This window comes from Streptomyces sp. CT34 (assembly GCF_000805335.1).
In the GTDB taxonomy this organism is placed as follows: Bacteria; Actinomycetota; Actinomycetes; order Streptomycetales; family Streptomycetaceae; genus Streptomyces.
In genome coordinates, this window is record NZ_KN708638.1 from 4,169,201 (window position 1) to 4,283,801 (window position 114,601).

The window sequence follows — 114,601 nt, forward strand, 5'->3', positions numbered from 1 at the left end:
GCCCCGTGCCCCCTGCCCCGCTCTCCCGTCCGCGCCCCGGTCCCCGTCCGCCCCTCAGACGCCGCTCTCCGCCGCGATGCGTCCGCTCCGCACCGCCGCGACCAGTACCGCATGGTCCGCTTCCGTCCGGTCCGCGTACGCGACCGCGAAGCGCGCTATCGCCTCTTCCAACTCCTCCCCCTTGCCGCAGTACCCGGCCAGCACCCGCGGATCGGCGCTGTGGGCATGGGCGCGGGCCAGCAGCGCGCCGGTCATCCGGGCGTAGTCGTCCAGTTGCGCCGCCGAGAGCCGGGCCGGATCCACGCTCCCCTTACGGTTCCTGAACTGCCGTACCTGGAACGGCCGTCCCGGTCCCCGGCCGTCCGGCAAGCCCGTATCCCCGGAACCCGGCCCAACACCGTCGCCGCTCCCATCCGAGGCTGTGCCCGGACCGTCCCCTCCCCCTCCCCCTTCGCCGTCCGGCATCGTCGCCCACCCCAGCAGCACGTCGCTCACCACCTGCATCCGTCGCTGCCCTAGCACCACCCGGCGTCCCTCGTGTGCGACCGGCGGGACCGGGAAGCCCGCCTTCGCCACGAACGGTGCCAGCACCGAAGGGCGTGCCTCCTTCACCTGGAGCACCAGTGGCTCGCCTCGGTGGTCGAGCAGCAGCACGACGTACGACCGCAGTCCGACACTTCCCGTGCCGACCACCCGGAAGGCCACGTCGTGCACCGCGTACCTGGCGAGCAGCGGGTGGCGATCCTCCGGAAGCGTCTCCAGATAGCCGGCGAGCGCGGTGGCGACCGTCGCCGCCTCGGCGTCCGGCACCCGCCGCAGTACCGGCGGCGCGTCCACGAAGCGACGGCCGCCGTCCGGCCCTTGCTCCGTCGACTTCGCCGCGAACCGCGCGCTGGTGTTCTTGCGCGCCTTGGCGGCGACCCGCTCCAAGGTCCCGAGGAGATCCCGGGCGTCCGTGTGCGACACCAGTTCCTCGTCGACGATCGCGTTCCACGCGTCCGTCACCGGGAGCTTCGCGAGCAGCCGTATCGTGCGGCGGTACGCGCCGGCCGCGTCCCGTGCCGCGGTGTGGCAGTCGTCCTCGCCGGCGCCCGCCTCCCGGCCGGCCAGCACTATCGAGGTCGCGAGGCGCTTCGCGTCCCATTCCCACGGCCCGTACACGGTCTCGTCGAAGTCGTTGAGGTCGATGACGAGGCCGCCGAGGGCGTCGCCGTAGAGGCCGAAGTTGGCGGCGTGCGCATCGCCGCACAGCTGGGCCCCTATGCCGGTGACGGGGCTTGCCGCCAGGTCGTGCGCCATGAGTCCGGCCGAGCCGCGGAGGAAGGCGAAGGGACTGGCGGCCATCCGTCCGACGCGGATGGGTGTCAGTTCGGGCAGCCGCCCCGCGTTGGACTTCTCGACCTCCGCCACGGCGTCGGGTCGGTCGGGCGCGATGCGCAGTGCGGCCTGTTCGGCGCGCGGCAGCCGTTCCCGTAGCGCCCGGCCCCTGGCCTTGGCCGATGGTGTTTCCTCGTCCGCCCTGGCGAACCCCGGTACGTATGGCACACGCGACACTGCGGGCCACCTCCCCCTTCACGACGCTGCCTGCACACGGCGTCCCGGCACGCCCGGCACACCGGCGCCCCCACATCCGTCCGGCTCACCGGCTTTTCCGGTGCGCCGATCACGACGTTACCGAGACTCACGCGAGGGCTGCAGGGCCTGTGGATAACTCTCCGCAGGACCGGAAACGACAGAACAACCGGAACAGCCGGAACGACCGGAATAACCCGAACGACCCGAATGACCGGTTGGAGATACGGAGTTGAGGGACGGAGTCGACGGCGGAGCGGAAGGTGGAGTTGTGGGGTCAGGGTGAGAGGTTAGGTTGAAAGGTCGGACGGAGAGTCGGGCTGAGACCTCGCGTTGAGAGCCCGGTTGATGCACCTGATGGAGAGCCGACCCTGCCCACGCCCCCACTCTCCCGGCCACACCCGCGGCTCACACGCCCCGGGCCTACACCCCCACCGCCTCCTCCATCTCCTCTTCGGCGTCCGCCCGTTCCGGCAGTCGCGCCGCCGGCCGCCGCGGTGCCCGCTCCGGCGCCGTTGCGGCGATCGCGGCTGCCGCCACTGCCGTCGCGCTGGCCACGGCGTCCGCTTGGGCCGCGCGCCGCCGCTGTTCGGTGAGTGCGGCGACGCCGACCATGAGCAGGCCGGCGAGCAGCCAGCCGACCAGTGTCCAGACGTGGCCGGCGAGGCCGTAGCCGTCGAAGTAGATGTGGCTGCGGGTGCCTTCCACGAAGCCGGCGCCGTTCCAGAAGGAGTGGAGGGCGGCGAAGAATCCGTTCTGCATCTCGGGCCGGAAGATCCCGCCGGACGAGGTGAAGTTGAGCATCACGAACAGCGCCATGACTCCGAGCGTCGTCCAGCGCTTGAGGAAGGTGTGCAGGCCGGTGCCGATCAGCAGGATGCCCGCGGAGTACAGCCAGGCCATGCCCCACAGCCCCCACTTTCCGTGGTCGACGAGGTGGAAGACGGGGCCGGCGAACAGCGTCCCGATGATGCCGACCACGAAGGACGTGCCGATGGCCAGCATTGCCCGTAGCCGCATCGGGAGGGCGGCTCCGGCGCCGCCGATGACCGCGACGGAGGCGTACGAGCCGATGCTGATGGCGACGAGCAGGAAGAAGATGCCCTGTCCTGTGGGGTCGTCCTTGGCCGTCGGCGCCACGTCGGTGACCTTCAGGGGGGCACCCTGCCGGGTGGCGAGCGGGGTGAAGATCTTCTGCACGACGGAGGCGCTGGTGTCGGAGCCGGCGGTCGCGACGAGAAGTTCGGGGGCGGGCCTGGCGGCGGCGCCCGGGGAGGCCGCGGTTCCGCCGGCGGCGCCGGGGCCGGTGCCGCCCATCACGTACGCGCCGAAGATGTCCTGGTGCTTCAACTGCTCGACGGCGGCGGCGCGGTCGGGCACGGTGCGGGCCTCCAGGTCGCCGTGTGCCGTGTCGTTGATGGTCTGGGCGAGCACCTGGGCGTGGGTGCCGGATCCGACGACCGCGACGGGCAGGTGGTGCGGCGAGGGGTTGGCGAAGGCGCCCAGGTAGGCCAGGCCCATCCCGATGCACATCAGGAGCGGGGTGATCAGGTGGGTCAGTATGTGCCGCAGCTCGCCCGGTTGGGCGCCGCGCCGTTCGCTTCGGTGGTCGTTTCGGTGGTCGGTGCGCCGGACCGCGCTCATGGGCAAGCCCTCTCCGCTGTTCGTCTGGTCGTCGGGGGAGTTGTCGCCGGCCGGCGGCTCCGGGGGTCGGGGCGTGTGCGGTCAGTAGGCGGTACACGCAACCCACACAGTTGGCTATTACAACTCTCAATCCACGTTGTACTATACAACTACTTCGGCGAAAGGCAACCCCGTGACCCACCGCGACGACTCCGTCGAGACCATCCAGCAGGAGATGACCGCCTTCGCCCGGCGCGCCCGCGCGACCGCCGCGCGGATGCACCCCGAGCTGTCCCTGGTCTCCTACACACTGCTGGCGCACCTCGACGACCAGCACGGATGCCGTGCCACCGACCTCGCGGCGCACTACCTCCTGGACAAGTCGACGGTCAGCCGGCAGATCGCCGCCCTGGAGAAGCTCGGGTTCGTCGAGCGACGCGTGGACCCGGACGACCACCGTGTCCAGGTACTGCACCCCACAGCGAAAGGCGCCCAGGTACTGGCCAATGTCACCGCCAGTCGCCGCCAGGCGTTCCACGAGCGGCTCGCCGACTGGGACGAGGCCGATCTCGACCGCTTCGCGTCCTATCTGGTGCGCTACAACGCCGCCCAGGAGCGGCTCGGCTGAACCGGCGCGCCCCGGGGAGCCGAGGCGCTACTTGCGGAACCGCTCCGGGCACTGCCCGCCGTCGGCCAGATAGGTCTCCGCCCAGCGCCCCAGTTCCTGGAGGGCGGGCTCCATCGCGCGGCCGGCCTCGGTGAGCCGGTAGGAGACCCGCAGCGGGGGCCCGGCGTCGACCTCGCGGACGACCAGGCCGGTCGCCGCCAGCTCCATCAGGCGGTCGGACAGCATCCGCTCGCTGATGCCGGGGATGGCCCGGCGCAGGTCCGCGAAGTGCACGGGTCCGGGCATGAGCGTCGCCACGATGAGGCCCGTCCAGCGCTTCCCGAAGAGTTCGAAGACGCGCGTCATGCCGCCGTCGACCTTCCTGCACGTCGCCTCGCCGTGGTCCGCCATAAGCCCAGGGTACCGCCCTCCGGTTGGCTGCTAAAAAAAAGTAAGCCCCTGTGTTATGAATAGTGACGTACGGATTTCAACTAGCGACCGGGCACCGACCGGCCGCCTACCGAAGGACGGGTCCCCATGGCCACGCTTCTGCTCATCGACTCCTCCGTCTTCCCCGAGGGCGGCTCCGCCTCCCGCTCGGTGACCTCGGCCTTCCGCAAGACCTGGGAGGAGCAGCACCCCGACGGCACCGTCATCCACCGCGACCTGGGCGCCGACCCGGTGCCGCACCTCGACGGCGTCGGCGCCTCCGCCGGCTTCGCCGACCCCGCCACGCACACTCCCGAGCAGCAGGCCGCCTTCGCGCTGCGCACCCGGCTCGCCGAGGAGCTGGAGCGGGCCGACGCGATCGTCATAGGCGCGCCCATGTACAACTTCACGATCCCGTCCACCCTCAAGGCATGGCTCGACCAGGCGATCATCATGGGACGTACGGCCGGTGAGAACTCGTCCCTCAAGGGCAAGCCGGTCACCGTCGTCGCCAGCCGCGGCGGCTCGTACGCGCCGGGCACCCCGCGCGAGCCCTTCGAGTACGTCCAGAACTACCTGGAGGCGGTGCTGAACGGCGCGTTCGGCCTGGAGGTCGACTTCATCGTGCCCGAGCTGACCATGGCGCCCGCCAACCCGGCGATGGCCGAGCTCGTCCCGCTGTACGAGACCTCCCGCGACAGGGCCCACGAGGAGGCGGCGGCCAGGGCCAAGGCCCTCGTCGAGCGCCTCGCCGCCTGAGACGGCCGGACACCGCGCACCCGTCCGGACACCGCGCGCCCGCCCCGGGGGCCGCGGCCACGAGCCCGACCGGCCCGTGCCCCAACACCCCCGGGTCCGCGCCCGGTTCAGCCCTCCCGGCCCGGCGCCCTCCCCAGGGCCACCGTCGCCGGCGCCCCGGCCGCGAGCGCGCCGCCCGGCACCGGCGCCCCGACGGTCCCCCGGCCGTCCGCGGCCCACCCGCCGACCAGCGCGCCCAGCGCGATGGCCCCGTTGAACACCGCCACGAACAGCGCGGCGGCGGCCTCCCCGGCGCCCGGCGCCGCCGCCATCAGCCAGGTCTGCCGCGCGTTCGGCGCTTCGGTGACCGCGGCCACCGAAGCGCCGCCGGAATCCGTGAACAGCCGGGCAGGGGCGCGAATGTGACGTAAGACTCAAGTCGCCCCGTCACGACCTGTGGGGCGGGCCATGGGCATGACGAAAGACCCCCGGTCTCCGGATTTCTCCGGAGACCGGGGGTCTTATCTGTGCGCGAGGGGGGAGTTGAACCCCCACGCCCTTTCGGGCACTGGAACCTGAATCCAGCGCGTCTGCCTATTCCGCCACCCGCGCATGGGTGCTGTCGGTTTATTCTCTCACGCGATCCGGGTTGTTCCGTCCGGGTCTTGTGCGAGCGCCTTCCGACATGCAGAACACTAGCACGCAGTCGGGGGTGCCTTCACACGCCTTTCCCCCGGTCCCCGGCCCGCGGGGCCCGGGCGGCACTCCGCGGCGTTCCCGTACGTTCGCCGGGAGGACCCCCGGCGCTGGCCGGACTCGGCCCCCGCCCCCTCGGAGGGGTCGGCGGTTGCGGGACACTGTTAACGGGGCACATCTACGATCGCAGTGCACACGAGACGAGGAGGCCGGCAGGGAGGGCGACGGGCACCGGGCAACCCTGTGGTGGGCGACACTCGTCCTCCAGGCGGGAAAGGGGAACCAGCCGATTTCCCGGCGCGTGGATACGATCAGTAAGCAGTATCAGGACGACCCTGAGGAAGACTGAGGAAGGAGGTGCCCCGTGGGAGTACTGAAGCGCTTCGAGCAGCGACTCGAAGGTCTCGTCAACGGCACCTTCGCCAAGGTGTTCAAGTCCGAGGTGCAGCCCGTTGAGATCGCCGGCGCACTGCAGCGCGAGTGCGACAACAACGCCACCATCTGGAACCGCGACCGCACGGTCGTCCCCAACGACTTCATCGTCGAGCTGAGCACCCCGGACCACGAGCGGCTGAGCCCCTACAGCGGGCAGCTCGGCGACGAGCTCTCCGGCATGGTCCGCGACTACGCCAAGCAGCAGCGGTACACCTTCATGGGCCCGATCAAGGTCCATCTGGAGAAGGCCGACGACCTCGACACCGGCCTCTACCGCGTCCGTAGCCGCACGCTCGCCTCCAGCACGTCCCAGGACCACCCGGGCCAGGCCGCGGCAGCCGCCCGCACCGCGGCGCCCCGCGGCGGTCATGTGGGTCCGCCCCCCATGCCCACGTCCCCGCCCCCCGGCGGCGCGGCGCCCGCATCCCGTACGGCGGCGCCCGGTGCCGGGCCGCAGCCCTACGCGCAGACCCGGCGCTGGATCGAGATCAACGGCACCCGCCACCAGATCTCGCGCCCGACCCTGGTGCTGGGCCGCAGCACCGACGCCGACGTGCGGATCGACGACCCGGGCGTCTCCCGGCGGCACTGCGAGATCCGGGTCGGAACGCCCCCCACGATCCAGGATCTGGGTTCCACCAACGGCATCGTGGTGGACGGGCAGCACACCACCCGCGCTAATCTCCGCGACGGCTCGCGGATCGTCGTGGGCAGTACCACCATCGTTTACCGGCAAGCCGAAGGGTGAAGCGGGGCCAATGTCAGAGCTGACCCTGACGGTCATGCGGTTGGGTTTCCTCGCCGTACTGTGGCTGTTCGTCATCGTGGCCGTCCAGGTCATCCGCAGCGACCTGTTCGGTACGCGCGTCACCCAGCGCGGTGCCGCCCGCCGTGGGGGGGAACCGCGTACCCGGCGCCAGTCCGCGCCGCCGCAGCAGCAGCGACGCCAGGAAGGCGGTCGCGGCGGCAACCGCCAGCGGCGCGGTGCCCCCACCAAACTGGTGGTCTCCGAGGGCACGTTGGCGGGTACGACCGTCGCCCTCCAGGGGCAGACGATCTCCCTGGGGCGGGCGCACGACTCCACGATCGTGCTGGACGACGACTACGCGTCCAGCAGGCATGCCAGGATCTACCCGGACCGTGACGGCCAGTGGATCGTCGAGGATCTGGGTTCCACCAACGGCACGTATCTTGACCGGACCCGACTGACGACCGCGACACCGATTCCGCTGGGAGCCCCGATCCGCATCGGCAAGACCGTCATCGAGCTGCGGAAGTAGTACGACAATGAGCGAGCGGAGCGAGCGAGCCGTGACGGTCCACTCGGCGGACCCGGGCGTGCTCCCGACCGGAGGGTGGGCAGTGTGGCTCGAGGAGACCGGCTGTACCCCGAGCCGACGGGTGAGGTGCGCATGAGTCTGTCGCTGCGCTTCGCCGCCGGATCGCACAAGGGCATGATCCGCGAGGGGAACGAAGACTCCGGTTATGCCGGGCCCCGTCTGCTCGCCATCGCCGACGGCATGGGCGGCCAGGCCGCCGGTGAGGTCGCCTCGTCCGAGGTGATCTCCACCCTCGTCCAGCTCGACGACGACGTCCCGGGCTCGGACATCCTCACCTCCCTGGGCAGCGCCGTGCAGCGCGCCAACGAGCAGCTGCGGGTGATGGTCGAGGAGGACCCCCAGCTGGAGGGCATGGGGACGACGCTGACCGCCCTGCTGTGGACGGGTCAGCGGCTCGGTCTCGTCCACGTCGGCGACTCGCGCGCGTATCTGCTGCGCGACGGGGTGCTGACGCAGATCACCCAGGACCACACCTGGGTGCAGCGGCTGGTCGACGAGGGCCGCATCACCGAGGAGGAGGCCACCACCCACCCGCAGCGGTCGCTGCTGATGCGGGCGCTGGGCAGCGGCGACCACGTCGAGCCGGATCTGTCGATCCGCGAGGTGCGGGCCGGGGACCGGTATCTGATCTGCTCGGACGGGCTGTCCGGGGTGGTCAGCCACCAGACCCTCGAAGAGACCCTGGCGAGCTATCACGGGCCGCACGAGACCGTCCAGGAGCTGATCCAGCTCGCCCTGCGCGGTGGCGGTCCGGACAACATCACCTGCATCGTCGCCGACGTCCTGGACGTGGACGGCAACGAGGCGATGGCCGGCCAGCTCAACGACACCCCGGTGATCGTGGGCGCCGTCGCCGAGAACCAGCACCAGCTCAACGACCCCAGCACGCTCCAGACGCCGGCCGCCCGCGCCGCCGAGCTGGGCCGCCGGGACGCTCCGCCGGCCCCCGGGGGTGCCTTCGGGCCGCCCGGAAGCGGTGACCCGGAGGTCGGCGGGATGCCGCAGGGTTCGTTCGGCGCGTACGCCGACGAGGACTTCCTCAAGCCGCGGCGACGCGGGCGGTGGCTCAAGGCGTCGCTGTTCACCGCGCTCGCGCTGGCCGTGATCGGCGGCGGGCTGTACGCGGGCTACCAGTGGACGCAGACCCAGTACTTCGTCGGCGCCAAGGACGACCACGTCGCGCTCTACCGGGGCATCAGCCAGGACCTGGCCTGGATCAAGCTGAACTCCGTCGACGAGGACCACCCCGAGATCGAACTCAAGTACCTGCCGGTCTACCAGCGGAACCAGGTCAAGGAGACGATCGCGGTCGACAACCGCAGCCAGGCCGGCGAGAAGGTCACCGAGCTCGGCAAGCAGGCCAGCGCCTGCCAGTCCAAGGAGCAGCGGGAGGCCGCCGAGCGCGCGGCGGCGGCTGCCAAGGGCAAGGAAGCGCAGCCCGGCAAGCCCGGCGGCAAGCCCGCGGCCGGCGACAAGACGGGCAAGACCGGCACCGGCAGCGGCCTGGCCGGGACGCTCTCGGCGCCCGCCACCACCACCCCTACCCCCCCGCCCAGCCAGACGCCCTCCGAGGAGCAGCAGAAGCTGGAAAAGAATTGCAGCACCCAGTGAGGGCGTAGGGGGCCGTAGATTCCATGAGCAGCGTCACCACCACGACCACCATCGGCACCTTCGCGGCGCCGAGCCGGCGCAACACCGAGTTGGCGCTGCTGGTCTTCGCGGTGCTGATCCCGGTGTTCGCTTATGTCAACGTGGGCCTGGCGAAGGACGGTTCGGTGCCGGCCGGTGCGCTGGGTTACGCGGTGGGTCTGGGGCTGCTGGCGGGTGTGACGCATCTCATCGTGCGCAAGTGGGCGCCGTACGCGGACCCGTTGATGCTGCCCGTGGCGACGCTGCTCAACGGTATGGGTCTGGTCTTCATCTGGCGTCTTGACCAGGAGCCTTCGCTCGGCAAGGCGATGGCGCCGAACCAGCTGCTGTGGTCGACGCTCGGGGTCGCGCTCTTCATCGGCATGCTGATCCTCCTCAAGGACCACCGCGTCCTGCAGCGCTACACCTACATCTCGATGGTGACAGCGCTGGTGCTGCTGATCGCGCCGGTGTTCTTCCCCGGTGTGAACGGCGCGAAGATCTGGATCACGATTCCGGGGCTCGGGTCGTTGCAGCCCGGCGAGTTCGCGAAGATCGTCATCGCGATCTTCTTCGCCGGGTACCTGATGGTGAAGCGGGACGCGCTGGCGCTGGCCAGCCGCCGCTTCCTGGGGCTGTACCTGCCGCGCGGCCGGGACCTCGGCCCGATCCTGGTGATCTGGGCACTGAGCCTGATGATCCTGGTCCTCGAGACGGACCTCGGTACGTCCCTGCTGTTCTTCGGCCTGTTCGTGGTGATGCTGTACGTCGCCACCGAGCGCACCAGCTGGATCGTGTTCGGTCTGCTGCTCAGCGCGGGCGGCGCGGTCGCGGTGGCCACCTTCGAGTCGCACGTACAGACCCGGGTCCACAACTGGCTGAACCCGCTGGAGCTGGTCAACGGCGGTGTGACCGAGACCGCACAGGCGATGTACTCGTTCGGGTCCGGCGGCCTCCTGGGCTCCGGTCTGGGGCAGGGCTACTCCCGGCTGATCCAGGGGATCGCGCCGAAGAGCGACTACATCCTCGCCACGGTGGGCGAGGAGGTCGGCCTGGCCGGGCTGATGGGCCTCCTGCTGCTGTACGGTCTGCTGATCGAGCGCGGTATCCGTACGGCGCTGGCCGCCCGCGACCCGTTCGGCAAGTTGCTGGCCGTCGGTCTGACCGGCGCCTTCGCCCTTCAGGTCTTCGTGGTGGCCGGTGGTGTGACGGGCCTGATCCCGCTGACGGGCATGACCATGCCGTTCCTGGCCCAGGGCGGCTCGTCCGTCATCGCGAACTGGGCGCTGGTGGGGATCCTGATCCGCATCAGCGACACCGCGCGCCGTCCCGCTCCCACTCCCGCCCCGTCGACCGACGCCGAGATGACCCAGGTGGTCCGCCCGTGAACAAGCCCCTGCGCCGGGTCGCGATCTTCTGCGGCCTGCTCGTCCTCGCCCTGCTGATCCGCGTGAACTGGGTGCAGTTCGTGCAGAGCGACCAGCTCAAGAACGACCCGCACAACCGCCGGGTCGCCATCGAGCGCTACAGCACGCCGCGCGGCAACATCATCGTCGACGGCAAGGCCATCACCGGCTCGACGACCACCGACGTCGGCGACTTCAAGTACAAGCGCACGTACAAAGACGGCAAGATGTGGGCGCCGGTCACCGGCTACGCCTCGCAGGCGTTCGACTCCAACCAGTTGGAGAAGCTCAACGACGCCATCCTCACCGGCACCGACGACCGGCTCTTCTTCAGCCGCACCGTGGACATGTTCACCGGCGGCAAGCAGAAGGGCGGCAACGTGGTGACGACCCTGGACGCCAAGGCCCAGAAGGCCGCCTTCGACGGTCTCGGCAACAGCAAGGGCGCGGTCGTCGCGCTCAACCCGGAGAGCGGCGCGATCCTGGCACTGGCCAGCACCCCGTCGTACGACCCGTCCACGTTCGCGGGGATGAGCAACAAGGACGCCGCGGCGTACAACGCGCTCCAGAAGAAGAACGACCCGGACGAGCCGATGCTCAACCGGGCGCTGCGCCAGACCTACCCGCCCGGCTCCACCTTCAAGATCGTCACCGCCTCGGCGGCCCTGGAGAACGGCCTCTACACCGACGTCGACGCCAAGACCGACTCGCCGGTGCCGTACACGCTCCCCGACACCACCGGCATCCAGCTGAAGAACGAGGGCGACATCCCCTGCGAGAACGCCAGCATGCGGGTGGCGCTCCAGTGGTCCTGCAACACCGTCTTCGGCAAGATCAGCGCGGATCTCGGCAACAAGAAGATGAAGGCCGAGGCGGAGAAGTTCGGCTTCAACAGCGACACGATCGACACTCCGGTCCGCGCCGCCGAGAGCATCTTCCCCAAGGACAACCGGCCGCAGAACGCGATGGCCGGCATCGGCCAGGCGTCCAACCGCGCCACCCCGCTCCAGATGGCCATGGTCGCCTCCGCGGTCGCCAACGGCGGCAAGCTGATGAAGCCGTACATGGTCGAGCAGCTGGTCGCGCCGAACCTCAACGTCGTCCAGCAGCACACGCCGCAGGAGATGAGCCGGCCGCTCAAGCCGGAGAACGCCCAGAAGATCCAGAGCATGATGGAGACCGTGGTCAAGGAGGGCACGGGAACCAAGGCGCAGATCCCCGGCGTCACCGTCGGCGGGAAGACGGGCACCGCGCAGCACGGCGAGAACAACAAGGACAACCCGTACGCCTGGTTCATCTCCTACGCGAAGACCGCCAAGGGAACCCCGGTCGCGGTCGCCGTCGTCATTGAGGGATCGGACACGCTCCGGGACGACATCGCCGGTGGCCAGCTCGCCGCTCCGATCGCGAAGAACGTGATGCAGGCAGTTATCGAAGGCGAGAAGTGACGCGGGTCATGCCCATACCGGTCACGTATCAGGTTGCGGCTCCGGCCCGGCCCGGTACGGCGTGCCGGGTACGGTATGCCCGGACAGCACACCGCCGGACCACACACCGGTGCGGTCGGGACTGACGGAGAGGGCTGGAGAAGCTTATGGAAGAGCCGCGTCGCCTCGGCGGCCGGTACGAGCTGGGCTCGGTGCTCGGCCGTGGTGGCATGGCCGAGGTCTATCTCGCGCATGACACCCGCCTCGGCCGCACCGTAGCGGTGAAGACACTGCGGGTGGACCTCGCCCGTGACCCGTCCTTCCAGGCCCGGTTCCGCCGTGAGGCCCAGTCGGCCGCCTCGCTGAACCACCCGTCGATCGTCGCGGTCTACGACACCGGCGAGGACTATGTCGACGGGGTCTCGATCCCGTACATCGTCATGGAGTACGTCGACGGGTCGACGCTGCGTGAGCTGCTGCACTCCGGGCGGAAGCTGCTGCCCGAGCGGTCGCTGGAGATGACGATCGGTGTCCTCCAGGCGCTGGAGTACTCGCACCGGGCCGGCATCGTGCACCGCGACATCAAGCCGGCCAACGTCATGCTGACCCGCACCGGCCAGGTCAAGGTCATGGACTTCGGTATCGCCCGTGCCATGGGCGACGCCGGGATGACCATGACGCAGACCGCGGCGGTGATCGGCACCGCGCAGTACCTCTCGCCGGAGCAGGCCAAGGGCGAGCAGGTCGACGCCCGCTCTGACCTGTACTCCACCGGCTGCCTGCTCTACGAGCTGCTGACCGTGCGCCCGCCGTTCGTCGGTGACTCGCCGGTCGCGGTGGCGTACCAGCACGTCCGGGAGGAGCCGCAGAAGCCCAGCAACTTCGACCCCGAGATCTCGCCCGAGATGGACGCCATCGTCCTCAAGGCGCTGGTCAAGGACCCGGACTACCGCTACCAGTCGGCCGACGAGATGCGCGCCGACATCGAGGCGGCGCTGGACGGCCAGCCGGTCGCGGCGACCGCGGCACTGGGCGCGGTCGGCTACGACCAGGACCAGCCGACGACGATGCTGCGCCCGCAGGACCCGGGCAGCGGCCCGAAGACGTCGATGATGCCGCCGATAAGCGACGACGACGGGGGCTACGGCTACGACGAGCGCGGCGACCGGCGCCGGGGCGGCGGGAAGAAGAAGAGCAACGTCTCGACGATCCTGCTGGTCCTGGCGGCCATCCTCGTCCTGGTCGGTGCGATCTTCATCGGCAAGGCGATGTTCAACAACGGCAACAAGGGCTCCAAGGTCCCGGTGCCGAACCTCGTCGGCAAGACACTGAAGGAGGCCCAGGCATTCGGTGAGAACGGCTCCTTCAAGGTCGTCCAGGGCGGCAGCAAGGCCTGCGACAACGCCAAGAAGGGCCAGGTCACCGAGCAGGACCCGGCGGCCGACTCGAACATCGACAAGAACGGCACGGTCACCGTCACGATGTGCTCGGGCGCGGTGAAGGTCGCCATCCCGGATGTGACGGGCTACACCTTCGACAAGGCCGAGAAGATGCTGGCCGCCAAGGGCTTCACCAACGTCAAGCAGGAGCAGAAGGTCTCCGACGCCAAGCCGGGCACCGTCACGGAACAGAGCCCCGACCCCCAGACCGAGGCGGCCAAGGACACCCAGATCACGCTGACCATCGCGCAGCCGAGCCCGAAGGTGACCGTCCCGGACGTCACGAACCAGGACTACAACACGGCGTCGAAGCAGCTGACCGACCTGGGCTTCCAGGTCAGCCGGACCGACAAGGAAGTCTCCGACCCCTCGCAGGTCAACAAGGTCATCTCGGAGAGCCCGAGCGGCAACAGCCAGGCGGCGCCGAACTCCACGGTCACGCTGACGGTCGGCAAGGCGGCGGCGCAGACGCCGGTGCCGAACGTGATGCGCCAGAAGGTGAAGGACGCGAAGAAGGCGCTTCAGCAGGCCGGCTTCAACAACATCCAGTTCGCCGGCGGCAGTTCGCAGGACGACAAGGCCATCGTCATGATGCAGGACCCGGCGGGCGGGACCCCCGGGGACCCCGCGTCGACCACCGTGACGCTGACCACCGTCGGCGGCGGCCAGGGCGACAACGGCAACGGCGGAGGGCTCTTCGGCGGGGCCTTCGGAGGCAAGAACAACTAGCGGCCCGCCCCGCGTCGTACGACGGAGCCCCGGCAGCCCGTGGAGGGCGTCCGGGGCTCCGTCGTGTGCGGGCGGTGCCTGGTGTGCGGGCTAGCGGAGTTCCTTGGGGGGCGTGCGGTCCGCGTCGACCTTCTCGGTGCGCTCCAGTTCGCCCCAGACGATGTAGCGGTAGTCGGAGGTGTAGACGGGGGTGCAGGTCGTGAGGGTGATGTAGCGGCCCGCGGCGTGCTTGCCGGACTCCGCAGGGACCTTGTCGAGGACGTTCACGTTGTACTTCGAGGTCTGCGGCAGCGTCGCGAAGACCTTGTAGACGTACCAGGTGTCCTTGGTCTCGAAGACGATCGGATCGCCGTCCTTGAGCTTGTCGATGTTGTGGAACTTGGCGCCATGGCCGTCGCGGTGCGCGGCGAGGGCGAAGTTGCCCTTGGTGTCCTGCGGCAGTGCCGACTTGACCGGCTTGGTGTAGTAGCCGGCGACGCCTTCGTTGAGGACGTCGGTGTCGGTGCCCTTCTTGACCAGCACCTCGCCGTTGTTCATCGCCGGTACGTGCAGGAAGCCGATGCCGTCCTTGGTGTCCAGCTCCCCCGGTCCCTTGGGGCCGGCGGGCGGCGCCGCCGCCCAGTGCCTGCGGACCTGGTCGCTCTGCTTGTGCGACTCGCGGTCGGCGAGAACGTTGGTCCACCACAGCGAGTAGGCGACGAACAGCCCCAGGATCACGCCGGCCGTGATCAGCAGCTCACCGATGACGCTGACGACGGAGGCGAAGACCGTCCACCTCCGGCGCGGGCTCGGTGACCGCGCGGACCGGTCGCTGTCCTCGTCGATTCCGCTCGCAGTCACCGCGTCGCACCCTTCGTTTGTTCCGCTCAGCCGGCGAGCGCTTCCGGTTTGCCCTTGCTCCGCGGTCGCTCGTCGACCATCTTGCCCCAGACGATCAACCGAAAGGTACTGGTGAATTCCGGGGTGCAGGTGGTCAGGGTGATATAGCGACCCGGACCGGTGAATCCCGAACCCGGCGGTACGGGACTGATCACACTGGTGTTGCTGGGCGACGTCTGCGGGAGGACGCTCTCCATCTCGTACGTGTAGTACGCGCTCTGCGTCTCCACGACGATTTTGTCGCCCTTGGTGAGCCGGTTGATGTACCGGAACGGCTCACCGTGGGTGTTGCGATGGGCCGCGACCGCGAAGTTACCCTTCGGGTCCCACGGCATCGCCGTCTTGGTCCCGCTGCTGGCGTCGTAGTGGCCGACCATGCCGTGGTCCAGCACCGTGGTCTTGTCGATGCCCTCGGCGATCGGGGCCTTCACATCGAGCTTCGGGATGTACATGATTCCGAAGCGTTCACCGACCGCGAGATTCTTCTTCTCGCCGCCGCCCTTGTCCCACTGCTGCTGGAGGGTGTTGGCGGCGCCGCCCGCCTCCTCACCGGCCCGCACGTTCGTCCACCACAGCTGGTACGTGACGAACAGCAGCATCAGCACGCCGAGGGTGATGAACACCTCGCCCAGTGCGCGGCTGGCGATCAGGCTGGGGCTTTCCTTGGCGGCGCGCTGGGCACGGCGGGCCTCGACCCGGGTCATGGGGGCCTTGGGCGACGCGGTGGCGGCAGTGGTGGCCGCGGCTGCTCCGGCTCCGTGGCGGCCGTGGCGGCCACCCCGCCGGGCGGCCTGCTGAGCTGCCTTGCGGCGGGCCGCGCGGCCTCCCGGCGCCGGGGCGGACCCGGTTTCACGTGAAACGACGGTAGCGGTGCCGGTTTCACGTGAAACGGCGTCCCGGTCGCCTTCCGCCTGGCGCAGGGCCATGGTCTCCTCGTCCGGCTGCGGTCCGGGAACGCCGGGTTCGGCGGGTTTCGGGACCAGCGGCGGGATCGTGGGGAGCGGCGCCGTCAGGGCCTCGGCGACCGTGAACGGCGGAGGTATCGGCTCGGTCCGCGCGGCGTAACTGCCGCCGCCCAGGCCGCCGTTGACCTGCCCGTAGTCGTCGCGCTCGGGGCCGTAGGACTTCGGACGACGCGGGGCGGGCGGGGTGGGCCGGGGAGGTGGGGTGACATCGGACGTGGGTTTCCGGTGCCGAGCGGCCGGCCGCGGCAGGGGCTGGGGCGGCGGCCGGTTCTGAGCCGGCGGCCGGTTCTGGGAGGGCGGCTCGTGGTGCGGCCGGAACCAGGGGGAGCCCGGCCCCTGCTCGTCGGTCCGGGCCGCCCGCCCCTCCCGTTCGTACGGGACCGGCGGCGGCGCCGGGCGGCCCGGCAGGGGGTCGTTCAGCGGGTCGCTGAGCTGCCGTACCGCCGCCTCGAACGCGTCGGAGTGCCCGTCGGGGTCTCCCGGCCCGTACGGATCCTGCGCCGTGTCCCGCCGCTCCGGCTCGTACGGGTCGTAGGATCTGCCGTCACGCTCGGGGCGCAGGGCGGTCACGCGCCGGCCTTGCCGACCACCGGCGCCAGCCCCGCCGAACGCCCCACCGCTCCCTCGTCGCCGCACTCCACCAGCCAGTTGGCGAGCATCTTGTGTCCCCACTCCGTCAGCACCGACTCGGGATGGAACTGCACGCCCTCCACCGGGAGTTCGCGGTGCCGCAGGCCCATGATGATCCGGCCGCCGGGGGCGTCCTCGGCCTCCGTCCAGGCGGTGACCGCCAGCGCGTCGGGGACGGTGTCCGGCTCGACGGCCAGGGAGTGGTAGCGGGTGGCGGTGAACGGCGACGGCAGTCCGGCGAAGACGCCGGCGCCCTCGTGCAGGACGGGCGAGGTCTTGCCGTGCAGCAGCTCGGGCGCCCGGTCCACCACACCGCCGTAGGCGACGGCCATCGACTGCAGGCCCAGGCACACGCCGAACACCGGGACGCCGGTGTCCGCGCAGTGCCGGACCATGTCGACGCAGACCCCGGCCTGTTCGGGCGTGCCCGGCCCGGGGGAGAGCAGGACGCCGTCGAAGCCGTCCTGGGCGTGGCGCGGGGCGACCTCGTCGTTGCGCAGCACCTCGCATTCGGCGCCGAGCTGGTAGAGGTACTGGACGAGGTTGAAGACGAAGCTGTCGTAGTTGTCGACGACGAGAATGCGTGCGGTCATCGGGTGGCTGCCATCCCTTGGTCGACAGTGACGTCATTGAAGGGGAGCAGCGGCTCCGCCCACGGAAAGACCCACTGGAAGAGCACGAAGACGACCGCCAGCACGAGCACCAGGGAAATCAGCGCCTTCACCCACGTGTTGCCCGGCAGATGCCGCCAGATCCAGCCGTACATGCTGTCGCTGTCCCCTTGCCGATGCCGTTGACGATGTCGATTGCGACACCAGAGTAAGGGGAGAGGCTGTCGGCGGGTGGGTCAGCGGGGCAAAGCCGACGGCCTTCCCTGCTCGACGGGTTGGGTGGAATCCAGGTGGGCCCAGGCGATCAGCCGGTGGCTGTGGCCCCACTCCGGCTCGCAGGTTGTCAGGGTCAGATAGCGTCCGGGCCCCCGGTAGCCGGACTTCTGCGGTACGGGGTCGATGACGCCGATGTCGTCGGGCAGCGTCGTGTAGGGCCGGTTGTCGATGCGGTAGGTGAACCAGGTCGTGCCGTCGGTGAGGACGACGGCGTCTCCGGGGCGGAGTTCGGGGAAGTCCTTGAAGGGGTCGCCGTAGGTGCGACGGTGGCCGGCGACGGCGAAGTTGCCGGTCTCGCCGAGCCGGGCGGTGCGGTCGTAGTGGCCGAGGCCGCGCTGGAGGACGTCGGTGCCGGTGCCCTGGAGGACGGGCTTGGCCCAGTCCGACCCGAGCCGCGGGATGTACATGACGGCGAAGGACCTGCCGGGGTCGTAGGGGCGGGGCCGGGCGGTGGGCGGGGCCGTGGGCCTGCCGGCGGGGGCGGTGACCGGGCCCGCCGACCACTGGTCCTGGAGTCTGCCGATCTCGCCGTCCATCGCGCTGTCGGCGCGTACGCCGGTCCAGAAGAGGAGGTAGACGACGAAGAGGACGATCAGCGTGCCGACGGTGACACAGACTTCGCTGACCGTCCGTACGATCCACCGCACCGTCATCCGGACCGCCCCTCCCCGCCGCCCCGCGGGTGCGGGCTACGGCTTCACAGGCTGTGCGTAGTGGAGATCCACTGTGCCGGAGTAGCCGGGAAGAGTCACCGCCTCGTGCTGGTCGACTTTCCAGCCGAGGCCGTAGGCGTTGACGTACTGGAGGTAGTTCTGGATGGCGGGGGACGCGGTCAGCGCCCGGTTGAGCGCATCGCGGTCGCCGACGGCGGTGATCTTGTACGGCGGGGAGTAGACGCGGCCCTGGAGGATCAGGGTGTTGCCGACGCAGCGGACCGCGCTGGTGGAGATCAGCCGCTGGTCCATGACCTTGATGCCCTTGGCGCCGCCGTGCCACAGGGCGTTCACCACGGCCTGGAGGTCCTGTTGGTGGATGACCAGGTCGTTGGGCTGCGGCTCGGGGATGCCCGGGATCTTGGCGGTGGCGTTCGGCGGGGCGTCCATGAGCGTGACCGTCAGGCCCGGACCGGTCAGCGGATCCAGGCCGGCGCTCTTCTCCAGCCCCTTGAGCCTGGTCTGCTCGGTCGTGGAGGCACTGCTGGTCTCGCGCCGGGCCAGCGCGTCGACCTGCGCGCGCAGGGCGGCGTTGCGGCCGTCCTGGGCCCCGTTCTTGTGGCTGCGTTCCTGGATGAGGTCGGAGAGCCGCAGCATCGAGTCGTCGGAGCGGAGATTGGTGCCGTGGGCGGTGTCGAAGCTGAGCCAGAACAGCAGCCCGGCGAGTGCGAAGACGACGAGGGTGAGGAGCCGGACGGGTCGCAGCCGCGGGCGGGGCGGACGCCCGGGGGAGTCAGCGGAATTGCTCAACGTACCCTTACTCCTTACGACGCCGCGGAAGCACTACGCTAACGGACGCCCGGGAAGGAAATCCGTTCCCACCGTGTCCGTACCCTGGCTCCCGTTCCGTACCGCCCCCGCACGGATGGGGCACCGCCGCTCGCCGTGGAGAGCGGGGGAGCAGCACATCGACAGGAGAGTTCCTCGTGCCGAAGTCACGGATCCGCAAGAAGGACGACTTCACGCCGCCGCCGGCGAAGACCACCGCCCTGAAGATGAACTCAGGCCGCGGCTGGGTCGCACCGCTGATGCTGGCGATGTTCCTGATCGGCCTGGCGTGGATCGTGCTGTTCTATGTGTCCGAGGGCGATCTGCCGATCAAGGCGATGGGCAACTGGAACATCGTCTGCGGTTTCGGCTTCATCGCGGTGGGCTTCGGCATCTCCACGCAGTGGAAGTAGCGCAAGCCCTGCCCAAGGCCATCCACACAGTTATCCACAGCCGGGGAAAACTTCAGAAGATCTGTGGATAACCTTCGGGAGGTTGACGCCGGTGTGACCGGCGGTAGCCGCTCGCGGACCGCGTCTCCCCCTGTCCTTCCTGGGGAAACGCAGATCGGCGGGTCGGGAAGGATCTTCCGCACAGCATGCACAAGATCCGCCACGCACTGTGGACAACGCGGTGCGGTGGTGTGGGTACGGCCCTCAGCCCACCAGCTGAAGGGTCCGTACCCACACCACCGCGACGATCGCGAGCAGCGCCAGCACACAGGTCCCGGCCTGCACCAGCGTCCGGCGGTCGCGCGGCGCGTGCACCATCCCGAACGCCACCGCGGCGCCCACGACCAGCCCGCCGACATGTGCCTGCCAGGCGATGTTCGGCCACAGGAACGTGAAGGCCAGGTTGAGGCCGAGCAGGATCAGCACCGGCTTCATGTCGTAGCGCAGCCGGCGCATCAGCACCGCCGTCGCGCCCAGCAGCCCGAAGATCGCGCCGGACGCGCCCAGCGAGGGCTGGTTCTGCGCGGCGAGGAGATACGTCACGGCGCTGCCGCCGAGCCCGGCGAGCAGATAGAGCGCGCTGAAGCGGAGCCTGCCGAGGGCCGCCTCCAGGGGCGGACCCAGCCACCACAGCGAGAGCATGTTGAAGGCGATGTGCGGGATCTGCTGGTGCAGGAAGATCGCGGTCAGCAGGCGGTACCACTCGCCGTGGGCGACGCCGACGAGTTGGTAGTGGCTCGGGTCGACGGCGAGTCCGAGCATGTCCAGCCGGTCGACCAGGCCGCTGCCGGCCGCCAGGACCGCGACGAACACGGCGGCGTTGATGCCCAGGAGGATCTTGGTGATCAGCCGCGGGTCGGCGGTGACCGCGCTGCCCGCTATCGTGCGCGGCGCACTGGCACCCGGCGCCTGGCCGGTGCCGCCGCCGTTGCGTACGCAGTCCGGGCACTGGAAGCCGACCGAGGCGCTGACCATGCACTCCGGGCAGATCGGCCGGTCACAGCGGGTGCAGCGGATGCCGGTCATCCGGTCCGGATGGCGGTAGCAGCCGGACAGGCCCGCGCGGCCCTGCGCGTCCTGCGGCTCCTGTGGGCTGCCTGGCACCTGGTCCATCGTCCCTCGTCCTCTTTCTCGCCTGAGCGCGTGAACACACCCGCCCCGCCCGGTGTACGACCGGGCGGGGCGTAATGGTTCCCCCGGACCTCGCCGGGGCACAAGACGCGCCTCAGCGGGTCTCGATGACCACCGACTCGATGACGACGTCGTTCACCGGACGGTCGGTGCGCGGGTTGGTCTGGGTGTTGGCGATCGCGTCCACGACCTTCTTGCTGGCGTCGTTGGTGACCTCGCCGAAGATGGTGTGCTTGCCGGTCAGCCACGCGGTCGGCGCGACGGTGATGAAGAACTGCGAGCCGTTGGTGCCCGGACCGGCGTTGGCCATGGCCAGCAGGTACGGCTTGTTGAACGCCAGGTCGGGGTGGAACTCGTCGGCGAACTCGTAACCGGGGCCGCCGGTGCCGTTGCCCAGCGGGTCACCGCCCTGGAGCATGAAGCCGCTGATGACCCGGTGGAAGACGGTGCCGTCGTAGAGCCGGTCGGTGGACTTCTTGCCGGTCGCCGGGTGGGTCCACTCCCGCTCGCCGTTGGCGAGCTCGACGAAGTTCTTGACCGTCTTGGGGGCATGGTTCGGCAGGAGCCGAATCTCGATGTCGCCCTGGTTCGTCTTCAGGGTGGCGTAGAGCTGCTCAGCCACGATCTACCTTCCATAGTCTTCACTGACGGTCCCTGATCCTCGCACGAAGCGCCCGCCGCGCGCCCGGCCGCCACCTCATGACGGTGTTCGTACGCATTTCTCGCGCATGATGCGACGCAGCGTGGCATTGTCGTCACAAGGCTCCGGAAGGTCCCCAATGACCCGGATGCCCGCTCACACATGCCGGAGGACGCCCGAGCGGGCATGCTCGTCAATCGGGTGGACAGGCGACACAGCAGAGGCGGGGGAGCAGCCCCCGCACCCCGGACACACCACCGAGGAGGAGGATCCCCGTGACCCGCAAGGACAGCGTGCGCGCCGCGACCGGCACCGCCAAGGACAGCGTGCGGCACGCAGCGGAGGTGGTGGCTCCATATGCCGGTACGGCCAGGGACGCCGCTGTCCACTACGCCCACGAGACCCGCACGCGAGTGGCCCCCAAGGTGGCCGAGGCGGCACACCAGGCCCGTTCCCAGTACGACGCCCATCTGTACCCGCGTATCGAGCACGCCCGCGGCGCGCTGCCGCCCAAGGTGGACGCGGTGGCGACCCGGGCCGCCTGCCGCACCCGCAAGGCCGCCCGCCAGGCCGCCGACTACGCCGCCCCGCGGCTGGAGAACGCCGTGGACAGCGCCCGCGCGGCGGCCGAGCCGGTGCGCGAGGAGGCGCTCGCCCGCGGCACCGCGGCGCTCGCCGCACTCCGCGGCCAGGTGACCGCCGCGGAGATCGAGAAGCTCCATAAGAAGCAGCACCGCCGGGCCGCCTGCGGCAAGGCGGCCAAGCGGCTGGCGCTGCTGGGGATCGTGGTGGCCGGCGCGGTCGCCGCCTGGAAGTGGTGGGACAAGCAGGCCAACCCGGACTGGCTGGTCGAGCCGCCGGCCCCCACCGAGGTCGGCGAGCGCGGCCATCTGAGCGCCGTCGACGGCAGCGAGGGCGCCCCGCTCGACCCCGATGTCCAGGCCAAGCAGGCCGAGGCCGACGACGGCGAACGGGGCGGCGACACCACCGCCTGATCCGCACCACCACGGGCCGCGCTCCTCATGGGGGCGCGGCCCGTGGCGTACGGCAGCTCAGGACGTCTCGGCCCGGCGCCCGGCCGCCGGCAGCGGGTCGGCGCGCCGGGCTGGTCCCGCCTCGCTCGCGCTGCTGATCGCCCTCGACCCGGACCCTGCCCGGCGCACCCGCGCCATCGGGGCCCGGACCGCACCGAGCGGCCTCGGCGCCGCCGCCGGGCCCGTACCGGGCGGCGGGATGATCGAACTCGGCGGCCGGCGGCCGGTGTTCCTCGTCACCCCGCCGCTCGCGCTCGCCGTCCTGCCGCTCGCCCGCCGGCACCCGGTGCCGGCCGCCCGGTCCGCCGGCACCGCCCCGGACCGCGGCACAGGCCGCACAAAAAAGCCCCCTCCGACCGCGTACCCGCAGGTCGGAGGGGGCTGTTCGGTGGAGCCTAGGGGAGTCGAACCCCTGACATCTGCCATGCAAAGACAGCGCTCTACCAACTGAGCTAAGGCCCCTTCGCGCAACAGGGTACCCGGTGTCGGAGTCCTTTCCCGACCGGGTATCGCCGCGCACCGTAGCTCTCCGTAGGATGCTTCGCGAGATTCGCGGCAGCGAAGCGCGATCGGGGAGACAGGGGAGACGGCATGGACGCAGCACAGCAGGAAGCCACCGCGCGGGCCCGGGAGCTCCAGCGCAGTTGGTACGGGGAACCTCTGGGCGCGCTGTTCCGCCGGCTGATCGACGACCTCGGGCTCAACCAGGCCCGGCTGGCCTCGGTGCTCGGACTGTCCGCGCCGATGCTGTCCCAGCTGATGAGCGGGCAGCGCGCCAAGATAGGCAACCCGGCCGTGGTACAGCGGGTCCAGGCGCTCCAGGAACTGGCCGGGCAGGTCGCGGACGGCAGCGTCAGCGCCGCCGAGGCCACCGACCGGATGGAGGAGATCAAGAAGACGGCGGGCGGCTCGGTGCTGAACAACACCGCGCAGACCACGTCCTCGACGGGAGCCACCACCGTGCGCCGGGTGGTGCGGGAGATCCAGTCGCTGCTGCGGTCGGTCTCCGACGCCGGGGACATCATCGAGGCGGCGACCACGCTCGCCCCCACGCACCCCGAACTGGCAGAGTTCCTCAGGGTCTACGGTGCCGGCCGCACCGCGGACGCGGTCGCCCATTACGAGGCGCACCAGAGTTAGCCGGGGAGCGTTGGCCAGCCGGGAGTCGGTCGCAGGGGATTCGTGGTCCAGGAGCGGACGGGGCGCAATGGGTGAGATCTTCGCCGGTCGGTACGAGCTCGTGGATCCGATCGGACGGGGCGGAGTGGGCGCGGTCTGGCGCGCCTGGGACCACCGGCGGCGCCGCTACGTGGCGGCGAAAGTGCTCCAGCAGAGTGATGCGCACACGCTGTTGCGCTTCGTCCGCGAACAGGCGCTGCGGATCGATCACCCGCATGTGCTGGCCCCGGCGAGCTGGGCCGCGGACGACGACAAGGTGCTGTTCACCATGGATCTGGTGCACGGCGGCTCGTTGGCCCATCTGTCCGGCGACTACGGCCCGTTGCCGCCGCGGATGGTCTGCATGCTGATGGACCAGCTGCTGGCCGGACTGACCGCCGTACACGCCGAGGGCGTGGTGCACCGGGACATCAAACCGGCGAACCTCCTGCTGGAGGCCACCGGCACCGGCCGCCCCCACCTGCGGCTGTCCGACTTCGGCATCGCGATGCGCAAGGGTGAGCCGCGGCTCACCGAGACCAACTACGTGGTGGGCACGCCCGGTTACTTCGCGCCGGAGCAAATGCTGGGCGCCGAACCGGACTTCCCCGCCGACCTGTTCGCCGCCGGACTGGTCGCGCTCTCCCTGCTCACCGGCGTCAAGCCGGACGCGGAGGCGCTGATCCGGCACTTCGCGGACCACGGCGGAATACCGAACGCCCCCGAAGGGGTACCGGAACCGCTGTGGCAGGTGCTGGCCTCACTGGTCCACCCGGACCCGGACGCCCGCTTCAAGACCGCGACGGGGGCCCGGAAGGCGCTGCTGGCGGCGGCCGAGCTGCTGCCCGAGGCGACGATCGAGGACGAGGTCGTCGAGGTCTTCGACCACATCGGGCCGCTGCCCGCCGGATTCGGCCCGGACGGGCCGCTGCGCACCGCCGGCGGCGCGGGCACGACCGGCGGCACGGCAGCGGCTGCCGCCGGGGACGCCGGGCCCCCCGGAGACTCCGGGACCGCAGAGCCGGCCACGCCCGGGCCCGGCTCCCTGTCGGACACCGGGAGTTTCCAGCTCGCACCGCCGGAGCCGCAGATCCCGCCGCCGCCGAGCACCCCGCCGAACCCGGCGCCGATGCCGCCGGGACCGCCGCCGGCCCGGAACATCCCGGCCCCGCCGAGCACCCCGCCGCGGACCCCCGCCCCGATCCCCCGCTACGAGCCGACCACCGCCGGCCCCCCGGAGGCCGCAGCGACCCGTCCGTACACCAACGGCCAGCCCCCGCTCACCGGCCGGCCGCCGGGCGCCGCCCAGGCCCCGGCGACGCCTCCCCCGGGCTCCCCCGCGGCGCCGCAGCCCGCCGTCGCGGACCGCAGACCCGGGCCGCCCCCGAAGGTCGCGGTTCCGGTGCTCATCGTGGCCCTGCTGTGCATCGCGGTCGGCGTCTGGGCCCTGCTCGGCGCCTGACGCGGGGCCTGCGGGCTCAGCGGGCCGGGGCGGCGCCGCCCGTGGCCGCCGTGCCGTCGGGCGCCCTCGCACAGCCCGGTACGCCGCCGGCCGCGGCCACGCCCACCGTGCCCGGTGCGAGCACCGGTACGGCCGGCGCCACCGGGACCACCAAGCCCCGGGCCGCCGCCCGGCGGTTCACCACGAGCCGCTCTTCCGCGGATCCCCCGCCGCACCGGTCGGCCGCGGCTTGCGGCGGGCCCAGACGTACGACGTCCCGAGGCCCACCAGCAGCAGGACGCCCACCACGCCGACGGAGACCCCGGCCACCCGGATCGCGGGCCATCTGCCGGTGCCCGCCGCGGACCCCGAACCACCGCCCGTGACACCGCTGTTGAGCGGCGTCGCGGCGGCCTCCGGCCCGGCCTTCTCCTTGCCCAGGACGGCCACCCGCAGCACCACACCGATCTGCGGACTCTCGCTGATCTGGGCGGCCCTGGCGCCCAGCGTGACCGCGATGTAGAAGTCGCCCTTGGCGTGGACGGGGATGACGTCGGGATGGGTCTCGTAGCGGTTGGCCCAGGAGACCGGCACGGTCCCCATCTTCAGCGACGCCACCCGCCCGTTGTAGGGCACCTGCGGGATGAACTGGCCGGTGCCGTTGCCGACCGGCGCCCGGTACGGCGTGTAGACCTGGGTGCTGCCGAAGGACGTCCGGGTGACAGAGCCTTTGGCCTTGGGCTCGTTGGCGAACTCCACGTCGTAGCGCAGCTGCTGGCCCCAGCCGACCGGCACCTTGTACCAGAGCGTCTGGGCCGGAAGGATCCGGTCCCGCCAGACGCCCTGGTGCAGCAGGCTGGCGTCGTTGAAGCCGGTGCCGCCGGAGACCCCCTTGGGAGCGGTGGTGGGCAGCGTGGCGTCCTTGCCGCCGGCGCCGTAGTCCGGCTGGGACGGGGCGGGAGTGACGCCCTTGGGCAGCGGAGGTTCCACGTGAAACGTCAGCTCCAGCGGCCAGCGGGCGGCGCTCGCCGCCTTGGCCGCCGTGCGCTGGACGACCAGCCAGTACCGGCCCGCCTTGTCGCAGCTGTTGGTGCCGTGCTGCGACGGGATCCGGCTGACGGCCGAGGTCAGCGGTGCGGCTCCGTCCCGCTGCCCGGACATCGCGGTCGTGGATGCGCAGGAACTGTCCGTGCCGTACACGACCTTGGTGTGCAGCGCGTCCGGGGCGTCGGCCGCCGCGCCGGCCTGGGGGACCGCCGTCGCCGAGAAGTCCGCCGCCGACGCCGCGTCCAGGTCGGTGGCGTAGTACCGCTCTTCGTTGGGGCCGATGCTGTCCTGATACTGCCCCGGCGCGATGACCGGCGCACTCTGCCGGTCGGCCGTGCCCCGGACCGGTTTACCACTCAACTGGTAGCCGGGTGGGGAGAGTTGACCGGACCGCTGCACCTGGCGGGAGAGCGCCCCGGCATCCGGGGCGTCGTGCGTCATGCCGGTGTCCTCGGCGGCCGGCGCCGCGGGCGGTGCCGCCGCGGCCGGGAGGACCGCCGAGGTGAGGGCCAGCAACAGCCCCCCGAGCGCCGCCACCGCCCCGCGGGATGGTCGTCGTGCCATGTCGTCGTCCCCCTCGCGTCCCGCCGATCACATCACAGCCACCGCCATCCCGGACATCGACTTTGCCATTGCAATGCAATGATGTGCGATAGCAAACCGACCGGCCTGTCCGCTCCCGGACGTACGAAACCCCGGCCGCTCATCGGCAACCGGGGTCTCCGCAAACTGTGCTGTGCGTGTGGTCTCACACACCCGAACCTGCGGGCACGGAGTCGGTCGCCTCCGTCCACAGATCCTGCTCGGCGCGATCCGCCTGGATCTGGCGGTACACGAGGAGCCCGCCGATGGCGGCCAGTGCGACCAGGAGAAGCTTCTTCACCGCGCGACCTCGTCTTTCGTTGACGTAGGGGACCCTATGTCGGCCGATGATACACACCGGCCGATACCGATCGGTTATCTAGCCCGCACTCGGCAACACCCCGTTCCCGGGCGCCGAAGGGCCTCAACTTCCGCCCCTGTACAACGAATCGCCCGTGCCCCCGGTTCCCGTCTCCCCGGCAAAAAGCATCGGCCCGGCGGGAGTTTTCTCCGGCCGGGCCGATGCTGCGGTGCGGCTACCAGGACTTGAACCTGGGGCCTCTTCCTTATCAGGGAAGCGCTCTAACCGTCTGAGCTATAGCCGCTCGTTCGCTGCACCGAAAGATTAGCGCACTTCAGAGGCGTTCCCAAAATCGGTTCCCGGGGCCCCGGGAACGCCCGCGCGCGAGGGCTCACTCGTCCTCCGCGAGGGTCAGCTCCACACCGCCGACGAAGCCGGCCGACAGGTTGTAGATGAACGAGCCGAGCGTGGCCAGCGCGGTCGCCAGGACCACGTCGATCACCGCGATGACGGAGGTGAACAGCAGCACCCGCGGCAGCGAGAGGAACGACTGGAGGTCGAAGCCGCCGCCGTCCGCCGATCCGGTCGCCTCGCTGATCGTCCTGCCGACGGTGGAGAAGACGCCCATCGCGTTCATCACCATCCACAGCACCGTCACCGCCACGACCGTGCAGATGCCCAGCGCGATGGACAGCAGAAAGCTCACCTTCATCACCGACCACGGGTCGGTACGCGCCACCCGGAGCCGGGCCTTGCGCGTCCTCGGGGCCGTGCCGGCACCCGTACGCGGCTTCCGCACCGCCTGCCCGGCGCCGTCCTGCCCGCCGGCCGTGCGGTACGCCTGGGGCGGCTGGTAGGGCTCCTGTGGGCCGCCCTGCGGCTTCACCTGGCCGCCGGTCCGGGCCTGCGGCTGGGGTTGTGGTTGGGGCTGTCGGGTATCGGCCATGGTTCCCCCCTCGTGGGCACCGTCGTCCCGGGTGCCTTCGGACATGGAAGAGCCACGGGCGCCGTCTTCCGTCACGGTTGCGGGTCCCGACGGGGAGTCCTCGCCGACTCCCGGTCCGCCCGCCGCAGCGCCCGTGGCTCCACTCACGACCTACTCCTCGGTTACTCCGCCGCGGGCTGCTCGCCCCCGGCCGCCAAGGGCGCGGCCTCCTCGGCCGCACCGGTCTCGTCGGCCCCCTCGGGCCCGTCGACCTCTTCGGCTTCCCGGCCGGCCTCGGCGTTCCGTGCGATGCCGACGACGGCATCGCGCTTGCCCAGGTTGATCAGTTGGACGCCCATGGTGTCACGGCCGGTCTCCCGGACCTCGTTGACCCGCGTACGGATCACGCCACCGCCGAGCGTGATCGCGAGGATCTCGTCCGACTCCTCGACGACCAGCGCGCCGACCAGCGAACCCCGGTCCTCGACGATCTTGGCGGCCTTGATCCCCAGGCCGCCGCGGCCCTGGACGCGGTACTCGTCGACCGCGGTGCGCTTGGCGTAGCCGCCGTCGGTCGCGGTGAAGACGTACGTGCCTTCCCGGACCACGTTCATCGAGAGCAGCTCATCGCCCTCGCGGAAGCTCATGCCCTTCACACCCGACGTGGCGCGGCCCATCGGGCGCAGCGCCTCGTCGGTCGCGGTGAACCGGATCGACTGCGCCTTCCTGCTGATCAGCAGCAGGTCGTCGGTGTCCGAGACCAGCTCGGCGCCGATCAGCTCGTCGTCCGTGCCGTCCTCCCGCTCCCGGAGGTTGATCGCGATCACACCGCCGGAGCGGGGCGAGTCGTAGTCCTTGAGCGGGGTCTTCTTGACCAGGCCGGCCTTCGTGGCGAGGACCAGGTACGGCGCCGCCTCGTAGTCGCGGATCGCCAGGATCTGCGCGATCTGCTCGTCCGGCTGGAAGGCCAGCAGATTGGCCACATGCTGGCCCCGCGCGTCCCGCCCGGCGTCCGGGAGTTCGTACGCCTTGGCGCGGTAGACCCGGCCCTTGTTGGTGAAGAACAGCAGCCAGTGGTGGGTGGTGGAGACGAAGAAGTGGTCGACGATGTCGTCTTCCTTGAGCTTGGTGCCCCGTACGCCCTTGCCGCCGCGCTTCTGCGAGCGGTAGTCGTCGGTCTTCGTCCGCTTCACATAGCCGCCACGGGTGATGGTGACGACGATGTCCTCTTCGGCGATCAGGTCCTCGATGGACATGTCGCCCTCGAAGGGCACCAGCTTGCTGCGCCGGTCGTCGCCGAACTTCTCGACGATCGCGGCCAGTTCCTCGCTGATGATCTGGCGCTGGCGCTCCGGGGAGGCCAGGATCGCGTTGTACTCGTTGATCTTGCGCTGGAGTTCGTCGTGCTCGGCGGTGATCTTCTGGCGCTCCAGGGCGGCCAGCCGGCGCAGCTGCATCTCCAGGATCGCGTTCGCCTGGATCTCGTCGATGGTCAGCAGGCCCATCAGGCCCTCGCGGGCGATCTCGACCGTCTCGCTGCGCCGGATCAGCGCGATGACCTCGTCGATGGCGTCCAGCGCCTTGAGCAGGCCGCGCAGGATGTGCGCCCGCTCCTCGGCCTTGCGCAGCCGGAACTTGGTCCGGCGGACGATGACCTCGACCTGGTGCGTGACCCAGTTGCGGATGAACGCGTCCAGGGAGAGCGTGCGTGGCACCCCGTCGACCAGCGCGAGCATGTTCGCGCCGAAGTTGGTCTGCAGATCGGTGTGCTTGTAGAGGTTGTTGAGGACGACCTTGGCGACCGCGTCCCGCTTGAGGACGATGACCAGCCGCTGGCCGGTACGCGAGGAGGTCTCGTCGCGGACGTCCGCGATGCCGCCGATCTTGCCGTCCTTGACCAGGTCGGCGATCTTCTGCGCGAGGTTGTCGGGGTTGACCTGGTAGGGCAGCTCGGTGACCACCAGGCACTGGCGGTTCTGGATCTCCTCGACCTCGACCACCGCGCGCATCGTGATGGAGCCGCGGCCGGTGCGGTACGCCTCCTCGATGCCCTTGCGGCCCACCACCAGCGCGCCGGTGGGGAAGTCCGGGCCCTTGATCCGCTCGATCAGCGCGTCCAGCAGCTCCTCGCTGGACGCCTCGGGGTGGGCCAGCGCCCACTGCGCGCCGTCCGCGACCTCGCGGAGGTTGTGCGGCGGGATGTTGGTGGCCATGCCGACGGCGATACCGGCCGAGCCGTTGATCAGCAGGTTGGGGAAGCGGGACGGCAGGACCGTCGGCTCCTGGTTGCGGCCGTCGTAGTTGTCCTGGAAGTCGACGGTCTCCTCGTCGATGTCCCGGAGCATCTCCATGGAGAGCTGGGCCATCTTGCACTCGGTGTACCGCATGGCCGCGGCCGGGTCGTTGCCCGGGGAGCCGAAGTTGCCGTTGGAGTCGACCAGCGGCATCCGCATCGACCACGGCTGCGCCAGGCGGACCAGCGCGTCGTAGATGGAGGTGTCACCGTGCGGGTGGTACGTACCCATGACGTCGCCGACGACGCGGGCGCACTTGTAGAAGCCCTTCTCGGGGCGGTAGCCGCCGTCGTACATCGCGTAGAGCACGCGGCGGTGCACCGGCTTGAGGCCGTCGCGCACATCGGGCAGCGCACGCGAGACGATGACGGACATCGCGTAGTCGAGGTAGGAGCGCTGCATCTCCGTTTCGAGCCCGACGGGCTCGACGCGCATCCCGACGCCTTCGATGGCGGCGGGCGCGCCCTCGGCGGTCACGCCGTCCGGGGTCACAGGGGGGTTCTCGTCGGCCATGGTGGTTCAAAGTCCTTTCGAGCTGCGGCTGTTGTTCGGGCCGACAGGGCTCAGATGTCGAGGAAGCGGACGTCCTTGGCGTTGCGCTGGATGAACGAACGGCGTGCCTCGACGTCCTCGCCCATCAGCACGGAGAACAGGTCGTCCGCGCGGGCCGCGTCGTCCAGCGAGACCTGGCCGAGGACACGGTGGTCGGTGTCCATGGTCGTGATGCGCAGCTCCTCGGCGTTCATCTCGCCGAGACCCTTGAACCGCTGGATGGAGTCCTCGCGGATCCGCTTGCCGTTCTGCTTGCCGAGCTCGAGCAGCGCGTCCCGCTCGCGGTCGGAGTAGGCGTACTCGAAGTCGTCCCGGCCCCACTTGATCTTGTACAGCGGCGGGCGCGAGAGGTAGACGTGCCCGGCCTCGACCAGCGGACGCATGAAGCGGAACAGGAAGGTGAGCAGCAGGGTGTTGATGTGCTGGCCGTCGACATCGGCGTCCGCCATCAGAATGATCTTGTGGTAGCGGAGCTTCTCGATGTCGAAGTCCTCGTGGACTCCGGTGCCGAAGGCCGAGATCAGCGCCTGGACCTCGTTGTTCTGAAGGATCTTGTCGACCCGGGCCTTCTCGACGTTGAGGATCTTGCCGCGGATCGGGAGGATCGCCTGGTACTCCGGGTTGCGGCCGGACTTGGCCGAGCCGCCGGCGGAGTCGCCCTCGACGATGAAGATCTCGCACTTCGTCGGGTCGTTGGACTGGCAGTCGCTCAGCTTGCCGGGCAGCGACGCCGTCTCCAGCAGCCCCTTGCGGCGGGTCAGGTCGCGCGCCTTGCGGGCCGCGACCCGCGCTGTCGCCGCCTGGATGCCCTTGCGGATGATGTCCGCGGCCTCGTTGGGGTTGCGGTCCAGCCAGTCGGTGAGGTGCTCGTGGACGACCTTCTGGACGAAGGTCTTGGCCTCGGTGTTGCCCAGCTTGGTCTTGGTCTGGCCCTCGAACTGCGGCTCGCCGAGCTTGACCGAGATGATCGCCGTCAGACCCTCGCGGATGTCCTCACCCGTGAGGTTGTCGTCCTTCTCGCGCAGCAGCTTCTTGTCGCGGGCGTAGCGGTTGATCAGGCCAGTCAGCGCGGCACGGAAGCCCTCTTCGTGGGTGCCGCCCTCGTGGGTGTGGATGGTGTTGGCGAAGCTGTAGACACCCTCGCTGTACTGAGTGTTCCACTGCATCGCGATCTCGACCGAGAGCATCCGCTCCTTGTCCTCGGCCTCCACCGCGATCACGCTCGGGTGCACCAGCTCGCCCTTGCGCGAGTTCAGGTACTTCACGAAGTCGACGATGCCGCCCTCGTAGTGGTACCGGACCGAGAGCGCGTTGCCGTCCTCGTCCACGTGGTCCGGGCGCTCGTCCTTCAGCGCGATCGTCAGACCCTTGTTGAGGAACGCCATCTCCTGGAAGCGCCGGGACAGCGTCTCGAAGCTGTACTCGGTGGTCTCGAAGATGTCGCCGTCGGCCCAGAAGGTGACGGAGGTGCCGGACTCCTCGGTGGCCTCGTGCTTGGCCAGCGGCGCGGTCGGCACACCGAGCTTGTAGTCCTGCGTCCAGCGGTAGCCGTCCGTGCGGACGTCGACGGCCACCCGCGACGACAGCGCGTTCACGACGGAGACGCCCACACCGTGCAGACCACCGGAGACCGCGTAGCCGCCGCCGCCGAACTTGCCGCCGGCGTGCAGCACCGTCAGCACGACCTCGACGGCCGGCTTGTTCTCGGACGGCACGATGCCGACGGGGATGCCGCGGCCGTTGTCGACGACGCGGACACCGCCGTCGGCCAGGATCGTCACGTCGATGGTGTCCGCATGCCCGGCCAGCGCCTCGTCGACCGAGTTGTCCACGACCTCGTACACGAGGTGGTGCAGACCGCGTTCGCCCGTCGAGCCGATGTACATGCCGGGGCGCTTGCGGACCGCGTCCAAGCCCTCAAGGACGGTGATCGCGCTGGCGTCGTACGACTTCTCCACCGAGGAGTCGCCCACGGCACCTGCGGGAACCCCCTCTTCGGTAGAAGCCATGTTGTTCTCGTTGAGGTCGCCGGAGTCGGCCACGAAGCGCCCTTTCTGGCACAGCACGAGCCCTTCCGGACCTGCGGGGAAGACCCCTGGGAAGACAGGCGGGAGCGGCTCGTCGTTCGACATGTTCCGCGAGTGGGCGGGATTGCCTACCAGTCTACCGGTAGCGCGGACACTCATGGGGGTTTGCAGGCGCCTGAGTCGTCATGTGCCGCCCTGAACTGACGTCCGCCGACTCCCCATATGCGAGAAGGGGCCTCAGGACGCTCAAACGGGCACTCAGCGCTTCGGGATGTCAACCGGCGGCTACCGTTTACGGAGTCTCATGCGTCACACGTGTTTACACGCGCCCTACGCCCCGTCCCGCCGCTCGATCCGTTTCACGTGAAACGGCCCGGACAGCGAGGCGGGGGCGGTGTTTCATGTGAAACACCGCCCCCGCCTCACGCCGGGATCTCCTCGCGCCGGGATCTAGCCGTAGGTATCGCCAGGGCCCTTGCTGCCGGGCGCCCGCAGCGGCCCGTACCGGCGGGCAGGGCCACCGGGCCCCAACACCTTGATCATCTTGACCGTGCCATGGCCCAGGTCCTGATTCAGCCGGGCCACCAGCTGCGGCGCCAGCAGCCGCAGCTGCGTCGCCCAGGCCGTCGAATCGCACTGCACCGTCAGGACTCGGGCGTCCTCGTCGTACCGCTGCGGCTCGCAGTGCTGCGCCACCTCGGGCCCCACCAGCTGCGGCCAGCGACCCATCACCCCGCCGACCGCCGCCGGGGTCTCCCAGCCGCGCTCGGTGATCAGCCGGTTGATCGCGGCACCCAGCGACAGCGGGTCGCGGCCGTCCGCCCGCGCACCCGAGCGCAGCCCGCCGCGCCGGGCCTGCTTCTTCTGCTGCGCCGCAGCCCCCCGGGCGCGGGCCTGCTCCTTGGCGGCGACCAGCGCCTGACGGGCCAGATCCACACCCGACAACTCCGGCATCCGGGGCCGCTCCGGCTGCGGTTCGGTCACCGGTCCACCTTCTCCACGACGCCGTCGGACACCGCGTAGCGCGCCCCGGTCAGCACCCCCGGCACATCGTCGTCCACCGCCGCCGTCACCAGCACCTGCTCGCCCGGCGCGACCAACTCCGCCAGCCGCTCCCGGCGCCGTGTGTCCAGCTCGGCGAAGACATCGTCGAGAACGAGCACCGGCTCATTGCCCTCGGACCGCAGCAGCTCGTACGACGCCAGCCGCAGCGCCAGCGCGTACGACCAGGACTCACCGTGGCTGGCATAGCCCTTAGCCGGCAACTGCCCCAGCTTCAGCAGCAGATCGTCGCGGTGCGGCCCGACCAGGGTCACGCCGCGCTCGATCTCGTTCTTGCGGGCCTCGCCCAGCGCTGCCAGCAGCACGCCGTACAGCTCCTCGCGGTTCGCCGCGGCGGCCATCGCCTCGCCCGCGGAACCGCGGTACTCCAGCCCCAACGGCCCGCCGCCCGGGGCCAGTTGCTCGTACGCCTTGTCCGCCAGCGGGCGCAGCGCGGCGATCAGATCGAGCCGCTGCGCGAGCAGCTCGGCCCCCGCGCGGGCCAGATGCTGATCCCAGACGTCCAGCGTCGACAGGTCCGCCCCCACGCTCGAATCCGCTCGCGCGGGAGGTGCCCCCCTCCGCCCGTCGTGCCGGCGGGCCAGCGCCGCCGTCTTCAGCAGGGTGTTGCGCTGCTTGAGGACGCGGTCGTAGTCGGAGCGCACCCCCGCCATCCGCGGCGAACGGGCGGTGATCAGCTCGTCGAGGAACCGCCGGCGCTCGCCGGGGTCGCCCTTGACCAGCGCCAGATCCTCCGGCGCGAACAGCACGGTGCGGACGATCCCCAGCACATCGCGCGGCCTGACCTGCGACGACCTGTTGATCCGGGCGCGGTTCGCCTTGCCCGGATTGAGCTCCAGCTCCACCAGCTGCTGCCGTTCGCCCTGGACGACCGCGGCCCGGATGATCGCCCGGTCCGCGCCCATCCGCACCAGCGGCGCGTCCGAGGCGACCCGGTGGCTGCCGAGCGTGGCCAGATAGCCGACGGCCTCGACAAGGTTCGTCTTGCCCTGCCCGTTGGGGCCGACGAAGGCCGTGACGCCCGGGTCGAGCGGGACCTCGACCCGGGCGTACGAGCGGAAGTCGGCGAGCGACAGATGCGATACGTGCATAGCTACGCGCCGACCTCCCCCGGCTGCCGAGCTGGTTGCTGCTTACTTCTTGCTCTCGACCGCGTGGCCACCGAACTGGTTGCGCAGCGCGGCGATCATCTTCATCTGCGGGGAGTCGTCCTGGCGGGACGCGAAGCGTGCGAACAGCGACGCCGTGATCGCGGGCAGCGGTACCGCGTTGTCGATGGCGGCTTCCACGGTCCAGCGGCCCTCACCGGAGTCCTGTGCGAAACCGCGCAGCTTCTCCAGGTGCTCGTCCTCGTCGAGGGCGTTGACGGCCAGGTCCAGCAGCCAGGAGCGGATGACCGTGCCCTCCTGCCAGGAGCGGAAGATCTCGCGCACGTCGGTGACCGAGTCGACCTTCTCCAGCAGCTCCCAGCCCTCGGCGTACGCCTGCATCATCGCGTACTCGATGCCGTTGTGGACCATCTTCGCGAAGTGGCCCGCACCCACCTTGCCGGCGTGGACGGAGCCGAACTCGCCCTCGGGCTTGAGGGCGTCGAAGATCGGCTGCACCGTGGCGACGTTCTCCTTGCCGCCGCCGTACATCAGGGCGTAGCCGTTCTCCAGGCCCCAGACGCCGCCGGAGACACCGCAGTCCACGAAGCCGATGCCCTTGGCGGCCAGCTCCTCGGCGTGCTTCTCGTCGTCGGTCCAACGGGAGTTGCCGCCGTCCACGACGATGTCGCCGGGCGAGAGCAGCTCCGCCAGCTCATCGATCGTCGCCTGGGTGGCGGCACCGGCCGGAACCATGACCCAGACCACCCGCGGGCCCTTGAGCTTGTCCACAAGCGCCTTGAGGCTGTCCACATCGGCCAGGTCGGGGTTGCGGTCGTATCCGATGACGGTGTGGCCTGCGCGGCGAATGCGCTCGCGCATATTGCCGCCCATCTTGCCGAGACCGACGAGACCGAGCTCCATCAGAGACCCTCTTTGCACGTAGTCGTTGCTGTTCGTACCTGAGTCCGAGCCTACGCCCGCGACCTCGTGCACAGCTGTGGGCTCAGCCGCTCATCAGGGCCCGTCAGCCGGTCGGCAGAAGGGCCCTGAAGAAGCGGCGCCGCAGGGATCAGCCCGAGAGCCGGACGGGCATGATCAGGTACTTGTACGCGTCGTCCGCCTCGGCGTCCTTGGCCGGGCGCCCGCTCAGCAGCGCGGGCTTGGTCGACGTCGTGAACGACAGCTGCGCCACCGGGGAGTCGATGGCCGACAGGCCCTCCAGGAGGAAGCCCGGGTTGAAGGCGATCGAGATGTCGTCGCCGTCCAGCTCGGCGTCCACCCTCTCCACAGCCTGTGCATCGTCGCTGGAGCCGGCCTCCAGGATCAGCACGCCCTGCTCGAAGCTCAGCCGCACCGGGGTGTTCCGCTCGGCGACCAGTGCCACACGCTTGACGGCCTCGACGAACGGGGCGGTCTCGATCACCGCGACCGAATTGAACTCCGTCGGGAAGAGCGTCCGGTACTTCGGCAGGTCGCCTTCCAGCAGACGGGTCGTGGTTCGCCGCCCGGCTCCCTCGAAACCGATCAGGCCCTCGCCCTGCCCGGAGCCGGACAGCGCCAGGGTGACGGTGTCGCCGCTGCTCAGGGACTTGGCGGTGTCCAACAGCGTCTTGGCGGGCACCAGCGCGACCGCGGAGGCGTCCGGGCTCTCCGGCTTCCACAGGAACTCGCGGACCGCGAAGCGGTAGCGGTCGGTGGAGGCCAGGGTGACCGTGTCGCCCTCGATCTCGATCCGGACGCCGGTGAGCACCGGAAGCGTGTCGTCACGGCCGGCGGCGATGGCCACCTGGGCGGCGGCAGCGGCGAAGACCTCACCGGGAACCGTGCCGGTGGCGGTGGGCATCGCGGGCAGCGACGGGTACTCCTCCACAGGAAGGGTGTGGAGGGTGAAGCGCGAGGAGCCGCACACGACGGTCACTCGTACACCGTCGGTGGAAATCTCCACCGGGCGGTTGGGGAGGGCCCGGCAGATGTCGGCGAGCAGCCGGCCGGAGACGAGGACGGTGCCCTCTTCTTCCACCTCGGCCTCCACCGAGACCCGCGCCGAGACCTCGTAGTCGAAGCCGGAGAGGCTCAGTGCGCCGTCCTCCGCCTTCAGCAGCAGGCCCGCGAGGACGGGCACCGGCGGACGGGCCGGGAGGCTCTTGGCCGCCCAGGCCACTGCCTCCGCGAGTACATCGCGCTCCACCCGGATCTTCACCGGAAACCGCCTCCTGCTGTTGCTGGCTCTCGCCCTGCTGGCTCTTCGTCGTCGGCTGAGTTGCCGGAGACCAGTCTGACGCACGCCACCGACACTCGGTGCGGCTCGGGGTCAAGTCGGCTCGACCGGTGCCGGGCGCTCCGGAGGCGAGTTGTGCACAGGGCCCGATTCCGAGCGAATTCCCCGGTAGCTATCCGTGGTCGTAGTAGTAGGGCCTGTGGAAACCGTGGACAACTGCCTTTGCGCAGGTCAGCGCGGATTTTTTGTCCACCGCCCCTGTGGGCGGCAGCCGTGGATAAGCGGCCTCTTCTGTGGACCGCCCGAAGTTCTGCACACCCGATGCACAGGGCAGCGCTACTTCTCCCCAGTGCCGTCCCCAGGATTACCCACGTTCCCCACAGCCCAACCCACCACCTTGGTGTGACCGCTTTCACTCGGCGCGGTGAGGCCGGGTGTTGCGTTGCCGAACAGTGGACAGGGGTGTGGAGAAGCTGGGGATCACTGGGGACAACCGCGGCTCACCTGTGGGTTGCCGGTGGACAAGCTGCCCCCAGCCCTGTGGACGGAATTTCTGTCCACAACCTGTGGATCACGGTTGGCCACAATTCCACACGTCGCTGACCTTGCCCGATGGCTCGTCAGAACATCCACCTGTGGATCCCACAGGGATAACTTTCCTCTCCCCAGGGTGTGGACGGAAGATTCTCGCCCAATCTGTGGAGAGAGGCCGTGACCAGGCCCGGAATCGAACAGAGACGGCGCGCTCCACAGGTTTGGGACGGCGGCGGACGGTGCCGGACAGCCCCGGAAACCGGCCCGGAACCCTCGCGGCGGACTTCAGCAGGAGCTAGCGGGAGCTCATCAGAACCTCGAAGGTGCCTTGCGGTCTCCCGAGCACCCACGGAACGGCGCTCCTGCAAGGCGGTCCGTCCGCGTCCTGACGCACCGCGCTCTCCCATACGGCGAAGGGCGCTCCGGGAACCGGTCCCGGAGCGCCCTGGATGCGCCTGTGGCGGTCGGCGGCGAGGGCCGCCCGTCAGCCGTTCTTGATGCGGTTGGTCAGCTCGGTGACCTGGTTGTAGATGGAGCGCCGCTCGGCCATCAGCGCGCGGATCTTGCGGTCGGCGTGCATCACGGTCGTATGGTCGCGCCCGCCGAACTGGGCGCCGATCTTCGGCAGCGAGAGATCGGTCAGCTCCCGGCACAGGTACATCGCGATCTGGCGGGCCGTCACCAGCACCCGGCTGCGCGAGGATCCGCACAGATCGTCGATGGTCAGCCCGAAGTAGTCGGCGGTCGACGCCATGATCGCCGTCGCGGTGATCTCCGGCGCGGCGTCCTCGCCCCCGGGGATCAGGTCCTTCAGCACGATCTCGGTGAGTCCCAGGTCCACCGGCTGCCGGTTCAGCGACGCGAACGCGGTGACCCGGATCAGCGCGCCCTCCAGCTCGCGGATGTTGCGCGAGATCCGGGACGCGATGAACTCCAGCACCTCCGGCGGCGCGTTCAGCTGCTCCTGCACCGCCTTCTTGCGCAGGATCGCGATCCGGGTCTCCAGCTCCGGCGGCTGGACGTCGGTGATCAGGCCCCACTCGAAGCGGTTGCGCAGCCGGTCCTCAAGGGTGACCAGCTGCTTGGGCGGCCGGTCACTGGAGAGCACGATCTGCTTGTTCGCGTTGTGCAGCGTGTTGAAGGTGTGGAAGAACTCCTCCTGCGTCGACTCCTTGCTCGCCAGGAACTGGATGTCGTCGACGAGCAGGATGTCCATGTCCCGGTAGCGCTTGCGGAACGCGTCCGCCTTGCCGTCGCGGATGGAGTTGATGAACTCGTTGGTGAACTCCTCCGAGCTCACGTACCGCACCCGGGTGCCGGGATACAGGCTGCGCGCGTAGTGCCCGATGGCGTGCAGCAGGTGGGTCTTGCCCAGCCCCGACTCCCCGTAGATGAACAGCGGGTTGTACGCCTTCGCCGGTGCCTCGGCGACCGCGACCGCGGCGGCGTGCGCGAAGCGGTTGGAGGCGCCGATGACGAAGGTGTCGAAGAGGTACTTGGGGTTCAGTCGCGCGGTCGGCTCCCCGGGGCCGGTCGCCGGTGCGGGCTGCGCGGCGAGCGGCCCGGGTGCGCCGCTGGGTGCGGGCAGCGTGGCGCCGGGGCCGCCCGGCCGGCCGTTGGGGCCGGGCGGCGGGAGCTCGGAGTGATCGCGGCGCTGCTGGTCATAAGGGGAGCGCGGGCCCTCGCCGTGCCGCGGCGGCCCACTGCGGTCGGGCGCCTGCGCGCGGTAGTCGTTCTGCGGCTGCTGGTGCTGGTGCTGGTGCTGTTGGTGCTGGAGGTGCGGCGGCTGCGGGGAGGTGTACGGCTCGCGCCACTGTTCCGCGGAGGGCTCGCGGTCGGGGTAACCGCTGAGGTGCTGCTGCTGCCAGCCGTACTCCTCGCGCGGGCCGACCGCGTCGACGGCGGAGTGCTGCGGCCAGGCCCCGGGCTCGTGCCGGGGCTGCGGGTAATCGGGATAGGCGGGGCGGACCGAGGGCAGGTCGTCGCCCTGGTGCCCGTAGCCCTGCCGGGTCTCGTGCCGCCCGTCGTAGCCGTCGTACGCATCGTGCTGCGGCTGCTGCTGCTGCGTCTGCGGGTGCTGAGGCTGCTGCGGTGCGGACTGCTGGGCCGGAGGCTCCTCGGAGGAGTCGTCGACGGTGATCGCGATCCGGATCGGCCGGCCGCACTCATGGCTGAGCGCTTCCCCGATCAGCGGCGCCAGCCGGCCTTCGAGGACGCCCTTGGCGAATTCGTTGGGCACGGCGAGCAGCGCGGTGTCCGCGACCAGCGCCAGCGGCTGGGTGCGCTTGAGCCAGTCCTGGTCCTTCGGCTTGAGGCCGTCGGCCTCGGCCCGGAGGAGATGATCGAGTACGCGTGGCCACACTGCGGCAAGATCGGCAGGTACATCAGCCACAGGGCACGCTCTCTCACAGTCCCACGAATGTGTGATTCTCAGGACGGGCGGGAAGGAATCGGAGTTCAGTCACGGTAGTCAGGGCGGGCCTGGGGATTCAAGTTGTTGTCCACAGGCTGTGCATAGTGTGTCCTGGCGAGGGGCGTCCGCGCTGCCATGGAGCCGGTTTGACCGGATGACGTAGCCGCGCGTACCGTGACCAGGTCGAGTTGTCGATGGCTGCTGCCGCCTGCCTCCGATGGGCAAAGATCGCGCTCAAGTGATCGTGTAGCGGTGCACTCGGGCGTTGCGAGCTACTCGTGGGCGCACGGTGACAGCCAGTCGACGCCCCACATCTGTCTCCTAGAGACAACAAGGATTCCTGGAGCCCCCGAGTGAGCAAGCGCACCTTCCAGCCGAACAACCGCCGTCGTGCGAAGACCCACGGCTTCCGTCTGCGCATGCGGACCCGCGCCGGCCGCGCGATCCTCGCGTCCCGCCGTGGCAAGGGTCGCGCCCGCCTGTCGGCCTGAGCAGCCTGACCCTAGGTCCATGACGTGCTGCCTACCGAACATCGGCTGAGGCGGCGCGAGGACTTTGCGACCGCGGTACGCCGGGGACGCAGGGCCGGGCGCCCGCTCCTTGTCGTTCATCTTCGTAGCGGTGCAACGGACCCGCACGCAGCGGGGGAATGCGTTCCCCCGGCGCGTGCGGGTTTCGTCGTCAGCAAGGCCGTTGGTATCGCCGTCGTTCGCAACAAGGTCAAGCGGAGGCTTCGCCACCTCATGCGCGACCGGCTGGACCGGCTCCCCGCCGGTAGCCTGGTTGTCGTACGGGCCCTGCCCGGCGCGGGGGACGCGGATCACGATCAGCTGGCCCGCGACCTGGACGCCGCGCTCGCGCGGCTGCTGGGAGAGGCGCCGAAAGGCGGCAATCCCCCAGGGGCTGTGACCGACGGCGGCTCCGCCGCGGGCCCCCGGAACCCCGGACGGGACCCGGGAGGGAGCGCACAGTGAAGTACCCGCTGCTGCTTTTGATCAAGATTTACCAGTGGACCATCAGCCCCCTGCTGGGGCCGGTCTGCAAGTACTACCCGTCGTGCTCGCACTATGGCTATACGGCCATCGACCGGCACGGCGCGGTGAAAGGGACTGCGCTCACGGCCTGGCGCATCCTGCGGTGCAACCCGTGGTCGCTCGGTGGCGTCGACCACGTCCCTCCCCGGAAGCGTCCGGTTTGGCATCAGCGGCTGAGGAGCCGCCTGGGCGGGCCCACCGTCCCTGAGCCTGTCGCCCAGCCCGAGACTCAGCCCAACGCCCAAGGAGCCTGATTCGTGGACACGATCCTCGGTCCTCTCTATTACGCAGTTTCCTGGATCATCGTCCAGTTCCACTCGTTCTACAGCCTTGTCTTTGATCGGGACAGTGGAGCTGCGTGGGGTCTGTCCATCGTTTCGCTGGTGGTGCTGATCCGTGTCTGCTTGATCCCGCTCTTCGTGAAGCAGATCAAGTCGACGCGGAACATGCAGGCGCTCCAGCCGAAGATGAAGGCGATCCAGGAGCGCTACAAGAGCGACAAGCAGCGCCAGTCCGAAGAGATGATGAAGCTCTACAAGGAGACGGGCACCAACCCGCTCTCGAGCTGTCTCCCGATTCTGGCCCAGTCGCCGTTCTTCATCTCGCTGTACCAGGTCCTCAGCCACATCGCCCAGAACAAGACGGTCGGCGTCATTGACCAGTCGCTGCTGGCGAGCGCGCAGAAGGCGCACATCTTCGGTGCCCCGCTCGCGGCGAAGTTCATGGACAGCGCGGCGAAGATCCAGAGCCTCGGCGCTTCGCTGACCGACGTCCGCGTCGTCACGATCATCATGATCGTCCTGATGTCGGCGTCGCAGTTCTACACCCAGCGCCAGCTGATGACCAAGAACGTCGACCTCACGGTGAAGACGCCGTTCATGCAGCAGCAGAAGATGCTGATGTACGTCTTCCCGGTCATGTTCGCCGTCTTCGGTATCAACTTCCCCGTCGGTGTGCTCGTCTACTGGCTGACCACCAACGTGTGGACCATGGGCCAGCAGATGTTCGTCATCCGCCGTAACCCCACCCCGGGCAGCAAGGCGTTCACCGAGCGTCAGGAGCGGCTGCGCGCCAAGGGCAAGCTCGTCGAGAGCCCCGCCGAGATCGAGGCGAAGAAGGCCGCCGAGGAGGCCCGCCAGAACCGCCAGCAGCCCAAGCGCCAGACGAAGGCAAAGCGGCAGGCCGGCACCGGCGCCCCGACGGGTGGCGCGCAGAACCGTACGCGTGCCGGCTCGGCGTCGGGTGGTACGGCTGCTCGCTCCTCGAAGGCGTCCGCGCAGGACAGTGAGGGGACCGGCGAGACGCCCGGCAAGGGCGGCTCCGGATCCCGTTCCACCAAGTCCGGGCAGCGCAAGGGCCAGCAGCGCCCCAAGCACCCGTCCAAGAAGTAAGAAGGAGTCCTTCCGTGACGGACACGACCCCTGCCACCAAGGGCACCGACACCCTGACCCGCCTGGAGCAGGAAGGCGAGATCGCGGCCGACTACCTCGAAGGCCTGCTGGACATCGCGGACCTCGACGGTGACATCGACATGGATGTCGAGGCTGACCGCGCCGCGGTGTCGATCATCAGCGATTCGACCAGCCGTGATCTCCAGAAGCTGGTGGGCCGGGACGGCGAGGTGCTGGAGGCGCTGCAGGAGCTGACGCGGCTTGCCGTGCACCGCGAGACCGGTGACCGCAGCCGTCTGATGCTGGACATCGCCGGCTTCCGGGCGCGTAAGCGCGAGGAGCTCACCAAGATCGGCGCGAACGCGGCGGCGGAGGCCAAGAGCACCGGGCAGCCGGTGAAGCTCGACCCGATGACGCCGTTCGAGCGCAAGGTCGTGCACGACGCGGTGGCCGCGGCCGGGCTGCAGAGCGAGTCCGAGGGCGAGGAGCCGCAGCGCCGAGTGGTTGTCCTTCCGGCCTGATCGCTCAGCGCTCAGTCTTTCTTGGCCCCGTCTGCTCGCAGGCGGGGCCAAAACTTGTCAGCCTTCTGTGATACCCCCGGGAGCAGCCCGGGGCCCGGCAGGAAAAGCAGTCCCAGAGGAAGGGCGGTTCCCGTGACGGAGGCAGCAGCGGAGCTCCCTCCTGCGCCGAAAACGGCGCAGGAGGTATTCGGCGAGCGCTTTCCGGAGGCCGTACGGTACGGCGAACTGCTCGCCGACGCGGGTGTGAAGCGCGGGCTGATCGGTCCACGCGAGGTTCCGCGGCTGTGGGAGCGGCACCTGCTCAACTGCGCGGTGCTCTCCGAGGTCGTGCCGGAGGGCGTCTCGGTCTGTGATGTGGGTTCGGGGGCAGGGCTGCCCGGTATCCCGTTGGCGCTGGTGCGTCCGGACCTGAGGATCACACTCCTGGAGCCGCTGCTGCGGCGGACGAACTTCCTTCAGGAAGTGGTCGAGCTGCTCGGGCTGGACCATGTCACGGTCGTCCGGGGCCGGGCCGAAGAGGTCATGGGCAAGCTTCCGCAGGTGCATGTGGTGACCGCGCGGGCGGTCGCGCCGCTGGACCGGCTGGCCGGCTGGGGTGTTCCGCTGCTCCGTCCGTACGGCGAGATGCTGGCGCTCAAGGGCGACACGGCGGAGGAGGAGCTCAAGGCGGCACGCGCGGCGCTGAGCAAGCTCGGTGTGGTCGAGACCTCGATCGTGCAGGTGGGCGAGGGCGTGGTTGATCCGCCGTCGACCGTGGTGCGGGTCGAGGTGGGCGAGAGCCCCGGCGGTGTGCGCTTCGCGGCGAAGAGGGCGAAGGCGGCGCGTGTCAGCCGGGCGGCGAGGGGCCGCCGGCGTTGATGCCCGGACGCCGGAGAGGTGCCGGCCGGCTGTAATGCGGTGGGCGTAGCTATCCGCGAAATAGCGGATAGGACGAATTCCGCAAGCGCCATAAAAAGCCACAAGACGGAGTGTCGCGACTTAATCGGACGCGGCGCTGGCATCGTGTTTCACGTGAAACGTCGTTCTCTGCTGCAAGGGATCATCGGCCGTGGTCGTGCGGCTGCCGCGCCGCACGACCGGAGACCCGCAAGGGGCACGAAAGTATCCACAGATGTGGATTCATCCACAGGAGAACGGACCTCACTGGTTCACGGCGCCGAAAGCATGGCAGGCTCTGACCATTGCGAGCCTGATGTCGAGGAGAGTGAATCCTTGCGGTCCGACGCCAACATCGCGGGACCGATGACCGATCCGGTCCCCGGTCCCCGTAGCGAGTCGTTCGGGGACGACGTTTCACGTGAAACGCCGCCCCCGATGGACAACACCCCGATCGGTCGTGCAGCTCAGCTGGCGGTAGAGGCAATTGGCCACGGGGGTGAGGCGCTTCCCCGACCGGAACAGACCCGGGTCATGGTGGTCGCCAACCAGAAGGGCGGGGTCGGCAAGACCACCACCACGGTGAACCTCGCGGCCTCGCTGGCGCTGCACGGGGCCCGGGTTCTGGTGATAGACCTCGACCCCCAGGGCAACGCGTCGACTGCTCTGGGCATCGACCACCACGCCGAAGTGCCGTCCATCTACGACGTGCTGGTCGAGAGCAAGCCCCTCTCCGACGTGGTGCAGCCGGTGGTGGAAGTGGAGGGCCTTTTCTGCGCCCCCGCCACGATCGATCTGGCCGGTGCCGAGATCGAGTTGGTTTCACTGGTCGCGCGCGAGAGCCGGCTGGACCGGGCCATCAAGGCGTATGAGCAGCCGCTGGATTACATCCTCATCGACTGTCCGCCCTCGCTGGGGCTGCTGACCGTGAACGCTCTGGTCGCCGGCGCCGAGGTCCTGATCCCGATTCAGTGCGAGTACTACGCGCTGGAGGGCCTGGGGCAGCTGCTGCGAAACGTCGACCTGGTGCGAGGGCATCTCAACCCCAAGCTCCATGTCTCGACGATTCTGCTCACGATGTACGACGGGCGTACCCGGCTCGCGTCACAGGTCGCCGATGAGGTGCGCAGCCACTTCGGCAGCGAGGTGCTCCGTACGAGCATCCCCCGCTCGGTGCGCATCTCCGAGGCACCCAGCTACGGGCAGACAGTGCTCACCTATGACCCGGGATCCAGTGGCGCGCTCTCGTATCTCGAAGCGGCCAGAGAGATCGCGTTGCGTGGCGCTCCGCAGACCGGAGGCCAGGGCCTGAGTGTGAACTACGAAGCACAGCACAGCATTTCGGAGGGGAATCAGTGAGCGAACGACGTAGAGGGCTGGGCCGTGGGCTCGGTGCGCTGATCCCCGCGGCACCGCAGAACACGGACTCTGCCGGGCCCACGGGGGGACGGGGAGCGACGTCACCGTCGTCCGTACCGGTTCTGGCCACGGATCGAGGAGTAGCGGCTGCCAAGGTCGCTTCGCTGCCGACACCCGGTGTTTCACGTGAAACAGGGGCACCGGCCGAAGCGGAGAAGTCCGCGGAAGCCGCGTCAGAGGTAGCGGGTGCCCACTTCGCCGAGGTGCCGCTGGATGCGATCCGGCCGAATCCGCGGCAGCCCCGTGAGGTTTTCGACGAGGATGCCCTAGCGGAACTGGTCACCTCCATCAAGGAGGTGGGGCTGCTCCAGCCGGTGGTGGTCCGTCAGATCGCGCCCGGCAGCTACGAGCTCATCATGGGCGAGCGGCGCTGGCGGGCATCCCGTGAGGCTGGGCTGGAGAAGATCCCCGCCATCGTGCGGGCCACGGAAGACGAGCGGCTGCTGCTCGATGCGCTGCTGGAGAATCTGCACCGGGCTCAGCTCAATCCGCTGGAGGAGGCTGCCGCCTACGACCAGCTGCTGCAGGACTTCAAATGCACGCATGACGAGCTGGCCGACAGGATCGGACGTTCACGTCCGCAGGTCTCCAACACGCTGCGGCTGCTGAAGCTGTCGCCGGCCGTGCAGAAGCGGCTTGCGGCCGGGGTGCTCTCCGCCGGGCATGCCCGTGCCCTGCTGTCCCTGGAGGACTCGGAAGAGCAGGACCAGCTCGCGCGCCGGATCGTGGCGGAGGGGCTGTCGGTCCGCTCGGTCGAGGAGATCGTGACGCTCATGGGCTCGAATCCCAAGAGCGCGAGCAAGGCGAAGGGACCGCGGGCCGGCGCCCGGGTGTCCCCCGCGCTCACCGGTCTTGCCTCCCGGCTATCCGATCGGTTCGAGACCCGGGTGAAGGTCGACCTCGGCCAGAAGAAGGGAAAGATCGTCGTCGAGTTCGCCTCCATGGACGATCTGGAGCGGATCCTCGGCACCCTCGCTCCCGGCGAGGGGCCGGTGCTGGGAAAGTCGCTGTCCGAGGAGAGCGACGAAGAAGAGTGAGCTGATCCATTCGGCCCCAAGGCGGGCCGTGTTCCGGAGTGGATACCGGAACACGGCCCGCCCTTTGCTTTCCGGCAGTACCCGTGCCCGTAAAGGGTGGATACGATGCGATCGGGTATGGCACGCATCCACGTGGAGAGACCTCACATCGAGGAGAGGGCCATGCGATCAGTGAGCCGCACCGGACTGCTGGCGGCGGGCTTCGGCCTTGCGGCCATCGGAGGGTTCGTTGGTGGTCTGCTCAGGGAGCAGGCGGCGCTGACTGCGCTGCGTGGTGCGGCAGGCGAGGGAAGCGAGGACCTGGTTCCATGGGCCGTCGGCTCGTACCGCTCACGCTGGACAACCTTCCGGATCTCCCCAAGCGCTGTCGCTCCTGCGTCTTCTGGGAGCTCGACCCCGTCAGCGGCGAAGCCGCGGTAAAGGCGGGCCGGCCGGAGCTGGAGAAAGAAGCCTGGATCTCGGCGGTACTGCTGGAGTGGGGGTCCTGCGGGCGCGTCGTCTATGTCGACGAGGTGCCGGTCGGGTTCGTCATGTATGCCCCGCCGGCTTATGTGCCGCGCTCTCTGGCCTTCCCGACCAGTCCGGTGTCGCCGGACGCCGTGCAGTTGCTGACGGCATGGCTGACGCCTGGTTACCAGGCGCAGGGGCTGGGCCGGGTGATGGTGCAGACGGTCGCCAAGGATCTGATCCAGCGCGGTTTCAAGGCCATTGAGGCGTTCGGCGATGCCCGCTGGACCGAACCGGCCTGTGTGCTGCCTGCCGATCATCTTCTCGCGGTGGGCTTCAAGACCGTCCGCCCCCATCCCCGCTTTCCGCGGCTGCGGCTCGAACTGCGGAGCACGATCTCGTGGAAGGAAGATGTGGAGCTTGCATTGGACCGGCTGCTCGGGGCGGTCCAGAAGGAGCCTGCCCTCCGGCCGCTCTGAGATGGTCCACGTGTCACGTTTCACGTGAAACAGGCCCGCCCCCACGGAGGGGGCGGGCCTGTTTCACGTGAAACGTGACGGCGTACCTCAGGCGAGGTAGTCCGCGAGGTCGCGCTCGATGGCGGCCTTCGGCTTGGCACCGACGATGGTCTTGACGACCTCGCCGCCCTTGTAGACGTTCATGGTCGGGATGGACATGACGCCGTACTTAGCGGTGGTCGCCGGGTTCTCGTCGGTGTTCAGCTTCGCGATGACGATCTCGTCATGCTCGGCGGCAATGGCCTCCAGGGAGGGGGCGATCTGGCGGCACGGACCGCACCAGGTGGCCCAGAAGTCCACGAGGACGGGCTTGTCGCTCTTGAGAACGACCTCTTCGAAATTGTCGTCCGTCACGGTTACCGTGGCGCCGGCCATGGCTATCTCCTTCATGGGGTGGGTGGTGGGAAGCTGAGGGTGGGCAAGTCAGGCGGAGGGGGTCTTGTCCGGCTCGGCCGTGGCCTCGCCATCCGAGAGAGCCGCGAGGAACCGCTCGGCGTCGAGAGCGGCGGAGCAGCCGGTGCCGGCCGCCGTGATCGCCTGGCGGTAGGTGTGGTCGACCACGTCGCCGGAGGCGAAGACACCCGCCAGGTTCGTCCGGGTGCTGGGTGCCTCGACCTTGAGGTAGCCGTCGTCGTCCAAGTTCAGCTGGCCCTTGAACAGCTCGGTCCGCGGGTCGTGGCCGATCGCGATGAAGAGCCCGGTGACCGGAAGCTCGGACGTCTCGCCGGACTTGACGTTGCGCAGGGTCAGGCCGGAGAGCTTGTTCTCGCCGTGGATCTCGGCAACCTCGCTGTCCCACACGAACTTGATCTTCGGGTCGGCGAAGGCACGCTCCTGCATCGCCTTGCTGGCCCGCAGAGCGTCGCGGCGGTGGACGACCGTGACGGACTTGGCGAAGCGCGAGAGGAAGGTGGCCTCCTCCATCGCGGTGTCGCCGCCACCGATGACGGCGATGTCCTGGTCCTTGAAGAAGAACCCGTCGCAGGTCGCGCACCAGGAGACACCACGGCCGGACAACTCGTCCTCACGGGGCAGACCGAGCTTGCGGTGCTGGGAGCCCGTGGCCACGATGACTGCCTTGGCACGGTGCACCGTGCCCGCGGTGTCGGTGACGGTCTTGATCTCCTCGGAGAGGTCGACCGAGACGATGTCGTCCGGCACAAGCTCGGCGCCGAAGCGCTCGGCCTGGGCGCGCATGTTGTCCATCAGATCCGGCCCCATGATGCCGTCGCGGAAGCCGGGGAAGTTCTCCACGTCGGTGGTGTTCATCAGCGCACCGCCGGCGGTGACGGCGCCTTCGAAGACCAGAGGGTTCAGGGACGCGCGGGCGGTGTAGAGCGCTGCGGTATATCCCGCGGGCCCGGAGCCGATGATGATCACGTTGCGGACGTCGCTCACGGGTGTCTTCCTTGTCTCTGCCGACGGCTTGCTGGGGTCTCGGAACTCTCACCCCACCCAACGGATCCTAAGGGGCGAGCATTCCCGGAGTGCCACAGCGCACATCCCGTATCTCAGTCTCGCCGATACGAGTGGGTCAGCAGGACCTTCCCGGGCGCTGGCGGCGAGGCCGAGACGCACGAGGCAGTGACGACATAGGCGGAGACACTCTTCGGGTCGGACGGATGCGGCAGCACCACGAGGAAGGCGTCCTTGCCCTCGTACATGCTGTGGCTCGACGCCAGCGGGGTCTCGGGACGTCCGATGCCCTCACGCACGCACGACGGGACGGTATTGGCCTCGCCGCGCAGCGGCGTTTGGGGAGAGCTGCGGGTCCCGATCTCCGGCACCTTGTGCGACTGCGTGGACGCGAGCAGATCGTGGACATGCGATTCGAGCGATGCGGCGGTCAGCCCGCCCGAACCAGCCGCGCCGGCCGAGGACACGCTGCCCTGCTTGCCGGCCTGGGTGCCGCTGGTAGTGGCGCTCTGCATGAGGAGGCCGCCGATGCCGAACACTGCTGCTGCTGCCACGGTGCCGAGGAGAACCCGGGGCCACAGCCGCGAGCGCGCCGGGCGCCGCGGTGTCTGACGGCCCGGTCCGGAGGCGCCACGGGGCCGGCCGGCCGGGCGGGCGGGAGGCGTTTCGCGTCGGGGCGCTTCCGTTTCGGTTTCACGTGAAACGGTGACGGCGGCCTTCGGTGTTTCACGTGAAACCGTCGACGTTTCACGTGAAACGAGCGACTCGGGCCCGGCAGCGGTGGAGTCCAGCAGAGCCTCGGCCGCGAGGGCCGCATCGATGCGGCCGGCGACATCGGCCGGCATCCGCATCGGCCCGGGGAGCGTGCCGAGCAGCCCCCGGATTTCCTCCAAGGAGGCATAGACTTCTTCGCACAGCGCGCAGGTCGCGAGGTGATCTCGCAGATCCGCGGTGCGAGAGGGCGACAGCAGCCCATCTGTGAGATCGGAGATCTCGGAGACCTCCGGGTGCTCACCCGTGCCGGTCGTCGACGTCACGCTCGCCCACCTCCGCCCTTCACGGCACCTGTTCCCTTCGGTCCTGCCGTCGGTGGGACGGATGTCCCCTGCGCCCGGTTCCTTCCCCCGCTCGCGGGCTTGCTACCCCCGTCGTCGCCGCGCAGATGGGTGACCAAGGGCAGGAGGCGAGCTCGGCCGCGTGAACATCGGCTCTTCACCGTCCCGGTCGGGACGCCGAGGATCTCGGCGGCCTCCGCGACGGAGTATCCCTGCATATCGACGAGCACGAGGGCGGCGCGCTGCTCCTCTGGGAGGGTGCGCAGCGCGCTGAGCAGTTCCCGGTGCAGGTCCTGGCGCTCGGCCGGGAGGGCTGCGGACTCCTCGGGGTCGAGAAGCTGCTCCAGGCGCTCGGTCTCGGCGACCGGAGAGGTGCGGCGCGAGGCGGCTTTGCGGGCCCGGTCCAGACAGGCATTGACCGTGATGCGGTGCAGCCAGGTCGTCACGGCGGACTGGCCGCGGAAGGAGTGTGCGGCGCGATAGGCAGAGACCAGCGCGTCCTGCACGGCATCGGCGGCTTCCTCACGATCGCCGAGGGTCCGCAGTGCCACCGCCCAGAGCCGGTCGCGATGCCGCCGGACGATCTCCCCGAACGCGTCGCGGTCGCCGGCGACATGGCGAGTGAGGAGGTCCTGATCACTAGAATCGTCCAGCAGGCCCACCCATATCCCCCTCTCGCCCAGTGGCGGAATCCTTGAAATGCTGAGCCCCGGAAGACATCGCGGTGAAGATCGTCGACCTGTCGCCGCGTCACCTATGGGCCTCCGAGCTTGCAGCAACCTGACACGCCGCTCTTCATGGTAGGCAGGGACGCGGAGGACTGCTAGGAGCTCATGGATTCGTAGACGTGTGATCTTCCATCTGTGCTCCCTAAAGGGTGCGTAACTGCTTTTAACCCTCGGGAGGAGAATTGCGTCAGTGTCAGCTCATTCTCGTCTTTCTACTCCATCCCGGCTAGCAAAGATCCGAAGTTGTTCGATGAAATTTGCTTCGTGTTGCAATTTCGACTGGCTCGCAGGCCGGAATGGCCCGTGTGTCGCGTTCTCCGTTGCGGATCCGGAATAATCCAACCTCACTCAACGCGACCTGTGGGTGTTTTCGTTACGGCGGCTGCGATCGGTATGACAGCTCTGGCCGCACTTCAAGTGCCCAGGCAAGCAGGCCTGCTGCTGTTCGCAAACTTGGTACAAGGGTGAGGGACGGTGCGGAATGAATAATCCTCTTGTTTGCGTCAACCTTAATTTTGGGGCGCGCTCCATGAAGAATGAGAGCTCCCGATATGCGGCCGTCGCTTACTTAAGGGCAACTGCACCTGGAGGGCGTTTCTCCATTCCTGCAGGTGTGAATCACAACGACTTCACCGGCACGATCCGGAGCTATCACTAGTGCGGAGTTCCCGACGTGCGCCATCCCGATTGAGTACCGTGCATCTGACCAGGCTCGACCGAAAGGGGTGCAGTGCCCCGATTTGGTGACGAATGGGCGCCTGAGCTCGATTCTGGATGAGGGTCCGTTAGCTTTCTGGCGGACGATTTCTGCTCGTTTAGAGAGGAGAAATCTGTTTGTGGGTGGTTTGAGGGCCCGGCTGTCGTGTCGGGTGGGGGCCGGGTTCCACCGCTCCGGGGTGGTGCTGCTCGTAGGGGCGGGACGCTGGTGGTCAGCCAGGGTTCGGGAGGGCGTCGAGTCGTGTCAGTGATCACGTCCGGCCAGGGCCGGTGCCTCGTGAGCCGGAGGATGCGGCGTCGTCCGGTGGTGAACAAGCCGGGCGGCGGAGAACAGCCGCAGCCGCAGGGCAGGGCCTACAGTCTGGGCCTTGCCGGTGAGGGCGAGCATGGGCATCCAGGCGAGTAGGTCCGAGCGAACTGGACGATCTCCAGTCCGGTCTGGCTTCTGTGCGGCGTCGTGGAGGGACAGGTTGCTAAGGCCGAGGGCGCGTGCGGCGCGGATGCGGTGCTCAGAGCGGGCGCGCCGGCTGTGCCTCAGCTCCAGCGCCGCGATCGGAACATTCTTGGTGTTGGTGGCGAAGCAGACACCTCAGGGTTCCAACTCGTCAAGCGGCGGTAGCGAGTTCGACGGGGAAGACGGTTTGTTCGTCGAACCGGTTGCGGTGCTGGAGGCAGTGGTAGGGCTGGTCGAGCATTCGGTGGAAGAGGTTTCTCTGGGCGGCAGCGTGCCAGGCTCCGTGGTCGTCGCGGCGCCCTCGGTAGTGGGCCTTGGCGCCGGGTGAGGCTGTGCTGGCGGAGAAGGCCCAGAGGTGGCCGGCGTGGTCGAGCCGGTCGTTCTTCACCCACCGCCGAGTGATGCTCGACTTCTTGCCGGAGGCCCTGGTGATGGGCGAGGAGCCGGCGTATGCCTTCAGGGCGCGGGCGTCCGCGAACCGGCGCGGTCGTCGCCGATCTTGGCCAGCACCCGGGCGCCGAGCTGGACGCGGGGACCGGGGAAACTGAGGATGATCTCAGCGTCCGAGTGCTGAGGGAACGCTTCCCCACCGCCCTGGCCAGGTTTTCGGCGGCTGTGCAGGCGGCTTCCAGGTGGATCACAAGGGCGAGCATGCGAGCATCTGCTTGCCAGCGCGTCTTCGACCGCGGGTGGCTGGTGGGCCCAGTCGGCGCGGAACACCTCCCGAAGCCGGTCGGCTTGTGTGTTGCGATGCTGCGTTGGCGGCCGGCTCGCTTGAGAGCGGCCTGCGGCTGCGTGCGTGTCAGGGAAGCGGCGCGGGACGGCGTGGGAGCTGCTTTGAGGACCTCAAGGGCTTCCGGGCGGTAAGAGGCCGTTGTTCCAGGGCTCGAAGGCCGCCAGCTTGGTCGGGTAGTAGTAGTAGTACTCGTGCAGCAGGGACCGGAGCTGGTTGGAGATTTGCTGACGGTTCCTGGTGGCGTCCTGCTGGGCGCGGGCCAGGACAGTGACGGTGCCGGCCAAGTTGCTGTCCTGCGGCAGCGGCCGGTGGGCGTGCATGTCGGTGTGCGGGATGTTCGCCAGCACGGGGGCGTAGCCGGAGTCGGACTTCTTGCGCGAGACGCCGTGCCGGTCGTGGTAGCGGGCGGCGGCCATCGGATTGATCGCAAATACCTTGCGTTTGCCGGTCCTGAGCACCGCGACCAGCAGGCCGCGGGAGGTCTCGATGGCGACCGGGATCGGGTTCTCCTCGGTGTCGCCATACTCGGCGAGCAGGTCGAGCAGGATCTTGTAACCGGCCGCGTCATCGGTGAAGGGTCCCGTCGGGGATCTCACCGTCCGGTGCGACGGCCGAGGCCTTCAGGACTGCGGCGTGGGCGGCGTCCGTGATGGGCATGCCGACCAAGACAGTCATCGCCGGTGCCGGGCGAGCCAGGCTACGAGCTCGGTGGGTGCCACCGCCGGAATCGCAGCGGATGAGTGTCTGCCGCCCGCGCCGATAGCGTGTGATCACTTGCAGTGTTGGAGCCCGCGTTCCCCGGCCACAGCAGTCCCGCCACTGGCTCTCCGGTCCCGTCTCGGCCGTGGTCGACGAACCCCATCAGCGGGGGCCGAAGGCCTTCTTTCAGGTCGTGGGCTTCCTGCTTGTCGGAGTGCGCGATGACGAGCACCCCGTCGAGGTCCAGGACCACCTGCCCACCGGCGTTCGGCGCTGAGGCGACAACCAACTTCCAGACTCGCTGGCATACTTCGGCGCGGGCGGTGCGGATCGCGGCCAGGGCACGCTTGCCGCCTGAGTGAGTCGATCAACCGGGAGACGGTCGGATCGGGGCCATCGGCCCGAACACGTCGGTTTCCGGCCGCAGCACGCCCATGTCGGCCAGACAGACCCCGCCGACGGCGACCGCGAGCGCGACATCCAGCAGGCTCTTGCCCGCATCGTGCACTGCCCGCGGATTGTGCCACGGTGACAGCGCCGTCGATATCGCCTGATCCGGAGCGGTCTTGCGGGCCGTTGCGATCAACAGCACGGCGCCGCTCTGCGGGACCACCCGCGGACACCTGGCTTCAGATTCTCCTCGCGTCAGACGCGGGCGATGTACTACTCGACATACCGAATCTTGGTGCGGTCCACGGTCCACGCGGACACGTCGGCCAGTTCGGTGGTGTCCTTGCGGCGATGTCCCTCGCCCGCCGATAACACGAGGTGGGCCCCAGGAGCCATGTCGGTCGGCGCATGACGCCACCAACTTGCCGGACTCCTCTACCTGTTCAGGGAAACCATCCATGCCCTGGGTCCAAAAAGATGAAGCACTTCAGGTGATAGGAACCAGAGCACAGGGGGCTATGGGAGTCAGTTCTGTAGGTTCCGCAGTGGCGAAGCGAGGCGTTTTCTCGGTGCGACTGTGGCCAGAGCTCCTCTTGTCAGCTCCGGCTGACCTGCCGCCAGTTCTCTCCCGTATCTCGGGAGAACCTCAATCCGAATTCCTGCCCGGTGCGAAAATGGTGCACCTGCGTGCTGGAGCTGATGTCTTCGTGGACGGAACGATGGCCTTCCGATTCGTCGGAAGGCCATCGCACCTTGTGATGCTAGCCGCGTCCCTGAGTGTCCTGGGCGACGACGAAGTACTTGCCGCACTCGCCCCCGAACCTCCACGTTCCGCGACCTATCCACGCGCCGTATATCGTCTTGCCGTTGCTGCAGTCAGTGACGGCGCGCGCCTGGCCGCTCTTGACGGTGCAGGTGGCGCTCCAAGAGTTGACGGTCTGCTTCCAATTGCCACAGCTGTAGTTGCCGGCGGCGGACGCGGGGGTGGCGGTTGCCAACCCGCCGATGAGGAACGTAGTGGCCACAGTTGCCGTTGCGGCATGGCGAAACGCAGTGCGCTTCAAGACAGCCTCCCCTAGGTGCCCGGTCGGGCGAATGTTGATGGTTGCGCACATTTCAGTGAGCGCTAATGATCACCATAGAACAGCGCTGTGGCCTTTATGGTTCGGGGTGCCGTGGTGGGGGCAGGGCGAGGGTGGCTTCGGCGATGAACTCGTCGAGCGGAGCCGGTCGGTACGCATCCTCGCGGACGCCCCACGTGATACCCCGTCATCTCGTGAGGCTCCGAAGCTCCATGCTGACCAGCAGCGATGGCGAACTGCAACTGGAGTATCGGGCGGTTCACGGACGCAAGCCCCACGGGTTGCGTCCTTTGACCGGCCGCTTGTCATGAAGCATCCATCAACAAATCCTAGTCGGATTTCTATGGGCTCCCTGGGGTGATATTCCGTAAGGTCAGCCGAGGATTTGGATTTCCGAAATGCCGCCCCGGAACCAATCGGATGTTCCATCAGTGGGAAGTTCCGTAATGTGGATCAGTACGTACCGAGACTGTACTGACTGATCGAGTTTCACGTCCAGCCGGTCACCAGCCTTTTGGGACTTGGAAAGACGTTGTGAGAAATCGCTGAGCTTCGTCGGGCTCTCTGTGGAAGGCGCCGCTGCACGGATGTCCACAGTCTGGCCTGGTCGATACATGCTGACGTGTATCTCGGAGATGTCCCTGGTGCTTCCGAGGTCAACGATGATGCCGCTGCCGTCTGCGCGCGACGGCAGGTTTCCGAAGTTTGGCCAGCTCTTAAAACGCTTTGTCACCCAGGCGGTACTTGGGTCGTTGTCCGTAGCGTTGTGCGCTTGTTCCCCCGAGAAAGGCGCGGACAAGGGGGAGAACTCTGTGGCGCCCTTGATTGGGAGGGGCTTTGCCGCGGGCTTCTTCGCGCCGCCGCTCGGCTGTGAGGTTCCCGGGCCTTCCTCGTTCTCCCGCTTCAGCAGGGTGTCCGCCAGCTGCCAACTGCCCAGGCCCAGCGCCGCGATGAGCAGCGCGGAGACGGACCACTTCAACGCCCGGCCGGTACGGCTCTGAAGCGGTGGCGGCGGCGGAGTGATCGCCTGCGCCGGCCGGCCGGACTGGCCGCTGCGGGTCGACGACTGGCCGTACGCGCCCTGCTGGTGGCCGTTGCGCGGGTACGGCGGCGGGGTGGAGAACGCGGTCTCCGGAGGCCGGATGCGGGGCATCGCGGCGACGGCCTTGGCCAGCTCCTCCGGCGTGGTGCACGGCTGTTCCTGGCGCGAGGCGGTGGCACCGTCGTTGTTCACCGCGCGCATGGCGAGCTCGGACAGCCCGCGGTGGACCCCTGCCCGCACCTGGTCGGGCGCGATCAGCCCGACGCCCTTCGGCAGGCCGGTGAGGCCGTAGGCGTCGTTCTCGTACGGCCAGCGCTGGGTCAGGGCGGCGTACAGCAGGGCGCCGATCGCCTCGGTGTCCGTGCGCTGCGGGTGCTCGCACGTGATGCCGCGGAGCGCCGCCATGACCGCGAGGCCGCGGATGCGGTACTGCCCGGACTCCGTGCGCAGCACCGAGCCGGGGGTGAGCCGCAGATGGGCCAGACCCTCGCGGTGCGCGGCGGCCATGGCCTGGGAGACCTGGCTGACGAGCTGGTAGGCGTCGTGCGGCTCGAGCGGGCCGGAGGCGAGCACGGTCGTCAGCTCGGTGGCGTCCGGTAGCCACTCATGGACGACATAGACGAGGTCGTTCTCCTCGACGGCGTCAAGGACCTGAACGAACCGGGGGTCGCCGAGGAGCGCGGAGGACCGGGCCGCCGAGAGTACCGGGCGGGCCCGCGGATGGTCGGCGGGCAGGACGTGCACGCCGACGGCGCGGCGCAGCTTCTCGTCGACCGCGCGCCAGCTGCTGAATCCGTCCAGACGGGTGACACACTCCTCGAGGCGGTAGCGTCTCGCGAGCTTGTGGCCGCTGTGCAGTTCCGGTGGCTTGGAATCGGTAGCCTCGGCACCCTTTTCATCGGTGCGCGCGGCGTGCTGTTCCTTGCCGGATACCTTCTCGGCCTCCGCGCCGTCGCTCGTGGCCTGACCCGCCTTGGCGGTCAGCGGCTCCTCGCCGCCCCTGTCGGCCACGTCGACGGCAGCCGTGCTCCGTTCCGCCACCGTCGTTCCTGCCTCCCCATCCGTTGCAGGCTCAATGAGCCAAGACAATTGTGCCCACAGTCCGCCACTATGCACGACACACGGTGGCAGTCGATGGTTGTGCTCCGTCAGCGCCCCAGCTTGGACCGGACCATGCCGACCAGGGCATTCAGCTCTTCGATCCGCATTTTGCGTGCGGCAACGTAGAACACGGCCAGAAGTGCGGCGGCACCGCCGATGAGACCGGCCAGCGAGCCGACGAATCCGCTGCCGAGGGCCTGCATGACGCCGTACACCACGGCCCCGGAGATGATCGTGGCAGGGATGCTGGCGCCGGCCAACCGCGCGTACGTCCGCACGACGTGCGCGGTGTCCAGGTCGCCGCCCATCCGCTTGCTCAGCCGGCGCCAGGCCACGCCGACGCCGATGACGTAGGCGAGGCCGTAGGAGGCCGCCATGCCGATCACGGCCCAGCGGGCCGGCAGGACCAGGAAGCAGAGGGCGGAGGCGGCGGCGTTGACGGCGGCGACGATCACCGTGTTGTAGAAGGGGGTGCGGGTGTCCTCGTACGCGTAGAAGGCGCGCAGGACGACGTACTGCACCGAGAACGGGATCAGCCCCACGCCGAAGGCCATCAGCATGTACCCCATCGGGATGCCGGCGCCGGACGAGCCGTAGACCAGCGTGCACAGCGGGATGCCGAGGGAGAGGAAGCCGAACGAGATCGGGACGATGGCGACGGCCGAGGTGCGCAGGCCCTGGGACATGTCGTCCCGGACCGCGCCGGTGTCGCCGTCGTGCGCGGACCGCGCCAGCCGGGGCAGCAGTGCCGCCATCACGGAAACGGTGATGATCGCCTGAGGCATGTTCCAGATCAGCTGGGCGCTGGCGTACGAGATGAAGCCGGTACCCGGGTGGCCCTGCTGGTCGGCGGTGTTACCGGCCCAGGTCGAGAGCTGGGTGACGACCAGGACGCCCGCCTGGTTGGCGAGGACGAAAAGGACCGTCCACTTGGCGAGCTTGGCGGCCTTGCCCAGGCCGTGGCCGCGCCAGTCGAAGCGCAGCCGGAGCTTCAAGTCGGCGTCGCGCAGATACGGGATCATCGCCAGCGCCTGGACCACCAGGCCCAGCAGGGTGCCGATGCCGAGCAGCCGGATGCCTTCGGTGGGGATGGTCGTGACGCCGATGTGCGAGGTCTTCGCCGTGCCGTAGACCCAGATGAACAGGCCGAAGGTGGCGATCATGACGATGTTGTTGAGGACCGGGGTCCACATCATCGCGCCGAAGCGGCCACGGGCGTTGAGGATCTGCCCCATCACGACATGCAGACCCATGAAGAAGATCGTGGGTACGCAGTAGCGGGTGAAGGCGACGGCGACCTCGTTGGCCGCCGGATCGCGGGAGATGTCGAACGAGACCAGTTTGACCAGCAGCGGCGCCGCGAACACCGCAAGTACCGTCAGCGCGCCGAGGACCACGATGACGAGGGTCAGCAGCCGGTTGGCATACGCCTCGCCGCCGTCCTCGTCCTCCTTCATCGCGCGCACCAGCTGCGGGACGAAGACGGAGTTCAGGCCGCCGCCGATGGTCAGGATGAAGATCATCGTCGGCAGCTGGTAGGCGACCTGCCAGGAGTCGCCGAGCACCGCGCCGCCGAGCGCCGCGACGATCAGCGCCGAGCGGACGAAGCCGGTGAGCCGGGACACCATGGTGCCGGCGGCCATCACCGCGCTGGACTTCAGCAGCCCGGAGGCGCGGCCACCGGACTGCTTGCCGGCCGCCGCCACGGGGGCGGGCTCGGGTTCCGCCGGGGCCTGCTGCGGTGCGGGCTCCGGACCGGGCGCCGCGGCGGCCACCGGCTGTGCGGCGGGGGCCGGCGCCGGGCTCGGTGCCTCGTAGGGCTGCTGCTGATCCCGGAAGAGATGCGCGAACGCGTCCTGCTCGGGACGCCCGCTCTCGCCCTGGGCGGTCAGCTCCTCGCCACCGGCGAACTGCATCGTCTCGGCGGCATCGCCGTACGAAAGATCGTGGGCCTGGGCCTGGGTCTGGGCCTGCGGGGCGGGCGGCTGCTGGTAGAGGGGGTGCGCGGGCTGTCCCTGCGGAGATGCGGCCTGGTCGTAGAACGCGTCAGCCGCCGGATCCTGGCCCGTCGGGTCCTGCGTGTGCTGCGGGTCGTTGCGGTAGGAGTCCTGGACAAAAGGGTCCTGGTCCGCGGGCAACGGCGGCGTCGGAGGGACCGCCCCCGAGGGATCGCCATGGGCGCCCCGGCCGCGGCCACCGTCATACGGCGCATTCATCGCTGCCCCACCTCATCCGTCGCCGGCCATCCGGCCCCGTCACGTATCAACGGTCCACTTTCTCACCTGTGCCGGACGGGCCGGACTTTTCCGATCCGGTGTCCGGCGAGCGGTCACTCGGCTGCTCGGGCCTGTCGCCGCCCGTTCCGCCGTTGTCGCCGTTCGCGTCTGCTGCGCCGTCGGAACCGTCGTTGTCCTCGTCGTCGGGTCCTTCCCCGGCGTCCTCGGTGGCGGCGCGCTTGCGCTGGAGGTAGATCCGGACGCCGGCGAGGACGAGCAGCAGCACACCGCCCGCGATGACGAGCATCACAGTGGCGGTGATCTCCGTGACGTTCACCTGGAACGTCATGGGGTCACCGTAGGGCTTGCCGTCCGCGGTGTAGAGCTGGGCCGTCACCCAGGCGCGACCGTTGGCGTTCGCCGTGGTGTCGAACTTGAAGGACTGGCTGTGCCCGCCGTCCACCTTGATCTGCTGTGACGGCCCCACGTCCAGGCGGTTGGGCTGGGACGAGGTCAGCCGCAGGGTCATGCCCTCGACGCCCTGGAGCAGGTTGTTCTGGACCGTCACCGGAATCGTGGCGCTGCGCCCGGAGAGGGTCGCCTCCGACTTCTGGATCAGGTGCACCTTCTTGGTCAGACCGCCGAGGTAGCTGCGCACCGAGTCGCGGAAGCTCGCGGCTCCCTTGGGGTCGCCCCGCCACTCCGTCGACATCTCGCGCATTATGGCGTTGCCGAACGGGGTGACCACGCGTTCGGGCTGGGCCAGGATCACCTGGAAGTCGTCGAGCGCGGCCTGGGTGTCCTGGATCTGCCGGAAGGCGTCGGTGGGGAGCTCCTGGCGGCGCAGCGAGGACGGGTAAGCGGCGCGGCTCGGGATCTGGCGGCTGGCGGCGGGGTCGGGCTTGGCCTTGGCCGCATCGCCGAGCTTCAGCGGCTGGGTCCAGCCGGCCGACTCCAGGTTCCGCAGCGCGCCGGCCATCGTCTCGGCCTGGCTCGCCGACGGCATCCGCTGCGGCGCGACGACGATGCTGCGCTGCTGCTCCGGGTCCTGGAGGCCGATCATCTGGGCCTGGGCGAGGAACTCCTGGATCGCGCGGCCGGCGTTCCCCGGCTTCGACATATCGCCCTCGAAAGCCCGGGAGAGCTGCTCGTCGGTGACGATGGCCGTGTTGCCGCCGCCGATGGGCCGGGCCGCGGTCGGGGTGTAGGGCAGGCCGCTGTCGCCCAGGCTGTCGCTGCGCGTGATGACGTTGTGTGCACCGGCCGACGTGGCGACGTCGACGACCGAGGAGTCGATCGCGCCGTTCACCGGCCAGGTGAAGTCGGTGCGCGGCTTCACGCCGAGGATCGTGTCCACGGTCTTCGAGGCGAGTTCGGTGGCCGGACCGAGGTGGCTGAGCGCGCTGGGCACGCTCTTGCCGTGGTGGGCGAGGGAGGCAAGATCGGGGTCGCCGAAGGGCAGGGCGACGACCTCGTGCCCCTTCACGGCGTCTTCGAGATCGTTCAGCCACTGCTTGGCGACGGCCTGGTTCTTGCCCATCGGGCCGTCCGGACCGTTCACCCGGTACGGCTTGGTCATCGCGTCGGCGGTCGCGAGCAGGTCGGGATCGATGACGAAGGTCACCGGGAGGTTCTTGCCGAGCGTGACCATCTGGTGCAGTCGGCCGCCGGGCGCGATCTCCTTCGCGAGATCGTCGTTGCGGAAGACCGGTGTCTGCTGGGCGTCGGCGCCGGTCTCCGCGGTGAGGTGCGTGGACGAGATCAGCGGCCACAGGTACGTGAGCTGGGTCTTCTTGGCCGGGGCGGCGTCCTGCCAGGGGAGGAAGGTCCGGTCGATGCCGAGGACCTGCTCGTACGAGGAGTTCTGGGTGTGCCCGGACAGCGTGACGCCGAGCGGATACACACCGTCGTTGCCGAGGTCGAGGTCCTTGACCGGCACGCTGAGGGTGAACGGCTTGCTGGTGCCCGGATCGAGCTTGTCGATCTTCTCGGTGTGCCCGTCGATCTCCTTGCCGTCGGCGCCCGGCTGATATCCGGTGCGCTGTGTCACGGCTTCGATGGAGCTGCGGTCGCTGAGTGCGGAGCCGCGGTGGAGTCCGACATGCGCGTCGGTGACCGGGGCCTTGCCGTCGTTGGTGAGCGTGCCGGAGACGGTGACCGTGTCGTCCTTCCCGGGGGCGGACGGGGACATCGCGTTGATCGTGACGCTGACCGTGCGGGAGCCCGTCGGGGCCGCCTGGGCGGAGGGGGGGTGCGGGAGCTGCAGCATTCCCACGAGCAGGGGCACTCCGGTGAGCAGTGTCACGGTCCTGCGCAGCCATCGACCACGCGGCCGTTCAGTCCCCTGGAACCCTGCCGCATCGGCCACGCGCTCGCCCGTCCCTCGTCGTCGTCAGTGGTCGTCGGAATGTGCGTCCACGAATGGTAACGAGGCCCGGCACGCCGTAGTGCCGGGGAGTGCTCCACATGATCGCCAAGCCGGGGCCGCTCACGCCTGTCCCCTTTTCATGACGTGACGCCGGCCGCGGCGCGGCCACGTACCCTTTTCTGTTGTGCCGAACGCCAACAATGACTTCCCCACCCCGCGGTCCGAGCGGGCTCCGCAGCCGACGAACGCGCTCAACCACGTGCAGCGCCGTGCCGTGAGCGAGCTGCTGCGGGTGTCCCCCGTCGCGGACGACCTGGCCCGTCGCTTCCAGGAGGCCGGGTTCACGCTTGCCCTGGTCGGCGGGTCGGTCCGGGACGCGCTGCTCGGCCGGCTCGGCAACGACCTGGACTTCACCACCGATGCCCGGCCGGAGGACGTGCTGAAGATCGTCCGGCCGTGGGCGGACGCGGTCTGGGAGGTCGGCATCGCCTTCGGCACGGTCGGCTGCAAGAAGGAATCGTTCGACATCGAGGTCACGACGTACCGTTCCGAGGCGTACGACCGCACCTCGCGCAAGCCCGAGGTCTCCTACGGCGACTCCATCGCGGACGATCTGGTCCGCCGGGACTTCACGGTGAACGCCATGGCGGTACTGCTGCCGCAGAAGGAGTTCGTCGATCCGCACGACGGCCTGGAGGACCTGGCTGCCCGTGTGCTGCGGACCCCGGGGACGCCGCAGGAGTCGTTCTCCGATGACCCGCTGCGGATGATGCGTGCGGCTCGCTTTGCCGCGCAGCTGGACTTCGAGGTCGCCCCCGACGTCATCGCCGCGATGAAGGCGATGTCGGACCGTATCGAGATCGTCTCCGCGGAGCGGGTGCGCGACGAGCTGAACAAGCTGATCCTGGCGGCGAACCCGCGCCAGGGGCTGCGGCTGCTGGTGGAGTCCGGGCTGGCGGACCGGGTACTGCCCGAGCTGCCCGCGCTGCGCCTGGAAAGTGACGAGCATCACCGCCACAAGGATGTCTACGAGCACTCGCTGACGGTCCTGGAGCAGGCCATGGGCCTGGAGGAGAACGGGCCGGATCTGGTGCTGCGGCTGGCGGCACTGCTGCACGACATCGGCAAGCCCAAGACGCGGCGCTTCGAGAGCGACGGCCGGGTCTCCTTCCACCACCACGAGGTGGTGGGGGCGAAAATGACCAAGAAGCGCATGTCCGCTCTGAAGTACTCGAACGACATGATCAAGGACGTTTCGCTTCTGGTGGAGCTGCATCTGCGCTTCCACGGATACGGGACTGGTGAGTGGACGGACTCCGCGGTCCGCCGCTACGTACGCGACGCCGGCCCGCAGCTGGAGCGCCTGCACAAGCTGACGCGCTCGGACTGCACCACACGCAACAAGCGCAAGGCCGCGGCCCTGTCGCGTGCCTATGACGGGCTGGAGGAGCGTATTGCGCGGCTCCAGGAGCAGGAGGAGCTGGACGCGATCCGCCCGGATCTGGACGGCAACGAGATCATGCAGATCCTGGGCATCAGCCCGGGACCCGAGGTCGGTAGGGCGTACAAGCAGATGCTGGAGCTGCGGCTGGAGCACGGCCCCATGGAGCGGGAGGCCGCGGTGGCCGCACTCAAGGAGTGGTGGGCTGCTCAGGGCTGAGACCGCTCAGGCCGCGCGAGCGTGAAACCGTCGATGTTTCACGTGAACGGGAACGCTGTTTCACGTGAAACGGCCGGTCGTGAACCGCCGTGTTTCACGTGAAACAGCGCCCTCGCGGTGTCCTGGGAGGGGCCTCTTAGCTACTTGATGTCCTGAAGGCAGAGCACAAAGCGGGTGGTGCCACCGTGGCGGCGGTGCTGGGTCTCCGCATAGGTCGTGTCGGTCTTGGGGCAGAGAGACCTGTCCGTGGTGTTGGCGTGGACTGCCGTCACCTTGAACTTGGCCTCTGCGGTGCCGCAGCCGACGACCTTGAGATCGGGATTGATCTCGTTGCCGCTGTTCTTCATGCAGTCGCCGACCTTGGCGGTGTCGGCGTCGTTCCACGAGCTCACCCAGGCCACCCCGATACCGATCAGGGCGACGGCGACGAAGATGCCCTTCACGATCGCCTTGGGCGACCGCTGCGGACGCGACGGTTGCGGCGGTACGGGCGCTCCGCCCTGCATGTAGGGCTGCTGCGGTGCTTGCGGATACCCCTGCTGCGGCGGCTGACCGTACGGTGCCTGCGGCTGCTGGGGGTGGGCGTATCCACCCTGAGGCTGACCGTAAGGAGCCTGCGGTGCCTGAGGAGCCTGCGGGTAGGCGGCCTGGCCGTACGGCTGCTGACCGTATGGCGGCTGGCCGTACGGACTCTGGCCGTAGGGATTCGGGCCCTGAGGCGGCGTGGTCATGGGATTCCCCCGATAAGGAAGTGTCCGGAAGTGAGGTGCCCAGACGCGTAATTGACGCCCGTACGGTATCTGCTCCCGCGCTGCCGCACGGGCGAGGGGCGCCAATCGGTGAGGGTGAGACGGCCAGCGCCTGTCCGATCCGGACCTACCGGGCAGCCCTAGTGGCGTCCGAACCCCTTGCGGGCCAGTATCGCGGCGACCGCGGCGTAGAGCACGGCCACGACGACGATGAGTACGGCTGACTTCCCGTCGGGCGGCAGCATCAGCGCGGCGACCGCGGCGGCACCGACGAAGGCGATGTTGAACAGCACGTCGTAGATGGAGAAGACCCGGCCGCGGAAGGCATCGTCGACCGACGACTGGACCACCGTGTCTGTGGTGATCTTGGTCCCCTGTGTGCCCAGACCGAGGACGAACGCGGCGACCAGCATGGGCGCCGGATGGAAGAAGAGGCCGAGCGCGGGCACCAGGACCGCGCCTGTCGCGGCGCAGAGGGTGATCCAGCCGAACGGGGTGAGGCGCCCGACCGCCCACGGGGTGATCACGGCAGCCGCGAAGAAGCCGGCTCCTGACACGGCGACGGTTATCCCGAGCAGTGCCAAGCCCTGGGATTCGGTACGGGACCAGGCGTACCGGCTCAGCATCAGCACCATGACCGTCAGCGCGCCGTAGCAGAAGCGGATCACCGTCATCGCGGTCAGCGCGCGGGTCGGGACGGGCCGCTCGGCGAGGTGGCGCAGACCGTCCATCAGACCCTTGACGGTGCTCAACAGGGCCTCGCCGAGGTGCGGTTGGAGCACCGAGGGGTCGGGTCCGAGGCGCTGCGGCGTCATCCGCAGGGCGGTGAGGGCGGAACAGAAGTAGAGGAACGCGGCGAGCAGCACGACGAACGCATCCACGTCCGAGCCGGCCAGCCGTACCGCGAGGGCGAGCGCACCCCCGGCCGTCATGGCGAGCGTTCCGGCCGTGGGCGCAAGGGAGTTGGCCATCACCAGCTGCTCGCCGCCGACGACGCGGGGAAGCGAGGCGGAAAGCCCCGCCAGGACAAAGCGGTTCACGCCTGTGACCGAGAGGGCCGAGGCGTAGAAGAGCCAGTCCGGGACCTTCACCGCGATCAGCACGGCCGTCGCCACCGCGAGCAGGGCCCGCAGCAGATTGCCGTACAGCAGGACCTGACGCCGGCGCCAACGGTCCAGCAGCACGCCGGTGAACGGCCCGAGAAGGGAGTACGGCAGCAGCAGGATCGCCATGGCGGAGGCGATCGCCTCGGGCGACGCCTGCTTTTCGGGCGAGAAGACGACGAACGTGGCGAGCGCAACCTGGAACACCCCGTCGGCGGCCTGGGACAGGAGCCGTGCGGCCAGCAGCGTCCGGAAGTCGCGCAGCCGCAGTAATACGCGGAGATCGCGCACAGCATGCATGAGGCACAGCCTCACACAGCTCACCGGCCTCCGGGCGGAATACCCGGAGGCCGGCGGAACGAGGAGAGCGGCGAGTGCCTCAGCGCTCGACGTCGCCCCGGATGAACTTCTCGACGTTCTCCCGCGCCTCGTCGTCGAAGTACTGCACCGGCGGCGACTTCATGAAGTACGAGGAAGCGGAGAGGATCGGGCCACCGATCCCCCGGTCCTTGGCGATCTTCGCGGCGCGCAGCGCGTCGATGATGACGCCCGCGGAGTTCGGGGAGTCCCAGACCTCGAGCTTGTACTCCAGGTTCAGCGGGACATCGCCGAAGGCGCGGCCCTCAAGGCGGACGTAGGCCCACTTGCGGTCGTCCAGCCAGGCGACGTAGTCGGACGGGCCGATGTGCACGTTCTTCTCGCCCAGCTCGCGGTCGGGGATCTGCGAGGTGACGGCCTGCGTCTTGGAGATCTTCTTGGACTCCAGGCGGTCGCGCTCCAGCATGTTCTTGAAGTCCATGTTGCCGCCGACGTTCAGCTGCATCGTGCGGTCCAGGATGACGCCCCGGTCCTCGAAGAGCTTGGCCATCACGCGGTGCGTGATCGTGGCGCCGACCTGCGACTTGATGTCGTCACCGACGATCGGCACACCGGCCTCGGTGAACTTGTCCGCCCACTCCTTGGTACCGGCGATGAAGACCGGGAGGGCGTTGACGAACGCGACCTTGGCGTCGATGGCGCACTGGGCGTAGTACTTCGCCGCGTCCTCGGAGCCGACGGGCAGGTAGCAGACCAGGACGTCGACCTGCTTGTCCTTGAGGACCTGGACGACATCGACCGGGGCCTCCGCGGACTCCTCGATCGTCATGCGGTAGTACTTGCCCAGGCCGTCGAGTGTGTGGCCGCGCTGGACCTGCACGCCGGTGTTCGGCACATCGCAGATCTTGATGGTGTTGTTCTCGCTGGCGCCGATGGCGTCCGAGAGGTCGAGGCCGACCTTCTTGGCGTCCACGTCGAAGGCGGCCACGAACTCGATGTCGCGGACGTGGTAGTCGCCGAACTGCACGTGCATGAGGCCGGGCACGCGGCTGTCGGGGTCGGCGTCCTTGTAATACTCGACGCCCTGTACCAGCGAGGCGGCGCAGTTGCCCACGCCGACAATGGCTACGCGAACCGAACCCATTCCGGTTGCTCCCTGTGTTCTCGATGGGGCCCTGTACGGCAGGGCCCCATGTGGTGGTGTCATTCGGACGGATCCGGCCGGGAACCGCCCCGGTGCCGGGGCAGGCCGTCCGCATCTCCTGACGGGGTGTTCTTGTCCCGCTCCGTGGGACCCGGTGCGCGCTGATCGCGCCCGGCGCGCTCACTCTCGATGAGCTCGTTCAGCCAACGGACCTCGCGCTCCACGGATTCCATGCCGTGCCGCTGTAGTTCGAGGGTGTAGTCGTCCAGCCGCTCACGGGTCCTGGCCAAGGAGGTGCGCATTTTTTCGAGGCGCTCCTCCAGCCGGCTGCGGCGGCCTTCCAACACGCGCATCCGTACGTCCCGCGACGTCTGGCCGAAGAACGCGAAGCGGACGCCGAAGTGCTCGTCCTCCCACGCATCCGGCCCGGAGTGGGTGAGCAGCTCCTCGAAGTGGTCTTTGCCCGCCGCGGTCAATCGGTAGACAATTTTTGCCCGGCGCCCGGTGAGCGCCGTGGCGGGAACACCGTCCGGGGCGCCGCCCGTTTCCTCTACGAGCCAGCCGTTCGCGACCAGCCCCTTGAGGCAGGGGTAGAGGGTGCCGTAGCTGAACGCACGGAAGACCCCGAGCGAGGTGTTGAGCCGCTTGCGCAACTCGTAACCGTGCATGGGGGATTCGCGGAGCAGGCCGAGGACGGCGAATTCGAGGACGCCGGAACGCCTGCTCATCCTCCGCCTCCTTGGCCCTGTGCGGTCTTTATCTCGTGCTGATGTATCGACTCGATACATCCAGACGATAGAACGGCACCCTGGGCGGAACAAGGGTGGGGACGGTGAACGGCGTCACATCACTTATTCGTGCGACGTAACCTGACTGTTTTGGAGTGAATTTCAACACTGGGCAGGTTTTGGCCGTGCGTAGTCTGTGCGGCATGCAGACTGCCGGGAACCGTGGGCCGATACGTGGCGTCCCTGACCTCGGTGTAGTGCGGCCCGCGCGTCAGGAGCGGGTCGTGCATCGGGGGGACCTGAAGACAACTGCCGCCTTCAGGCGACGAGAGAGCGCGCCTGCCCGAGGAGTATTCGTTCCATGAGCGAGCACCGTCGCAAACCGCCACAGCCACAAGGTGGCGGACGTGCCGCGGCCAGACGTGCCGCACAGCAGTCATCAGGGCGGCGTGCCGCCCCTCCGCATGGCGCTGTTACGGGTTCTACGTCCCAGGCCCCCGAGGACCGGCCGCCGGGAGGGCGTGCCGAGGCCCGGCGGGCCGCGCAGCGCGGCGGACGCCGACGGGCGTCCGACTCCGCGGCGATGGCCTCCGGCGGGTCCGCCGCCGGCGGTTACGGCGGCGGGGGCCGCCGTGGCGGTGGTGGCGGAGGAGGCGGCGGCGCCGACGGAGGCCGTGGACGCGGTCGCGGTGGTGGAAATCCCGCCAAGAAGCGCCTTATTGACTATCCACGTGCCAACCGCACCGGATGGCGCCGGTTCGTGCCGTCCTGGAAACAGGTGGCCGCCATGTGCATCACGGTCATCGGCCTGATCGTCGGCGTGGCCGGCGTCGGTCTCGCGCTGGTGCAGGTACCGGACGAGAACAAGGCCGCCACGTCGCAGAACAACGTCTACCTCTGGGCCGACGGCAAGGTCATGGCGCGCGACGGTGAGACAAACCGGCAGAACATCAAGATAAGCGAAATTCCGAAGTCCATGCAGAACGCAGCGATCTCCGCGGAGAACGCCTCGTTCCGGACGGACTCCGGCGTGGACCCGATGGGTATCCTCCGCGCCCTGGTCAACATGGCCAAGGGCGGTGACACCCAGGGTGGGTCGACCATCACTCAGCAGTACGTGAAGAACGCGATGCTGAGCCAGGAGCAGACCATCACCCGTAAGTTCAAGGAGCTGTTCATCTCCATCAAGGTCGGCTCGACGATGGACAAGCCCAGTATCTTGCAGGGGTACTTGAACACCAGCTACTTCGGTCGCGGTGCCTACGGCATCCAGGCGGCGGCCCAGGCGTACTTCGGGAAGAACGCCTCCCAGCTGAAGCCGGACGAGGGCGCGTTCCTGGCGTCCCTGCTCAAGGGCGCGAACCTCTACGACCCTGCGGGTGGCACCGGCCCCGGCGCCACCCCCGAGCAGAACATCCAGCGCGCCAAGGCTCGTTGGTCCTGGATCCTCGACCGCGAGGTGGCCAACCACCTCATGTCGAAGGCCGAGCGGGCCACGTACACGAAGTTCCCGATGCCCAAGGCGCCGAAGCCGGTGGCCAGCAAGGGCGGGCAGATCGGGTACTTGATCGACGTGGCCAAGAAGTACGTGCTCAGGAAGGCGAACATCAGCGAGGCCCTGTTCGACAAGGGCGGCTACACGATCCAGACGACCTTTGACGAGAAGAAGACCAACGAGCTGGCAGCCGCGGTGCAGAAGGTCGACAAGCACTACATCGACCCGACGAAACGCCCGGATAAGGACAAGTACGTCCAGTTCGGTGGCGCTTCCGTGGTGCCGGGAGACGGCAAGATCGTCGCGCTGTACGGCGGTAACGGCTACGACAAGGGCCACTTCAGTAACAACGCCGATACCTACGGGGTGCCGGTCGGCTCGACCTGGAAGCCGTTCGTGCTCGCCGCGGCCATGAAGTACGGGACCGTTGCGCACAGCGGTGTGCCGGTCTCGCCGGACAGCAAGTACAACGGCGATGACCATCTCAAGGTGAAGAACGCGGACGGTTCGATTGTGCTGAAGAAGGACAACTCGCCCTTCTATCAGGTCAACGAGAGCAACTACCCCTGGGGCTACATCACCTTGCGGAAGGCGATGGAGCAGTCGGTCAACACCCCGTACGTTCAGCTCGGCATGGATGTCGGTATGGACAAGGTGCGGGACATGGCGCAGGCCGCGGGGATCTCGCCGGGCAGCTTCGACAAGAACCTCAACCCGTCCTTCGCGCTGGGCACTTCCACTCCGAGTGCGATTCGCATGGCCGATGCCTACGGCACCTTCGCCGCCTCCGGTACGAGCGTGGAGCCGTATTCGGTGACCAAGGTGATGTCCCAGGGTGAGGATGTGCCGGGCTTCGACAAGCCCAAGCCGCAGCAGGCGATGGAGGCCAACATTGCCAACAACATCACCGACGTGCTGAAGAACGTGATCGAGAACGGCACCGCGACGACGGCCAAGAAGCTGGGTATGCCGGCCGCCGGCAAGACCGGTACCACCGACGAGAACAAGTCGGCCTGGTTCGTCGGCTACACCAAGCAGCTCTCGACGGCCATCAGCATGTTCCGTGAGGACGCGCAGAACCCCCGTCAGCTGTCCATGAACGGCGTCGGCGGCTTCGACTCGATCCACGGTGGCGCGCTGCCGACCGAGGTGTGGACCCAGTACATGCTGCAGGCGATGCAGGGTGTCACCCCGCAGGACTTCCCGGCAGCCACGCCGATCGGGCAGGTACAGAACGAGCAGGGGATGCCCTCTCCCACGCCGACCCCGACGCCGAGTGCCACGCCGTCGGCGACTCCGTCCGGGACACCCAGCCAGTCCGCTTCCCCGACGAATACTCCGTCGGCCACCCCGACCAAGTCGTGCTCCCCGTGGGACTTCCACTGCAAGCAGAACGGCGGGAACGGTGGGACGACCGGCGGCGGACCGGGCGGCGGTACCGGCGGTACGAGTCCGACGCCTGACCCGACGAGCGGCGGGAACACCGGAGGAGGCATCTTCGGCGGGCCCACCGGTGGCTAGGACCGCTGATCGTTTCACGTGAAACGGCACTCGTTTCACGTGAAACACGGCTCCACGAAGCCCCCGACCCGGTGCGACCGGGCGGGGGCTTCGTCGTGTTCGTCCCATGCGTGTACGGCAGGATGGGGCCATGACGAGCCTGCGACAGGACGAGCCGGTACGGCCGACGGAACGGGATGAGGTGGCGGCGGCCGGCAGCGAGCTGATCGGCGGGCCGGGCGGGCGGCGGGTGCTGCTCGGAGCGAACTGGATGTCGCCGGTGCGGTTCATCGCGCTCGTCGCCATTGGTGTGTTCGCGCTCGGCATGGTGCAGAAGCTGCCCTGCTACAACGGCGGATGGTTCTTCGGCGCCACCAGCCAGTACGTCCACGCCTGCTACTCCGATATCCCCCATCTCTACACCGGGCGGGGCTTCGCCGATGGGCTGATCCCGTACTTCGACCGGCTGCCGGGCGATATGCAGTATCTGGAGTACCCGGTACTGACCGGCCTTTTCATGGAGGTCGCCTCCTGGATGACGCCGCACAGCGGGGCGATCCAGGACCGCGAACAGATCTACTGGCTGGTCAACGCCGGGATGCTGATGGTCTGCGCCGCCGTCATCGCGGTGTGCGTGGCGCGTACCCACCGGCGGCGGCCCTGGGACGGTCTGCTGGTGGCCCTGGCCCCCGCCTTCGCCCTCACCGCCACTATCAACTGGGACCTGCTGGCGGTCGCCCTGACCGCCGCCGGGATGCTGATGTGGTCGCGCAGTCGCCCGCTGGCGTCCGGAGTCCTGATCGGGCTGGCCACGGCGGCGAAGCTCTACCCCGTCCTGTTGCTGGGGCCGCTGCTGGTGCTGTGCTGGCGCGCTGGAGCCTGGCGCGCGTACGGGAGGGCCGTCACCGGTGCGGTGGCCTCATGGCTGGTAGTGAACCTGCCGGTGATGATCATGCATGATGCGTCCGGATTCCATATCCGGGAGGGCTGGGCGAAGTTCTACACCTTCAGCCAGGAGCGTCCCATCGACTTCGGTTCCGTCTGGCTGCTGATCTCGCAGCGCACCGGGGACCCTCTGGAGAACGCCAACCTCTATGCGACGCTGCTGATGATCCTCGGCTGCGGTGGCATCGCGCTGCTGACGTTCTACGCGCCGCGCCGGCCGCGCTTCGCCCAGCTCGCGTTCCTCGTCGTCGCGCTGTTCATCCTCACCAACAAGGTCTACTCGCCGCAGTACGTGCTGTGGCTGGTTCCGCTCGCCGCGCTGGCCCGGCCGCGCTGGCGGGACTTCCTGATCTGGCAGGCGGGCGAGATCATGTACTTCCTCGGGATCTGGATGTATCTCGCCTACACCGGCAGCGGCGACAAGCACCAGGGACTGCCGCCCGAGGGCTACCAACTGGCCATCGTGCTCCACTTGTTGGCCACCCTCTACCTCTGCGCGGTGGTCATCCGAGACATCCTGATGCCGGAGCGGGACGTGGTCCGCAGGGACGGGGACGACGACCCCTCCGGGGGTGTCCTGGACCGCAGTCCCGATGTGGTGGTGCTCGGGCGGGCGCATCACACGCCGCGCCACGCGGTGCACTTCGAGGGGACGCCACGGGTGCGCTGGGGCGTCGCACAGGACTGATCCGCTGCGGACGCACAACGAGGGCCCGGTGCCGCGGAGTTGACCGGCGGCACCGGGCCCTGGTGCAGGTGTGTGGGGGATCCGCCCGGATCAGCGGTCCACCATGCGGTCGTACTGCGTGGTGGTGTGCCGCAGGTGGGCCACCAGCTCCTCGCCGACCTTCGGTGCGGGGGCATCCGCCGGCACGAACAGGATCGACACCTGCATGTGCGGGGGCTCCGCGAACCAGCGCTGCTTCCCGGCCCAGACGTACGGCGCCAGGTTGCGGTTGACGGTCGCCAGACCGGCCCGGGCCACGCCCTTGGCGCGCGGCATCACGCCGTGCAGCGCCTTGGGCGACTCCAGGCCGACGCCGTGCGAGGTGCCCCCCGCCACGACGACCAAGCAGCCGTCCGAGGCCGCCCTTTGCTGGCGGTAGCCGAACCGGTCGCCCTTCTTGACGGACGTGACGTCGAGGACCGAGCCGCGGTACTCGGTCGCTTCGTGGTCGCCCAGCCACAGCCGTGTGCCGATCCGCGCGCGGAAGCGGGTCTGCGGGAACTGCTGCTGGAGGCGGGCGAGTTCGTCGGCCTTGAGGTGGCTGACGAACATGGTGTGCAGCGGGAGGCGGTCGGCGCGCAGCCGGTCCATCCAGCCGATGACCTCTTCCACCGAGTCGGAGCCGTCGGTGCGGTCCAGTGGGAGGTGGATCGCGAAGCCTTCCAGCCGGACGTCCTCGATGGCGGCGGCCAGCTTCGGCAGGTCCTCGGGTACGACGCCGTGCCGCTTCATGCTGCTCATGACCTCGATGACGACCCGGGCGCCGACCAGCCCGCCCACGCCCTCGACCGAGGAGACCGAGCGGATCGCCCGGTCGGGCAGCGGCACCGGCTCCTCGCCGTGCCGGAAGGGGGTCAGAACGAGCAGGTCGCCGCTGAAGAAGTCCTTGATGCGGGCCGCTTCGTAGGTCGTGCCGACCGCGAGGATGTCGGCTCCGAGCCGGGTGGCTTCATCGGCGAGCCGCTCGTGGCCGAATCCGTAGCCGTTGCCTTTGCAGACCGGGACCAGCCCGGGGAACTGCTGGAGAACGCTCTGCTGATGCGCCCGCCAGCGCGCGGTGTCGACGTAGAGGGTGAGCGCCATGGCCGGCCCGGAACCTTTCTCGTGGCTGGGGTGTGTCAGGGGTACGAACGGTGCGGTGGAGCGGTCAGCGCCGCGACATGTAGAGGTCCAGTGCCTTGTGCAGCAGCTTGTTGAGTGGGAAGTCCCATTCGCCGAGGTACTCCGCCGCCTGCCCACCCGTGCCGACCTTGAACTGGATCAGGCCGAAGAGGTGGTCGTTCTCGTCCAACGAGTCGCTGATGCCGCGGAGGTCGTAGACGGTGGCGCCGAGCGCGTAGGCGTCCTGAAGCATCCGCCACTGCATGGCGTTGGAGGGGCGGACCTCACGGCCGATGTTGTCCGAGGCGCCGTAGGAGTACCAGACGTGCCCGCCGACGACGAGCATTGTCGCGGCAGACAGGTTGACGCCGTTGTGGCGGGCGAAGTAGAGCCGCATGCGGTTGGGGTCCTCGGAGTTGAGGGCCGTCCACATCCGCTGGAAGTAGCCGAGCGGGCGGGGCCGGAAACGATCGCGCTCCGCGGTGACCTCGTACAGCCGCTGCCATTCGGCGAGGTCGTCGTAGCCGCCCTGGACGACCTCGACGCCGGCCTTCTCGGCCTTCTTGATGTTGCGGCGCCACAGCTGGTTGAAGCCCTTGTGGACCTCTTCCAGCGAGCGGTCGGCGAGCGGTACCTGGAATACGTAGCGGGGCTGCACATCGCCGAAGCCGGCGCCGCCGTCCTCGCCCTGCTGCCAGCCCATGCGGCGCAGCCGGTCGGCGACCTCGAAGGCGCGCGGCTCGATGTGGGTGGCCTCGACATCGCGCAGCCGCTTGACGTCCGGGCTCTGGATGCCGGACTTGATCGCGGCGGAGTCCCAGCGGCGGATGATGACCGGCGGGCCCATCTTCACGGAGAAGGCGCCCTGCTGCTTGAGGTGGCCGAGCATCGGCTGCAGCCAGTCCTCCAGATTCGGCGCGAACCAGTTGATGACCGGGCCCTCGGGGAGGTACGCGAGGTAGCGCTTGATCTTGGGCAGCTGCCGGTAGAGGACCAGGCCCGCGCCGACCAGCTCGCCGGTGGTGTCGAACCAGCCCAGGCTCTCCGACCGCCACTCGGCCTTCACGTCCGCCCAGGCCGGGACCTGCATGTGGCTCGCCGCGGGCAGGCTCTGGATGTATGCCAGATGCTGCTCTCGACTGATGGTCCTCAGGGTCAGGCTCATGCGGGGCGCTCCTCGGCTGGTGTGTCCCCTCGGTCGGGGCTCCGGCTCTCGCGCCGAAGCCTACTGTGACCGGGGAGCACCCCGTCTGGGCCGTACGGGGGCGGGCTCCGTATGCCGCAGCGCGGCGGCGCCTAACCGATGACGCCGCCGAAGAGGCCGCCGTGTGCCAGGCCGATGTAGAAGCCCAGGGCGGCTGCCCCGAGCCCGATGATGAACAGGAAGCGTTCACCCGTCGTCGACGAGATGAACTGGCCCCAGAGACCCGTTCCGATTCCGATCAGGCCCACCCAGGAGCTGACCAGGTGCAGGCTGGGCGAGAGAGCTGTGAGGACGGCGATCGCACCCAGGACGAGGGTGGTGACCGCGAGGGTGTTCTCGACGGGATGGGATTGGCCGTCGCTGTTGAGAAGCGCGAGCAGGTTCCGCTGGGTCCGTGCTGCCTGTGCCATACGGCACCTCCGACTGGACAGGGCGGCGCACTGTAACGCCGCTCACACCCGTTGTGTTCCAGATTGAGGGGTGCGACGACCGGATTTCAACCGGAAGCTCGGAGGCAGGTACTCTGTACGGTCTGCGCCCATGTCTGCCCGGATACTCCGGCGGGCCAGCGCGGAACGCATTACGACCCTCCTGCCACGGAACGACCGTGGCCGCTGAGTCCAAAGGAGGTGGGTTCACCATGCGTCACTACGAGGTGATGGTCATCCTCGACCCCGATCTTGAGGAGCGCGCTGTCTCCCCGCTGATCGAGAACTTCCTCTCCGTCGTCCGCGAGGGCAACGGAAAGGTCGAAAAGGTCGACACCTGGGGCCGTCGTCGTCTCTCGTACGAGATCAACAAGAAGCCCGAGGGCATCTACTCGGTCATCGACCTGCAGGCCGAGCCTGCGGTCGTCAAGGAGCTCGACCGTCAGATGAACCTGAACGAGTCGGTCCTCCGGACCAAGGTCCTCCGTCCCGAGACCCACTGAGCGCGTCAGCGCCCAGCGGTAACCGGGTTCGAGTAGCAGCAACACCAGCAGCCAGCAGCACACCCGCCGAGAGGTTCCCCTAATGGCAGGCGAGACCGTCATCACGGTTGTCGGCAATCTTGTCGACGACCCCGAGCTGCGCTTCACCCCGTCCGGTGCGGCGGTCGCGAAGTTCCGCGTCGCGTCCACTCCCCGCACCTTCGACCGCCAGACCAACGAGTGGAAGGACGGCGAGAGCCTGTTCCTGACCTGCTCGGTGTGGCGTCAGGCGGCGGAGAACGTCGCCGAGTCCCTGACGCGGGGCACCCGCGTGGTTGTCCAGGGCCGCCTCAAGCAGCGGTCGTACGAGGACCGCGAGGGCGTGAAGCGCACGGTCTACGAGCTCGACGTCGAGGAAGTGGGCGCGAGCCTGAAGAACGCCACAGCAAAGATCACCAAGACCGGCGGTCGCGGTGGTCAGGGCGGCGGCTTCGGCGGTGGTCAGCAGGGCGGCGGCCAGGGTGGCGGCGGCTGGGGCGGCGGCCCCGGCGGCGGTCAGCAGGGCGGCGGCGGTGCGCCCGCCGACGACCCGTGGGCGACCAGCGGTCCTGCCGGCGGTGGCCAGCAGGGCGGCGGTGGCTGGGGCGGTAGCTCCGGCGGTGGCTACTCGGACGAGCCGCCCTTCTAGGTCCGTACAGCCGATCCGGGGCCGCGGTGTTTCACGTGAAACCGCGTGTTTCACGTGAAACGGCGACCGGAGCGGCCGGGGCCTTGGGGGCGTCAGCACACACTTCTTGAACTTACTGGAGAGAGACAATGGCGAAGCCGCCTGCTCGCAAGCCTAAGAAGAAGGTTTGCGTGTTCTGCAAGGAGAAGATCTCCTACGTCGACTACAAGGACACGAACCTGCTGCGGAAGTTCATCTCCGACCGCGGCAAGATCCGTGCCCGCCGGGTCACCGGTAACTGCACTCAGCACCAGCGTGACGTCGCCACGGCCGTGAAGAACAGCCGTGAGATGGCGCTGCTGCCCTACACGTCCACCGCGCGATAAGGGAAGGGTGACCGACTCATGAAGATCATCCTCACCCACGAGGTCTCTGGCCTCGGCACCGCCGGTGACGTCGTGGACGTCAAGGACGGGTACGCCCGTAACTACCTGGTTCCGCGTGGTTTCGCGATCCGCTGGACCAAGGGTGGCGAGAAGGACGTCGAGCAGATCCGCCGCGGTCGCAAGATCCGCGAGATCGCCACGATCGAGCAGGCCAACGAGGTCAAGGCTCAGCTTGAGGGCGTCAACGTGAAGCTGGCCGTTCGCGCCGGCGACGCGGGCCGCCTGTTCGGCTCCGTCACCCCGGCCGACGTCGCCTCGGCGATCAAGGCCGCCGGTGGTCCGGACGTCGACAAGCGCCGTGTTGAGCTCGGTTCGCCGATCAAGACCCTGGGCGCGCACCAGGTCTCCGTGCGTCTGCACGCTGAGGTCGTCGCGAAGCTCGGCGTCGAGGTCGTCGCCGCGTAATCGCAGCACAACGCAGAAGGGCCGTACCCCGTCGCGGGGTACGGCCCTTCGCCGTGCGAGGGGGCGGAGGCCGGGGTCAGTCTCCGTCCTCATCCTGGGCGCGCTGGTAGAGCTTGGCGATGTCTTTGTCGAAGTACGCGGCGTAGGAGACGTCGTCCTCGTCACCGCCGCCTTCGTGGCCGCCCAGGACGCCGATGACGGTGCCGGTGTGGCTCTTGGGGTCGTAGTCGGCGAGCCAGGGGCTGCCGCTCGTGCCGCCCTCGAAGTCGGTGCACTGGATGCGCAGTTGGGTGTCGCTGAATTTCGTGGTGCGGTTCTGGCAGGAGATCGGGGTGTCACGGCTGGTGGGGTAGCCGGTGATCTTGACTTCGTTGTTGAAGCCGCGATCTATGCCGAGGCTGTTGCCGCCCAGGACGTCCTGGATGTTCTTGCCGTCCTTCGGGTCGACCGTGAGGAAGGCGACGTCTAGGTCCTCGTCCTGCGATGCGGTCCAGCGGTCGTCGACGACGACCTTGCTGACCTTCCACAGGCCGGTGGGTTCGTCGCCGTTGCGGTAGTCGGGGGCGAAGACCAGGTCGTCGACCGGCTTTCCGGAGTCCGCGTCGAAGGCGCAGTGGGCCGCGGTGATCAGCATGTTGCGGCCCTTACTCTGCACCACGCTCGCCGTGCAGAAGTGGGCGCCGTGGTCGTCCTTCTCGAAGACCGCGCCGATCCGGGCGTTCTCCTGGGTCCTGAGCGGGGTGTACGCGGTGCCGTCCTGGGCGGGGGCGGTCGCCGAGGGGTCCTGGTCCTCGGGAGCCTGGCCCGGCTCGCCGGACTTGCCGTAGCTGCTGCGACCGCCGTTTCTGCTCGTATGGGTCTCCTCGGCGGCGTAACCCACCACTGCGGCTGCCCCCACGATGACCAGCGTCAGGGGCAGTACGGACCTTCTGGCAAGCGAGCGCACAAGGTCATTATCGATGCGGGTCGGAAATTCCGGAGGCGATTCAACGGGAGGCTCCCGTCACAATCCACCGCCCGGAGCGGGTGCGCAGCCACAGGGTCAGCATCCGCACGGTCATCATGAGGGCCATCGCCCACCACAGGGCGACCAGACCGCCGCCCAGGGCCGGTACCGCCAGCGCCGCTGGGACGAACACGGCCAGCACCACGACCATCGCGCCGGCGAGATACGGGCCGTCCCCGGCGCCCATCAGCACCCCGTCGAGTATGAAGACGATGCCGGCGATCGGCTGGGTGACCGCCACGACCAGGAGCGCGGTGTGCAGTGGGCTCTGGACGGCGGGGTCGGTGGTGAACAGGGGGATGAACAGCGGGCGGGCGAGGACCACCAGCGCGCCGAGGACGACGCCGGAGGCGATGCCCCACTGGACCATGCGGCGGCAGGCGGCGCGGGCACCGTCGCGGTCGGCGGCGCCGAGGTACCGCCCTATGATGGCCTGCCCGGCGATGGCGATGGCGTCCAGCGCGAAGGCCAGCAGGGACCAGAGGGTCAGGACGATCTGGTGGGCGGCGACCTCGGCGTCGCCGAGCCGGGCGGCGACCGCGGTGGCGATCATCAGCACCGCGCGCAGCGAGAGCGTACGGACCAGCAGGGGGACACCGGCCTGTGCGGAGGCGCGGATACCGGTCGGGTCCGGGCGGAGCGAGGCGCCGTGGCGGCGGGCGCCGCGGATCACCACGGTGAGGTAGACGGCTGCCATACCGCACTGGGCGATGACGGTGCCCCAGGCGGAGCCGGCGATGCCCAGCCCGGCGCCGTAGACCAGGGCGGCGTTCAGGGCGGCGTTGGCGGAGAACCCGCCGACGGCCACATAGAGCGGGGTCCTGGTGTCCTGGAGGCCGCGGAGGACGCCGGTGGCGGCCAGCACGACCAGCATCGCGGGGATGCCGAGCGCGCTGATGCGCAGATAGGTCGCGGCGTACGGAGCGGCGGTCGGCGAGGCTCCGAAGGCTTCGACGAGCCACGGGGCGGTGGGCAGGACGGCGGCGATGACGGCCGCGCCGAGTAGCAGGGCGAGCCAGATGCCGTCCATGCCCTGGCGTATCGCGGCGGAGAGGTCGCCGGCGCCGACCCTGCGGGCGACCGCGGCGGTGGTGGCGTAGGCGAGGAAGACGAAGACGGAGACGGCGGTTGTCAGGAGGGCGGCGGCGACGCCGAGGCCGGCGAGCTGGCGGGTGCCGAGGTGGCCCACGACGGCGCTGTCGACCATGACGAAGAGCGGTTCCGCGACCAGCGAGCCGAAGGCGGGCAGGGCCAGCGCGACGATCTCGCGGTCATGGCGGCGGTGGGCGCGCCGTGGCGTCGCGGGAGCCTGTGTCATGAGGGGCAATCTAATCTTCCACAGGTAAGAGATGCAATCGGCTAGGGGTCCTTACCTTCCGCTGTGTGGAGGTGCCTTCTCTGTGCCGTTTGCGACGATCATGAACAGGTTGCCGAAGTTTTTCTCCCCCACAGCCTATGGATGAGAAAAGGGCAGGTCAGAGGGTTGATGGCGGCGTGATTGTGTGCTTGTCCACAGAAGTTTCCCCCGTGCCGTGCACAGGATCCGGGGACTTCTCCACAGCTGTAGGCCAGTCATCCACACGGCCTGTGGATAACCAGATTGGCGGACGGTGCGGGTGGGCCTACCGTGGTCCGGCACCCGCCGCCTGTTCCGGCCTGAGACCTTGTCCGAACTCGACGCGCCGTAACCGGAGTCGGGCGTCTCGAATGTCAGAGCTGTGCCGTAAGAAAGAACAGCACAGCAAGGTCCGCGTCGCGGACGGGAGGAGGTGCCGGGGTGAGCATTCCCGAGCCCATGGACGATCCCTGGGCGGACTCCGGTCCGAGTGACCTGCTGCCGGCCGCCCGCTCCCGCCGGGGCGACGGAAAGGGACGCGGCCGGGGCGAGCGCCAGGATCGCGACGACGACGGCGGTGGCTGGTCCGGCGGCTTCGAGCGCGTCCCCCCGCAGGATCTGGACGCCGAGCAGTCCGTGCTCGGCGGCATGCTGCTCTCCAAGGACGCGATCGCGGATGTCGTTGAGGTCCTGAAGGGCGAGGACTTCTACCGCCCCGCCCATGAGCTGGTCTTCCAGGCGATCCTCGACCTGTACGCCAAGGGCGAGCCGGCCGACCCGATCACGATCGCGGCGGAGCTGACCAAGCGCGGCGAGATCGGGCGCGTCGGCGGCGCCTCGTATCTGCACACCCTCGTCCAGTCCGTCCCGACCGCCGCCAACGCCGAGTACTACGCCGAGATCGTCCATGAGCGGGCCGTGCTGCGCCGCCTCGTCGAGGCGGGTACCCGGATCACGCAGATGGGATACGCGGCCGACGGCGACGTCGACGAGATCGTCAACAGCGCCCAGGCGGAGATCTACGCCGTCACCGAGCAGCGGACCAGCGAGGACTACCTCCCGCTCGGCGACATCATGGAGGGCGCGCTCGACGAGATCGAGGCGATCGGCTCACGCCAGGGCCAGATGACCGGTGTGCCGACGGGCTTCACCGACCTGGACGCGCTGACGAACGGTCTGCATCCGGGCCAGATGATCGTGATCGCGGCCCGTCCGGCGATGGGTAAGGCCCTCGCTCTGGACACGCCGCTGCCCACTCCTGATGGGTGGACCACCATGGGCGAGGTCCGGCCCGGTGACCATCTGCTCGACGCGGCAGGGAAGCCCACGCGTGTGGTGGCCGCCACCGAGGTCATGACGGGGCGACCCTGCTACGAGGTGTCGTTCGACGACGGCACGTCCGTGATCGCCGACGCCGATCACCAGTGGCTCACCCACACCCGCTACTCCCATGAGGCGGCCCGGGACGGCGGTTCCGGCGACGGGCGCGCGCTCGCATCGGTCCGGACGACCAAGGAGATCGCCGCGACGCTGCACGGCATCGGGGTCGGCCGGCGTCCGCACCACAGCGTGCGGAACGCGGGCGCGCTCGACCTCCCCCACCGGGATCTGCCGGTGCCGCCCTATGTCCTCGGCGTGTGGCTGGGCGCCGGGCACCACGATGCCGCGGAGTTCGCCCCGGCGGACCCGGAGGTCGTGGGGCGGCTCGCCGCGGAAGGCTGCCAGCCCCCGGGCGATGGCCTGCTGCCGCTGCTGCGCAGCCTGGGCCTCCCGGGGAACGGCCACCTTCCGCAGGAGTATCTGCGCGCTTCCGTTGCCCAGCGGAGGGAGCTCCTCGCCGGGCTTCTCGACGCGCGCGGAACGGTCACCGAGACCGGCTCGGTGCAGTTCACGGCCGCCGGCACGGCGCTGGCCGAAGGATTCTGCGAGCTGGTGGTCGGCCTCGGCCACGGCTGCGCCGTGCGCGCCGAGCAGGCCGGGGGGCTCCCCGGGGAATCCTCCGCCGGCCATCTCGTCACCTTTACCACGACCGACGACGTCTTCGGCATCGAGCGGAAGCGGCGCCTGCACGAAGAGCGCCGGCGCCCCGGCGACCCGGAGTCGGCGCAGCGCTTCATCACCGACGTCCGGGAGGTGGAGAGCGTCCCGGTCCGCTGCGTGCAGGTGGACAATCCGGACCACCTGTATCTGGCCACGCGGTCGATGGTCCCCACGCACAACTCGACGCTCGCGCTGGATTTCGCGCGAGCCTGCTCGATCAAGAGCAATCTGCCGAGCGTGATCTTCTCGCTCGAAATGGGGCGCAACGAAATCGCGATGCGTCTGCTGTCCGCCGAGGCCCGGGTGGCGCTGCACCACATGCGGTCCGGCAGCATGACGGACGAGGACTGGACGCGGCTGGCGCGTCGGATGCCGGATGTCTCGGCCGCGCCGCTCTACATCGACGATTCGCCGAATCTCTCGATGATGGAAATCCGCGCCAAATGCCGCCGGCTGAAACAGCGCAATGAGCTGAAGCTGGTCGTCATCGACTATCTGCAGCTGATGCAGTCCGGCGGCTCCAAGCGCGCCGAAAGCCGCCAGCAGGAGGTCTCGGACATGTCCCGAAACCTCAAGCTGCTGGCCAAGGAACTCGAACTCCCGGTTATCGCGCTCTCCCAGCTCAACCGTGGCCCCGAGCAGCGTACGGACAAGAAGCCGATGGTCTCCGACCTGCGTGAATCCGGCTCGATCGAGCAGGACGCGGACATGGTCATCCTGCTGCACCGCGAGGACGCGTACGAGAAGGAATCGCCGCGTGCGGGCGAGGCCGACCTGATTGTCGCGAAGCACCGTAACGGTCCTACGGCGACGATTACGGTCGCTTTCCAGGGGCACTATTCGCGGTTTGTGGATATGGCGCAGACGTGAGGTGAGTCCGTCTCGGACCCCCTCTCGCGTGCGCTGTTCTCCCGGCCGTTGCCGGGTCCGTTCCGTACGGAAAACCCATTGCCGGTGCCGTGGCGGGTTGTTGGCGTCACGCCGTACGGTATCGCGCCCACAGCAGCGGCCAAGGCGGCCCTCGCGGTGCTGGGGAAGTCCCCGGCCGAGGAGTTCGGGCCTCGGGGCGTACGCGTGAACACCGTGTACCGGCGGGTGGTCCGCACCGCCAACTGGGGGGATCCCGACGGCTTCGGTGGCCAGGCGGCGGCCTCGATCGCCTTTCTGGTCTCCGACGTCACCGGCAACATCAGCGGCGCCGACTACGTCATCGACGGCGGCACGGTCAAGACGCTCTGACTCGGGAGGGCATCGGCGAGACCACCGGCCCGGGTCTTCTCCCGGACCCTCCGCCCGGTTCCTCCGCGACGCAGGATCCGTCGACATCGACGGCCCCTCGGGCAGCGCCTGGCTCGGGTTTGACCTTCACGTTGCTTGAAGCTCGAGAATCGCGGTCATGGACGACACCGGGGAACTGTTGAGCATCGGGGCGTTCGGCCGGCGGGTTGGGCTGGCGCCGAGCGCACTGCGGTTCTACGACGACTGCGGGGTGCTGCGCCCGGCACGGGTGGATGCGGCGACGGGGTACCGGCGCTATGCCGCCGGGCAGGTGGCGCGGGCGGTGCGGCTGCGACAACTGCGCGCGGCGGGGCTGCCGTTGGTCGACGTCGAGGTCGTGTTGGACGGACCCGATGATGCGGCCCGGGGCGTACTGCGGGCTCACCTGGAGCGCACCCGGCGGGCGGCGGACGAGGCGCGGGCGGTGGTCGAGGGATTCCTCCAGGAGGCGACCGGGGAACCGGTGGGTCGGGGTGGCCGGGTGCGGGCCCGGGTCGGCGGTCCGGAACTCGCCAGTGCGGTACGGCAGGTGGCGCCCGCGGCGGCGGCCGGCGCCACGCGGGAGCAGTTTCCGGTACTGGGCTGCGTACTGCTCGAACTCGCCGATGGCGAGGTGCGGTTGGTGGCCACCGATCGCTACCGGATGGCGGTGCGGGTGCTGTGGCCGGAGGTCTTCGAGGGCGACGGGGGGCGGGTACTGATCGCCGCGGAGACGGCACAGGGGATGGCCGAGTGGGCCGTGCGCCAGGTGGCGGTCGAGATGGAGTGCGGCGCCGGGGCGGGCACCCAGGCTGGGGTGTCGCTCCGGATGCGGAGCGGCGGGGGGCGCGGGGACGTCGCGCAGTGGACCCACGCCTGCGGGCCGAACGAGGCGGGGGATCCCGGGGAGTTTCCGGACTACCGGCTGATGGTGGCGGGGCTTGAGACCGGACGGCATCGGCTGATCGTGGACCGGGACGGGCTGCGGGACGCAGTGGCCGGTCGGAGCGGGGTGGTGTCGCTGACGTCGGGCGTCGGCGCGACGGACACCGGCGATGGTGCGCAGTCGGAGGCGGCACAGGTGCTGGAGGTGGCGGGCGGGGACCGGGAGCCCGTGCGGCTGCGGGCGGTCCGCACGGGGCCGGGAGTGCGGATTGCCTTTGATCCGGCGGCGTTTGTGCCGGTGCTGGAGGCCGGAGTGGGGCCCGATGTGCTGCTGGAGATCGCTGCGGCGGACCGGCCCGTGGTGGTCCGTTCCGCGGATCAGGGGAGTTTCACGACGTTGGTGATGCCGGTACGTGCAGGTACCCGTGGCTGATGGCCGGTGGGAACGGCGCCAGGAGAGGCGGGATGGGTGATGAGGGGAGTGGGCACATGGATCCGGAACTGCCGGTGGTGCGACTGTGCGTAGCGGGTATGCAGGCCGAGGCGGAGGGGTGTCCCGAGGCTGCACGCGGGCTGTTCGAGCGGGCCTGGGACGGTGCCCGCGATGACTATGAAGCGTGTATCGCCGCGCACTATCTCGCGCGGCATCAGAGCTCGCCCGAGGAGACACTCCGCTGGAACCAGGAGTGTCTGGACCGCGCCGATCTGGTGGGGGACGAGCGGGTGCGGGGCTTCTACGCGTCGCTGTACGTGAACATGGGGCAGGCGTACCGGGAACTAGGTCAACTGGCCGCGGCGCATGCGTATTTCGCCCGTGCCGCGGAGCGGGTGGCCGATGCGCCGCAGGGACAGTACGGCGACTGGAGCCGGATCGCGATCGCGGACGGCCTGCGGGACACCGCAGCTGCGGCAGCAGTCGGCGGGGACAGCGAGTCAGCGGCGCGGTGGCGCCTCGACGAGGGCGTCAAGGAGCCGGTCCAGGAGCTCTTCTCACGGTGGTGCGCACGCGGTGATCTCAAGGCGCTGGGGCTGACGCTCCCGGCGTATCTGGGGTATCTCGGGACCGACGAGGACCGGGTGCGACTGCGGAGGGCGCTGCACATGGTGCATGCGGCGCGCTGGCTCCCGGAGGAGGAACAGACCGCGCTGGGAGGGGTGATCGGGGCGGCTGCGCTGGGGTGTTGAGACCGGCGTGGCTGTTTCACGTGGCAGAGTCGCGAGGCGATCAGTTTCACGTGAAACGTGGGCGGGCGGGCTGCTTGGTTGAGGTGGCTTTTCACCTGACACCAGGGCGCCAGTCGCTGGGTCTTCGTTTCACGTGAAACCCGGAGGCGCCGGGACTGATGGTCGGGGCAGGATGGCCGCGCGGTGGGCAGTAGCTCATGGGTGAGCAGGGCTGGCTGAGCCGGTTCGGCAGGTGGAACGTCGCGTTGAGGAGCGTCATGACCGTCGTGGAGTCCACGGAGTCCAAGGAGCCCGAGCAGGGCGAGGGCGAGGTGCGAGAGTTGGCGCCGCGTGGGGTGCTGTCCGTCGATTCGGCCGATGCGTACGGGGAGTTGATGCCGCAGACCCGTCGGGCGCTGGTGCGCCGGCTGGCGGTTGCGCAGGCCGAGGGGCGGGCGCCGTCGATGATGGGCGCGGTGGTGCGCGGCGGGCGAGCGGTATGGGCGGGTGCCCGGAGCTCGGTGGACGGTGAAGTACCGCACGGCGATGTGCAGTACCGGATCGGTTCACTCACCAAGACCTTTGTGGCCGTGATGGTGCTCCGGCTGCGGGACGAGGGACTGCTCCGGCTGGAAGACCGGATCGGTACGTACTTGGCGGACGTTTCCGTGCCGGAGGCGACGATCGCCCAACTGCTCGCACACAGCTCGGGGTTGGCGGCGGAGGCGCGTGGTCCGTGGTGGGAGCGGACCCCGGGCGAGCTGCGGCCCCAGCGGGCCGATCTCTTCGGTGAGCGACCGCAGCGGCTGGTGGCCGGGCGGCGGCACCACTACTCCAATCTCGGCTATGCACTGCTCGGCTCGCTTGTCGAGCACCTGCGCGACGGGCAGTCATGGGGCGAGGTGCTACGGCGCGAGGTACTGGAACCGCTGGGTATGGGCCGTACGACGCTGCGTCCGGAGATGCCGCATGCGGGTGGCTGGGCGGTGCATCCATGGGCCGATGTGATGCTGCCGGAACCTGCGGAGGAGACGGGACTGATGGGCCCGGCAGGTCAGTTGTGGTCCACCACGGAGGACCTGTGCCGGTGGGCGGCGTTTCTGCTGCGGGGCGACGACCGGGTGTTGAGTGAGTCCGGTGTCGCGGAGATGCGGATTCCGGCGGTGCCACCGGAGGGGGCGGGCTGGGACGCGGGCTACGGCCTGGGGCTGCAACTGGTACGGGTGAGCGGCCAGCCGACGGGAGGCGGACGCCGGCTGGCCGGGCACACCGGGTCGATGCCGGGGTTCCTGGCGGCGCTGTGGATCGACGCCGACGAGGACGTGGCGGGGATCGCCCTGGCGAACTGCACCTCGGGGGTCGCGATCAGTACGGTGGCGACCGACCTCGTGGAGATCACCGCGGAGCACGAACCGAGAATCCCGGAGCCATGGCGCCCACTGTCCGGACCGGTGGACGAGGAGCTGTTGGCGCTGACCGGCCCCTGGTACTGGGGTGCGAGCCCGTTCGCCCTGCGGCTGAGGGACGGGCGCGGACTGGAGCTGGTGACGCTGTCCGGGACCGGGCGCACCTCGCGCTTCCGGCCTGAGCCGGACGGCACCTGGACCGGCCTGGACGGCTATTACGCCGGCGAGACGCTGCGGGTGGTGCGCGCGGAGGACGGTTCGGTCAGCCATCTCGATCTGGGGACCTTCGTCTTCACCCGAGGTCCGTACGCGCCCGCGGAACCGGTTCCGGGAGGGGTGGACCCGGAGGGTTGGCGAGGGCTCTGAGCGGCCCGGGGAAGAGCGGGTGGGCCCCCGGTTGCGGGGCCCATAGAGGCCGATGGCGGGCGCCCGGCCCCGTAGGGCCGGGCTGTCCGGGGCGGACGTACCCTCGAGCGATATGCCAGGAGCCGCCGCACCGCGCGGCTCGCCACCGCTGGAAGGCCACTGTGACTGCCCTGACTGCCCACTCCGACGCCCCGGTTCTGCTCGACCTCCCGCCGCTCGACGCGGCCCGTTTCGCGCGGATCGAGGACAAGGTCGCTGCCCTGATGCGCACCAGCTGCGATGTCGTCGCGACGCAGGGCGAGGCGCTGCTGCCCCTGGAGGCATGCATCCGCTCGGCGGTCCGGCCCGGCAGCACCGCGCTCAACATCATCACCGGCCCGTACGGCGAGACGTTCGGCGGCTGGCTGCGCTCCTGCGGCGCCGAGGTGGTCACCATCACCGCTCCCTTCACCGGTGCGATAGCACCTGAGCAGGTGGCGGAGGCGCTGCGGGCGCACCCCGAGATCGACTTTGTGAGCCTGGTGCATGCCGAGGCGGCGACCGGCAACACCAACCCTGTTGCCGAGATCGGCGCGGTGGTGCGGGAGCACGGGGCGCTGCTGATGCTCGATGCCGTCGCATCGGTGGGCGCCGAGCCGCTGCTCACCGATGAGTGGGGCGTGGATCTCTGCGTCATCGGTGGACACAAGGCGCTCGCCGGTCCGGCCGGCGTCTCGGCGGTGTCGGTCAGCGCCCGTGCCTGGGAGCGCATCGCGGCCAACGAGCAGGCTCCCCGGCGCTCGTATCTCTCCCTGCTGGACTGGAAGGAGCGCTGGATCGACGGCGGGCGCACTGCCCTTCCGCACGCCCCGGCGCAGCTGGAGATGCTCGCGCTGGAACAGGCCGTGGACCGTGTCGAGGCCGAGGGACTGGACGCGGTCATCGCCCGGCACCGAGCGGCAGCGGCGGTGGTCCGTGCGGGTGTGGCGGTGCTGGGCGGTCCGGTGCCGTATGTGATCCGGGACGAGGACGCGGCGCCGGCCGCCACGACGCTCCGTGCGCCGGCGGAGGTGGACGCCCGTGAGGTGGTGTCCGCGGCGCTCGCCGCCGACAGCTCGGTTCCGGTGCAGGCCGCAGCGGGCGCGCTGGCCGAGGAGATGATCCGGGTGAACCACTACGGCCGTGCCGCGGACCGCGCGGTGGTGCTCGCCTCGCTGGCGGCGCTGGCCGCCGGTCTGCGTGCGCTGGGCATCGATGTCGACGAGCATGCGGCTGCCGCTGCGGCAGGTACGGCGTGGGACGAGGCCCTCGTAGCGGCCTGATAGGCGCCGGCCCGGCGACCCGTCCGAGCAGTACAGGGACCGGGAGCGCAGAACCCACACCGCAGAACTCACGCTACGGAACCCACACCGCAGGGCTCGGGGTGGGGTCGTGTTTCACGTGAAACACGACCCCACCCCTTTGTCGTAGCGCTTTTTCCCGGTCTTGGATTCGTCACCCATTCGGACCTCAACTTCCCTATTCTGTACGCCTGTTGGGGCTGGTGACGACGAAAGGCGAGGGGAGGTGGGGCGCCCGTTGTCATGTCGGACGGTCTTCGCGCTGTATCGCTGGGGCGGTTCTCGCGATACGCCGGACGGCCCCATGCGCCAACCCGGAGCGGTCCTCGTATCGCGCCGTACGCCCACCGGATCCGACGCCGGCTCCTCAAGGCCAACGCTGCCCCGGCGAATCCGACGCCGCCTCATCACGCCCGATGGGTCTCCGCGTCCCGTTCCGGCCCGTGAGTCACGGTCGTGCCCTCCGCGTCGCCGGCGCCGGATACACCCTCAAGTGTGGCGGTACGCACGCATGTTTTAAGGCTCTCGTAGAATCGGAACGATCAGCCCGGTTAAATACCGGGTCTGGAATGCGGTGGAGTCGGATGGTTTCGGGAGGCGCGCGGATGTCGGACGGCCGGGCGGTGCCCGTTCGTGCGGATGCCCGACGTAACCGGGCGCTGGTTCTCCAGGCGGCGCGATCGGCCTTCGAGGAACGGGGGTTGCGGGTTCCGCTGGGAGAGATCGCGCGTCGCGCCGGAGTCGGGGCGGGGACCGTGTACCGCCATTTCCCGTCCAAGGACGCCCTGTTCAGGGCGTCGGTCAGGGACCTGATGCGGCTTTTCGTCGATACCGCAGCGGACTTGGCCGAGGTTGATGATCCCGGTGGGGTGTTCTTCCGTTTCCTGGCGTCGGTCGTGCGGCTGGCGGCCCGCAATCGGGCGCTGTGCGATGCGCTGGAGGCGGCCGGCGAGGACGGACCGGAGTCATTGGGCGAGGCGTCGAGGAGACCCGAGCGGGACTTCGTGGCGGCGCTGGGCATCCTGCTGGTCCGGGCCCAACAGGCGGGCGAGGTAAGGGCGGATGTGGATCTGGAGGATGTCCGTGTGCTGCTGGTCGGGTGTATGGCGATGGAGCGGCGGCGGGTGGGGGCGAGGGACCCGGTGGACGGCGGAGCGGGTTCGGGGGCGGCGTCGGCGGGCCGGATGACGGCGCTGCTGCTCGACGGTCTTCGCGCCGCCCCGACCGTAACGGAACTCCCGCCCGCATCGCCGACTCGTAACGAAACTGGAGGCGGGGCCGGGACTACGACCGGAAACGAGAGTGGGGCCGGGGCCGCGAGCGAGGCCAGGAATGCAGCCGGGGGTGCGGCCCGGTGCCAGGTGTGCGGCGAGGCGATCACGGTAGCGCGTACCGGGCGGCCCGCGCGGTACTGCGGAGGCGCCTGCCGGCAGAAGGCCCACCGGGCGCGTGAGCGGGCGCGGGGCCGTACCTAATAGGACGAGCCCCGCCCAACGGCCGCGTCGGCCCCTTCCGGTTTGGCCGGCGCCTTTCCGCTCCGTCGGCTTTTGCGCGTGCCCGGCCCGGGGCGGAGCTGCCCGGGTCAGAGCTGGAGCTTGAAGCCCAGGTGGGACGCCTCGAAGCCGAGGTGTTCGTAGAAGCGGTGGGCGTCGACGCGCGTGGCGTCGGAGGTGAGCTGGACGAGGAGGCAGCCGAGGGAGCGGGATTCGGCGATCGCCCATTCGATGAGCTGGGTGCCGAGGCCGCTGCCGCGCTCGTCGGCGTGGATCCGTACCGCCTCGATGATCGAGCGGGTGGCGCCGCGCCGGGAGATGCCGGGGATCACCGTGAGCTGGAGCGTGCCGATCGCACGGCCGTCCCGGACCGCGACGACCAGGTGCTGATGCGGGTCGGCAGCCACCGTCGCGAACGCGGCGCGGTACGGGGTCATGTCCTCCGGTGATTCGCGGCCGGCGCCCAGGGGGTCGTCGGCGAGCATGGCGACGATGGCGGGCAGGTCGGCCTCGGTGGCCCGGCGAATCTCGATATCGCTCATGGGCGCGACCTTATGCCGAGCCCGCGTGGTGCCCGAGGGACCGGGCCCGCCGGGCGTTTACGCAGGCGGTGCCAGCTCCTCGACCGCGGTCACCAGCGGTGCCAGCTCGGGCCGCTTGGCGGCGTCCTTGAGGGCCTCGCGCAGCGCGGTGTCGTGCGTGGGCCGGGCCTCCGCGAGGAGGTGCAGGCCGTCGGGGGTGACGTCGGTGTAGATGCCGCGCCGGTCGTCCGGGCACAGATAGCGCGAGAGCAGCCCGCGCTCCTCGAGCCGGGTGACCAGGCGGGTGGTGGCGCTCTGGCTGAGGACGACCGAGTCGGCGACCTGGTGCATCCGGAGGTGGCCGCCCGGCCCGTCGTGCTGCTCGCTGAGCACGTTGAGGACCGAGAACTCCCGGACGCTGAGCTGGTACTGGGCCTGGAGGGCGCGCTCTATGTGCGTCTCGATACGGCCGTGCAGGGCGGAGAGCGCGCACCAGCCCTGAGCGAGGCCCCCGGCAGGAGCCGCCTCGGTCTTTGCCGTCTCCCGCGTCCGCTGCGTCATCGAAGCCTCCTCATGCGTCGTATGCACCAGGATAGGGCACTTCTGAAATATCCCGCGCTTGCAATTATTCGGCGTCCGCAATTATTGTGGACGCTCGTAAGTGATGCACGCAATCAACGGACGTACGCACCAGTCGGAGGGATCCGTCATGCCTCTCGCTCTCCTGGCACTCGCCATCGGAGCCTTCGGGATCGGGACGACCGAGTTCGCGGTCATGGGCCTGTTGCCCGACATGGCGGCCGGGTTCGGTGTCTCCATCCCGCTCGCCGGTTACGCGACCACGGTCTACGCCCTCGGGGTGGTGGCCGGAGCCCCGCTGATGACGGCCCTCGGCACCCGCTTCACCCGTAAGCAGATGCTGACGCTGCTGATGGGCCTCTTCATCCTGGGCAATGCGCTCACCGGCCTCGCGCCCACCTTCGAGTTGGTGCTCGCCGGGCGGGTCGTCTCCGCGTTCACCCATGGCGCGTTCTTCGGTATCGGTGCTCTCGTGGCCGCCGATCTCGTCGCGCCGGAGAAGCGGGCCACCGCGATCTCGCTGATGTTCAGCGGTCTGACCGTCGCCACTGTCGTGGGCGTGCCGGTAGGCACCCTGCTCAGTCAGCAGTTCGGCTGGCGCACCACCTTCTATGCGATCGCCGGGTTCGGCGTGCTCGCGCTGCTCGGCATCGTCAAGCTCGTCCCGGCGCAGCGGGCGAAGGCGGCGGCCCGGATAGGCAGCGAGCTCGCGGTCTTCCGCAATCCGCAGGTCGGGCTGGCGATGCTGATGACGATCCTGGGCTTCGGCGGGGTCTTCGCGGCGATCACCTACCTCGCCTCGATGATGACCGAGGTCACCGGCTTCGCGGCCTCCTCCGTCGTCTGGCTGACCGCTGTCTTCGGCCTCGGTATGGTCGGCGGAAACCTGTTCTCCGGGCGGTTCACCGACCGCGCCATGATGCCGATGCTGTACGCGTCGCTGACCGGACTGGCGCTGGTCCTGGCCGCGTTCACCTTCACCGCGCACAACAAGATCGCCGCTGTCGTCACCGTCGCACTCATAGGGTTCTTCGGCTTCGCGACCGTGCCGCCGCTCCAGAAGAGGGTGCTGGACCAGGCGGCTGCCGCGCCCACGCTTGCCTCGGCCGGCAACATCGCTGCCTTCAACTTCGGTAACGCGCTGGCCGCTTGGCTCGGCGGGCTGGTCATCTCGGCCGGGCTCGGTTTCACCTCGGTCAACTGGGTCGGCGCGCTGATGACCGTCGCGGCGCTCGGTGTGGCGGTCCTGGCCTCGGTCCTGGAGCGCCGGCAGACGGGCCGCGGCCGGGTGATGGCGGCGGGCGGTCCGGCCGCGGTCTCCGAAGAGGCCATATCGGCGGGGCGGAGCTGAGCCTCCTGGGGCCGCTGCCCCGGAGGGCGGCGGCCCCAGGATGTGGGGGTGACCGCTGCCGCACCGTACGGCGCTGGCCCGCCCCGGCAGCGGGTGCCGTTCACCCGCCCGGGGCGCTCACCCGGTCCGGGCGCCTGCGGCGCTCCCGGGCCTCGGCCGACTGCGCCGTACGCAGCCGACGGCCCCGTTGGGTCGGCCCCCACGGCTTGAGGACGGAGATCGCGGTCATGAAGAGGTATGCGGCGGTGGCGACCGCCGGCGCCACGAGGAGATTGACGTCGGGCGCCGGGTAGCCGGCCGCGGCCTCGGCCGCCAGGTGGTCGATACCGGGGCGGAGCGCGAAGACCGACAGCACAGTGGTCAGCACGGTGAGCCAGAACTTGACGGCGACCCATCGGTGGCGCAGCAGCCCCCAGTGGGTGCCCAGCGACAGCACCAGTCCGCTGACCAGTGACACCAGGGCAACGGGAACGATGAGCCAGTCCGCGAAGATCTTCATCGCGCGGTAGGCGATCGCGGCCGTCTCCGGTGAGCCGGTCGTGAAGCCGGCGAGGCTGAGGGTGAGGAGCCCGGCGGTCAGCCCCAGCCAGCTGACGGACACGGCGACATGGACGACGAGGAGGGCCCGGCGGGCAGGGCGGCTGAGCTGCATACCGCCCACGGTGGCGGTCGGCGCCCGGCCGGACATCTGACGGCGGGAGTATCCGTCCGTACGCGGGCTTGAGTACGGGCAGAGGGCAGAGGACAGTACGGGCAGACGGCGGCGGCACCGCCCGATCCCGGCGCCTGCACCAGGGACGGACCGTCCGCCGCTGCCCGCCCCGCGCCGGTCCCGCAGCCCGCGACCGGCGCGCGACGCTCCTCCGCGCGACGCGCGTCCGGCTGGCTCCGACGGCCGACTCGGATCGACTCCGGGCGGTGCTCCCCTCCGGGCGGTGTTCCCCGGTGTGGCGCGGCACCTCGCGGAGCCGTCGTCGGTGCACCTGCGGAGAACCGTCGCACCACCCCGCCCGTGCCTGTGGGTGGGCAGCCCCTAGGCTCCGGCCCATGAGCAAGCTGCATCTGTTCGACATGGACGGAACCCTGCTCCACGGGTCCGCGGCGGCCGTCGAGATCTCCCGCCAGCTGGGGGTGGAGCGGGAGATCGCCGAGCTGGAGTGCCGGTTCGCCGCCGGTGAGCTGACGCCGGCGCACTTCGCGCAGCTGGCATGCGATCTGTGGGCCGCCGAGCTGACCGAGACTCAGGTGACGGCGGCCTTCGAGGGTGCGCCGTGGCTGGCCGGGATACGGGAGGTCTGGGCGGATATCCGGGCGCGTGGCGAACGGTGCGCCGTGATTTCCCTCTCGCCGGGATTCTTCGTGGAACGGCTGCTGGCATGGGGCGCGGACACCGCACACGGTTCCCGCTGGCCCTCCGTGCCGATCCGGCAGCCGCTGGAACCGGCCGGCATCCTCTCGCCGTCCGCGAAGGTACGGATCCCGGGCGAGCTGTGTGTGCGGTACGGGCTGAGCCGGGCCGACTGCGTGGCGTACGGCGACTCCATGTCGGATGTCGAACTCTTCGCGGTGGTACCGGAGTCGGTCGCGGTGAATGCGGATCACCATGTCAGCAGCCTGGCGTCGTATGCCTACACAGGACGTGATCTGCGGGAGGCATACGAACTCGTGCGTACCAGCGAGTAATTCACTGCTTTCCGCGGCGGATTCGTCCGCTTGGTGCGCGGAAAATGCTGTCTGTGGGGAGGACCACTGATATTAGCGGGGCCGCACGGAGTGTTCCCAGATCAGGGCTTGTGGTTTCAACTACTGCCGGTATGGTCGAGTCCGGCTTGGCGGGGTGAGGGTCTTGTGGCCGCGCGAACGGCAGGCAAAGCTCGTCAGCCTAGCGGCTCAGCGGTCCGTGTCACCCGGACTTCCGGCTATTTGTCCGATGCGGTCGGCCAGGGTGGCATCCTGACGAGACGGAATCTGCACTACTTGCCGCAGGGAAGTGAGATTTGTCCGCTTTAAAGGGTGTTGCCGGAATCGCTTGAGTCGATGAAGAATTCCGGGGCAGGGCGGGGGAATTCCGGGCAGTTCCGATCAGCGGAACTGCAAAGACCACCGAATGACGTTCGAGGCGAGGCAGACCATGGACGCTCCGACCACCACGTCGGCCGATAACGGCTCTTCTGGCGGGAGCAGTGGCGATTGGGGTTGGTTCACTCCGGCGTCGAAGAAATCCTCCGCAGAGAACCAGTCACGACAAAACGCCCGGGACGGGCGGCAATCGGCCCTGGACAACCGGAATGACCGCGGTGAGCGGGACGAACGTGCCGAAGCGGAACGGATGCCCACGCGGCCGGTCAATCCGATACGCCCGGTGGGCACCGCCGCGGAGCGGGTGCGCGAGCCGGAGCCGCAACGGGTGCCGCAGCAGGGACCGGCGCCGCAACGGGAACCGGGCCGTCAGGCCGGCGACCCCGCGTATGCCGAGCGGTCCGCCGCTCCCTATGCCGAGCAGGCCGCCCCCGCCCCCGCTCCCACCCCCGCTCCAGTACCCGCGTCCGCGTACGCCCCTCCGCGCCGTGAGGCCGAGCCGGAGCCCGTACACGAACCGGAGTCAGCGCGCGAGCCGGAGCCCGTGCACGAGCCGGTGCGGAACCCCTTCGACCCGTTCGGCGCCCCCTACGTCCGCACCACTCAGACGACGTCGACCCCGCCGTCCCCGGTAGCCGCTTCGACCCCGCCGTCCCCGGTAGCCGCTTCGGCACCATCGCCCCCGTCAGCCGCTTCGGCATCGCCGGCCCCGAAAGCCGCTCCGACACCGCCGCCCCCCGCGGCCTCTCCGGCGCCGGCAGCCCCGGCCCCGCCCGCTCCGGAGCCCACCCTCAGCGCCGTGGCAGCCTCCGCCTCCGCCACGGAACCGGCCTCGCCCGACGCGATCCTCATCCGCCGCACCATGTCCGAGATCGAGCCGGTCGCCGACAAGGTCACCTCGTACTTCTACGCGCTGCTGTTCGTCCGGCATCCCGACCTGCGGGCGCTGTTTCCCGCCTCGATGGACACCCAGCGCGACCGGCTCTTCAAGGCGCTGCTCACCGCGGCCCAGCACGTCGACGACGCCGCGGTGCTCACCGAGTACCTCTCCCACCTGGGCCGCGGGCACCGCAAATACGGGACCCAGCCCGACCACTATCCCGCGGTCGGTGAATGCCTGCTGGCCGCGCTCTCCCGTTACGCGACGTCCAGTTGGAGTCCGGAGGCCGAGGCCGCGTGGGTGCGCGCGTACACCGCGATCTCGCAGATCATGATCGACGCGGCGGCCGAGAACGAGACCGTCGCGCCCGCCTGGTGGCAGGCCGAGGTCGTCTCACATGAGCTGCGCACGCCCGACACCGCGGTGGTCACGGTCCGCCCGGACCAGCCGTATCCCTTCCGGGCCGGTCAGTACACCAGCCTGGAGACGCCGTGGTGGCCGCGGGTCTGGCGGCACTACTCCTTCGCCTCCGCGCCGCGTTCGGACGGGCTGCTGTCGTTCCACGTGAAGGCGGTGCCGGCCGGCTGGGTCTCCAACGCGATGGTGCACCGCGCCCGGCCGGGCGACGTGCTCCGGCTCGGCGCCCCGGCCGGTTCGATGACGGTCGACCACACCAGCCGCACCGGCCTGCTGTGCGTCGGCGGCGGTACCGGCATCGCGCCCATCAAGGCACTGATCGAGGACGTCGCGCAACACGGCGCCCGGCGCCCCGTGGACGTCTTCTACGGCGCCCGCAGCGAGCACGATCTCTACGACATCGACACCATGCTGCGGCTGGACCAGACCCACCCGTGGCTGTCGGTCCGCCCGGTCGTCGCCATCGGGCCCGGGACACGGGGCGGGCCCGGCACCATCACAGGCCAACTCCCCGATGCCGTACGGCAATACGGGCCGTACCGGGAATATGACGCGTATCTGTCCGGTCCACCGGGGCTGATACGCAGTGGGGTGGACGCTCTGGTGGGGGTCGGTGTTCCGTCCGATCGCATACGGCACGACTCCATCGAAGAGCTGGTATCGACAGGAGACTGAAGACTTGGCAGTTGACGGTGAATACGGCCGGGCAGGGGAGGTACGGGACGTTCTCGGGCAGGAGGAGCGCCCCGGAAGCGATGGTGAGCACCTGGTGCAGCAGAGACTCGGCACGACCGAGCGCGCCGACCGGTTCTACCACGACCAGGTTCTCGACCATCTCAACGGCCTTATGCGGGAGTTCGTCGCGAGACAGGAGATGTTCTTCCTGGCCACCGCCGACCGGCACGGCGAGTGCGACGCGACCTTCCGGGCCGGTCCGCCCGGCTTCGTGCAGGTGCTGGACAAGCGGCTGCTGGCGTACCCGGAGTACCGCGGCAACGGCGTCATGGCGTCCGTCGGCAACATCTCCGAGAACCCGCGCCTGGGCATCCTGATGATCGACTTCACCCGCGACCGCATTGGGCTGCACGTCAACGGCCGGGCGCGGGTGGTGCTGGACGAGGAGATGCGGGCCGCCCACCCCGGGCTGCCGGTCGACCCGGTCCCCGGCCGGCGGGCGCAGCTGTGGGTCGCGGTCGAGGTCGAGGAGGCGTACGTTCACTGCGCCAAGCACATTCCCCATATGCAGAAGGTCCCGGCGCAGGCGCGCGGTGCGCGGGCCTGGGGCACCGACGACGTCAAGCGCAAGGGTGGGGACTTCTTCGGCGCCGCCGCCGAGGCGGCCGGACGCCCGCCCTTCCGGCGCCCGCAGCACAAGAACGAGCAACTGCGCGGCGGACTGCACGAGGACCTGGCGGAGCCGGTCCCCGGGGATGCCCCGGCGTACCGTCCGCCGGGCAGCGCGCCCCGCGCCGCTCCCCCGCTCGCCCGGGACGACGTGGCGGCGGCGCTGAACGGGGAGTTCCGCGACCGGGTCGAGCGGGTGCTGGCACGTGCCCAGCCGCGCGGTCCCGCCGAGGAAGCCCCGGAGTTCCGCGGCTGGTTCGACCGGCGTGACGTCTGAGACGGGGCGCGAGGGGCCGCGCCCGGTGGCCGCTCAGCCCAGATCGGGAGCGTGCATCGCGCGCACGCCTTCGATATTGCCGTCGAGGTAGTGCCGCAGCGAGAGCGGTACGACCTCGACGGAGGCGATCCCGACGCGGGTGAAGGGCACCCGCACGACCTCGTACTCCCCGCACGGCTCATCGACCTCGGGGCCGTGCCGGCGCGAGAGGTCCATCGAGTCGAGCCGGCAGACGAAGAAGTGCTGCACCTTGACGCCGTCGACACCGCCGTCGCTGAAGTGCTCGACGGTGTCGACGAAGACCGGCACCACGTCCGTGATCTTGGCGCCCAGCTCCTCGTCCAGTTCGCGGTGGAGGGCGTCGATGACGGTGGCGTCCTCGGGTTCCACACCGCCGCCGGGAGTGATCCAGTACGGTGCCCGCCCCGGCTTGGTGCGTTTGATCAGTACGAGATCCGCTCCGTCGAGCAGAATCGCGCGGGCGGTGCGTTTGACGACTGGCCGTACGGTCATAGGGGACAGATGCCGCAGTCGCCGCCTGGTGAAACCCGTGCCCCACCACTCACGTCACCAGTCGACCGCCGTGCGCAGCAGCCACTCGTGTGCCCGCGCGATGTGCGGCAGCCCCAGCGTCCCCGTCCGTACGGCGAGGAAGTACGTGCGCAGCGGGGGCACCGGCGGTTCGAGGAGGGCGACCACCGCGCCGCTGTCCAGCGCCTCGGTGCACAGGTAGCGGGGCAGTACGGCCAGCCCCGCGCCCGCCACGACGCAGGCCAGAACCGCCCGCAGATCGGCGGCGATCACCGCCGCCGAGGCGGCGGGCTTGGCGTCGAAGACCGCGGACCAGTAGCGGGCGATCAGCGGCAGGCTCTCGTGGACCTCGACGAGCGGTACCGGGTCCAGCACGCGTACGCCGCGGTCCTGGAGGACGCCGGGGCCGCCGACCCGGGCCGCCCAGCGTGGCGCGGCGATCAGCACATGTTCCTCGTCGCACAGCGGGGTGGCGGTGAGCAGTCCGCCGCGCGGCCGGGCGGTGGTGACGGTCAGGTCGTGGTGGCCGGCCGCCAGGCCGTTGAGCAGCTCGTCGGCGGCCCCGAAGGCGGTGCGTATGGACAGGCCCTGGGCGATGAGCGGGGTGAGTGCGGGCAGCGCGCGCTCGGCGGTGAACTCCGGGGGGCCGCCGAGGTGCAGGGTACGGGTGGCGGAGTCCTGGTCCAGTCCGGCTTCGGTGATCTCGGTCAGGGCGTCGAGGTGGGGCGCGACCTTGTGGGCGAGTTCGTCGCCTACGGTGGTGGGGGTGACCCCACGGGCGTAGCGGAGGAAGAGCGGGCGGCCCAACTGGCGTTCCAGGGCCCGTATTTGGCTGGTCACGGCGGGCTGGGACAGGCCGAGCAGCGCCGCGGCACGGGTGAACGAGCCGGCCCGGTGCACGGTGACGAAGGTACGCAGCAGCGCCAGATCCATCGCGTACCTCCTGCGCCCCTAGGAAGCCTGGTCGCGAGCCAACTATAAATTTGTCGATAGGGCTGTGTCGCTAGCGTGATTGGACACTGACGCTCAGTCAACTAGCCTTGTTGAAGCGGTTCGTTTCACGTGAAACAACGGGTCCGTGCAACATCCGGGCCGGTGCAGGCGGACCGCCGGCCGGCAGGGTGACGAGGGGGGATACCCTGCCGGCCCTTTGTGCGCCGCCACCTTCCTGCGAGGCGTCGCCGGTCGTGATCTCAGGCGACCGGCCGGACATGGTGATCCGGATTGGCCGCGTCCAGCGCGCGGAGGACATCCGCGACCAGATCCTCCGGCTCCTCGACGCCGACCGAGAAGCGGATGAAGCCCTCCGGGACGTCGTCGCCGCCCCAGCGCCCGCGTCGCTCGGCGGTGGACCGTACGCCGCCGAAGCTCGTCGCGTCGTCCACCAGCGTCAGCGCGGCCAGGAACCGCTCTGCATACGCCTGGTCGGGGAGCGTGAAGGAGACCACGCAGCCGAAGCGGCCGGAGCGCATCTGCCGGACGGCGAGCGGATGGGACGGGTCGGACGGCAGTCCGGGGTGCCGCAGGCCGGTGACCTCGGGGCGCTCGGCCAGCGCCATGGCGAGCGCCAGGGCGCCGGTCGCCTGCTGGCGGACGCGCAGCGCCAGGGTGGCCAGCGAGCGGTGTGCGAGCCAGCTCTCCATGGGGCCGGGGATCGCGCCGACGGTCTTGCGCCACAGCCGTACGCCGTCGGCGAGCGCGGCGTCGTGGGTGCTGGCGTACCCCAGCAGGACATCGCCGTGTCCGGTCAGTGCCTTGGTGCCGCTGGCGACCGAGAAGTCGGCACCGAGGTCCAGCGGGCGCTGGCCGAGCGGGGTGGCGAGGGTGTTGTCGACGGCGACCAGGGCGCCGCGGGCGTGCGCCGCGTCGGCCAGCCGCCGGATGTCGCAGACGTCGAGACCGGGGTTGGAGGGAGATTCGATCCACAGCAGGCGGGCGCCGTCGAGGACGCCGAGCTGGGCGTCGTCCGCGGTGGGCGCCGTGCGGACCTCGATGCCGTAGCTCTCCAGACGGGCGCGGACGGCCGGCAGCAGTTGGTAGCCGTCGCTGGGCAGCACCACCGCGTCGCCGGAACGCAGTTGGGAGAAGAGGACGGCGGTGATCGCGGCCATGCCGGAGGCGAAGGCGACGGTGTGCGCGGGCCGGTCCGGCGATTCCAGTTCGCCGATGGCGGCTTCCAGCCGGGTCCAGGTCGGGTTGGCGTCGCGGCCGTAGGTGTACGGGCCGGCGGCGTCGCCGGGGAGGTGGTAGTGGGCCGCGAAGACCGGCCCGGGGAGGGTCGGTTCGTAGGCTGCCGACTCGGGGAGCCCGGCCCGTACGGCGCGGGTGCCGTCGCCCGTCATGCGCTCTCCTTATGGTGGTGGGGCGGGTGCGGCCGGGGCTCGGCGGGGTCGGGCGCGCCGGAGGTGACCTCGGCGCGGACCGCCTCCAGAAGCCCGTCGCAGGCCGTTTCGATCATGCCCAGGCACTCCTCGAAATCCTCGGGGCCGCCGTAGTACGGGTCGGGTACGTCGAGGTCCGCGCCGGATCCCGGGACGGTGCCGTACGAGCGCAGCAGGCGGATTTTCGCGGCGTCCCTGGCGGTGGGGGCCAGCCGGCGCAGCTCGCGCAGATGGCCCGAGTCGAGCGCGAGCACCAGGTCGAGGCGGGCGAACCAGGAGGCGTGGAACTGCCGGGCGGTGTGGGCACACGGATAGCCGCCCGCGCGCAGTACGGCGACCGTGCGCGGGTCGGCTCCGTGGCCTTCGTGCCAGCCGCCGGTACCGGCGCTGTCGATCTCTACCAGGGCGTCGAGCCCGTCCTCCCCGATGCGGGTGCGGAAGACCGACGCGGCCATCGGCGAGCGGCAGATGTTGCCGGTGCAGACGAAGCAGACGCGATAGGGGGTGGACAAGTGTCAGTCCTCGTCGGGGAGGATCACGTGCATCGCCCAGGCGACGATGGAGACGATCACGCCGCCGACCAGGGCCGTCCAGAAGCCGTCCACATGGAAGGCCAGGTGGGCCTTGCCGGCGAGCCAGGAGGTCAGCAGCAGCATCAGCGCGTTCACGACGAGCGTGATCAGGCCGAGGGTGAGGATGAACAGGGGGAAGGACAGCAGCTTCACCACGGGCTTGACGATGAAGTTGACCAGCCCGAAGATCAGCGCGACGAGGACGAGTGTCAGTACCTTGCGGCCGGTGTTCTCACCGGTGAGCGTGATGCCCTTGAGCAGCCAGATGGCCACGGCCAGTGCCGCGGCGTTGGCGATCGTCTTGACCAGAAAATGCTTCATGGTGAGATCGTCGCAGACGACTCTGAATCAGCGAGGGGTGCGAACGGCATGAAGGCTTTCCGACTGGATGAACTCGAAGCAGAGCGGGTCGCGAACGACGGCGCATATCTGCAGTTCCTCCGGGAACGCAACATGTCGGTCGGCCTGTACGCGCTGGATGCCGGCAGCACCGATCCGCAGCAGCCGCACGCGCAGGACGAGGTGTATCTCGTGGTCAGCGGCCGTGGGGCGATCACCGTGGGCACGGAGACGGAGTCGGTGGCGCGCGGCAGTGTGGTCTATGTGCCGGCCGGGGTGCCGCACAAGTTCCATCACATCAGCGAGGACCTCCGGGTCATGGTGGTCTTCTCTCCGCCCGAGAGCTGAGGGCCGGACCCCGGAACCCGTAGGGGTCAGGTCAGGGATGAGCCGGGGCTGTCAGGCCCCCGCGGCGGCCCCCGGCGCCCTAGCATCGATGGTGTAAGGCCGGAAGACCGGCAGACGCGCGGAGGCGGACGGTGCCATCGGCGCGGCAGGCAGTGACCGACATCGGCGAGAGAGACAGAAAGCAGGGCAGAGCAGTGGCTGGTAAGGGGATATTCGCAGGGCTTCCGTGGTGGGTCACCTGGGTCGTGGTGCCCGTCATCCTGATCGTGGTCTTCGGCGGGCTGCTCGCCACGGCACTCGGCTTCTTGATCGGCGTGCTGTTCAAGGTCCTGATCGCGGCGGCCCTGATCGCCGGCGTCATCTACCTCGTGCGGAGGTTCACCGGATCCTCGTCGTCCTCTTCGAAGAGCGACTGGTAAGGCCGGGGCCTACTGACCGACACTGTCCGGCCCGCACCGTCCGATGACGCCCTGCCCCGCCTCGGGGGCAGGGCGTCCGGCGTTCCGGAGGGCGCCTGCCGGAGGGTCCGGCTCCGGTCCGACACTCCCACCGCTGCTGTCGAACGGGGTTCGGATACCTGCCAGTTGATCACCCTTCGCAGTAAGGGTGTTGAGGGCATTCCGGCTGTTCGCCCGGTGCGCGCGCTCGGCCTCCTCGCGTCGTCGGCGGGTGCCGGAGGTCCCGGCCGGGTCAACTCCCCCGGCTTTCCGCTCGCGGCCCCGATCCGCGCGGCTAGAGTGCGTGCGCGGGCGCCTTCCGGAGGCTGACGTTCCGGAAAGTACCGAGTGGGCGAGGACGGACCGGGCGTCGCCGATGATGCCTCCGAAGACGCGCGCGGTCCCGGGAGCGGGTCCCGGGACTTGGGCCACGGGCCCATGGCGCTCGTACCTGGGGGACGGCATTGGCGATCGTGAACGGCGAATCCGGCTCTCACCCCACCCTGATCGGATCGGTGCAGCGGGCGCTCCGGCTGCTGGAGGCGGTTGCCGCGCATGCCGACGGAGCCCCCGCCAAGCAGCTCGCCCGAGAGGCCGGACTCCCGCTGCCGACGACCTACCACCTGCTGCGGACCCTGACCCACGAGGGCTACCTGCTCCGGGAGAACGGCGTCTTCGTCGTCGGCGAGGGCGCCGAGTGCATCGGCCGGGCCGGGGCCAGGCGCCGGCAGCGCCGCCAGCTCTCCGAGGTGCTGGCCATGGCGGGCCGCGAACTGGGCGCCGCCGTCTACTTCGCCGTCTACCGCGAGGGCGAGGTGGAGGTGGTGGCGATAACCGACGATCCGCGGCGGCCACCGGTCGAGGAGTGGGCCGACTTCCGCACCACCGCCCATGCCCATGCGATCGGGCAGTGCCTGCTGGCGCAGCTCGACGAGGCGTCCAGGAGGGAGCATCTGGCGCGCTATCCGGTGCGGTCGATAACGCCCTTCTCCGTGCGATCCGAGGGCGAGCTGCTGCAACGGTTGGCTACGGTGCGTCGCGGTCAGGTCGCGTACGAGCGTCAGGAATATGCCCTGGGCACGGTGTGCTCGGCGATTCCGATCCGGGTCGGCTCGGCCGCGGCGACGCTGGCGGTCTCTCTCCCCGTGACGGAACTGCACCGATTGCGGTCGGTTACGGATCGACTACGGAAAATGGCGGAGGAGGTACTAACGACACTCGCCTTCTCTATCAGTATCTGAAAACTCACTCCTTGTGATCTGCCTGTGTGTGGCCGACGATGGCGTCCATACGGCTTCCGGGGATGATTCCCGGCCATCTCCGATCAAGTGCGGGGCAGTGGTTGATGAGCGACACGGTTCAGGCAGAAGTGATCATGAGCTTTCTCGTCTCGGAGGAGCTCGCCTTTCGGATCCCGGTGGAGCTGGACTTCGACAGCGCCGATCCGTACGCGGTCCGGTTCACCTTCGACCTTCCCGGTGATGCGCCGGTGACCTGGGCGTTCGGGCGTGAGCTGCTGCTGGACGGGCTGGGCCGGCCGTCCGGCGAGGGCGACGTACGGATCGAACCGTCCTCCCCCGAGCACCTCAGCGATGTCTACATCAGCCTGCAAGTCGGCCCCGAGCGGGCCCTGTTCAGGGCCAGCGCGCCGCCGCTGATCGCCTTCCTGGACCGCACGGACCGGCTCGTGCCGCTCGGCAAGGAAGAGGTCTGCGACACCCTGGAGGCCGCACTGGACCGGATCCTCGCGGAGGCGCCGGCCGGCTGACCGCCCGGTCCACCGTCCACCGTCCATCGCCGACGGCCGGACCGGCACCCCGGCCGCTCTCCGCCCGCCACCGAACTGCCCGCAGTCGACCGCCACTTCACCCGAACCCGCCGGCCCGCCCACGTCACCGCTTGCGGCGCCGCCCGTGCGCCGCGCGCCGCCCGCCCCGCGCTCCGGTGGGCGGCGCAGGCGTGCCGCCGTCCGGTCCCGGACGGTCCGCCGAGACCACCAGCGCCGCGAGCAGCGTGGTCACCGGTACCGACGCGACCAGCCCGATGCTGCCCACCAGCGTCCGGATGATCTCCTCCGCGACCACCTCGCTCGTGGCGACCGTACCGACACTGCTCTGTGCGATCGAGAACAGCAAAAGCAACGGCAGTGCGGCGCCCGCGTACGCCATGACGAGGGTGTTGACGACGGACGCGATGTGATCCCGGCCGATCCGCATCGCGGCGCCGTACAGCTTGCGCCAACCCGCCGACGGATCCGCGTCCTTGAGCTCCCAGACCGCCGCCGTCTGCGTCACCGTCACATCGTCGAGCACCCCGAGCGACCCGATGATGATCCCCGCCAGCAGCAGCCCGCGGATCTCGATGTTCGGGTAGAGGCCGTGCACCAGCCCGGTCGTGTCGTCCGTATTGCCGGTGAGCAGCGCCCAGTTGATGAACACCGAGCCGAGCAGCCCGATCAGCAGCAGCGAGGCGAGGGTGCCGAGCACCGCCACGGAGGTACGGGCGGTCAGCCCATGGCACATGTAGAGCGCGATCAGCATGATCGCGCTGCCGCCGATCACCGCCACCAGCAGCGGATCGGAGCCCTGGAGGACCGCCGGGAGGATGAAGAGTGTGAGCACCCCGAAGCTGGCCGCCAGCGCCACCAGTGCGAGCACCCCGCGCAGCCGTCCGACGATGACCACCGCGGCGGCGAAGATCGCGGCCAGCACCCACATCGGGACGGTCCGGTCGACATCGGTCACCGAGTACTGCAATTCCTTCGGCGCCTTGGGGGAGTAGGAGACGACCACGGTCTGGCCGGTGGTGTAGTGCCGCAGGGCGTCCGGTGTCACCACCGTCCGGAAGGTCCGGCCGGCGTTCGGCCCCGTGGTGACCTTGATCGTGTCCTGTTCGCAGGGCTTGCCCTTCGCCGCTCCCCCGGGCGCCGGCTGCCCTGTGGGAGAGGTGGGCTGCGGCTGCTGCTCGGCGTGCACCTTCGCACAGTCCACCTCCTCGACCTTGATCACACCGGCCTGTTCGGTGGGCTGGTCGAAGCCCACACCGGACGGCTTGTGCGGCGGCGCGCCGCCCGGCCACAGCACGATCAGGCCGACCGCCACCGCGGCGGCGAACGGGATCAGTACCGCCGCGATGACCTTGCGCAGATGCCGGGAGACGGGTGCCGCAGGCCCATGGCTGTGGGAATGCGAGTGGGCGTCGGTGTGGTGCCGGTGCTCGGGAGGGCTCACCGCCAGATCATCGCAAGAAGCGATGGGGCCCCCTGTTCACACTGCCGCATCGGCCGCTACCGTGGTGCCACCTTTGCAATCGCGGGAGCTCGGAGCACCGGGCTGAGAGGGCGCTGACCTCCGTCCCAGCGGCGTTTCACGTGAAACGCCGGCGGACGGAAGCCGCTGCGTCGACCGCCGAACCTGTTACCGGGTAATGCCGGCGTAGGGAGTTGGGTCTATATGACTCTGCAGGATGCACGCACGCCCGAAAGCGTCTCCGACAACGGCGAAAAGCCGCAGATCGGCTGGCACAAGGGCTATGTCTCCGGATCGCGCCCGGACCTCCGGGTCCCGGTTCGCAGGGTGCACCTCACCAACGGCAAGGACGTGACGCTCTACGACACGTCAGGGCCGTACACCGACCCCAATATCGATACCGACGTCCGCCGCGGTCTGGCGCCGCTGCGGGAGAACTGGATCATCGGCCGCGGCGACACCGAGGAGTACGCGGGCCGCCCGCTGCGTCCCGAGGACGACGGCATCAAGCACACCTCGCCGCGCGGTGGCCTCAAGAACCTCGACGCGGTCTTCCCGGGCCGGCCGCGCCAGCCGCGCCGCGGCCGGGACGGCGCCGCGGTGACCCAGCTCGCCTACGCCCGGCGCGGCGAGATCACCGCGGAGATGGAGTACGTCGCCCTCCGCGAGAACGTCACGCCCGAGTTCGTACGGGACGAGATCGCGGCCGGCCGCGCGGTGCTGCCGGCCAACATCAACCACCCGGAGATCGAGCCGATGATCATCGGCAAGAACTTCCTGGTGAAGGTGAACGCCAACATCGGCAATTCCGCGGTCACTTCCTCCATCGAGGAGGAGGTGGAGAAGATGACCTGGGCGACCCGCTGGGGCGCCGACACGGTCATGGACCTCTCCACCGGCCGCAACATCCACACCACCCGCGAGTGGGTGCTGCGCAACTCCCCCGTCCCCATCGGCACCGTGCCCCTTTACCAGGCGCTGGAGAAGGTCGACGGCAAGGCCGAGGAACTGACCTGGGAGATCTACAAGGACACCGTCATCGAGCAGGCCGAGCAGGGGGTCGACTACATGACGGTGCACGCCGGTGTGCTGCTCCGGTATGTCCCGCTCACGGCCCGCCGCAAGACCGGCATCGTCTCCCGCGGTGGCTCGATCATGGCCGCCTGGTGCCTGGCGCACCACCAGGAGTCGTTCCTCTACACGCACTTCGAGGAGCTCTGCGAGATCCTCGCCGCCTACGACGTCACCTACTCCCTCGGTGACGGTCTGCGCCCCGGCTCCATCGCGGACGCCAACGACGAGGCGCAGTTCGCGGAGCTGCGGACCCTCGGCGAGCTGAACACCATCGCCAAGCGGCACGGCGTCCAGACGATGATCGAGGGCCCGGGACATGTCCCGATGCACAAGATCAAGGAGAACATCGACCTCCAGCAGGAGATTTGCGAGGAGGCGCCGTTCTACACGCTCGGCCCGCTCACCACCGACATCGCACCCGCCTACGACCACATCACCTCCGGTATCGGCGCCGCGATGATCGCCTGGTGGGGCACCGCGATGCTCTGCTACGTGACGCCCAAGGAGCACCTGGGGCTCCCGGACCGCGACGACGTCAAGACCGGCGTCATCACGTACAAGATCGCCGCCCATGCGGCGGACCTCGCCAAGGGGCACCCGGGCGCGCAGGAATGGGACGACGCCCTCTCCGACGCCCGCTTCGAGTTCCGCTGGGAGGACCAGTTCAACCTGGCCCTCGACCCCGACACGGCGCGCGCCTTCCACGACGAGACGCTGCCCGCGGAGCCGGCGAAGACGGCCCACTTCTGCTCGATGTGCGGGCCGAAGTTCTGCTCGATGAAGATCAGCCGAAGCATCACCGAGCAGTTCGGCGGTGACGAGGGCTCGTCCCCCGAGGAGATCGAGGCGGGGATGCTGGAGAAGTCCAAGGAGTTCGCGGCGGCCGGCAACCGCGTCTATCTGCCGCTGGCGGACTGACCGGTCGACTGACGGCGTGTGTGGTGGCGGCTCGTGGGGGGCGTCCACCACACGCACCGCAGCACACAACTGACCGCACGCCGTGCCCCGTTGTCGAGGCCCGGCGTCACAGTTGCACGCACGGGTGAAGCTGCGGCTCCTGCTGCCGCCTCACCCGGGCCTGTCGCACGCATGCCCCCGACCCTCCCCGCAAGGCCGGGGCGCATCCGTGCGCGCCGCCGGCGGCATCCACCGGGCCGGGCTCATTCCGCGGGCCGGCCGTCGGGGCAGCGAGCGTCCTTCTCCAGGGCGGGCGACGTGCCCATCTGATCGGCGTCGGCCTTGACGATGTAGACCTCCCAGGGCTCCCTGTCGGGGCCGTGGACCCAGACCTTGTCCTGGAGGGCGTAGCAGCAGGAGGCGTCGTTCTCCTCGAAGGGCGCCGGCCCGGCTTCCTTGAGGCGGTCGGTGGCGGCGGTGACCTGCTCGGTGGAGGTGACCTCGACCCCGAGGCGGTCCAGACGGGTCTCCTGGCCGGCCGCCCCCTCGATCAGGACGAGCCTGACGAGCGGCGGTTCGCGAGGGCGAAGTTGGCGTATCCGGGGCGGTGCTTGGCCGGCTCGACGCCGAACATCGTGGAGTAGAACTCCGCCGAGGCATCGAGGCCGGGGACGTCGAGCGCGAGCTGGACACGGGGGATCCGGACCCGCTTCAGGGGGTGCTGACCGAACTCACCGGCTGAAGGCTGCCGACGGACCTCGGGCTCGCCGGTTGAACGGTCTTCTGCGCGATGCTCAAGCGCCGGGGGAGGGGGTGGCTGGAGCCCTGTACTAGGAGGCTCTCATCGATGAAGATCTCCCAGGGCATCCGCCGCGAGCGCGGCGGCGACCGGCGATCGCCCCGAGGCCGGAATGGCCGAGAAGCCACGGGAGTTCGCGGCAACCGGCAACCGGCAACCGGCAACCGGCAACCGGCAACCGGCAACCGGCAACCGGCAACCGGGTCTGTCTGCCGATCGCGGGCTGATCCGGGCGAACACCGCGAACACCACGAGCCCGGCGAACTCCGCAAAAACCGCAAACCGGCCCGAAGCCACTTGCATGGGAGGCGACTTCGGGCCCGTGGCGCTGCGGTGGCGGTCCGCTACTCAGGCCGCTACTCCGGCCGCTGATCCGGCCCGCCGTAGTCCGGGCTGGTGAAGTCCGGGCTGGAGTAGCGGGGGCGGGAGTGGGAGGAGCCGGTGTCGGGGCTGGTGAAGTCGGGGCGGGTGTAGCCGAGGGTGGGGATGCGGCGCTGCGGCGCCGGGGCCGGGTCGGGGACGTAGCGGACCGGATCGTCGGCGGGGTCGGCCGACGGGTCCGCCAGCGCCTCGCGCAGAAAGGGCAGCAGACCGCGCTCCAGGAGGGCGTGCCGCCAGGCGTCGTGGGCGCCGTCCAGGGCGGCCACCAGCTCGTCGTCTCTGACGACCCGGGAGGACGCGCCGTTGCGCAGCGCGGTGACCACCAGCCCGCCCATCGCGACCAGCGCGCCGGCGGCGGTCAGCGCGGCGAAGATCCAGCCGACGCTGATCAGCGGCTGGGCGACGGCCTGGTCGGGGCTGACGGCGCGCAGCACATAGCCGATGAGGAGGAAGAGGACGGCCGCTATACCGGCGAGGACCGGGACGAGGACGGTGGCCATCGCGGCAAGTCCGGCGCCGGCCGATTCGGTGGACTCGCCGCCGGCCGCGGTGGCCGGTCCTGTGCGCTCACCAGAGGTCTGGTCCACTGACGCGCGGGCCGCGCCGACGCCGTACGCGGCGGACGCCGGGGCACGCAACTCGGCACGCAGCTGCACGAAACGTTGGTATTCGGCCGTGGCGCAGGCGGCGATGGCGGTGGTCGCACTGAGTGCCATCGAGCGCAACTGCTCGGTGTTCAGATGACTTCCCGTGACGGTGGTGTGGCCGTCCGGGCGGTATTCCGCGGTACGCAGCGCCTCATCGAGGATGCGCGCGAATTCCGCGCGGTCCTCGTTCAGCAGGTGCGGAGCGCTGTTCATGTGGATCCCCCGATGCTCCGTAGGGCCGTACGGGCCGGCCGGGGCCGGGCGGTGGGCGGAAACGGAGGAGAGCCTGCTACGGATAGACCGATGGTAGAGCGCCTCCGGCACGAGGTGACAGAGAGTTTGCGGAATTTGAGTAATGCCACGACCGGATCCCGCCCTCCAGGCCGCCCGCCGGCCTGGCGTAGATCTGCCCGGAGAATGCTCAGCCACTCAGCGGGAGTTGGACGACCAGCAGCTTTCCGGCCATCGTGATACCGCCGTCCATCGCGATGGCCAGGCCGTCGGCATAGACATGCGGGCCGTTGACCGCGACCCCGTCGCCCTCGCCGTCCTCCGCGCCGACCTCGCCCAGCAGATACGGGATCGGGCTGTGGCCGTGCACCACGCGGTGGCCGCCGTAGGCGTCCAGCAGTTCGCGGACGGCCTGCGAGCCGGACTCGTCGCGGAAGGCGAACCGCTTGGTGAACTTGCGGAACAGATCCCAGACTTCATCGGCGTCGCTGCGCGTCAGGACCTCGTGGACGGTGTCGTTGACCGCCTCGATGGAGCCGCCGTAGTCGAGGTACGCGGTGGTGTCGGAGTGCACGAGCAGATGCCCGTCCTCCTCCATCACGGCGTCCAGGCGGGCCATCCACTGGAGGTGGTGGTCCTCCAGGCGGTCCATGTCGGACTTCTGGCCGCCGTTCAGGAGCCAGGCCGCCTGGAAGGACGCGGTGCCGGCGCCCGACTGGACCGGGGTGTCGCCGAACCGCTTGGCGCCCAGCAGCAGCAGCTCGTGGTTGCCCATCAGCGCCTTGCAGTAGCCGCCGGCCGCCGCGGCCTGGGCGGAGAGCTGCATGACCAGGTCGATGACGCCGATCCCGTCCGGGCCGCGGTCGGTGAAGTCGCCGAGGAACCAGAGCCGGGCGTTGCCCGCCGCCCAGTCGCCGTTGGCGTCGATCAGGCCCTCGGCGGCCAGCGCCTCGCGCAGCTCGTCGTGGTAGCCGTGCACATCGCCGACGACATAGAGCGGGCCCAGGCCGCCGGGTACGTCGGGAGAGGCCGCGGGCTCGGGGACCGGCAGCACCGCCGGGCGGTCGATGAGGGTGTCCGTACGGCCGATGACGGGGAGGTCTCGGGCGGTCGGGGTGTAGTCCTCGGGCAGCTCGACCGGAGGCGCGACGGCCGGGGGGCCGGCGGGCAGGTGCAGCGGCGGACCGGCCGGCGGTACGGACGGCGGTCCGGTGGGCGTGTTGCCGGACGGGGCTCCGGGCGGCGGAACGGACGCCGGAGGTTGTGCCCCCATGGTCCACACCATGGGTTCCTGACTGGCCCCCTGAGTCATCGACCCCTCCACCGTTGCGCCGCCGTGCACCTCTCGGACCTTTGCCTGGTCGACGGCGATCCGCGGTGTCGTGCGCCCATCATAGGAACGCCGCTCGCGGGTTGTGACGCACCCGGGGGTGATCAATCCTGCCAAGACCGGTGTTCGCGATGGATTTCTCCCGTGATCGCCCTGTTTTTCCCTCGGCGGAGCGGGCGCCCGGGGCTCGCCCGTACGCCCGGTCCTTCCTGCCGGGGAGCACGCTCAGTCGCCGGCCGGGCTGCGCGGCGGGCTGACGGTGGTGCGCGGGGAACGCCGCTGGGAGGACGTCCGCACGATCAGGTCCGTCGGTATCACCTGCTCGACGGGGCGGCCGTTGTCGAGTCCCTCGATGGCGTCGATCAGGATCTGGACGACGGCGGTGCCGATCCGGCGCGGCTTGAGCGAGAGCGTGGTGATCGGCGGCTCGGTGGTGGCGTAGACGGTGGACTCGCTGCAGCAGACCAGCAGCAGATCGTCGGGTACGCGAAGGCCGTAGCGCCGGGCCGCGGCGAGCAGATCGGTGCCGTTGGGGTCGAAGAGACCGTAGACCGCGTCCGGGCGGTCCGGGCGGGCCAGCAGCCGGTCCGCGGCGACGGCGCCGGCGCACGGGTCGTGCGCGGGATACGACTCGTACACGGGGTCCTGGCCGACCCGCTCGCACCAGTTCAGGTACGCGGTGGTCGACAGCCGGGTGTAGGTGTCGGTGGTGGTGCCGGTGAGCAGGCCGATGCGGCGGGCGCCGGCGTCGGCGAGGTGGTCGAGCAGGCCGAGAACGGCCGCTTCGTGGTCGTTGTCGACCCAGCCGGTGACCGGGAGGGCGCCCCCGGGGCGGCCGTCGGAGACGACCGGGATGCCGTGCCGGACGAGTTCGGTGACGACCGGGTCGCCGTCGGCCGGGTCGATGACCACGGTGCCGTCGAGGGCGACGTTGGACCACACGTCGTGGCGGGAGGTCGCGGGGAGGATGACCAGCGCATAGCCGCGGGCCAGCGCGGCGGAGGTGGCGGCTCTGGCCATCTCGGCGAAGTACGCGAACTCGGTGAAGGTGAAAGGTTCATCCCCGTACGTCGTCACGGTCAGGCCGATGAGGCCCGACTTGCCGGTACGGAGGGTGCGGGCGGCTGCGGACGGGCGGTAGCCCAGCCGGTCGGCCACCTCGCGGACATGGCTACGGGTGGCATCCGGAAGCCGGCCCTTGCCGTTGAGCGCGTCGGAGACAGTCGTGATCGATACACCGGCTGCGGCGGCCACGTCCCGGATACCCGCCCGCCCCAGTCGGCGACCGGTCGACCGGCCCACCTGGTGCTTCCCTGCTGCTGTCATGGCGAGCCGATAGTAGGGCTCGGTACGGCCATTAGCGGGTGACCGCGGGTGGCCCTGAGAAGTCACGATTCTGCATGGTGATAGCCCGTCAAAGTCGCTGTAAATAGAGGGACTTGGCGTCTCGCCTGATCATTTGCTGGGAGATCCGACGGCTCTGCCTGCCGAGGGGGCCAGGTATCGAAGCGGTCTCAAGTCACCTTGACGAGGGATGCGCGCCACGGAGTGAGCCACCGGCGCACGGCATCACGAGTGGCGCGCCCCTGGGGGCGCACGCCGGACCCCCGGCGCGGCCGGGGCCGGGCGGCTCTGCTTTTTGGGGCTGCCGCCGGACAGGGCAATCCTCATAAGGTGTGCAGTATTGGAGACGAGTGGGACGGTTGAGGAGGACCTGCGGTGAGCGAGAAGACCCCGAAGCTGCGTACTGCGCTGGACGGCATCCCCACCTACAAGCCGGGCCGGCCGGCGCCGACCGGCGGGCGGGTGACGTACAAGCTGTCCTCCAACGAGAACCCCTATCCTCCGCTGCCGGGCGTCATGGAGAGCGTGGTGGCGGCTGCGGGCTCCTTCAACCGCTACCCGGACATGGCGTGTACCGGACTGATGGCGGAGCTGGCCGAGCGGTTCTCGGTGCCGGTGGAGCACCTGGCGACGGGCACCGGTTCGGTGGGGGTGGCCCAGCAGCTGCTCCAGGCGACGGCCGGGCCGGGCGACGAAGTGATCTACCCCTGGCGGTCGTTCGAGGCGTACCCGATCATCACCCAGATCTCCGGCGCGGCCTCCGTGAAGGTGCCACTGACCTCCGGGGAGGGGCACGACCTGGAGGCGATGCTGGCGTCGATCACCGACCGGACCCGGCTGATCTTCGTCTGCAACCCCAACAACCCCACCGGCACCGTGGTGCGCCGGGCGGAGCTGGAGTCCTTCCTGGACCGGGTGCCGGGCGATGTCCTGGTCGTGCTGGACGAGGCATACCGCGAGTTCATCCGCGACGAAGAGGTGCCGGACGGCATCGACGTCTACCGGGACCGCCCCAACGTCTGCGTGCTGCGGACCTTCTCCAAGGCGTACGGCCTGGCGGGGCTGCGGGTCGGCTTCGCGGTGGCGCACGAGCCGGTGGCCGCCGCGCTGCGCAAGACGGCGGTGCCGTTCGGGGTGAGCCAGCTGGCGCAGGACGCGGCGGTGGCGTCGCTGCGCAGCGAGGAGGCGCTGCTGGAGCGGGTCGAGGCGCTGGTCGCCGAGCGTACCCGGGTGTACGACGGGCTGGTCGGCCAGGGCTGGACGGTTCCCGAGTCGCAGGCGAACTTCGTCTGGCTGCGGCTGGGGGACCGGACGACCGACTTCGCGGCGGCGTGCGAGCGGGACGGGGTGGTCGTCCGCCCGTTCCCCGGTGAGGGCGTGCGGGTGACGATCGGCGAGAAGCCGGCGATGGATCTGTTCCTGCGGGCGGCGGAGGAGTTCCGCAAGGAGCTGTGAGCCGGCGCAGGGCGCGGCGCCCTCGCGGGTATCGCACCGAGGCCGTGGGTCCGCCGACCCGCGGCCTCCGGTCGTCCGCGCCGGCTGGACCAGGGGCTCAGGCCCGCTGTACGCGGACGGCGTCGCCGCCGCGGACGGTGGCCAGTGCGCGCGGGTCACCGTCGATGCGGCCCAGGACGTTGCACGGCGAGGCGAGGCGGGACTCGTGGTCGCGGGATATCGGGGTGGGGCCGTAGGGGAGTGCGAGCGCGTTGCCCTCGGTCCAGAAGGCGACCGTGCCGGGGTCGACGACCTGGCGGGCATCGGCCTCCAGGGCGGGCGTGAGGCCGGTGTCGAAGTAGACCTCCTCGCCCCATGTGTGCGCGGTGGCCTGGAGAGGCAGCGCGGCGACCAGCGTCGCGGCGGTCGGGGTGTCGTCGAGGGTGGCGGTCACATGCCCGGCGGGCCAGGAGATTCGGATCTTCATGGCGATGAATTCAACAATATGTTGAAGTCCGAGGGAAGGGTGCGTGCGTAACCTCGGGATAAACATTCATGCGCCATGGAATCGAGCGTGACCGCAGTCACGTACCCCCCTTCCCCAAGGCCGAAAGGCGATAGGAGATAATGCTTGTGAATGTGAACGCGTTCACAAGCTCGCTCCCAGTATGTACCGCTTTATGTGACGCAAAAGGGACATTGCCGTAGTGCAACGGCGACGTAAGGAGGAAGCGACGTGGAACTGGCTCTGGCGCCAGAGACTATGGCGCGATGGCAATTCGGCATCACGACCGTCTACCACTTCCTGTTCGTCCCCCTGACGATCTCCCTCGCCGCTCTGGTGGCCGGACTTGAGACCGCATGGGTGCGAACGGGAAAGCAGCAGTACCTCAAGGCCACCAAGTTCTGGGGCAAGCTCTTCCTGATCAATATCGCGATGGGTGTCGTCACCGGCATCGTCCAGGAGTTCCAGTTCGGTATGAACTGGTCGGACTACTCGCGGTTCGTCGGTGACATCTTCGGTGCCCCGCTCGCCTTCGAAGCCCTCATCGCGTTCTTCTTCGAGTCCACCTTCATCGGGCTGTGGATCTTCGGCTGGGACAAGCTGCCGAAGAAGATCCACTGCTTCTGCATGTGGATGGTCTCGATCGGCACGGTGCTGTCCGCGTACTTCATCCTCGCCGCCAACTCCTGGATGCAGCACCCGGTCGGCTACAAGTACAACCACGCCACCGGCCGTGCCGAGTTGACCGACTTCTGGAAGGTGCTGACCCAGGACACCACCCTGGTCGTCGTCTTCCACACCCTCACCGCGGCCTTCCTGACCGGTGCCGCCTTCATGGTCGGCATCTCCGCGTACCACCTGATGCGCAGGAAGCACATCAAGGTCATGCGGACGTCGCTGCGGCTCGGGCTGGTCACGCTCGTCATCGCCGGACTGCTCACGGCGGTCAGCGGCGACACGCTGGGCAAGGTGATGTTCAAGCAGCAGCCGATGAAGATGGCGTCCGCCGAGGCGCTGTGGGACACCGCGGCACCCGCGCCGTTCTCGGTCTTCTCGTACGGCGACGTCGCCAAGGGCCACAACAAGGTCGCCATCGAGATCCCCGGCGTGCTCTCCTTCCTCGCCCACAGCGACTTCTCGTCGCCGGTCCCCGGCATCAACGACGTCAACAGGTCCGAGCAGCAGAAGTTCGGGCCCGGCGACTACCGGCCCAACATCCCGGTCACGTACTGGGGCTTCCGCTGGATGATCGGCTTCGGCATGACGTCCTTCGTCATCGGACTGGCCGGACTCTGGCTCACCCGGAAGAAGTTCTGGCTCGCGCCGTCGCTGCGTACCGGCGACGAGGAACCACCGCACCTCGCCCTCACCAAGCACCGGACGCTCGGCGCCCGCCTGTCCAAGTGGTACTGGTCGCTGGCCTTCGTCACCCTCGGCTTCCCGCTCATCGCGAACTCGTGGGGCTGGATCTTCACCGAGATGGGCCGTCAGCCCTGGGTGGTCTACGGCGTGCTGCGCACCCGTGACGCGGTCTCGCCCGGTGTCTCGCAGGGTGAGGTGATCACCTCGCTGATCGTCTTCACCACGCTCTACGCGATCCTCGCCGTGGTCGAGATCAAGCTGCTGGTGAAGTACGTCAAGGCCGGCCCCCAGGAGCTCTCCGACTCCGACCTCAACCCGCCCACCAAGATCGGCGGCGACACCTCAGATGCCGACCGGCCGATGGCCTTCTCGTACTAGGAGGCGCTGTGCAACTCCACGACGTCTGGTTCATCCTCATCGCCGTCCTCTGGACCGGGTACTTCTTCCTCGAAGGCTTCGACTTCGGAATCGGCGTGCTCACCAAGCTCCTCGCCCGCGACCGCAGCGAGAAGCGCGTACTGATCAACACCATCGGACCGGTCTGGGACGGCAACGAGGTCTGGCTGCTCAGTGCGGGCGGCGCGACCTTCGCGGCCTTCCCCGACTGGTACGCCACCCTCTTCTCCGGGTTCTATCTGCCGCTGCTGCTGATCCTGGTCTGCCTGATCGTGCGCGGTGTCGCGTTCGAGTACCGCGCCAAGCGGCCCGAGGAGCGCTGGCAGCGCAACTGGGAGCAGGCGATCTTCTGGACCTCGCTGCTGCCCGCGGTGCTGTGGGGCGTGGCGTTCGGCAACATCGTGCACGGCGTTCGGATCGACGCGCACAAGGAGTACGTCGGCAGCGTCCTGGACCTGCTGA

At 69.4% G+C, this 114,601-nt stretch carries 100 protein-coding genes, 3 tRNA genes, 6 pseudogenes and 1 riboswitch (1 of these 110 only partly in view); of the genes and pseudogenes, 48 read left to right on the forward strand and 61 right to left on the reverse strand.

From position 1 onward, the window contains the following. Positions 1-54: 54 nt before the first annotated feature. The gene (locus RZ84_RS18215; RefSeq protein ID WP_043265188.1) at positions 55-1,554 is read right to left on the reverse strand and encodes a DUF2252 domain-containing protein; all 1,500 of its coding nucleotides are present in this window, start codon (positions 1,552-1,554) and stop codon (positions 55-57) included. A gap of 441 nt (positions 1,555-1,995) precedes the next feature. Beyond that, on the reverse strand, positions 1,996-3,216 hold the full coding sequence (locus RZ84_RS18220; RefSeq protein WP_052230008.1) for a YhgE/Pip domain-containing protein: 1,221 nt from the start codon (positions 3,214-3,216) through the stop codon (positions 1,996-1,998). A gap of 172 nt (positions 3,217-3,388) precedes the next feature. On the opposite strand from RZ84_RS18220, the gene RZ84_RS18225 reads away from it, so the two are divergent. Further along, positions 3,389-3,823, forward strand: coding sequence for a MarR family winged helix-turn-helix transcriptional regulator (locus RZ84_RS18225; RefSeq protein ID WP_043265189.1), 435 nt, complete (start codon positions 3,389-3,391; stop codon positions 3,821-3,823). A gap of 27 nt (positions 3,824-3,850) precedes the next feature. Here RZ84_RS18225 and RZ84_RS18230 read toward each other — a convergent pair whose 3' ends face one another. Then, positions 3,851-4,213 carry a winged helix-turn-helix transcriptional regulator gene (locus RZ84_RS18230; RefSeq protein ID WP_043265190.1) on the reverse strand — a complete coding sequence of 121 codons (363 nt, stop codon included), beginning with the start codon at positions 4,211-4,213 and terminating at the stop codon, positions 3,851-3,853. 126 nt (positions 4,214-4,339) lie between these two features. Here RZ84_RS18230 and RZ84_RS18235 point away from each other — a divergent pair, with 126 nt between their 5' ends. After that, the gene (locus RZ84_RS18235) at positions 4,340-4,990 is read left to right on the forward strand and encodes an FMN-dependent NADH-azoreductase (protein ID WP_043265191.1); all 651 of its coding nucleotides are present in this window, start codon (positions 4,340-4,342) and stop codon (positions 4,988-4,990) included. Between the two features lie 107 nt (positions 4,991-5,097). Here the strand turns inward: RZ84_RS18235 and RZ84_RS18240 are convergent, their stop codons facing one another. Further along, positions 5,098-5,346, reverse strand: a complete 249-nt coding sequence (locus tag RZ84_RS18240; protein WP_043265192.1) for a hypothetical protein — start codon at positions 5,344-5,346, stop codon at positions 5,098-5,100. A 151-nt stretch (positions 5,347-5,497) separates the two neighbouring features. After that, positions 5,498-5,581 (reverse strand) — tRNA-Leu (locus tag RZ84_RS18245). 448 nt (positions 5,582-6,029) lie between these two features. On the opposite strand from RZ84_RS18245, the gene RZ84_RS18250 reads away from it, so the two are divergent. From RZ84_RS18250 to pknB, 6 genes are all read left to right on the forward strand, one after another. Next, entirely contained in the window at positions 6,030-6,848 is an 819-nt protein-coding gene (locus RZ84_RS18250; protein ID WP_043265193.1) for an FhaA domain-containing protein, read from the forward strand. Positions 6,849-6,858: 10 nt separating this feature from the next. Continuing rightward, the gene (locus RZ84_RS18255) at positions 6,859-7,380 is read left to right on the forward strand and encodes an FHA domain-containing protein FhaB/FipA (RefSeq protein ID WP_043265194.1); all 522 of its coding nucleotides are present in this window, start codon (positions 6,859-6,861) and stop codon (positions 7,378-7,380) included. A gap of 132 nt (positions 7,381-7,512) precedes the next feature. Further along, positions 7,513-9,051, forward strand: a complete 1,539-nt coding sequence (locus RZ84_RS18260) for a Stp1/IreP family PP2C-type Ser/Thr phosphatase (RefSeq protein WP_043270219.1) — start codon at positions 7,513-7,515, stop codon at positions 9,049-9,051. 23 nt (positions 9,052-9,074) lie between these two features. Then, the gene (locus RZ84_RS18265; RefSeq protein ID WP_043265195.1) at positions 9,075-10,457 is read left to right on the forward strand and encodes an FtsW/RodA/SpoVE family cell cycle protein; all 1,383 of its coding nucleotides are present in this window, start codon (positions 9,075-9,077) and stop codon (positions 10,455-10,457) included. Then, positions 10,454-11,923: a peptidoglycan D,D-transpeptidase FtsI family protein gene (locus RZ84_RS18270; protein ID WP_043265196.1), complete on the forward strand. Its 1,470-nt coding sequence runs from the start codon at positions 10,454-10,456 to the stop codon at positions 11,921-11,923. Before RZ84_RS18265 ends, RZ84_RS18270 begins: the two co-directional genes overlap by 4 nt. Positions 11,924-12,069: 146 nt before the next feature. Further along, positions 12,070-14,070, forward strand: coding sequence for a Stk1 family PASTA domain-containing Ser/Thr kinase (gene pknB, locus RZ84_RS18275; protein ID WP_043265197.1), 2,001 nt, complete (start codon positions 12,070-12,072; stop codon positions 14,068-14,070). A gap of 90 nt (positions 14,071-14,160) precedes the next feature. Here pknB and RZ84_RS18280 read toward each other — a convergent pair whose 3' ends face one another. From RZ84_RS18280 to RZ84_RS18305, 6 genes are all read right to left on the reverse strand, one after another. Then, positions 14,161-14,910, reverse strand: a complete 750-nt coding sequence (locus RZ84_RS18280; protein WP_043265198.1) for a class E sortase — start codon at positions 14,908-14,910, stop codon at positions 14,161-14,163. 26 nt (positions 14,911-14,936) lie between these two features. Continuing rightward, complete coding sequence (locus tag RZ84_RS18285; protein ID WP_043265199.1) at positions 14,937-16,484, reverse strand: class E sortase; 1,548 nt, start codon at positions 16,482-16,484, stop codon at positions 14,937-14,939. Beyond that, positions 16,481-17,137, reverse strand: a complete 657-nt coding sequence (locus RZ84_RS18290) for an aminodeoxychorismate/anthranilate synthase component II (RefSeq protein WP_043265200.1) — start codon at positions 17,135-17,137, stop codon at positions 16,481-16,483. Before RZ84_RS18290 ends, RZ84_RS18285 begins: the two co-directional genes overlap by 4 nt. Then, positions 17,134-17,310: a hypothetical protein gene (locus RZ84_RS39820; protein WP_043265201.1), complete on the reverse strand. Its 177-nt coding sequence runs from the start codon at positions 17,308-17,310 to the stop codon at positions 17,134-17,136. Before RZ84_RS39820 ends, RZ84_RS18290 begins: the two co-directional genes overlap by 4 nt. A gap of 81 nt (positions 17,311-17,391) precedes the next feature. After that, positions 17,392-18,084 (reverse strand): class E sortase, encoded by a 693-nt coding sequence (locus RZ84_RS18300; protein ID WP_043265202.1) that lies wholly within the window; start codon positions 18,082-18,084, stop codon positions 17,392-17,394. 36 nt (positions 18,085-18,120) lie between these two features. Continuing rightward, the gene (locus RZ84_RS18305; protein WP_043265203.1) at positions 18,121-18,894 is read right to left on the reverse strand and encodes a DUF881 domain-containing protein; all 774 of its coding nucleotides are present in this window, start codon (positions 18,892-18,894) and stop codon (positions 18,121-18,123) included. A gap of 176 nt (positions 18,895-19,070) precedes the next feature. Between RZ84_RS18305 and crgA the strand changes: the two genes are divergently transcribed. After that, positions 19,071-19,325: a cell division protein CrgA gene (crgA, locus tag RZ84_RS18310; RefSeq protein ID WP_043265204.1), complete on the forward strand. Its 255-nt coding sequence runs from the start codon at positions 19,071-19,073 to the stop codon at positions 19,323-19,325. 243 nt (positions 19,326-19,568) lie between these two features. Here the strand turns inward: crgA and RZ84_RS18315 are convergent, their stop codons facing one another. Both RZ84_RS18315 and RZ84_RS18320 read right to left on the reverse strand, forming a co-directional pair. Continuing rightward, positions 19,569-20,477, reverse strand: coding sequence for a rhomboid family intramembrane serine protease (locus tag RZ84_RS18315; RefSeq protein ID WP_043265205.1), 909 nt, complete (start codon positions 20,475-20,477; stop codon positions 19,569-19,571). 112 nt (positions 20,478-20,589) lie between these two features. Further along, positions 20,590-21,117 (reverse strand): peptidylprolyl isomerase, encoded by a 528-nt coding sequence (locus RZ84_RS18320; protein ID WP_043265206.1) that lies wholly within the window; start codon positions 21,115-21,117, stop codon positions 20,590-20,592. Positions 21,118-21,410: 293 nt separating this feature from the next. On the opposite strand from RZ84_RS18320, the gene RZ84_RS18325 reads away from it, so the two are divergent. Beyond that, the gene (locus tag RZ84_RS18325) at positions 21,411-22,130 is read left to right on the forward strand and encodes a DUF5324 family protein (protein WP_043265207.1); all 720 of its coding nucleotides are present in this window, start codon (positions 21,411-21,413) and stop codon (positions 22,128-22,130) included. A 428-nt stretch (positions 22,131-22,558) separates the two neighbouring features. Here RZ84_RS18325 and RZ84_RS18330 read toward each other — a convergent pair. After that, positions 22,559-22,631, reverse strand: a tRNA-Ala gene (locus tag RZ84_RS18330). A gap of 129 nt (positions 22,632-22,760) precedes the next feature. Here RZ84_RS18330 and RZ84_RS18335 point away from each other — a divergent pair. Further along, positions 22,761-23,309, forward strand: a complete 549-nt coding sequence (locus RZ84_RS18335; protein WP_043265208.1) for a helix-turn-helix domain-containing protein — start codon at positions 22,761-22,763, stop codon at positions 23,307-23,309. 67 nt (positions 23,310-23,376) lie between these two features. Further along, complete coding sequence (locus RZ84_RS18340) at positions 23,377-24,789, forward strand: serine/threonine-protein kinase (protein WP_043265209.1); 1,413 nt, start codon at positions 23,377-23,379, stop codon at positions 24,787-24,789. A 16-nt stretch (positions 24,790-24,805) separates the two neighbouring features. Here RZ84_RS18340 and RZ84_RS39055 read toward each other — a convergent pair whose 3' ends face one another. The 12 genes from RZ84_RS39055 to dnaA all read right to left on the reverse strand — a co-directional run bounded on the left by RZ84_RS39055 (position 24,806) and on the right by dnaA (position 39,793). Continuing rightward, positions 24,806-24,973, reverse strand: coding sequence for a hypothetical protein (locus RZ84_RS39055; protein WP_157878855.1), 168 nt, complete (start codon positions 24,971-24,973; stop codon positions 24,806-24,808). Continuing rightward, the gene (locus RZ84_RS18345; protein ID WP_198540008.1) at positions 24,967-26,379 is read right to left on the reverse strand and encodes a hypothetical protein; all 1,413 of its coding nucleotides are present in this window, start codon (positions 26,377-26,379) and stop codon (positions 24,967-24,969) included. The genes RZ84_RS39055 and RZ84_RS18345 overlap by 7 nt, the downstream gene beginning before the upstream one ends. 184 nt (positions 26,380-26,563) lie before the next feature. Next, positions 26,564-26,698: a DLW-39 family protein gene (locus RZ84_RS41360; protein WP_003958712.1), complete on the reverse strand. Its 135-nt coding sequence runs from the start codon at positions 26,696-26,698 to the stop codon at positions 26,564-26,566. 230 nt (positions 26,699-26,928) lie between these two features. After that, positions 26,929-27,002: transfer RNA gene (locus RZ84_RS18350), tRNA-Ile, on the reverse strand. 87 nt (positions 27,003-27,089) lie between these two features. Continuing rightward, positions 27,090-27,689, reverse strand: coding sequence for a DUF3566 domain-containing protein (locus tag RZ84_RS18355; RefSeq protein ID WP_241777754.1), 600 nt, complete (start codon positions 27,687-27,689; stop codon positions 27,090-27,092). A gap of 116 nt (positions 27,690-27,805) precedes the next feature. Beyond that, positions 27,806-30,430 (reverse strand): DNA gyrase subunit A, encoded by a 2,625-nt coding sequence (gyrA, locus tag RZ84_RS18360; RefSeq protein ID WP_043265210.1) that lies wholly within the window; start codon positions 30,428-30,430, stop codon positions 27,806-27,808. 50 nt (positions 30,431-30,480) lie between these two features. Then, positions 30,481-32,535 (reverse strand): DNA topoisomerase (ATP-hydrolyzing) subunit B, encoded by a 2,055-nt coding sequence (gyrB, locus tag RZ84_RS18365; RefSeq protein WP_043265211.1) that lies wholly within the window; start codon positions 32,533-32,535, stop codon positions 30,481-30,483. Positions 32,536-32,946: 411 nt separating this feature from the next. Then, positions 32,947-33,450: a DciA family protein gene (locus RZ84_RS18370; RefSeq protein ID WP_241778071.1), complete on the reverse strand. Its 504-nt coding sequence runs from the start codon at positions 33,448-33,450 to the stop codon at positions 32,947-32,949. Between the two features lie 26 nt (positions 33,451-33,476). Beyond that, on the reverse strand, positions 33,477-34,649 hold the full coding sequence (gene recF, locus RZ84_RS18375) for a DNA replication/repair protein RecF (RefSeq protein ID WP_043265213.1): 1,173 nt from the start codon (positions 34,647-34,649) through the stop codon (positions 33,477-33,479). Positions 34,650-34,691: 42 nt separating this feature from the next. Continuing rightward, positions 34,692-35,570: a phosphogluconate dehydrogenase (NAD(+)-dependent, decarboxylating) gene (gene gnd / locus RZ84_RS18380; protein ID WP_043265214.1), complete on the reverse strand. Its 879-nt coding sequence runs from the start codon at positions 35,568-35,570 to the stop codon at positions 34,692-34,694. Positions 35,571-35,718: 148 nt separating this feature from the next. Further along, a complete protein-coding gene (gene dnaN, locus RZ84_RS18385; protein WP_043265215.1) occupies positions 35,719-36,849 on the reverse strand; it encodes a DNA polymerase III subunit beta in 1,131 nt (376 codons plus the stop codon). Positions 36,850-37,885: 1,036 nt separating this feature from the next. Then, positions 37,886-39,793, reverse strand: a complete 1,908-nt coding sequence (gene dnaA, locus RZ84_RS18390; protein WP_078893901.1) for a chromosomal replication initiator protein DnaA — start codon at positions 39,791-39,793, stop codon at positions 37,886-37,888. A gap of 374 nt (positions 39,794-40,167) precedes the next feature. Here dnaA and rpmH point away from each other — a divergent pair, with 374 nt between their 5' ends. From rpmH to RZ84_RS18435, 9 genes are all read left to right on the forward strand, one after another. Further along, on the forward strand, positions 40,168-40,305 hold the full coding sequence (gene rpmH / locus RZ84_RS18395) for a 50S ribosomal protein L34 (protein ID WP_003949374.1): 138 nt from the start codon (positions 40,168-40,170) through the stop codon (positions 40,303-40,305). Between the two features lie 24 nt (positions 40,306-40,329). Next, positions 40,330-40,788: a ribonuclease P protein component gene (rnpA, locus tag RZ84_RS18400; RefSeq protein ID WP_043265217.1), complete on the forward strand. Its 459-nt coding sequence runs from the start codon at positions 40,330-40,332 to the stop codon at positions 40,786-40,788. Continuing rightward, positions 40,785-41,102: a membrane protein insertion efficiency factor YidD gene (gene yidD, locus RZ84_RS18405; RefSeq protein WP_006604423.1), complete on the forward strand. Its 318-nt coding sequence runs from the start codon at positions 40,785-40,787 to the stop codon at positions 41,100-41,102. Before rnpA ends, yidD begins: the two co-directional genes overlap by 4 nt. 3 nt (positions 41,103-41,105) lie before the next feature. Next, complete coding sequence (yidC, locus tag RZ84_RS18410; RefSeq protein WP_043265218.1) at positions 41,106-42,239, forward strand: membrane protein insertase YidC; 1,134 nt, start codon at positions 41,106-41,108, stop codon at positions 42,237-42,239. Positions 42,240-42,253: 14 nt separating this feature from the next. After that, positions 42,254-42,760 carry a Jag family protein gene (locus tag RZ84_RS18415; protein WP_043265219.1) on the forward strand — a complete coding sequence of 169 codons (507 nt, stop codon included), beginning with the start codon at positions 42,254-42,256 and terminating at the stop codon, positions 42,758-42,760. Positions 42,761-42,892: 132 nt separating this feature from the next. Continuing rightward, a complete protein-coding gene (rsmG, locus tag RZ84_RS18420; protein ID WP_043265220.1) occupies positions 42,893-43,618 on the forward strand; it encodes a 16S rRNA (guanine(527)-N(7))-methyltransferase RsmG in 726 nt (241 codons plus the stop codon). 306 nt (positions 43,619-43,924) lie between these two features. Beyond that, complete coding sequence (locus RZ84_RS18425) at positions 43,925-44,995, forward strand: AAA family ATPase (protein ID WP_078893903.1); 1,071 nt, start codon at positions 43,925-43,927, stop codon at positions 44,993-44,995. Then, entirely contained in the window at positions 44,992-46,092 is a 1,101-nt protein-coding gene (locus RZ84_RS18430) for a ParB/RepB/Spo0J family partition protein (RefSeq protein ID WP_078893904.1), read from the forward strand. The genes RZ84_RS18425 and RZ84_RS18430 overlap by 4 nt, the downstream gene beginning before the upstream one ends. Before the next feature lie 308 nt (positions 46,093-46,400). Next, complete coding sequence (locus RZ84_RS18435) at positions 46,401-47,018, forward strand: GNAT family N-acetyltransferase (RefSeq protein ID WP_043265222.1); 618 nt, start codon at positions 46,401-46,403, stop codon at positions 47,016-47,018. 87 nt (positions 47,019-47,105) lie between these two features. Here RZ84_RS18435 and trxA read toward each other — a convergent pair whose 3' ends face one another. From trxA to RZ84_RS18485, 11 genes and pseudogenes are all read right to left on the reverse strand, one after another. Continuing rightward, positions 47,106-47,432, reverse strand: a complete 327-nt coding sequence (gene trxA, locus RZ84_RS18440) for a thioredoxin (protein ID WP_043265223.1) — start codon at positions 47,430-47,432, stop codon at positions 47,106-47,108. A gap of 48 nt (positions 47,433-47,480) precedes the next feature. After that, positions 47,481-48,455 (reverse strand): thioredoxin-disulfide reductase, encoded by a 975-nt coding sequence (gene trxB / locus RZ84_RS18445; RefSeq protein ID WP_043265224.1) that lies wholly within the window; start codon positions 48,453-48,455, stop codon positions 47,481-47,483. A gap of 113 nt (positions 48,456-48,568) precedes the next feature. Then, positions 48,569-49,510: an anti-sigma factor family protein gene (locus RZ84_RS18450; protein ID WP_043265225.1), complete on the reverse strand. Its 942-nt coding sequence runs from the start codon at positions 49,508-49,510 to the stop codon at positions 48,569-48,571. Next, the gene (gene sigM, locus RZ84_RS18455; RefSeq protein WP_198540009.1) at positions 49,507-50,190 is read right to left on the reverse strand and encodes an RNA polymerase sigma factor SigM; all 684 of its coding nucleotides are present in this window, start codon (positions 50,188-50,190) and stop codon (positions 49,507-49,509) included. The genes RZ84_RS18450 and sigM overlap by 4 nt, the downstream gene beginning before the upstream one ends. 1,034 nt (positions 50,191-51,224) lie before the next feature. Next, a pseudogene (locus RZ84_RS41365) lies at positions 51,225-51,556 on the reverse strand (IS1380 family transposase); the annotation flags it as partial. A gap of 22 nt (positions 51,557-51,578) precedes the next feature. Next, positions 51,579-52,735, reverse strand: a pseudogene (locus RZ84_RS18460) (transposase); the annotation flags it as partial. A 7-nt stretch (positions 52,736-52,742) separates the two neighbouring features. Then, positions 52,743-53,565 (reverse strand): annotated as a pseudogene (locus RZ84_RS41370) (transposase); the annotation flags it as partial. Between the two features lie 448 nt (positions 53,566-54,013). Next, the gene (locus RZ84_RS18470) at positions 54,014-54,250 is read right to left on the reverse strand and encodes a hypothetical protein (protein WP_241777755.1); all 237 of its coding nucleotides are present in this window, start codon (positions 54,248-54,250) and stop codon (positions 54,014-54,016) included. Between the two features lie 457 nt (positions 54,251-54,707). Then, complete coding sequence (locus tag RZ84_RS18475; protein ID WP_043265227.1) at positions 54,708-56,417, reverse strand: protein kinase family protein; 1,710 nt, start codon at positions 56,415-56,417, stop codon at positions 54,708-54,710. 107 nt (positions 56,418-56,524) lie between these two features. Then, entirely contained in the window at positions 56,525-58,693 is a 2,169-nt protein-coding gene (gene murJ, locus RZ84_RS18480) for a murein biosynthesis integral membrane protein MurJ (protein WP_043265228.1), read from the reverse strand. Positions 58,694-58,739: 46 nt separating this feature from the next. After that, positions 58,740-60,998 (reverse strand): DUF6049 family protein, encoded by a 2,259-nt coding sequence (locus tag RZ84_RS18485; RefSeq protein WP_043265229.1) that lies wholly within the window; start codon positions 60,996-60,998, stop codon positions 58,740-58,742. A gap of 247 nt (positions 60,999-61,245) precedes the next feature. Between RZ84_RS18485 and RZ84_RS18490 the strand changes: the two genes are divergently transcribed. Next, on the forward strand, positions 61,246-62,721 hold the full coding sequence (locus RZ84_RS18490; protein ID WP_043265230.1) for a CCA tRNA nucleotidyltransferase: 1,476 nt from the start codon (positions 61,246-61,248) through the stop codon (positions 62,719-62,721). 140 nt (positions 62,722-62,861) lie between these two features. Here RZ84_RS18490 and RZ84_RS35560 read toward each other — a convergent pair whose 3' ends face one another. The 4 genes from RZ84_RS35560 to RZ84_RS18510 form a co-directional block, all read right to left on the reverse strand. Beyond that, the gene (locus tag RZ84_RS35560) at positions 62,862-63,452 is read right to left on the reverse strand and encodes an LppU/SCO3897 family protein (protein ID WP_043265231.1); all 591 of its coding nucleotides are present in this window, start codon (positions 63,450-63,452) and stop codon (positions 62,862-62,864) included. Positions 63,453-63,610: 158 nt separating this feature from the next. Then, on the reverse strand, positions 63,611-64,873 hold the full coding sequence (locus RZ84_RS18500; RefSeq protein ID WP_043265232.1) for an MFS transporter: 1,263 nt from the start codon (positions 64,871-64,873) through the stop codon (positions 63,611-63,613). 79 nt (positions 64,874-64,952) lie between these two features. Beyond that, positions 64,953-66,035: an inositol-3-phosphate synthase gene (locus RZ84_RS18505; RefSeq protein WP_043265233.1), complete on the reverse strand. Its 1,083-nt coding sequence runs from the start codon at positions 66,033-66,035 to the stop codon at positions 64,953-64,955. Positions 66,036-66,094: 59 nt separating this feature from the next. Next, positions 66,095-66,763: a PadR family transcriptional regulator gene (locus RZ84_RS18510; protein ID WP_043265234.1), complete on the reverse strand. Its 669-nt coding sequence runs from the start codon at positions 66,761-66,763 to the stop codon at positions 66,095-66,097. Positions 66,764-67,550: 787 nt separating this feature from the next. Between RZ84_RS18510 and RZ84_RS18515 the strand changes: the two genes are divergently transcribed. Beyond that, positions 67,551-69,779, forward strand: coding sequence for a transglycosylase domain-containing protein (locus RZ84_RS18515; RefSeq protein WP_241777756.1), 2,229 nt, complete (start codon positions 67,551-67,553; stop codon positions 69,777-69,779). 130 nt (positions 69,780-69,909) lie between these two features. Further along, positions 69,910-71,391: a glycosyltransferase family 87 protein gene (locus RZ84_RS18520; protein ID WP_043265236.1), complete on the forward strand. Its 1,482-nt coding sequence runs from the start codon at positions 69,910-69,912 to the stop codon at positions 71,389-71,391. A gap of 90 nt (positions 71,392-71,481) precedes the next feature. Here RZ84_RS18520 and RZ84_RS18525 read toward each other — a convergent pair whose 3' ends face one another. The 3 genes from RZ84_RS18525 to RZ84_RS18535 all read right to left on the reverse strand — a co-directional run bounded on the left by RZ84_RS18525 (position 71,482) and on the right by RZ84_RS18535 (position 74,145). Next, entirely contained in the window at positions 71,482-72,513 is a 1,032-nt protein-coding gene (locus tag RZ84_RS18525) for an alanine racemase (protein ID WP_043265237.1), read from the reverse strand. A 64-nt stretch (positions 72,514-72,577) separates the two neighbouring features. Beyond that, entirely contained in the window at positions 72,578-73,696 is a 1,119-nt protein-coding gene (locus RZ84_RS18530) for a lipid II:glycine glycyltransferase FemX (RefSeq protein ID WP_043265238.1), read from the reverse strand. Between the two features lie 131 nt (positions 73,697-73,827). After that, on the reverse strand, positions 73,828-74,145 hold the full coding sequence (locus RZ84_RS18535; RefSeq protein WP_043265239.1) for a hypothetical protein: 318 nt from the start codon (positions 74,143-74,145) through the stop codon (positions 73,828-73,830). Between the two features lie 230 nt (positions 74,146-74,375). On the opposite strand from RZ84_RS18535, the gene rpsF reads away from it, so the two are divergent. From rpsF to rplI, 4 genes are all read left to right on the forward strand, one after another. Further along, positions 74,376-74,666: a 30S ribosomal protein S6 gene (gene rpsF, locus RZ84_RS18540; RefSeq protein ID WP_003978891.1), complete on the forward strand. Its 291-nt coding sequence runs from the start codon at positions 74,376-74,378 to the stop codon at positions 74,664-74,666. Between the two features lie 82 nt (positions 74,667-74,748). Beyond that, positions 74,749-75,333: a single-stranded DNA-binding protein gene (locus RZ84_RS18545; protein WP_043265240.1), complete on the forward strand. Its 585-nt coding sequence runs from the start codon at positions 74,749-74,751 to the stop codon at positions 75,331-75,333. A gap of 128 nt (positions 75,334-75,461) precedes the next feature. After that, positions 75,462-75,698 carry a 30S ribosomal protein S18 gene (rpsR, locus tag RZ84_RS18550; RefSeq protein WP_003978893.1) on the forward strand — a complete coding sequence of 79 codons (237 nt, stop codon included), beginning with the start codon at positions 75,462-75,464 and terminating at the stop codon, positions 75,696-75,698. Between the two features lie 18 nt (positions 75,699-75,716). Then, positions 75,717-76,163, forward strand: a complete 447-nt coding sequence (rplI, locus tag RZ84_RS18555; protein ID WP_043265241.1) for a 50S ribosomal protein L9 — start codon at positions 75,717-75,719, stop codon at positions 76,161-76,163. Positions 76,164-76,239: 76 nt separating this feature from the next. On the opposite strand, the gene RZ84_RS18560 is transcribed toward rplI, so the two are convergent. Both RZ84_RS18560 and RZ84_RS18565 read right to left on the reverse strand, forming a co-directional pair. Beyond that, positions 76,240-77,061 carry a trypsin-like serine peptidase gene (locus RZ84_RS18560; RefSeq protein ID WP_241777757.1) on the reverse strand — a complete coding sequence of 274 codons (822 nt, stop codon included), beginning with the start codon at positions 77,059-77,061 and terminating at the stop codon, positions 76,240-76,242. 88 nt (positions 77,062-77,149) lie between these two features. Next, positions 77,150-78,487: an MATE family efflux transporter gene (locus tag RZ84_RS18565; RefSeq protein ID WP_043265243.1), complete on the reverse strand. Its 1,338-nt coding sequence runs from the start codon at positions 78,485-78,487 to the stop codon at positions 77,150-77,152. A gap of 477 nt (positions 78,488-78,964) precedes the next feature. On the opposite strand from RZ84_RS18565, the gene dnaB reads away from it, so the two are divergent. The 8 genes and pseudogenes from dnaB to RZ84_RS18600 all read left to right on the forward strand — a co-directional run bounded on the left by dnaB (position 78,965) and on the right by RZ84_RS18600 (position 88,417). Further along, positions 78,965-81,415, forward strand: coding sequence for a replicative DNA helicase (dnaB, locus tag RZ84_RS18570; protein WP_078893910.1), 2,451 nt, complete (start codon positions 78,965-78,967; stop codon positions 81,413-81,415). A gap of 132 nt (positions 81,416-81,547) precedes the next feature. Further along, positions 81,548-81,784 (forward strand): annotated as a pseudogene (locus RZ84_RS18575) (SDR family oxidoreductase); the annotation flags it as partial. Between the two features lie 157 nt (positions 81,785-81,941). Then, positions 81,942-83,120: a DNA polymerase III subunit beta family protein gene (locus RZ84_RS18580; protein WP_043265244.1), complete on the forward strand. Its 1,179-nt coding sequence runs from the start codon at positions 81,942-81,944 to the stop codon at positions 83,118-83,120. Positions 83,121-83,176: 56 nt separating this feature from the next. Then, the gene (locus RZ84_RS18585) at positions 83,177-83,872 is read left to right on the forward strand and encodes a hypothetical protein (RefSeq protein WP_043270232.1); all 696 of its coding nucleotides are present in this window, start codon (positions 83,177-83,179) and stop codon (positions 83,870-83,872) included. A 374-nt stretch (positions 83,873-84,246) separates the two neighbouring features. After that, on the forward strand, positions 84,247-85,623 hold the full coding sequence (locus tag RZ84_RS18590) for a serine hydrolase domain-containing protein (RefSeq protein WP_043270234.1): 1,377 nt from the start codon (positions 84,247-84,249) through the stop codon (positions 85,621-85,623). Between the two features lie 161 nt (positions 85,624-85,784). Further along, entirely contained in the window at positions 85,785-86,924 is a 1,140-nt protein-coding gene (locus RZ84_RS18595; protein WP_043265245.1) for a pyridoxal-phosphate-dependent aminotransferase family protein, read from the forward strand. Positions 86,925-87,547: 623 nt separating this feature from the next. Continuing rightward, positions 87,548-87,727 (forward strand): annotated as a pseudogene (locus RZ84_RS41375) (helix-turn-helix domain-containing protein); the annotation flags it as partial. A gap of 57 nt (positions 87,728-87,784) precedes the next feature. Then, complete coding sequence (locus RZ84_RS18600; RefSeq protein ID WP_241778125.1) at positions 87,785-88,417, forward strand: SbtR family transcriptional regulator; 633 nt, start codon at positions 87,785-87,787, stop codon at positions 88,415-88,417. Positions 88,418-88,524: 107 nt separating this feature from the next. Here RZ84_RS18600 and RZ84_RS18605 read toward each other — a convergent pair whose 3' ends face one another. Continuing rightward, positions 88,525-88,977: a GNAT family N-acetyltransferase gene (locus tag RZ84_RS18605; RefSeq protein WP_043265247.1), complete on the reverse strand. Its 453-nt coding sequence runs from the start codon at positions 88,975-88,977 to the stop codon at positions 88,525-88,527. Between the two features lie 57 nt (positions 88,978-89,034). Beyond that, positions 89,035-89,517, reverse strand: a complete 483-nt coding sequence (locus RZ84_RS18610; RefSeq protein WP_043265248.1) for a MarR family winged helix-turn-helix transcriptional regulator — start codon at positions 89,515-89,517, stop codon at positions 89,035-89,037. A gap of 148 nt (positions 89,518-89,665) precedes the next feature. On the opposite strand from RZ84_RS18610, the gene RZ84_RS18615 reads away from it, so the two are divergent. Further along, positions 89,666-90,886 carry an MFS transporter gene (locus RZ84_RS18615; protein WP_043265249.1) on the forward strand — a complete coding sequence of 407 codons (1,221 nt, stop codon included), beginning with the start codon at positions 89,666-89,668 and terminating at the stop codon, positions 90,884-90,886. A gap of 100 nt (positions 90,887-90,986) precedes the next feature. Here the strand turns inward: RZ84_RS18615 and RZ84_RS18620 are convergent, their stop codons facing one another. Beyond that, the gene (locus RZ84_RS18620; RefSeq protein ID WP_043270235.1) at positions 90,987-91,538 is read right to left on the reverse strand and encodes a hypothetical protein; all 552 of its coding nucleotides are present in this window, start codon (positions 91,536-91,538) and stop codon (positions 90,987-90,989) included. A gap of 395 nt (positions 91,539-91,933) precedes the next feature. Here RZ84_RS18620 and RZ84_RS18625 point away from each other — a divergent pair, with 395 nt between their 5' ends. From RZ84_RS18625 to RZ84_RS18635, 3 genes are all read left to right on the forward strand, one after another. Further along, positions 91,934-92,569, forward strand: a complete 636-nt coding sequence (locus tag RZ84_RS18625) for an HAD family hydrolase (RefSeq protein ID WP_043265250.1) — start codon at positions 91,934-91,936, stop codon at positions 92,567-92,569. A gap of 448 nt (positions 92,570-93,017) precedes the next feature. Then, positions 93,018-94,937, forward strand: coding sequence for a globin domain-containing protein (locus RZ84_RS18630; RefSeq protein WP_043270237.1), 1,920 nt, complete (start codon positions 93,018-93,020; stop codon positions 94,935-94,937). A 94-nt stretch (positions 94,938-95,031) separates the two neighbouring features. Further along, positions 95,032-95,883, forward strand: coding sequence for a pyridoxamine 5'-phosphate oxidase family protein (locus RZ84_RS18635; RefSeq protein WP_043265251.1), 852 nt, complete (start codon positions 95,032-95,034; stop codon positions 95,881-95,883). A 33-nt stretch (positions 95,884-95,916) separates the two neighbouring features. Here RZ84_RS18635 and RZ84_RS18640 read toward each other — a convergent pair whose 3' ends face one another. The 5 genes from RZ84_RS18640 to RZ84_RS18660 all read right to left on the reverse strand — a co-directional run bounded on the left by RZ84_RS18640 (position 95,917) and on the right by RZ84_RS18660 (position 99,688). Continuing rightward, positions 95,917-96,396, reverse strand: coding sequence for an NUDIX domain-containing protein (locus RZ84_RS18640; protein WP_043265252.1), 480 nt, complete (start codon positions 96,394-96,396; stop codon positions 95,917-95,919). 54 nt (positions 96,397-96,450) lie between these two features. Beyond that, on the reverse strand, positions 96,451-97,347 hold the full coding sequence (locus tag RZ84_RS18645; RefSeq protein WP_043265253.1) for a LysR family transcriptional regulator: 897 nt from the start codon (positions 97,345-97,347) through the stop codon (positions 96,451-96,453). Positions 97,348-97,607: 260 nt separating this feature from the next. Then, the gene (locus RZ84_RS18650; RefSeq protein ID WP_043265254.1) at positions 97,608-98,756 is read right to left on the reverse strand and encodes a cystathionine gamma-lyase; all 1,149 of its coding nucleotides are present in this window, start codon (positions 98,754-98,756) and stop codon (positions 97,608-97,610) included. Further along, entirely contained in the window at positions 98,753-99,307 is a 555-nt protein-coding gene (locus tag RZ84_RS18655) for a low molecular weight protein-tyrosine-phosphatase (RefSeq protein WP_043265255.1), read from the reverse strand. Before RZ84_RS18655 ends, RZ84_RS18650 begins: the two co-directional genes overlap by 4 nt. 3 nt (positions 99,308-99,310) lie before the next feature. Beyond that, positions 99,311-99,688: a phage holin family protein gene (locus tag RZ84_RS18660; protein WP_043265256.1), complete on the reverse strand. Its 378-nt coding sequence runs from the start codon at positions 99,686-99,688 to the stop codon at positions 99,311-99,313. A 48-nt stretch (positions 99,689-99,736) separates the two neighbouring features. Between RZ84_RS18660 and RZ84_RS18665 the strand changes: the two genes are divergently transcribed. The 4 genes from RZ84_RS18665 to RZ84_RS18680 all read left to right on the forward strand — a co-directional run bounded on the left by RZ84_RS18665 (position 99,737) and on the right by RZ84_RS18680 (position 102,259). Continuing rightward, positions 99,737-100,054, forward strand: coding sequence for a cupin domain-containing protein (locus RZ84_RS18665; protein WP_043265257.1), 318 nt, complete (start codon positions 99,737-99,739; stop codon positions 100,052-100,054). A 194-nt stretch (positions 100,055-100,248) separates the two neighbouring features. Next, the gene (locus RZ84_RS18670; RefSeq protein ID WP_043265258.1) at positions 100,249-100,473 is read left to right on the forward strand and encodes a DUF5326 family protein; all 225 of its coding nucleotides are present in this window, start codon (positions 100,249-100,251) and stop codon (positions 100,471-100,473) included. Positions 100,474-100,961: 488 nt separating this feature from the next. Next, entirely contained in the window at positions 100,962-101,732 is a 771-nt protein-coding gene (locus RZ84_RS18675) for an IclR family transcriptional regulator (RefSeq protein WP_043270239.1), read from the forward strand. Positions 101,733-101,836: 104 nt separating this feature from the next. Next, positions 101,837-102,259: an SsgA family sporulation/cell division regulator gene (locus tag RZ84_RS18680; RefSeq protein ID WP_043270241.1), complete on the forward strand. Its 423-nt coding sequence runs from the start codon at positions 101,837-101,839 to the stop codon at positions 102,257-102,259. A gap of 124 nt (positions 102,260-102,383) precedes the next feature. Here the strand turns inward: RZ84_RS18680 and RZ84_RS18685 are convergent, their stop codons facing one another. Beyond that, positions 102,384-103,721, reverse strand: a complete 1,338-nt coding sequence (locus tag RZ84_RS18685; RefSeq protein ID WP_043265259.1) for a YibE/F family protein — start codon at positions 103,719-103,721, stop codon at positions 102,384-102,386. Positions 103,722-103,792: 71 nt separating this feature from the next. After that, a riboswitch (TPP riboswitch) is annotated at positions 103,793-103,949 on the forward strand. Here RZ84_RS18685 and thiC point away from each other — a divergent pair. Beyond that, a complete protein-coding gene (gene thiC, locus RZ84_RS18690; protein WP_043265260.1) occupies positions 103,944-105,731 on the forward strand; it encodes a phosphomethylpyrimidine synthase ThiC in 1,788 nt (595 codons plus the stop codon). It overlaps the preceding riboswitch by 6 nt. Before the next feature lie 242 nt (positions 105,732-105,973). Here the strand turns inward: thiC and RZ84_RS41380 are convergent. From RZ84_RS41380 to RZ84_RS18710, 5 genes and pseudogenes are all read right to left on the reverse strand, one after another. After that, a pseudogene (locus tag RZ84_RS41380) lies at positions 105,974-106,410 on the reverse strand (ArsI/CadI family heavy metal resistance metalloenzyme). A gap of 141 nt (positions 106,411-106,551) precedes the next feature. Continuing rightward, complete coding sequence (locus tag RZ84_RS40130; protein WP_206743092.1) at positions 106,552-106,812, reverse strand: hypothetical protein; 261 nt, start codon at positions 106,810-106,812, stop codon at positions 106,552-106,554. Between the two features lie 53 nt (positions 106,813-106,865). Then, positions 106,866-107,750 carry a G protein-coupled receptor family protein gene (locus tag RZ84_RS39830; protein WP_198540011.1) on the reverse strand — a complete coding sequence of 295 codons (885 nt, stop codon included), beginning with the start codon at positions 107,748-107,750 and terminating at the stop codon, positions 106,866-106,868. A 208-nt stretch (positions 107,751-107,958) separates the two neighbouring features. Then, a complete protein-coding gene (locus RZ84_RS18705; protein WP_241777758.1) occupies positions 107,959-109,041 on the reverse strand; it encodes a metallophosphoesterase in 1,083 nt (360 codons plus the stop codon). A gap of 282 nt (positions 109,042-109,323) precedes the next feature. Continuing rightward, positions 109,324-110,424, reverse strand: coding sequence for a LacI family DNA-binding transcriptional regulator (locus tag RZ84_RS18710; protein WP_043265263.1), 1,101 nt, complete (start codon positions 110,422-110,424; stop codon positions 109,324-109,326). A gap of 393 nt (positions 110,425-110,817) precedes the next feature. On the opposite strand from RZ84_RS18710, the gene hisC reads away from it, so the two are divergent. Continuing rightward, positions 110,818-111,897 carry a histidinol-phosphate transaminase gene (hisC, locus tag RZ84_RS18715; RefSeq protein ID WP_043265264.1) on the forward strand — a complete coding sequence of 360 codons (1,080 nt, stop codon included), beginning with the start codon at positions 110,818-110,820 and terminating at the stop codon, positions 111,895-111,897. A 97-nt stretch (positions 111,898-111,994) separates the two neighbouring features. Here hisC and RZ84_RS18720 read toward each other — a convergent pair whose 3' ends face one another. After that, positions 111,995-112,363 (reverse strand): cyclophilin-like fold protein, encoded by a 369-nt coding sequence (locus RZ84_RS18720; protein ID WP_043265265.1) that lies wholly within the window; start codon positions 112,361-112,363, stop codon positions 111,995-111,997. Positions 112,364-112,612: 249 nt separating this feature from the next. Between RZ84_RS18720 and RZ84_RS18725 the strand changes: the two genes are divergently transcribed. Together RZ84_RS18725 and cydB are read left to right on the forward strand one after the other, a co-directional pair. Then, the gene (locus RZ84_RS18725) at positions 112,613-114,121 is read left to right on the forward strand and encodes a cytochrome ubiquinol oxidase subunit I (protein ID WP_043265266.1); all 1,509 of its coding nucleotides are present in this window, start codon (positions 112,613-112,615) and stop codon (positions 114,119-114,121) included. An 8-nt stretch (positions 114,122-114,129) separates the two neighbouring features. After that, positions 114,130-114,601: the start of a cytochrome d ubiquinol oxidase subunit II gene (gene cydB, locus RZ84_RS18730; RefSeq protein ID WP_043265267.1), read on the forward strand. 530 nt of this gene lie beyond the right edge of the window; the window shows 472 of its 1,002 coding nt (coding positions 1-472); it begins with the start codon at positions 114,130-114,132; its stop codon lies off the right edge, out of view.

What these genes read in the sequence shown, in the direction of transcription:
- RZ84_RS18220 (WP_052230008.1), bottom strand. Translation starts at nt 3,216, where the DNA reads ATGAGCGCGGTCCGGCGCACCGACCACCGAAACGACCACCGAAGCGAA.
- RZ84_RS18230 (WP_043265190.1), bottom strand. Translation starts at nt 4,213, where the DNA reads ATGGCGGACCACGGCGAGGCGACGTGCAGGAAGGTCGACGGCGGCATG.
- RZ84_RS18235 (WP_043265191.1), top strand. Translation starts at nt 4,340, where the DNA reads ATGGCCACGCTTCTGCTCATCGACTCCTCCGTCTTCCCCGAGGGCGGC.
- RZ84_RS18255 (WP_043265194.1), top strand. Translation starts at nt 6,859, where the DNA reads ATGTCAGAGCTGACCCTGACGGTCATGCGGTTGGGTTTCCTCGCCGTA.
- RZ84_RS18260 (WP_043270219.1), top strand. Translation starts at nt 7,513, where the DNA reads ATGAGTCTGTCGCTGCGCTTCGCCGCCGGATCGCACAAGGGCATGATC.
- RZ84_RS18265 (WP_043265195.1), top strand. Translation starts at nt 9,075, where the DNA reads ATGAGCAGCGTCACCACCACGACCACCATCGGCACCTTCGCGGCGCCG.
- pknB (WP_043265197.1), top strand. Translation starts at nt 12,070, where the DNA reads ATGGAAGAGCCGCGTCGCCTCGGCGGCCGGTACGAGCTGGGCTCGGTG.
- RZ84_RS18290 (WP_043265200.1), bottom strand. Translation starts at nt 17,137, where the DNA reads ATGACCGCACGCATTCTCGTCGTCGACAACTACGACAGCTTCGTCTTC.
- RZ84_RS39820 (WP_043265201.1), bottom strand. Translation starts at nt 17,310, where the DNA reads ATGTACGGCTGGATCTGGCGGCATCTGCCGGGCAACACGTGGGTGAAG.
- RZ84_RS18300 (WP_043265202.1), bottom strand. Translation starts at nt 18,084, where the DNA reads ATGACGGTGCGGTGGATCGTACGGACGGTCAGCGAAGTCTGTGTCACC.
- RZ84_RS18315 (WP_043265205.1), bottom strand. Translation starts at nt 20,477, where the DNA reads ATGGACCAGGTGCCAGGCAGCCCACAGGAGCCGCAGGACGCGCAGGGC.
- RZ84_RS18335 (WP_043265208.1), top strand. Translation starts at nt 22,761, where the DNA reads ATGGACGCAGCACAGCAGGAAGCCACCGCGCGGGCCCGGGAGCTCCAG.
- RZ84_RS18340 (WP_043265209.1), top strand. Translation starts at nt 23,377, where the DNA reads ATGGGTGAGATCTTCGCCGGTCGGTACGAGCTCGTGGATCCGATCGGA.
- RZ84_RS18345 (WP_198540008.1), bottom strand. Translation starts at nt 26,379, where the DNA reads ATGGCACGACGACCATCCCGCGGGGCGGTGGCGGCGCTCGGGGGGCTG.
- RZ84_RS18355 (WP_241777754.1), bottom strand. Translation starts at nt 27,689, where the DNA reads ATGTCCGAAGGCACCCGGGACGACGGTGCCCACGAGGGGGGAACCATG.
- gyrA (WP_043265210.1), bottom strand. Translation starts at nt 30,430, where the DNA reads ATGGCCGACGAGAACCCCCCTGTGACCCCGGACGGCGTGACCGCCGAG.
- RZ84_RS18370 (WP_241778071.1), bottom strand. Translation starts at nt 33,450, where the DNA reads ATGCCGGAGTTGTCGGGTGTGGATCTGGCCCGTCAGGCGCTGGTCGCC.
- recF (WP_043265213.1), bottom strand. Translation starts at nt 34,649, where the DNA reads ATGCACGTATCGCATCTGTCGCTCGCCGACTTCCGCTCGTACGCCCGG.
- gnd (WP_043265214.1), bottom strand. Translation starts at nt 35,570, where the DNA reads ATGGAGCTCGGTCTCGTCGGTCTCGGCAAGATGGGCGGCAATATGCGC.
- RZ84_RS18425 (WP_078893903.1), top strand. Translation starts at nt 43,925, where the DNA reads ATGGCAGGCTCTGACCATTGCGAGCCTGATGTCGAGGAGAGTGAATCC.
- RZ84_RS18435 (WP_043265222.1), top strand. Translation starts at nt 46,401, where the DNA reads ATGGGCCGTCGGCTCGTACCGCTCACGCTGGACAACCTTCCGGATCTC.
- trxA (WP_043265223.1), bottom strand. Translation starts at nt 47,432, where the DNA reads ATGGCCGGCGCCACGGTAACCGTGACGGACGACAATTTCGAAGAGGTC.
- murJ (WP_043265228.1), bottom strand. Translation starts at nt 58,693, where the DNA reads ATGAATGCGCCGTATGACGGTGGCCGCGGCCGGGGCGCCCATGGCGAT.
- RZ84_RS35560 (WP_043265231.1), bottom strand. Translation starts at nt 63,452, where the DNA reads ATGACCACGCCGCCTCAGGGCCCGAATCCCTACGGCCAGAGTCCGTAC.
- RZ84_RS18500 (WP_043265232.1), bottom strand. Translation starts at nt 64,873, where the DNA reads ATGCATGCTGTGCGCGATCTCCGCGTATTACTGCGGCTGCGCGACTTC.
- RZ84_RS18505 (WP_043265233.1), bottom strand. Translation starts at nt 66,035, where the DNA reads ATGGGTTCGGTTCGCGTAGCCATTGTCGGCGTGGGCAACTGCGCCGCC.
- RZ84_RS18510 (WP_043265234.1), bottom strand. Translation starts at nt 66,763, where the DNA reads ATGAGCAGGCGTTCCGGCGTCCTCGAATTCGCCGTCCTCGGCCTGCTC.
- RZ84_RS18515 (WP_241777756.1), top strand. Translation starts at nt 67,551, where the DNA reads ATGTGCATCACGGTCATCGGCCTGATCGTCGGCGTGGCCGGCGTCGGT.
- RZ84_RS18520 (WP_043265236.1), top strand. Translation starts at nt 69,910, where the DNA reads ATGACGAGCCTGCGACAGGACGAGCCGGTACGGCCGACGGAACGGGAT.
- RZ84_RS18525 (WP_043265237.1), bottom strand. Translation starts at nt 72,513, where the DNA reads ATGGCGCTCACCCTCTACGTCGACACCGCGCGCTGGCGGGCGCATCAG.
- RZ84_RS18530 (WP_043265238.1), bottom strand. Translation starts at nt 73,696, where the DNA reads ATGAGCCTGACCCTGAGGACCATCAGTCGAGAGCAGCATCTGGCATAC.
- RZ84_RS18535 (WP_043265239.1), bottom strand. Translation starts at nt 74,145, where the DNA reads ATGGCACAGGCAGCACGGACCCAGCGGAACCTGCTCGCGCTTCTCAAC.
- rpsF (WP_003978891.1), top strand. Translation starts at nt 74,376, where the DNA reads ATGCGTCACTACGAGGTGATGGTCATCCTCGACCCCGATCTTGAGGAG.
- RZ84_RS18545 (WP_043265240.1), top strand. Translation starts at nt 74,749, where the DNA reads ATGGCAGGCGAGACCGTCATCACGGTTGTCGGCAATCTTGTCGACGAC.
- rpsR (WP_003978893.1), top strand. Translation starts at nt 75,462, where the DNA reads ATGGCGAAGCCGCCTGCTCGCAAGCCTAAGAAGAAGGTTTGCGTGTTC.
- rplI (WP_043265241.1), top strand. Translation starts at nt 75,717, where the DNA reads ATGAAGATCATCCTCACCCACGAGGTCTCTGGCCTCGGCACCGCCGGT.
- RZ84_RS18565 (WP_043265243.1), bottom strand. Translation starts at nt 78,487, where the DNA reads ATGACACAGGCTCCCGCGACGCCACGGCGCGCCCACCGCCGCCATGAC.
- dnaB (WP_078893910.1), top strand. Translation starts at nt 78,965, where the DNA reads ATGGACGATCCCTGGGCGGACTCCGGTCCGAGTGACCTGCTGCCGGCC.
- RZ84_RS18580 (WP_043265244.1), top strand. Translation starts at nt 81,942, where the DNA reads ATGGACGACACCGGGGAACTGTTGAGCATCGGGGCGTTCGGCCGGCGG.
- RZ84_RS18585 (WP_043270232.1), top strand. Translation starts at nt 83,177, where the DNA reads ATGGATCCGGAACTGCCGGTGGTGCGACTGTGCGTAGCGGGTATGCAG.
- RZ84_RS18590 (WP_043270234.1), top strand. Translation starts at nt 84,247, where the DNA reads ATGCCGCAGACCCGTCGGGCGCTGGTGCGCCGGCTGGCGGTTGCGCAG.
- RZ84_RS18605 (WP_043265247.1), bottom strand. Translation starts at nt 88,977, where the DNA reads ATGAGCGATATCGAGATTCGCCGGGCCACCGAGGCCGACCTGCCCGCC.
- RZ84_RS18610 (WP_043265248.1), bottom strand. Translation starts at nt 89,517, where the DNA reads ATGACGCAGCGGACGCGGGAGACGGCAAAGACCGAGGCGGCTCCTGCC.
- RZ84_RS18615 (WP_043265249.1), top strand. Translation starts at nt 89,666, where the DNA reads ATGCCTCTCGCTCTCCTGGCACTCGCCATCGGAGCCTTCGGGATCGGG.
- RZ84_RS18620 (WP_043270235.1), bottom strand. Translation starts at nt 91,538, where the DNA reads ATGCAGCTCAGCCGCCCTGCCCGCCGGGCCCTCCTCGTCGTCCATGTC.
- RZ84_RS18625 (WP_043265250.1), top strand. Translation starts at nt 91,934, where the DNA reads ATGAGCAAGCTGCATCTGTTCGACATGGACGGAACCCTGCTCCACGGG.
- RZ84_RS18630 (WP_043270237.1), top strand. Translation starts at nt 93,018, where the DNA reads ATGGACGCTCCGACCACCACGTCGGCCGATAACGGCTCTTCTGGCGGG.
- RZ84_RS18640 (WP_043265252.1), bottom strand. Translation starts at nt 96,396, where the DNA reads ATGACCGTACGGCCAGTCGTCAAACGCACCGCCCGCGCGATTCTGCTC.
- RZ84_RS18645 (WP_043265253.1), bottom strand. Translation starts at nt 97,347, where the DNA reads ATGGATCTGGCGCTGCTGCGTACCTTCGTCACCGTGCACCGGGCCGGC.
- RZ84_RS18650 (WP_043265254.1), bottom strand. Translation starts at nt 98,756, where the DNA reads ATGACGGGCGACGGCACCCGCGCCGTACGGGCCGGGCTCCCCGAGTCG.
- RZ84_RS18660 (WP_043265256.1), bottom strand. Translation starts at nt 99,688, where the DNA reads ATGAAGCATTTTCTGGTCAAGACGATCGCCAACGCCGCGGCACTGGCC.
- RZ84_RS18665 (WP_043265257.1), top strand. Translation starts at nt 99,737, where the DNA reads ATGAAGGCTTTCCGACTGGATGAACTCGAAGCAGAGCGGGTCGCGAAC.
- RZ84_RS18680 (WP_043270241.1), top strand. Translation starts at nt 101,837, where the DNA reads ATGAGCGACACGGTTCAGGCAGAAGTGATCATGAGCTTTCTCGTCTCG.
- thiC (WP_043265260.1), top strand. Translation starts at nt 103,944, where the DNA reads ATGACTCTGCAGGATGCACGCACGCCCGAAAGCGTCTCCGACAACGGC.
- RZ84_RS40130 (WP_206743092.1), bottom strand. Translation starts at nt 106,812, where the DNA reads ATGCAAGTGGCTTCGGGCCGGTTTGCGGTTTTTGCGGAGTTCGCCGGG.
- RZ84_RS39830 (WP_198540011.1), bottom strand. Translation starts at nt 107,750, where the DNA reads ATGAACAGCGCTCCGCACCTGCTGAACGAGGACCGCGCGGAATTCGCG.
- RZ84_RS18705 (WP_241777758.1), bottom strand. Translation starts at nt 109,041, where the DNA reads ATGGGGGCACAACCTCCGGCGTCCGTTCCGCCGCCCGGAGCCCCGTCC.
- RZ84_RS18710 (WP_043265263.1), bottom strand. Translation starts at nt 110,424, where the DNA reads ATGACAGCAGCAGGGAAGCACCAGGTGGGCCGGTCGACCGGTCGCCGA.
- RZ84_RS18720 (WP_043265265.1), bottom strand. Translation starts at nt 112,363, where the DNA reads ATGAAGATCCGAATCTCCTGGCCCGCCGGGCATGTGACCGCCACCCTC.